Source organism: Gryllotalpicola kribbensis (assembly GCF_039538245.1).
Classification (GTDB): Bacteria; Actinomycetota; Actinomycetes; order Actinomycetales; family Microbacteriaceae; genus Gryllotalpicola; species Gryllotalpicola kribbensis.
The window spans coordinates 56972-151069 of the sequence record NZ_BAABBX010000009.1 but is presented as its reverse complement, the minus strand read 5'-3'; the positions used below and the strand labels follow the sequence as shown (position 1 = coordinate 151069).

At 70.0% G+C, this 94098-nt stretch carries 77 protein-coding genes, 1 tRNA gene and 1 other RNA gene (1 of these 79 running past the window's edge); 61 read left to right on the top strand and 18 right to left on the bottom strand.

Annotated elements, in window-relative coordinates:
• From ABD716_RS06485 to ABD716_RS06475, 3 genes are all read right to left on the bottom strand, one after another.
• Positions 1-296, bottom strand: a 296-nt coding sequence (locus ABD716_RS06485) for a hypothetical protein (protein ID WP_344772940.1), incomplete at its 3' end; no start/stop codon positions are given.
• Between the two features lie 167 nt (positions 297-463).
• Positions 464-595: a hypothetical protein gene (locus tag ABD716_RS06480; protein WP_344775022.1), complete on the bottom strand. Its 132-nt coding sequence runs from the start codon at positions 593-595 to the stop codon at positions 464-466.
• A 276-nt stretch (positions 596-871) separates the two neighbouring features.
• A complete protein-coding gene (locus ABD716_RS06475) occupies positions 872-1903 on the bottom strand; it encodes a LacI family DNA-binding transcriptional regulator (RefSeq protein WP_344775020.1) in 1032 nt (343 codons plus the stop codon).
• A gap of 186 nt (positions 1904-2089) precedes the next feature.
• Here ABD716_RS06475 and ABD716_RS06470 point away from each other — a divergent pair, with 186 nt between their 5' ends.
• Genes ABD716_RS06470 through araA form a run of 3 tightly spaced genes read left to right on the top strand, consistent with a single transcriptional unit; the run spans position 2090 to position 5963 of the window.
• Positions 2090-3742 carry a xylulokinase gene (locus tag ABD716_RS06470; RefSeq protein WP_344775018.1) on the top strand — a complete coding sequence of 551 codons (1653 nt, stop codon included), beginning with the start codon at positions 2090-2092 and terminating at the stop codon, positions 3740-3742.
• Positions 3739-4449 (top strand): L-ribulose-5-phosphate 4-epimerase, encoded by a 711-nt coding sequence (locus tag ABD716_RS06465; protein ID WP_344775016.1) that lies wholly within the window; start codon positions 3739-3741, stop codon positions 4447-4449. Before ABD716_RS06470 ends, ABD716_RS06465 begins: the two co-directional genes overlap by 4 nt.
• Positions 4446-5963, top strand: a complete 1518-nt coding sequence (gene araA, locus ABD716_RS06460) for an L-arabinose isomerase (protein WP_344775014.1) — start codon at positions 4446-4448, stop codon at positions 5961-5963. The genes ABD716_RS06465 and araA overlap by 4 nt, the downstream gene beginning before the upstream one ends.
• On the opposite strand, the gene ABD716_RS06455 is transcribed toward araA, so the two are convergent.
• Positions 5960-6958: an acetylxylan esterase gene (locus ABD716_RS06455; protein ID WP_344775012.1), complete on the bottom strand. Its 999-nt coding sequence runs from the start codon at positions 6956-6958 to the stop codon at positions 5960-5962. The genes araA and ABD716_RS06455 overlap by 4 nt on opposite strands.
• Positions 6959-6998: 40 nt before the next feature.
• On the opposite strand from ABD716_RS06455, the gene ABD716_RS06450 reads away from it, so the two are divergent.
• From ABD716_RS06450 to ABD716_RS06435, 4 genes are all read left to right on the top strand, one after another.
• Positions 6999-7808 (top strand): type 1 glutamine amidotransferase, encoded by an 810-nt coding sequence (locus ABD716_RS06450; RefSeq protein ID WP_344775010.1) that lies wholly within the window; start codon positions 6999-7001, stop codon positions 7806-7808.
• Positions 7809-7870: 62 nt separating this feature from the next.
• On the top strand, positions 7871-9286 hold the full coding sequence (locus ABD716_RS06445) for a GH1 family beta-glucosidase (RefSeq protein ID WP_344775008.1): 1416 nt from the start codon (positions 7871-7873) through the stop codon (positions 9284-9286).
• A gap of 125 nt (positions 9287-9411) precedes the next feature.
• Positions 9412-10599, top strand: a complete 1188-nt coding sequence (locus ABD716_RS06440) for an ROK family protein (RefSeq protein WP_344775005.1) — start codon at positions 9412-9414, stop codon at positions 10597-10599.
• A 223-nt stretch (positions 10600-10822) separates the two neighbouring features.
• Positions 10823-12043 carry a multidrug effflux MFS transporter gene (locus ABD716_RS06435; RefSeq protein WP_425553395.1) on the top strand — a complete coding sequence of 407 codons (1221 nt, stop codon included), beginning with the start codon at positions 10823-10825 and terminating at the stop codon, positions 12041-12043.
• Here ABD716_RS06435 and ABD716_RS06430 read toward each other — a convergent pair whose 3' ends face one another.
• The gene (locus ABD716_RS06430) at positions 12044-12787 is read right to left on the bottom strand and encodes an aminoglycoside phosphotransferase family protein (RefSeq protein ID WP_344775001.1); all 744 of its coding nucleotides are present in this window, start codon (positions 12785-12787) and stop codon (positions 12044-12046) included. It lies immediately after the preceding gene.
• A gap of 41 nt (positions 12788-12828) precedes the next feature.
• Between ABD716_RS06430 and ABD716_RS06425 the strand changes: the two genes are divergently transcribed.
• The 4 genes from ABD716_RS06425 (at position 12829) to ABD716_RS06410 (ending at position 15728) form a co-directional block, all read left to right on the top strand.
• A complete protein-coding gene (locus ABD716_RS06425) occupies positions 12829-12999 on the top strand; it encodes a hypothetical protein (RefSeq protein ID WP_344774999.1) in 171 nt (56 codons plus the stop codon).
• 49 nt (positions 13000-13048) lie between these two features.
• Entirely contained in the window at positions 13049-13297 is a 249-nt protein-coding gene (locus ABD716_RS06420) for an acylphosphatase (protein WP_344774997.1), read from the top strand.
• Positions 13298-13382: 85 nt separating this feature from the next.
• On the top strand, positions 13383-14258 hold the full coding sequence (locus tag ABD716_RS06415; RefSeq protein ID WP_344774995.1) for an HAD family acid phosphatase: 876 nt from the start codon (positions 13383-13385) through the stop codon (positions 14256-14258).
• Positions 14259-14276: 18 nt separating this feature from the next.
• Positions 14277-15728 carry an outer membrane protein assembly factor BamB family protein gene (locus ABD716_RS06410; RefSeq protein WP_344774993.1) on the top strand — a complete coding sequence of 484 codons (1452 nt, stop codon included), beginning with the start codon at positions 14277-14279 and terminating at the stop codon, positions 15726-15728.
• Positions 15729-15802: 74 nt separating this feature from the next.
• Here ABD716_RS06410 and ABD716_RS06405 read toward each other — a convergent pair whose 3' ends face one another.
• Positions 15803-18292: a helix-turn-helix transcriptional regulator gene (locus ABD716_RS06405; protein WP_344774991.1), complete on the bottom strand. Its 2490-nt coding sequence runs from the start codon at positions 18290-18292 to the stop codon at positions 15803-15805.
• 286 nt (positions 18293-18578) lie between these two features.
• Between ABD716_RS06405 and ABD716_RS06400 the strand changes: the two genes are divergently transcribed.
• The 11 genes from ABD716_RS06400 to ABD716_RS06350 all read left to right on the top strand — a co-directional run bounded on the left by ABD716_RS06400 (position 18579) and on the right by ABD716_RS06350 (position 29234).
• Positions 18579-19862: a PVV-CTERM domain-containing choice-of-anchor G protein gene (locus tag ABD716_RS06400; RefSeq protein ID WP_344774989.1), complete on the top strand. Its 1284-nt coding sequence runs from the start codon at positions 18579-18581 to the stop codon at positions 19860-19862.
• Between the two features lie 33 nt (positions 19863-19895).
• A complete protein-coding gene (locus tag ABD716_RS06395; protein ID WP_344774987.1) occupies positions 19896-20186 on the top strand; it encodes a hypothetical protein in 291 nt (96 codons plus the stop codon).
• Complete coding sequence (locus ABD716_RS06390) at positions 20183-21562, top strand: XrtP-associated glycosyltransferase (protein ID WP_344774985.1); 1380 nt, start codon at positions 20183-20185, stop codon at positions 21560-21562. Before ABD716_RS06395 ends, ABD716_RS06390 begins: the two co-directional genes overlap by 4 nt.
• A complete protein-coding gene (gene xrtS, locus ABD716_RS06385) occupies positions 21559-22113 on the top strand; it encodes an exosortase S (protein WP_344774983.1) in 555 nt (184 codons plus the stop codon). The genes ABD716_RS06390 and xrtS overlap by 4 nt, the downstream gene beginning before the upstream one ends.
• Positions 22110-22832, top strand: a complete 723-nt coding sequence (locus ABD716_RS06380; RefSeq protein WP_344774981.1) for a hypothetical protein — start codon at positions 22110-22112, stop codon at positions 22830-22832. The genes xrtS and ABD716_RS06380 overlap by 4 nt, the downstream gene beginning before the upstream one ends.
• Before the next feature lie 8 nt (positions 22833-22840).
• Positions 22841-24022: a non-hydrolyzing UDP-N-acetylglucosamine 2-epimerase gene (gene wecB / locus ABD716_RS06375; RefSeq protein ID WP_344774979.1), complete on the top strand. Its 1182-nt coding sequence runs from the start codon at positions 22841-22843 to the stop codon at positions 24020-24022.
• 284 nt (positions 24023-24306) lie between these two features.
• Complete coding sequence (locus ABD716_RS06370) at positions 24307-25425, top strand: DUF4434 domain-containing protein (RefSeq protein ID WP_344774977.1); 1119 nt, start codon at positions 24307-24309, stop codon at positions 25423-25425.
• A 234-nt stretch (positions 25426-25659) separates the two neighbouring features.
• The gene (locus ABD716_RS06365) at positions 25660-26601 is read left to right on the top strand and encodes a carbohydrate ABC transporter permease (protein WP_344774975.1); all 942 of its coding nucleotides are present in this window, start codon (positions 25660-25662) and stop codon (positions 26599-26601) included.
• The gene (locus ABD716_RS06360) at positions 26598-27557 is read left to right on the top strand and encodes a carbohydrate ABC transporter permease (protein WP_425553394.1); all 960 of its coding nucleotides are present in this window, start codon (positions 26598-26600) and stop codon (positions 27555-27557) included. The genes ABD716_RS06365 and ABD716_RS06360 overlap by 4 nt, the downstream gene beginning before the upstream one ends.
• 283 nt (positions 27558-27840) lie before the next feature.
• Positions 27841-28152, top strand: a complete 312-nt coding sequence (locus ABD716_RS06355; RefSeq protein WP_344774971.1) for a winged helix-turn-helix transcriptional regulator — start codon at positions 27841-27843, stop codon at positions 28150-28152.
• Between the two features lie 128 nt (positions 28153-28280).
• A complete protein-coding gene (locus ABD716_RS06350; protein WP_344774969.1) occupies positions 28281-29234 on the top strand; it encodes an aldo/keto reductase in 954 nt (317 codons plus the stop codon).
• A gap of 8 nt (positions 29235-29242) precedes the next feature.
• Here ABD716_RS06350 and ABD716_RS06345 read toward each other — a convergent pair whose 3' ends face one another.
• Both ABD716_RS06345 and ABD716_RS06340 read right to left on the bottom strand, forming a co-directional pair.
• Positions 29243-30589 (bottom strand): ABC transporter substrate-binding protein, encoded by a 1347-nt coding sequence (locus tag ABD716_RS06345; protein WP_344774967.1) that lies wholly within the window; start codon positions 30587-30589, stop codon positions 29243-29245.
• Positions 30590-30718: 129 nt separating this feature from the next.
• Complete coding sequence (locus tag ABD716_RS06340; protein ID WP_344774965.1) at positions 30719-31795, bottom strand: ABC transporter permease; 1077 nt, start codon at positions 31793-31795, stop codon at positions 30719-30721.
• Positions 31796-31932: 137 nt separating this feature from the next.
• Here ABD716_RS06340 and ABD716_RS06335 point away from each other — a divergent pair, with 137 nt between their 5' ends.
• From ABD716_RS06335 to ABD716_RS06280, 12 genes are all read left to right on the top strand, one after another.
• Positions 31933-32946, top strand: coding sequence for a GmrSD restriction endonuclease domain-containing protein (locus ABD716_RS06335; RefSeq protein ID WP_344774963.1), 1014 nt, complete (start codon positions 31933-31935; stop codon positions 32944-32946).
• 217 nt (positions 32947-33163) lie between these two features.
• Positions 33164-34009: a GntR family transcriptional regulator gene (locus ABD716_RS06330; protein WP_344774961.1), complete on the top strand. Its 846-nt coding sequence runs from the start codon at positions 33164-33166 to the stop codon at positions 34007-34009.
• A gap of 9 nt (positions 34010-34018) precedes the next feature.
• Complete coding sequence (locus ABD716_RS06325; RefSeq protein WP_344774959.1) at positions 34019-35038, top strand: NAD(P)-dependent oxidoreductase; 1020 nt, start codon at positions 34019-34021, stop codon at positions 35036-35038.
• Positions 35035-36642: an FGGY family carbohydrate kinase gene (locus ABD716_RS06320; RefSeq protein WP_344774957.1), complete on the top strand. Its 1608-nt coding sequence runs from the start codon at positions 35035-35037 to the stop codon at positions 36640-36642. Before ABD716_RS06325 ends, ABD716_RS06320 begins: the two co-directional genes overlap by 4 nt.
• Positions 36635-37516: a 3-hydroxy-5-phosphonooxypentane-2,4-dione thiolase gene (gene lsrF / locus ABD716_RS06315; RefSeq protein ID WP_344774955.1), complete on the top strand. Its 882-nt coding sequence runs from the start codon at positions 36635-36637 to the stop codon at positions 37514-37516. The genes ABD716_RS06320 and lsrF overlap by 8 nt, the downstream gene beginning before the upstream one ends.
• A complete protein-coding gene (locus ABD716_RS06310) occupies positions 37516-37884 on the top strand; it encodes a cupin domain-containing protein (RefSeq protein ID WP_344774953.1) in 369 nt (122 codons plus the stop codon). The genes lsrF and ABD716_RS06310 overlap by 1 nt, the downstream gene beginning before the upstream one ends.
• Before the next feature lie 32 nt (positions 37885-37916).
• Positions 37917-39236 carry an ABC transporter substrate-binding protein gene (locus ABD716_RS06305; protein ID WP_344774951.1) on the top strand — a complete coding sequence of 440 codons (1320 nt, stop codon included), beginning with the start codon at positions 37917-37919 and terminating at the stop codon, positions 39234-39236.
• A 21-nt stretch (positions 39237-39257) separates the two neighbouring features.
• A complete protein-coding gene (locus tag ABD716_RS06300) occupies positions 39258-40181 on the top strand; it encodes a carbohydrate ABC transporter permease (protein ID WP_344774949.1) in 924 nt (307 codons plus the stop codon).
• On the top strand, positions 40178-41086 hold the full coding sequence (locus ABD716_RS06295) for a carbohydrate ABC transporter permease (protein ID WP_344774947.1): 909 nt from the start codon (positions 40178-40180) through the stop codon (positions 41084-41086). The genes ABD716_RS06300 and ABD716_RS06295 overlap by 4 nt, the downstream gene beginning before the upstream one ends.
• Before the next feature lie 113 nt (positions 41087-41199).
• A complete protein-coding gene (locus ABD716_RS06290) occupies positions 41200-41790 on the top strand; it encodes a PadR family transcriptional regulator (protein WP_344774945.1) in 591 nt (196 codons plus the stop codon).
• 4 nt (positions 41791-41794) lie between these two features.
• Positions 41795-43501 carry an ABC1 kinase family protein gene (locus ABD716_RS06285; protein WP_344774943.1) on the top strand — a complete coding sequence of 569 codons (1707 nt, stop codon included), beginning with the start codon at positions 41795-41797 and terminating at the stop codon, positions 43499-43501.
• Positions 43498-44361 carry an NUDIX domain-containing protein gene (locus ABD716_RS06280; RefSeq protein WP_344774941.1) on the top strand — a complete coding sequence of 288 codons (864 nt, stop codon included), beginning with the start codon at positions 43498-43500 and terminating at the stop codon, positions 44359-44361. The genes ABD716_RS06285 and ABD716_RS06280 overlap by 4 nt, the downstream gene beginning before the upstream one ends.
• A gap of 411 nt (positions 44362-44772) precedes the next feature.
• On the opposite strand, the gene ABD716_RS06275 is transcribed toward ABD716_RS06280, so the two are convergent.
• Positions 44773-45345: a TetR/AcrR family transcriptional regulator gene (locus tag ABD716_RS06275; protein WP_344774939.1), complete on the bottom strand. Its 573-nt coding sequence runs from the start codon at positions 45343-45345 to the stop codon at positions 44773-44775.
• Between the two features lie 185 nt (positions 45346-45530).
• Here ABD716_RS06275 and ABD716_RS06270 point away from each other — a divergent pair, with 185 nt between their 5' ends.
• On the top strand, positions 45531-48116 hold the full coding sequence (locus ABD716_RS06270; RefSeq protein WP_344774937.1) for an MMPL family transporter: 2586 nt from the start codon (positions 45531-45533) through the stop codon (positions 48114-48116).
• A gap of 97 nt (positions 48117-48213) precedes the next feature.
• Here the strand turns inward: ABD716_RS06270 and ABD716_RS06265 are convergent, their stop codons facing one another.
• The gene (locus ABD716_RS06265) at positions 48214-50541 is read right to left on the bottom strand and encodes a hypothetical protein (protein ID WP_344774935.1); all 2328 of its coding nucleotides are present in this window, start codon (positions 50539-50541) and stop codon (positions 48214-48216) included.
• Positions 50542-50999: 458 nt separating this feature from the next.
• Here ABD716_RS06265 and ABD716_RS06260 point away from each other — a divergent pair, with 458 nt between their 5' ends.
• The 8 genes from ABD716_RS06260 to ABD716_RS06225 all read left to right on the top strand — a co-directional run bounded on the left by ABD716_RS06260 (position 51000) and on the right by ABD716_RS06225 (position 56702).
• On the top strand, positions 51000-51950 hold the full coding sequence (locus ABD716_RS06260) for a TIGR03557 family F420-dependent LLM class oxidoreductase (protein ID WP_344774933.1): 951 nt from the start codon (positions 51000-51002) through the stop codon (positions 51948-51950).
• 59 nt (positions 51951-52009) lie between these two features.
• Complete coding sequence (locus ABD716_RS06255; protein ID WP_344774931.1) at positions 52010-52423, top strand: VOC family protein; 414 nt, start codon at positions 52010-52012, stop codon at positions 52421-52423.
• A complete protein-coding gene (locus tag ABD716_RS06250) occupies positions 52420-52701 on the top strand; it encodes a winged helix-turn-helix transcriptional regulator (RefSeq protein WP_344774929.1) in 282 nt (93 codons plus the stop codon). The genes ABD716_RS06255 and ABD716_RS06250 overlap by 4 nt, the downstream gene beginning before the upstream one ends.
• Positions 52702-52734: 33 nt before the next feature.
• The gene (locus tag ABD716_RS06245; protein WP_344774927.1) at positions 52735-53370 is read left to right on the top strand and encodes a carboxymuconolactone decarboxylase family protein; all 636 of its coding nucleotides are present in this window, start codon (positions 52735-52737) and stop codon (positions 53368-53370) included.
• 93 nt (positions 53371-53463) lie between these two features.
• Entirely contained in the window at positions 53464-53658 is a 195-nt protein-coding gene (locus tag ABD716_RS06240) for a hypothetical protein (RefSeq protein ID WP_344774925.1), read from the top strand.
• Positions 53659-53875: 217 nt separating this feature from the next.
• Positions 53876-54613, top strand: coding sequence for a G5 domain-containing protein (locus ABD716_RS06235; protein ID WP_344774923.1), 738 nt, complete (start codon positions 53876-53878; stop codon positions 54611-54613).
• A gap of 45 nt (positions 54614-54658) precedes the next feature.
• Entirely contained in the window at positions 54659-54979 is a 321-nt protein-coding gene (locus ABD716_RS06230) for a nucleotide pyrophosphohydrolase (protein ID WP_344774921.1), read from the top strand.
• Positions 54966-56702, top strand: coding sequence for a DNA/RNA helicase domain-containing protein (locus ABD716_RS06225; RefSeq protein ID WP_344774920.1), 1737 nt, complete (start codon positions 54966-54968; stop codon positions 56700-56702). Before ABD716_RS06230 ends, ABD716_RS06225 begins: the two co-directional genes overlap by 14 nt.
• Before the next feature lie 62 nt (positions 56703-56764).
• On the opposite strand, the gene ABD716_RS06220 is transcribed toward ABD716_RS06225, so the two are convergent.
• The 4 genes from ABD716_RS06220 to ABD716_RS06205 all read right to left on the bottom strand — a co-directional run bounded on the left by ABD716_RS06220 (position 56765) and on the right by ABD716_RS06205 (position 62108).
• Positions 56765-58015: a PIN-like domain-containing protein gene (locus ABD716_RS06220; protein ID WP_344774919.1), complete on the bottom strand. Its 1251-nt coding sequence runs from the start codon at positions 58013-58015 to the stop codon at positions 56765-56767.
• Between the two features lie 143 nt (positions 58016-58158).
• Positions 58159-59268, bottom strand: a complete 1110-nt coding sequence (locus ABD716_RS06215; RefSeq protein WP_344774918.1) for a LacI family DNA-binding transcriptional regulator — start codon at positions 59266-59268, stop codon at positions 58159-58161.
• 76 nt (positions 59269-59344) lie between these two features.
• Positions 59345-60907, bottom strand: coding sequence for a glucoamylase family protein (locus ABD716_RS06210; protein WP_344774917.1), 1563 nt, complete (start codon positions 60905-60907; stop codon positions 59345-59347).
• A 112-nt stretch (positions 60908-61019) separates the two neighbouring features.
• Positions 61020-62108 carry a LacI family DNA-binding transcriptional regulator gene (locus ABD716_RS06205; protein ID WP_344774915.1) on the bottom strand — a complete coding sequence of 363 codons (1089 nt, stop codon included), beginning with the start codon at positions 62106-62108 and terminating at the stop codon, positions 61020-61022.
• 114 nt (positions 62109-62222) lie between these two features.
• Between ABD716_RS06205 and ABD716_RS06200 the strand changes: the two genes are divergently transcribed.
• From ABD716_RS06200 to ABD716_RS06180, 5 genes are read left to right on the top strand one after another with little or no spacing between them, the layout of a single operon-like run.
• The gene (locus tag ABD716_RS06200; protein WP_344774913.1) at positions 62223-63887 is read left to right on the top strand and encodes an ABC transporter substrate-binding protein; all 1665 of its coding nucleotides are present in this window, start codon (positions 62223-62225) and stop codon (positions 63885-63887) included.
• A gap of 3 nt (positions 63888-63890) precedes the next feature.
• The gene (locus ABD716_RS06195; RefSeq protein ID WP_344774911.1) at positions 63891-64871 is read left to right on the top strand and encodes an ABC transporter permease; all 981 of its coding nucleotides are present in this window, start codon (positions 63891-63893) and stop codon (positions 64869-64871) included.
• Positions 64868-65821, top strand: coding sequence for an ABC transporter permease (locus tag ABD716_RS06190; protein ID WP_344774909.1), 954 nt, complete (start codon positions 64868-64870; stop codon positions 65819-65821). The genes ABD716_RS06195 and ABD716_RS06190 overlap by 4 nt, the downstream gene beginning before the upstream one ends.
• Positions 65818-67539, top strand: coding sequence for an ABC transporter ATP-binding protein (locus ABD716_RS06185; RefSeq protein WP_344774907.1), 1722 nt, complete (start codon positions 65818-65820; stop codon positions 67537-67539). The genes ABD716_RS06190 and ABD716_RS06185 overlap by 4 nt, the downstream gene beginning before the upstream one ends.
• Positions 67540-67558: 19 nt before the next feature.
• A complete protein-coding gene (locus tag ABD716_RS06180; RefSeq protein WP_344774905.1) occupies positions 67559-68752 on the top strand; it encodes a glycoside hydrolase family 1 protein in 1194 nt (397 codons plus the stop codon).
• Between the two features lie 7 nt (positions 68753-68759).
• Here ABD716_RS06180 and ABD716_RS06175 read toward each other — a convergent pair whose 3' ends face one another.
• Positions 68760-69614: an NAD(P)-dependent oxidoreductase gene (locus ABD716_RS06175; RefSeq protein WP_344774903.1), complete on the bottom strand. Its 855-nt coding sequence runs from the start codon at positions 69612-69614 to the stop codon at positions 68760-68762.
• Between the two features lie 72 nt (positions 69615-69686).
• Positions 69687-69771: transfer RNA gene (locus tag ABD716_RS06170), tRNA-Ser, on the bottom strand.
• A 165-nt stretch (positions 69772-69936) separates the two neighbouring features.
• Here ABD716_RS06170 and ffs point away from each other — a divergent pair.
• From ffs to recR, 7 genes are all read left to right on the top strand, one after another.
• Positions 69937-70033: signal recognition particle sRNA small type (gene ffs / locus ABD716_RS06165), an RNA gene on the top strand.
• A gap of 139 nt (positions 70034-70172) precedes the next feature.
• Positions 70173-72647 carry a phosphoketolase family protein gene (locus ABD716_RS06160; protein WP_344774901.1) on the top strand — a complete coding sequence of 825 codons (2475 nt, stop codon included), beginning with the start codon at positions 70173-70175 and terminating at the stop codon, positions 72645-72647.
• Positions 72648-72683: 36 nt separating this feature from the next.
• Positions 72684-74843, top strand: coding sequence for a phosphate acetyltransferase (gene pta / locus ABD716_RS06155; protein ID WP_344774898.1), 2160 nt, complete (start codon positions 72684-72686; stop codon positions 74841-74843).
• A gap of 48 nt (positions 74844-74891) precedes the next feature.
• A complete protein-coding gene (locus ABD716_RS06150) occupies positions 74892-76085 on the top strand; it encodes an acetate/propionate family kinase (RefSeq protein ID WP_344774896.1) in 1194 nt (397 codons plus the stop codon).
• Positions 76086-76431: 346 nt separating this feature from the next.
• A complete protein-coding gene (locus tag ABD716_RS06145) occupies positions 76432-81810 on the top strand; it encodes an IPT/TIG domain-containing protein (RefSeq protein WP_344774894.1) in 5379 nt (1792 codons plus the stop codon).
• A 166-nt stretch (positions 81811-81976) separates the two neighbouring features.
• The gene (locus tag ABD716_RS06140; protein WP_344774892.1) at positions 81977-84559 is read left to right on the top strand and encodes a DNA polymerase III subunit gamma and tau; all 2583 of its coding nucleotides are present in this window, start codon (positions 81977-81979) and stop codon (positions 84557-84559) included.
• Entirely contained in the window at positions 84559-85158 is a 600-nt protein-coding gene (recR, locus tag ABD716_RS06135) for a recombination mediator RecR (RefSeq protein ID WP_344774890.1), read from the top strand. Before ABD716_RS06140 ends, recR begins: the two co-directional genes overlap by 1 nt.
• A gap of 314 nt (positions 85159-85472) precedes the next feature.
• On the opposite strand, the gene ABD716_RS06130 is transcribed toward recR, so the two are convergent.
• Positions 85473-86558, bottom strand: a complete 1086-nt coding sequence (locus ABD716_RS06130; protein ID WP_344774888.1) for an NAD(P)/FAD-dependent oxidoreductase — start codon at positions 86556-86558, stop codon at positions 85473-85475.
• Positions 86559-86692: 134 nt separating this feature from the next.
• On the opposite strand from ABD716_RS06130, the gene ABD716_RS06125 reads away from it, so the two are divergent.
• The 5 genes from ABD716_RS06125 to ABD716_RS06105 all read left to right on the top strand — a co-directional run bounded on the left by ABD716_RS06125 (position 86693) and on the right by ABD716_RS06105 (position 93336).
• Entirely contained in the window at positions 86693-87997 is a 1305-nt protein-coding gene (locus ABD716_RS06125) for an aspartate kinase (protein ID WP_344774886.1), read from the top strand.
• A 99-nt stretch (positions 87998-88096) separates the two neighbouring features.
• The gene (locus ABD716_RS06120; RefSeq protein ID WP_344774884.1) at positions 88097-89158 is read left to right on the top strand and encodes an aspartate-semialdehyde dehydrogenase; all 1062 of its coding nucleotides are present in this window, start codon (positions 88097-88099) and stop codon (positions 89156-89158) included.
• Positions 89159-89218: 60 nt separating this feature from the next.
• Positions 89219-90688: a malate dehydrogenase (quinone) gene (gene mqo / locus ABD716_RS06115; protein ID WP_344774882.1), complete on the top strand. Its 1470-nt coding sequence runs from the start codon at positions 89219-89221 to the stop codon at positions 90686-90688.
• 60 nt (positions 90689-90748) lie between these two features.
• Positions 90749-91519: an SDR family NAD(P)-dependent oxidoreductase gene (locus ABD716_RS06110; RefSeq protein WP_344774880.1), complete on the top strand. Its 771-nt coding sequence runs from the start codon at positions 90749-90751 to the stop codon at positions 91517-91519.
• Between the two features lie 77 nt (positions 91520-91596).
• Positions 91597-93336 carry an Rv2578c family radical SAM protein gene (locus ABD716_RS06105; protein ID WP_344774878.1) on the top strand — a complete coding sequence of 580 codons (1740 nt, stop codon included), beginning with the start codon at positions 91597-91599 and terminating at the stop codon, positions 93334-93336.
• Between the two features lie 7 nt (positions 93337-93343).
• Here the strand turns inward: ABD716_RS06105 and ABD716_RS06100 are convergent, their stop codons facing one another.
• Positions 93344-93910, bottom strand: a complete 567-nt coding sequence (locus ABD716_RS06100) for a YbhB/YbcL family Raf kinase inhibitor-like protein (RefSeq protein ID WP_344774876.1) — start codon at positions 93908-93910, stop codon at positions 93344-93346.
• Between the two features lie 62 nt (positions 93911-93972).
• Between ABD716_RS06100 and ABD716_RS06095 the strand changes: the two genes are divergently transcribed.
• Positions 93973-94098: the 5' end (the start) of a thymidine kinase gene (locus ABD716_RS06095; protein WP_344774874.1), read on the top strand. 573 nt of this gene lie beyond the right edge of the window; only the first 126 of its 699 coding nucleotides appear in the window; its start codon is at positions 93973-93975; its stop codon lies off the right edge, out of view.

Genomic DNA, 94098 nt, shown 5'->3' with positions numbered 1-94098 from the left:
TCCAGCACCCGTTCCCGGGCGTCCTTCGCGCACGTGCGCGTCACCGTCTCCAGCGCACCCCAGGCCTTCCGCGCCCCCAGCCGCCGGGCAAGCGAGTCCTCACCGAGCGTCTCATCGGTGCGGTGGTCGAACTCGCGGGCGACGGCGATGCTCAGCGCATCGGCCTGCCGAACAAGAGCCTCCACCGCCTGCGCGAAACCGACCAGCTGGTCATCGCTCAGAAGGTCGGTGGCAGCCGGCATCATCGCCGTGACGCGCTCGAACGCCTCACGCAGACCCTGCCCCACAGCAGCCACGGCACGACCCCTTCCAGGTCACACTCCGAACGCCAGGCAGGCTCGGCCTGCGGCATCCGTACTCTCATCCTCGTGGCGCGGGGACATCACCCAGCATAACACAGATTCGAAACTCATGTGCCACAGCTGGCGAAAAAAATCAAATGAAAGTTCGAGCTAGAGCGCGGTCAGCCCTCGGCGCGCACGGCAGCCGTCGTCGATTCGCGAATGGCGAGGCGCGCGGAGATCAGCCGGGAGTCGACCGGGGACTCGCCGTCATCGAGAAGCGACACCACGCGCTCCAAGCCGATGACGCTCATATCGCGCGGCACGCTGTACCCCCGCGAGCGCACGACGTGCAGCTCTGCCCCGGCGGAGTAGCTGCTCGCGGGGTCCAGTCCCCGTCGAGCCGCAGGCACTGTCGCGCACGCGCGCCCGCGAGTTCGTCGGCCTCTGATCCGCTCGATGGCGTGTGGGAGATAACTGCGCTCTTATCAGGGGTTTGCATCCGACGCGCCGAGTTGGGCGGCCGGAAAATGTGATCACATTTGGATCACATATGGCCGCGAAGCGACCAGCGGGCGGCAGGCACCGCGTCAGACGGGCGCCCCCATCGTCGACGCGCGCACCGTGAGGCGCGGGGGCAGCGCCGTGGGGAACTCGAGCGGACTGCCCTCGACCCGGGCGAGCAGCGTGGCGACCGCGCGCCGGCCGAGCTCGTCGAAGTCCTGACGGATGGTCGTGAGCGGTGGCAGGTAGTGGGCGGATTCCGGCACGTCGTCGAAGCCGATCACCGACAGCTGCTCTGGTACCCGCAGCCCGCGCTCGACGGCGGCGTGCATCAGCCCGAGCGCCATCTGGTCGTTCGCGCAGAACACGGCGGTGAACCCGTGACCGCGCAGCTGCTGGAAGGCGAGGTAGCCCGACTCGGCGGTCCAGTCGCCCGCGGCGACGGCGGCCGGCTCGAGCCCCGCATCGCGCAGCGCGCCCTCGAATCCGCGGGTGCGTGCGAGCGCCTCCGACCAGTCGTCGGGCCCGGCGACGAGGGCGATTCGGCGGTGCCCGAGGCTGAGCAGGTGCTGCGCGGCGATCGCCGCACCGAGCTCGTTGTCGACCGAGAGGCCCGCGTCGGCATCGCGCAGCTCGGTCTGCATCGTGACGATGGGGATCGGGGCGCCGAGGTCGGCGAGCACCTGGGCGGTGCGCGTCTGCGGCGCGAGCACCGCGATGCCCTCGACCCCCTCGTCGATGAGGTGGCGCACGGCTTCCCGCAGCGAGCTGGCGTCGACGACGCGCGGGTTCGCGAGCATCGTCGAGTACCCGGCCTCGCGCGCCGCGTCCTCGATGGCGGCGATGCTGCTGGTCGGGCCGTAGTACGAGCCGTTGATCGCGGCCAGCACTCCGATCGTGTGGCTGCGGCTGGTCGCGAGCATGCGGGCGGCGCGGTTCGGCCGGAAGTCGAGACGCGCCACCGCGTCGAGCACCCGCTGCCGAGTCTCTGCCCGGATGTTCGGGTGCCCGTTGAGCACCCGTGACACGGTCTGGTACGAGACCCCGGCCTCGCGCGCGACGTCACGGATGTTGGCGACGTGCGGCACCTCGGACGGCGCATCTGCTTGACCGGTCACACGAAGAGCGTACCGACACGGATGTGACCGGTTCACAGGCATCCGCGCCGAAGGGATGACGCGATTTTGACGCGAGCGGATGCCTGCGCATAGCCTCTCTTGCGAACCGGTCACATTCCCGCGACAGTGACCGGTCGCAGCGGCCGAGCGGGCGCTGTGCGACGACGAAGGGGTTGTGCCGGAACTGTGACGGAAGACGTCCGCCAGATCATCACCGAGGGGAAGGCCAGCCTCGGCGTCGAGTTCGGCTCGACGCGCATCAAGGCCTGCCTGATCGGCCCGGACTCGACGGTGCTCGCCGTCGGCGGCCACGAGTGGGAGAACGAGCTCGTCGATGGGCGCTGGAGCTACTCTCTGGACGCCGTCTGGTCGGGCCTGCAGGCCGCCTACGCCGAACTCGCGGCCGAGGCCGAGGCACGCCACGGGGTGCGCCCGGCCACGCTCGCCGCCATCGGCGTCTCGGCGATGATGCACGGCTACCTCGCCTTCGACGACGAGGGCGAGCTGCTCGTTCCCTTCCGCACCTGGCGCAACACCTCGACAGGGCCGGCCGCGGCCGAGCTCACCGAGGCGCTCGGCTTCAACGTGCCGCTGCGCTGGTCGGTCGCCCACCTCTACCAGGCGGTGCTCGACGACGAGCCGCACGTGCCGCACGTCGACAAGCTCATGACGCTCGCGGTCTACGTGCACTGGCGCCTCACCGCGCGCTTCGTCGCAGGGGTGGGGGACGCCTCCGGCATGTTCCCGATCGACCCGGCGACCGGCGGCTACGACGCGGCGAAGCTGCGCGTCGCCGATGAGCTGATCGGCCGCCGCCTGCCTGAGCTGTCCCTTTCCGCCCTGCTGCCCGAGGTGCTGCCGGCGGGGGCCGACGCGGGCGCCCTCACGCCGGAGGGCGCGGCGCTGCTCGACCCGAGCGGCACGCTGCAGCCGGGCATCCGCCTCTGCCCGCCCGAGGGCGACGCGGGCACCGGAATGGTGGCGACCGGCGCGGTCGCCCCGCGCACCGGGAACGTCAGCGTCGGCACGAGCGTGTTCGCGATGGTCGTGCTCGAGCAGGCCCTTGCGGCCGTGCACCCCGAGATCGATGTGGTCGCGACGCCCGACGGCGCCCCCGTCGCCATGGTGCACTGCAACAACGGTGCGAGCGAGCTCGGCGCGTGGGCGTCGGTCTTCGGCCAGTTCGCGCGACGGCTCGGCGCGGCCGCCGACAGCGACACCGTCTTCGCTGCCCTGCTCGGGGCAGCCGCCGACGGTGACGCCGACGCCGGCGGGCTGCTCGCTTACAACTTCCTGTCGGGCGAGCCGATCGCGGGGCTCGACGAGGGGCGCCCGCTGGTCGTGCGCACGCCTGGCAGCTCACTGACTCTCGCGAACTTCATGCGCGCCCAGCTCTATTCGGTGTTCGCGACGCTGCGCCTCGGCATGGAGGTGCTGGGCGGCGAGGGCGTGCGCGTCGACCGGATGCTCGGCCACGGCGGCGTCTTCCGCACCGCCGACGTCGCGCAGCGCGCGCTCGCCGCGGCGCTGAACGTGCCCGTCGCGGTGCGCGCCTCGGCGAGCGAGGGCGGCGCGTGGGGCATCGCGCTGCTCGCCGCCTATCTCGACGCGGCCGACGAGCTGAGCCTCAGTGCCTATCTCGAGCAGCGCGTGTTCGCACGCGACGACGCGAGCGCCGTCGACCCCGAGCCGGGCGCGGTCGCGGGCTTCGACGACTTCCTCGCGCGGTTCCGCGCGGGGCTCGACATCGAGCGGGCGGCGGTCGCCGCCGGCGGCGACCGAGACGAGGGCGGAGACAGGACAGAACGCACGGACGGCGACGAAGGAGAGACGGCATGACGGCCACGGCCCCGAGCGGACGTGACAGCGCGATCGAGAAGGTCCGCGAGGAGGTGGCCGCGCTCCACGCCGAGCTGGTGCGCTACCGGCTCGTGGTGTGGACAGGCGGCAACATCTCAGGCAGGGTCCCCGGCGAGGACCTGTTCGTGATCAAGCCGAGCGGCGTCGACTACGACCACCTCGGCCCCGAGAACATGATCCTCTGCGACCTCGACGGCAACGTCATTCCCGGCACCCCGGGCAGTGAGCACGCGCCCTCGAGCGACACCGCGGCGCATGCATACGTCTACCGGAATATGCCGAACGTGGGCGGCGTCGTGCACACGCACTCGGGGTACGCCACGGCCTGGGCGGCGCGCGGCGAGCCCATCCCGTGCGTGATCACCGGAATGGCCGACGAGTTCGGCGGGGAGATCCCCGTCGGGCCGTTCGCGATCATCGGCGACGACTCGATCGGCCGCGGCATCGTCGCGACCCTCGAGGGGCACCGCTCGCGCGCGGTGCTGATGCAGAACCACGGTGTCTTCACGATCGGGAAGGACGCCCGCGACGCGGTCAAGGCGGCCGTCATGACCGAGGACGTCGCCCGCACGATCCACCTCGCCCGCCAGCTCGGCGAGCCGATCCCGATTCCGCAAGAGAAGATCGACGCCCTCTTCGACCGCTATCAGAACGTCTACGGACAGAAGCCCCAAGGATCACTGTGACCACTCCCATCACCTCATACGACGACTTCGAGGTCTGGTTCTTCACCGGCAGCCAGCACCTCTACGGCGAAGAGACCCTGCGACAGGTCGCCGAGCAGTCGCAGTCCCTCGTGGCGACGCTCGACGCGGCATCCGATGTGCCCGTCAAGATCGTGTGGAAGCCCGTGCTCACCGGCGCCGACCAGATCAGGCGCGCGGTGCTCGACGCGAACGCCGACGACCGCGTCATCGGCGTCATCACGTGGATGCACACCTTCAGCCCCGCCAAGATGTGGATCGCCGGGCTGCAGCTGCTCGCGAAGCCCCTGCTGCACCTGCACACGCAGGCGAACGTCGAGCTGCCGTACGGCGAGATCGACTTCGACTTCATGAACCTGAACCAGGCCGCCCACGGCGACCGCGAGTTCGGCTACGCGCTGACCCGGCTCGGCATCCGCCGCAAGTCGGTCGTCGGCCACGTCTCGAACCCGCGGGTTCAGGCGCGCGTCGGCACCTGGATGCGCGCGGCCGCGGGCCGCCACGCGCTGAGCGTCCTCAAGGTCGCCCGCTTCGGCGACAACATGCGCCAGGTCGCGGTGACCGAGGGCGACAAGACCGAGGCGCAGGCGAAGCTGGGCGTCGAGGTGAACACGTGGGGCGTGAACGAGCTGGCCCAGCGCGTCGAGGCGGCGACGGATGCCGAGATCGACGCCCTCGTCGACGAATACCTGTCGTCGTACGACGTCGTCGACGAGCTGAAGCCCGGCGCCGGGCGCCACCAGTCGCTGCGCGACGCCGCCGCGATCGAGGTCGGCCTGCGCGGCTTCCTGACCGACGGCGGCTTCGGGGCCTTCACCGACACCTTCGAGGACCTCGGCGCGCTGAAGCAGCTGCCGGGCGTCGCGGTGCAGCGGCTCATGGCAGAGGGCTACGGCTTCGGCGCAGAGGGCGACTGGAAGACGGCCGTGCTCGTGCACGCCGCCGCGGCGATGGGCGTCGGCCTGCCCGGCGGTGCGAGCCTCATGGAGGACTACACCTACGACCTCGTCGACGGTCACGAGACGATCCTGGGTGCGCACATGCTCGAGGTCTCCCCGTCGCTCACCTCGGCGAAGCCGAGCCTCGAGATCCACCCGCTCGGCATCGGCGGCAAAGACGACCCCGTGCGGCTCGTCTTCACGGCCGACCCCGGCCCCGCCGTCGTGGTGGCCCTCGCCGACCTGCGCGACCGCTTCCGGCTCACCGCGAACGTCGTCGACGTCGTCGAGCCCCGTGCGCCGCTGCCGCACCTTCCGGTGGGCCGTGCGGTGTGGCGCCCGCGCCCCGACTTCGAGACCTCTGCGACCGCGTGGCTCACGGCGGGCGCTGCGCATCACACGGTGATGTCGACGGCGGTCGGCCTCGAGGCGTTCGAGGATCTCGCGCGCATGCTCGGCGTCGAGCTGTTCGCGATCGACGAGCACACCCGTGCGCGCGACGTCGAGAACGTCACGCGCTGGAACCAGGCCTACTGGCGGCTGGAGGGGCGACCCTAGACCCCGGCGCGCCGGTTCGCCAGGAACGCGGCCTGCTTCTGCCACTGGAAGGTCTGACCGCCCTCGTGGCCGTTGTACGGGTACACCTCGATCGCCTTGTCGGCCGACGCCAGCGCGTTGAAGCCGGCGAAGGTCGTCGACGGCGGCACCACGGTGTCCATCAGCGCGACCGAGAACAGCGCGGGCGCCGTGATGCGCTTCGCGAAGTTCACCCCGTCGAAGTACGCGGCCGTGTTCCACACCGTCTCGGTGTGGTCGCGGTGCACCGACAGGTAGCGGGCGAGCTCTTGATAGGGGTCCGAGATGGCGACATCCGTGCCGTGCTCCCACGCGCACAGGAAGGCGACGTCGGGCATCAGCGCCCAGATGTCGTCGCTGAGCGCCGCGGCCGCGATCGCGATGCCGCCGCCCTGGCTGCCGCCGGTGACGGCGACGCGCGCGGGGTCGATGAAGTCCCACGTGCGCACCTCGTCGACGAGGCGCGCGGCGTCGGTGAAGACGCGGCGGTAGTAGTGCTGCCTCGGGTCGAGGATGCCCCGGGTCATCCACCCCGACACGGCGGCGTTCGCGCCGTGGGGGTCGGGCGTCTCGCCGCCGGTTCCCCAGCCGGAGCCCTGGCCGCGGGTGTCCATGAACACGTGCACATAGCCCGCGAGCGCCCAGAGCACGCGCTCGCCCGCCACCCCGCGGCCGCCGTTGTAGCCGTTGAACTCGACGACGACGGGCAGCCTCTCGCCCTCGCGCCCCGTCGGGCGGGCCACCCACGCCTTGATCGGCTCGGCGCCCCACCCGGGGAAGGTGAGGTCCTCGACGATGAGCTCGGTGATGGGCGTGTCGGCCGGGGTGCGGCGGGCGGCGGCCGCGGCTCCGGCGAGGTCCGCCGCGGTGCGGGCCTCGGCCAGGGTCTCGCGCCAGAACGCGTCGAAGTCCTCCGGCTCGCGGACGGTCGGGGTGAAGGCTCGCAACTGCGCGAGCGACATGTCGGTGAGCGGCATGCTTCGACCCTATGCGAGCAGCAGCCCCTACGATCGGCGCATGAGACCCCGCGTGCTCGTCGTGCAGAACTCCGACGGCAGCGGGGTGCGGCGGTTCGGCGCGTGGTGGCACGCGGACGGCCTCGAGCTCGAGCTGCGCCGCGGCGCCGACGGGCTGCCCGCGACGCTCGCCGGCTTCGACGGCCTCGTGCTGCTCGGCGGGGCGTTCCTGCCGAGCGACGACGCCCGCGCGCCGTGGCTGGCGCGCGAGCGGGCACTCGCGGCCGAGGCGCTCGCGGCGGGCATCCCGACCCTCGGCATCTGCCTCGGCGGCCAGCTGCTCGCCGAGGTCGCGGGCGGTGAGGTGCGCGGCCGCCACGGGCGGCCCGAGCGCGGGTCGACCGCGATCTGCGTGACGGATGCCTCGGCCGGCGACCCTCTGCTCGAGGGCGTCCCTCGCCGCATCTCGATGCTCGAGAACCACCGGGACTCGATCACCGCCCTGCCCGCCGGCGCCGTGCTGCTCGCGAGCAGCGTGGACCACCCCAACCAGGCGTTCCGCCTCGGCGCGAGCGCCTGGGGCCTCCAGTTCCACCCCGAGGTGGCGGCGGCCGATCTCGTCAGGTGGAAGCAGGAGGACTTCGCGGCGGAAGAGGGCGTCGACCTGCAGGCGGTGCGCGCACTCGCCGAGGCGGCCGAGCCGCTCGCGGCATCCGTCGCCCGCACGATCGCGACCAACTTCGCGGCGGTCACCCGCGCTCGCGCTGCTCAGATCCGCTCGACGCTGTCCGGACCCGAGCAGCGCGCAGAGGATCCGAGCAGCGCCACCGGCCACGGCCTCGCCGGCGACATCCCGATAGACTCCGCTTAACCGATTCACCTCTCGGGGTGGGCGGCACGACGACGACATCAATGGAGAGGTTCACGTTCGTAATGAGCACCACCGACGACTTCCGCGAGAGCGGCCTGACGTTCCCCGAGGGCTTCACGTTCGGCACGGCCACCGCCGCCTACCAGATCGAGGGCGCCGTCGCCGAGGACGGCCGGAAGCCCAGCATCTGGGACACGTTCAGTCACACCCCCGGGAAGGTCGCGAACGGCGACACGGGCGACGTGGCGGTGGACTTCTACCACCGCGTCGACGAGGACCTCGACCTCATCAAGAGCCTCGGGCTCGGGGCATACCGCCTCTCCATCGCCTGGCCGCGCATCGTCCCCGACGGAACGGGCGACGTGAACGAGGCCGGCCTCGCGTTCTACGAGCGCGTGATCGACGGGCTGATCGCCCGCGACATCGAGCCCGTCGTCACCCTCTACCACTGGGACCTGCCGCAGGCGCTCGAAGACCGCGGCGGCTGGACCAATCGCGAGACGAGCTATGCATTCGCGCAGTACGCCCGTGTCGTCGGCGAGCGCCTCGGCGACCGCGTCTCGGTGTGGACCACGCTGAACGAGCCGTGGTGCGCCGCCTACCTCGGCTACGCCAACGGCCACCACGCGCCCGGCATCCGCAGCGAGCTCGCCAGCCTGCAGGCCGTGCACCACCTCAACCTCGCGCACGGGCTCGCGCTCATCGAGCTGCGCAAGGTCGTGACGAAGGCGGATGCCAGGTACTCGGTCACCAACAACCTGGCGTCCGTCTATGCCGCAGACCCGAGCAACCCGGAGGACGTCGACGCGAAGCGCCAGATCGAGGCGCTGCGCAACCGCGCCTTCACCGACCCCCAGCTGCGCGGGCGCTACCCGCAGGACCTGCTCGACGACACGAAGCACATCACCGACTGGTCGTTCGTCGAAGACGGCGACCTCGAGCTGATCCACCAGCCGATCGACCTCGTGGGCATCAACTACTACAACACCGACACCGTGCGCCGCGGCGCCGAGCACTCGACCGAGGGCACGCCCTTCCCCGGCGCGACCCGCGTCGAGTGGGCGCCGCAGCCGGGCCCCGTGACGGCGATGGGGTGGAACATCGAGCCGAAGGGCCTCTACGACCTGCTCGTCTCGACCCACGAGCTCTACCCCGAGTACGACCTCGTCATCACCGAGAACGGCGCCGCCTACGACGACGTGCTCGTCGAAGAGGGCGGCGAGCGCCGTGTGCACGACCCCGAGCGCATCGACTTCCTGCAGCGCCACTTCGTCGCCGCCCATCGTGCGATCGAGGCCGGCGTGCCGCTCACCGGGTATTTCGTCTGGTCGCTGATGGACAACTTTGAGTGGGCCTTCGGCTATGAGAAGCGCTTCGGCATCGTCTACGTCGACTACGCGACGCAGGTGCGCACCAAGAAGGACAGCGCGCTCTGGTACACGAGGCTCGCCGAGACCGGCACCATCCCGGAGGCGTAGCCGCGGGACCCGCCCTGGGTGCGGCGCGCGGCCGGGGCATCCCCGCCGACTTCGTGGGATGCTCGGAGGCGAGCGATGCGCGCGATGCGCGCGATGCGACGAGCGGCTGACGAGATGAGGTGCGGGTGACGACCAGGCGCGGCAACAACCTCGACAGCGTGCGCATGCACAACCTGTCGACCGTGCTGACGATCGCCCACCATGTCGGCCCGGTGTCGCGGTCGGATGTCACGCGTGAGACCGGCCTCAACCGGTCGACCATCGGCGCGCTCGTCGGCGAGCTCGTCGAGCTGGGGCTCGTCACCGAGTCGGGGCCGAACGCGAATCTGCGGGTCGGGCGGCCGAGCCCGGTCATCTCGCCCAATCCGCGCATCGCGGCGCTCGCGGTGAATCCCGAGATCGACGCCGTGACCGTCGGCCTCGTCGGGCTCGACGGGCGGGTGCAGCAGCGCCGTCGCGTCGCGCTCGATCACGTGCCGAGCCCCGACGAGGCCGTCGCCGCGGCGGCCGGCGCCATCACCGGCCTCATCGAGACGGCATCCGTCGAGCGCGTCGTCGGCGTCGGCGTGGCCATGCCCGGCCTCGTGCGCCCCGCCGACGGGCTGGTGCGGCGGGCGCCGCACCTCGGCTGGGTCGACGTGCCGTTCGCGCAGATGCTGACGGATGCCACCGGACTGCCGGTCCGCGCGTCGAACGACGCCCAGCTCGGCGCCTACGCCGAGCACGTCTTCGGCGCGGGTGTCGGGGTGAGCGAGCTGATCTATGTGAACGGCGGCTCGAGCGGCATCGGCGGGGGAGTGATCCTCGGCGGCGCGGCGTTCACCGGCGCGGCCGGCCACGCGGGCGAGCTCGGGCACGTGCGCGTCGGGTCGAGCGACGCCGTCGACTCCGGCGGGCTCGCCGGGACCTTCGAGGCCGAGGTGAGCCGCGCGCGGCTGCTCGCAGCGCTCGGGCTCGAGGGCGCGAGCATCGACGCCGACGGGCTGACGGCCGCGATCCTCGCCTCGGACGACCCGGCCGTGCGGGCCGAGGTGCACCGCCAGCTCGAGCTGCTCGGCATCGCGCTCAGCACCGCGCTCACGCTCTTCAACCCCCGGCTCGTGGTGCTGGGCGGATTCCTCGCCACGATCTACCAGGCCGACGGCGCGGTGCTCGACAGGGCCGTCGCCCGCGCCACTCTGCCCGAGACGCTCGAGGGCGTGCAGATCACGCGCACGCGCCTCGGCAGCGACATCCTGCTGATCGGCGCCTCCGAGCTCGCGTTCGAGGCGCTGCTCTCCGACCCGGCATCGCTCGGCGGGGCATCCGCATAGCCCGCGCGAGCGCCCGGTCGTCGAAAACGCGCCCCAACGGGGGTGCATTCGCCCCCTTAATGACGACCCGGAATTCGCGTAGCATTGACGTGCGCCGTCGAATCGATTCGATCTTGAACGAATCCGGTGCGCCGCAGACCACGCACCTCTTCGCACAGGACTTCGCTTGACCTCCACCGCTCCTCTCGACCTGACGCTCGCCGCCTCTGACGAGCCCGCACCGCTGCGCCACCCCGGTGACGCGCTCAGCAGGCGCCAGCGCCTCAGTTACGTGCTGATCCTCGGGGCGCTGACCGCGCTCGGCCCGTTCACGATGGACACCTACCTGCCGAGCCTGCCGACGCTGAAGGTCGACCTGAACACGACGACCTCGCTCACGCAGCTGACGCTCACCGCGACGACGGTCGGCTTCGGCATCGGCCAGCTGCTCGTCGGCCCGTGGAGCGATCGGGTCGGCCGGCGGCTGCCGCTGATCCTCGCGACGAGCCTGCACATCCTCGCCTGCCTCGGCGCCGCGCTCGCCCCGAACATCGAGGTGCTGAGCATCTTCCGCTTCCTGCAGGGCTTCGGCGCGGCGGCAGGCGGCGTCGTCGCGCAGGCGATGGTGCGCGACCTGTTCGGCGGGCGGCCGCTCGTGCGCATGCTCTCGAACCTCGCGCTCGTGAACGGCCTCGCCCCGGTCATCGCCCCCGTGCTCGGCTCGCAGCTGCTGCTGATCATGCCGTGGCGCGGCATCTTCTGGGTGCTGGCCGCCTACGGCGCCTTCGTCGTCGGCTGCGTCGCGCTCTGGATCGTCGAGACGCGCCCGAAGTCCGCGCGGCACAGCTCGGTGCACGCGACGACCGGCGCACGCTACAAGGCGGTGCTCACCGACCGCATCTACATCGGCATCGTGCTCGTCGGCGCCATGAACTTCTCGGGGCTGTTCGCGTACCTCTCGGCGAGCACCTTCCTCTTCCAGGACCTCTACCACTTCAGCGCCCAGCAGTACGGCCTGCTGTTCGCGGTCAACTCCGTCGGCATCATCATCGGCGTGCAGACGGCGGGCCGGCTCTCGCACCGCATCCCCCCGCAGTGGATCCTCGCCTGGTCGACCGCCGTCATGCTCGCCGCCGCGATCGCGATCGTCCTCACGAGCGCCGCCGGGCTGGGCGAATGGGGTGTCATGGTCCCGCTCTGGTTCTTCATCTGCGCGTGCGGCTTCGGATTCCCGACCGTCGGCGTCCTCACGATGAACTCGCACCCGCACGAGGCGGGCACGGCGGCCTCACTGCTCGGCGCCTTCCAGTTCGTGCTCGCCGGCATCGTGGCCCCGATCGTCGGCCTGTTCCACCTGACCAGCGGGCTGCCCATGGGCGCCATCATGATCGTCACCTCGACGCTGTCGGTGCTGAGCCTGTGGTTCATCGTGCGGCCGAAGACGGTGCCCGACATCGGGCACTAGCTAGCCCCACAGGGCCGAGAGCGCGTGCCAGGCCGTGTGCCAGTCGCGCAGGCGGCCGGCCGGCACGCCGGTGACGGATGCCACCACCTCGATGCGCCGCGCGAGCCGTGCCTCCTCGTGGTTCGCCGCGAACGTCTCGGGCGGGTTGCACAGCAGGTTCGCGTAGTCGAAGCCGCTTTCGCCGATGAGCGCCTTCGGGTCGATCGCCTTCCAGACGGGCGCGCCGGCCGAGCCGAAGTCGAGCACGTTGCCGTGGTGGATGTCGCCGTGCAGCACGACCTCGTCCCACGGGGCGTCGAGCAGGCGCAGCGCCGTCTCGCGCGCGTCGGCGAGGGCATGATCGGATGTCTCGAGCAGGTCTCGGAACCAGCGGCGCAGCGGCACCAGCCGCACGCTCGTGTCCGGCTCGACGTGCAGCCGCACCGCCGTCTCGGCGAGCACCCGCGTCGCCGCGTCGTCGTCCTGTGCCGCGAGCTCGGTGAGCGACCGCGGGCCGGCTGCGCGCTCAAGCAGCACCGCGGGGCCGAGCTGCTGGAGCACCCGCGCCGAGGCGCCGGCGCCTCTGTCGGACCACCATGCCATCAGGGCGTTCCCGCGCTGCTCTTCGAGAACGCGGGCGAGCTTCAGGACGGCGGGAGTTCCGTCCGCGGTGCGGACGAAGGTGACCTCGCTGCTGCGGGTCGCGACGGTCGAGGCATCCGTCGTCAGCTGCCAGGCGTCGAGATAGGAGGTGGTCGTGTCCACGCGCCCCAGTCTGCCCGGTAGGCTTGTCGGCAGGAGGACCCATGACTGTCATCAAGCTCGTGATCGCCGCCATCTTCTTCGCCGGCGGCTTCGTGCTCTTCGCCGTCGCGCCTGAGCTGCCGAGCTGGCAGGCGCCGGTCTTCTTCGCCGGCATCGTCGCGATCGCCCTGTCGTTCGCCCTGCCGATGAACGTCTTCTCGCGGTCCAGCTAGGCACCGCCACCGAAGGGCCGGCGCGGCGATGAGGCGTGTGCGTGCAGTCGTGACCGGCGACGTCCAGGGCGTCGGGTTCCGCTACGCGGCCCGAGATCACGCGCTCGAGCTCGGTCTCGCCGGCTGGGTGCGCAACACGCCGCACGGGGCGGTCGAGGCCGAGATCGAAGGCGAGTCCGGAGTCGTCGAGCGCATGCTCGCCTGGCTCGACCGCGGGCCGCAGGCGGCGCGCGTGGCGTCGGTCGAGGTCACCGAGATCCCCGTCGTGCACGAGACCGCCTTCGCCATTCGGAGCTGACGCGACCCGGCCGTAACGTACGCGAACCGTGAGCCTGCTATGTTCACCAGCAGTTCACCTTCCTTACACCCGATCGGGGGCCACTGTGACTCGCACTTCCCAACGCCTTCCCCTGTTCATCGGCGCGGCCATCGCCGCCGGTGGGCTCGTTCTGGGCGGCACCTTCGCCGCCAGCGCCCACCCCGGCTCGCCCGCCGCCGCCAACCAGACCGTCGTCGATCGTCAGGCGGCCGGCGCGCTCGCCGAGAACTCCTACGTTCCGAAGGACGGCAACGCCGAGCCGAACATCGGCATCGTCGAAGACCAGATCAAGGCCTACTACGGCTCGGCCACGACCACCTACGACATCCCCGGTGTCGGCGACGACGTCACGGCGACGATCCCGTCGAGCACCTCGAACTACGCGAAGCAGATGGCGCAGATCGTCGCGGGCGCCGAGAAGTACCTCACCTCGCCGCAGGCCCGCCCCGCCCACGGCACCAAGCCGGCCATCGTCTTCGACGTCGACGACACGCTGCTGAACACCTACGACTACGAGATCGCGAACGCGTTCGGCTACAACCCCACGATCAACGGCTACTGGGTGAACGCGGGCGCGTTCCCCGCCGTGCCCGGCATGGTCGGCCTCTACAAGTTCGCGCAGGCGCACGGCTACACGGTGTTCTTCATCACGGGGCGCCCCGAGGCCCAGCGCGCAGCGACCGAGGCCAACCTCGCGAGCACGGGCTACGGCACGATCGACGACTCGAAGCTGTTCCTCAAGCAGCCGACCACGCCGTCGTATCTGAGCTGCGCGGCCGCCAGCTGCACCACCATCGAGTACAAGTCGGGCACCCGTGCGCACATCGAGACGCAGGGCTACGACATCGTGGCCGACTTCGGCGACCAGTACTCCGACCTGACGGGCGCGGCGCACGGCAAGCAGTTCAAGCTGCCGAACCCGATGTACTACCTGCCGTAACGAGCGCAGACTGAGCGCATGAGCGCTCGGGGGCATCGGATGCCGCGGCCGCTCCTCCTTCTCGGGGGAGCGGCCGCGGCTCTTGTGCTCGCGGCGTGCACCGGCGGCGGCTCGCACGTCGCGGCGTCATCGCCGCCTGCGTTGCCGAGCCGGTCTGCGCCAGCATCGCCGACGCCCTCGGTGACGGCGACCACGCCCGTCGCGCGAACCCCGCTGTGGGCGAGCTACCACGGCGACCCGTCGCGCACAGCGGCGGTCGCGGGGCCGTCGCCCGTGAACGCACGGCGGCTGTGGACGGCAGACCTGGGGGCCGCGGTGTACGGCCAGCCGGTCGCGATCGGCGACACCGTGATCGCCGGCACGGAAGGCGATCGCGTCGTCGCCCTCGACCGCACGACCGGGCGGCAGCTGTGGTCGTATTCGCTCGGCACGCCGCTCACGAACGTCGCGAGTCGCGCCGGCTGCGGCAACATCGACCCGCTCGGCATCACCTCTTCGCTCGCGATCGACCCCGCGCGCGGCGAGGTCTTCGCGGTCGGCGAGGTCGTCGACGGCGACGGGGCGGTGCACCATCGCCTCGTCGGGCTGGCCGTCTCGGACGGGGCGGTCATGCTGAGCGAGAACGTCGACCCTCCGCTCGGTGCGGGCGAGCAGCCGATCCACCTGCTGCAGCGCGCGGGGCTCGCCGTCGGGAACGGCCGCGTCTACATCGGCTACGGCGGCAACATCGGCGACTGCGGCTTCTATCACGGGTGGCTTGTCGGGGCATCCGAGACCGCGAAGGGCGACCTCGTGAGCTTCAAGGTCGCGCCCGACGGCGAGGGCGGCGCGATCTGGCTCTCGGGTGGCGCACCCGCGATCGGCGCCGACGGCAGCGTCTACGTGACGACGGGCAATGCCAATCCGTTCCCGCCCGGCCAGGACAGGCTGCAGTACACCGAGAGCGTCGTGAAGCTGACGCCGCGCCTCGAGGTCGCGGCCGCGTTCAAGGACCCGGATGCCGGCGGCGACGAGGACCTCGCGACCGGCAACCCGGTGCTCCTTCCGGGTGGCGTCGTCTTCGCCGTGGGCAAGACGGATGTCGGCTACGCGCTGCGCTCCTCCGACCTCGGGCGCGTCGCCGAGGTGCGCGGGGTGTGCGGCAGCGACCCCGACGGCGGCCCCGCCTACGACCCCGTGACGAAGCGGCTGTTCGTGCCGTGCCGCGGCGGGGGCATCCAGGTCATCGAGACCGCATCGTGGAAGCTGGGCCCGCGCGTCTCTGGAGCGAACAGCGCTCCCATCGTCGTCGGCGACACCGTCTGGGCGACCACGTACCCCGACGGCGGGCTCGTGGCGTTCGGTGCATCCTCCGGGCGCGGCACGACGCACCTCGAGACGGGGCCCGTGCCGAACTTCGCGACGCCGTCGTTCGCCGGCGGCGTGCTGCTTCTCGGCACGAGGTCGGGAGTCGCGGCGTTCGGCCGCTGACCGGTTGCGCCGCGCGCTGCTGCGCTGCGCCGCGCCCCGGTCCCTGCTGCTGAGGCTTCGAGGCGACGGGTCGGCTACAGCGCCTGCTCGAGGGCGGGGGAGGAGGCGCGGAAGAAGGCGGCGAGGCCGTCGCGGCCCGAGACTCCGAGCTTGACGCGGGCGTGATGCAGGTGTGACTCGACGGTGCGCACCGAGAGGTACAGCTCGGCCGCGATCTGGGCATTGGTGCGTCCCGTCGCAGCGAGCCGGGCCACGAGGATCTCGCGTGCGCTCAGCAGCTTCCACGCCGCCGCATGCAGGGCGGGCGCGATGGGCGTGATGACCGCTGTGCGATCGGAGGTCGGCCCCTCGCCCCGGCCCACGTCCTCTCCCCGGTCTGCGCCCGCACCCCGGCTCGGCGCTGCGGCCGAGGCATCCGGCAGCGCCTCGGCCCGTTGCGTCGCGGGCGTGCGGCGCTGTGCCTCGTCGAGCACGAGAGCGGCCAGCGCGGGGCTCGCGGGCTCGAGCCGCACTGCGATCGTGCGGGCGAGCACGGCCGCCTGGGTCGCCTGACCCGCGCCCAGCTTGAGGCTCACGCGGGCGCGTGCCAGCGCGAAGGCGGCGCGGCTGTCGCCGCTCGCCCGCACGGTCGGCGCGACCCTGCGCAGCAGAGTGCGGGCCTCGGCGACGTCACCCGTCAGAGCGAGAGCGCGGGCGTACTCGATCTCGATCCACGTCTGCAGGCGCTCGGGAACCGTGCTCGTGTCGATGGCGGCGAGCGAGCGCCGCGCCGCGTCGGCGTCGCCGGCGCTCTCGGCACAGAGCGCCTCGAACCACTTCGCGAAGGCGAGGTTCTGCACGCTCTGGCCGCCGAGTGCGGTCGCGGTCGCGACGACGTCGCGCAGCATCGCGGGCAGTGCGTCGGGCGCCTCGTGGCGCACGAGCGCGGCCATCAGCAGGCACGCACGCACCTGGAACGTCGCCGTGTGCGCGGCAGAGGACCGCACCGCGCCGCCGATGGTCTCAGACGCTTCGAGGCTCGCCATGCGCAGCAGCTCGTCGCAGTCGTCGCCGTCCTGCGAGCTCGCGAGAACCCGGCCGAGGAAGCCCGCGGCCAGCGCCGAGGCGCGGGTGCCGCGGTGCGCAGGCAGCGCGGCGAGGTACGACGACACCGAGGCGGCGTCTGCGCCGCCCTCGCCCGGGGCCAGCTCGCGGAAACGGTCGGGCAGCGCGAGCTCGCTGCGCCAGGCGGGCGAGCCGGGCAGCCAGTCCTGCGCCCGGGCCGTCACGGCCTCGAACGCGCGCTTGTCGCCGAGGTGCCAGACGAGCACGCAGTTGTAGCGGTTGAGGAGCATGCGCGCCTCGCGCTCGTCCGCGACGAGGGGTTCCGCCTCGCGCAGCAGCGCGAGTGCGCCGTCGTGGTCGTGCAGCGCGGCGCTCGCCCGGGCGCGCTCGATCAGCGTCATGGCGTCGCCGCCTGCTGTGCGGGGGCAGCGCGCGAGCAGCGCCAGAGCCTGCTGGGCGCGGCCGGCCCGGGTGTAGAGCCGTGCAGCCGCAAGCAGCACCTCGCGCACCTCGCCGGCCGGGTAGCTGGCGAGCGCGCTGCATGCGTTCAATCGCAGCCAGGTGCCCACCAGGAAGACGGCTTCGATCGGCGAGCGACTGCCCTCGGGGGCGAAGCGCATCAGGATGTCGGCGGCGTGCTCGAGGGCCGTGCTCTCCTGCTCGGCGGTGAGCAGGCTCGAAGCGACGTCGGCGACGGCCGGCGCTACGTGCACCGCCTCGTCGGCGCCGATCTCGAGCAGCTCGGCGTCGACGAGTGCCGTGATGTCGCCGCGCCGCACGATCTCGCGGGCCCGGTCGATGGTGACTCCGCTCAGACGGCCGAGCACGGCGAGCGCGCTCAGCAGCGAGCGGTCTCGGCCCGCGAGGCGCGGGCGCAGCAGCTCGATCGCCTCGGCGGGCGGAAGCTCGCGCGCCTCGGGGTCGAGCAGTTCGGGCAGCTGGGCGAGACGGCCTCTGCGCACGGCATCCGCGACGTAGACCTTGATCAGCGCGGGCAGGCCACCGCTCATGCGCCGGATCTTCTCGCCCCAGAACGCGCCCAGCGCGTGGGGTGCGGCACAGGCCTCCGCGAGTTCGATCGCGTCGGGGCCCGCGAGGGCGGGCAGCCGCAGGCGCGGTGCCCCCGTCGCCGAGATCCAGGCGTGCACGACCGGCGACAGCGCCGCGGCCTGCGCCGGGTCGACCTCGCTGATCGGCAGGCCCGCGAGGCACAGGGTGATGGCACGTCGCCCCGCGTCCTCGCAGAGCAGCTCGAGCAGCCGGATGTCCAGCCGGTGCGCGTCGTCGACGATGACGACCGGATGCCGCGCCTCGAGCGCCGCGAGATCGACGACGGCGTTCGCGCTGTTCGTGAGCAGAACGGATGCCCCGGCATCCGTCATGGTCCGGCTCAGTTCCGCCAGGAAGCGCGTCTTCCCCATGCCGGCGACGCCGGTGACGAGCAGCCCCCTGCCGCTCTCGAGAGCCTGTCTCGCGACGCGCAGCTCATGGCTGCGCCCGATCAGTTTCCCGTCCTCCATCGTTCCCCCCAGATCGATCAGGTGCGGTGCCTTTTTAGGTGCGGTGCTTTTTAGGTGCGGTGTTTGCACAAGCGCGGTGTTTTCACGTGCTACGTCATCTCTACCGAGCGGATACCTCTGTTGTCTGCCCCACAACGGGGGGATACGGAAAGCGCAGCCCGCAACTTTTCAGTGGCGGCTCAGTAGCGACTACCGAAGACCCGGCCCCGAGGCGCTTCTTAGCTTCGACCCATTCCGGTCCACGGCGAGACGGTCGCCGCCGGAACCACCTTCGGGGGAGGTAGACATGCACACCAACAGTCCAGCCGGGCGCCGCATCGGCATCGCCGGCACTGTGACCGGAATCGGGCTCGCGCTCGCTCTGGTCATTCCGTCCGGCGCGAATGCGGCACCGGTCGTCTCGCAGGCCGACGGCCGGCTCATCGACACGACGCTGCTCACGACCGACATGCTCGACAGCGTGGCGTCGCTCGCCGGCGCGCAGGCCGTCAACACCGACGGCAGCGACGCGGTGACGAGCGACACGCCGCTCGACCCGACGGCGCTCAGCTCGCTGAGCCTGCCCATCCAGGGCGTGAACCTGTTCGGCGACCAGGGCATCATCCAGCTGGGCGGCGTCGGCCAGTATGCGCAGGCGAACGGCGACGGCTCGTCGGTCGCCTTCTCGGGCGCCGTCACGCAGGCGGGCAGCCTGGCGGGCATCGGTACGGATGTCACGCCGAGCAACATCGGCAGCCCGGCTCCCGGCTCGAACGCCGAGATCAAGATCGGCGACCCGGCCACCGACCCGGCGACGCTCGACGTGCAGTGGGGCCTGCTCGCGGCATCCGCCAAGCAGACGGCCGACGGCACGCAGACCGGCTCGTACACGGCCGAGGCGAAGACCATCCAGGTGGGCGGCACGGTGCTCAGCCCCGTGCTGGCGACGCTCGACGCACCGCTCAAGACGGTGCTCGGGGTGGCGAGCGGCCTCGGCGTCGACATCGACGACCCGATCGCCGGGAACACCATCACGATCACGATGGACGACCTGCTCAAGGTCGCCGGCGTCTCGAGCATCAACGACCTGCCGGCCGGCACCGACCTGGTGCAGTACATCCCGGTCGCCGTCGCGAACAAGGTCACCGAGATGGTGAACGACACGCTCACCTCGCTGAGCACGGCCGCCTCGGGGCTCGGCCTCGTCGGGCTGCCGCTGACCGCCGCGATCTCAACCGCGAAGGCCACGATCACGCCGCTGCTGTCGGGGCTCACGGCCAACCTCGTCGCTCCGCTGTCGACCGCCCTCACCGCGGCTGCGCAGCTCAAGGTCAACGTGCAGACCCACCACGAGGACGGCTCCTTCACCGAGACCGCCCTGCAGCTCGGCCTCGGCCCGAACTGCTCGCTCGGCCAGGTGAACCTCGCCAACGCGACCGTCGGCCCGAACGGCGGCCTCGTCGCCGTGCCCGTGGTGAACTCCGCCAGCGCCGGCATCGCCGGTGGCGCTCTGGCCCTGGGGCTCGCGATCGTCGGGGGCACCATGCTCGCCCGTCGCCGCAGCGCCCTCGCCCAGACCGCGGGCAACTAACAACAGTCAGTCAGCGTCAAGGGGGACGACGCCATGTATGCACGGATCGGCGGCACGCTCGCAACAGGCGGCGTGCTGGCAACCACAGGCACCAGTGTGCCGTTCGCCGCGGACTTCATCGCGGTGGCGGCCCTGATGGCCGCAGGCCTGCTCCTGCTCCGCTCGGCCTATCTCGCCCGCAGCCGCGACCCGCGGCACGCGGGCGAGGGGGCCGGTCGATCCGCCCGGACGGCGGCCGACACACTCCCCGTGCCGGCCGCCCAGGCGGGCCGCCTCTCCCAGGCGGCCCGCCGTGGGCGCCGGGCAGGAAGGGCGAAGCGATGACCGCGAGCGAGTCGCTGCAGGCACTGGCCTTCGTGATGCTGGTGATCTTCCTCAGCTACGTCTGCATGATCCTCGTGCCCTTCTTGCGCAGGAAGCGCGACGAGGACGGCGACCCGGCCGCCTTCGCCTGGCACGTTTTCGTGCCGTGCCGCGACGAAGAGGCGGTCATCGAGGACACGCTCGACCGGCTGGTCACGGACTTCCCGCTGGCTCACGTCTGGATCGTCGACGACCACTCGACGGATGCCACGGCCGAGCTCGTCTCGATGCGAGCGAGTGCCGACGCCCGCATCCACCTGGTGCGCCGCCGGCTGCCCGAGGCGCGCCAGGGCAAGGGCGCCGCGCTGAACGCGGCCTACCGTGCGCTGAACGGCTGGCTTCCCGCCGACGCCGACCGCGATCACACCGTCATCGTGGTCGTCGACGCCGACGGGCAGCTGGCCCCCAACGCCCTGCACCAGGCGGCCGGCCCGCGGGCCTTCGGCGACCCGACGACCGGTGCCGCCCAGGCCGCGGTGTGGATGTCGAACCGCAACGACGACCGGCCGATCCCCGGGGCGCGCGGTCTGCGCCAGTGGTGGGGCCACTACCTGGTGCGCATGCAGGACATCGAGTTCCGCACCACCATCGCCGCGATGCAGTGCCTGCGCGGCCACACCCTCTCGGTCGGGCTCGGCGGCAACGGCCAGTTCACGCGCCTCGCCACGCTCGATGCGATCGCCGGCGCGGCGGACACGCCGTGGCACGGCTCGCTGCTCGAGGACTACGAGCTCGGCATCCACGTCATGCTCGCGGGCTTCCGCAACGTCTATCTGCACGACACCCACGTCGCGCAGGAGGCACTGCCCTTCACCGGGAAGCTGCTCACTCAGCGCACCCGCTGGTGCCAGGGCGGGATGCAGTGCACCAAGTACCTCTCGCAGATCTTCTTCTCGCGGAACTTCACGAACGCGGGGGCGATCGAGGCCGCGTACTTCATGCTGATGCCGTTCCTGCAGCTCGCCGGCACGGTGCTCTGGCCGCTCGTCTTCCTCATCTCGGCCGCGCAGGGCGCGATCGCCCCCGGCGGGCTCGAGACCTGGCTGGCCACCACCGCCTGGGTGGTGCCGCTCATGCTGCTCACCGGGGTGCTGCCGTTCGCGCTGTGGGCGCTCATCTACTGGAAGCGCGACGAGCGCCGCGGATCGATCCTCACGGCCCTCGGCTGGGCCGTCGGCTACTGGCTGTACATGTACCAGAGCTACGTGGTCGTGATCCGCGCCTTCGTGCGGCTCGTGCTCGGCCGCAACGGCTGGTCGAAGACGAAGCGCATCGCGGAGTACGCGCCGCAGAGCGCTGCGCCGGCCGCCGCACCGCAGCTGGAGGTCGTCCGATGAGCACCGTCGCCCTGAACCGCCCGGCGCGCGTCGCCGGCCGCGCGGCATCCGTTCTCGTCGCCCTGGCCCTCATCGCGCTCGCCGCGACCCTGCTCGCGCTGCAGGAGCAGTTCCGCGATGTCGAGGCGCGCGTCGCCGCGTTCCTGATGGACCCGTTCGTGCACGGCCGGACCGCGCCGGCGGGCTCGATCGTCTGGTTCGGGCTCGGCACACAGCAGGTGACCGGATTCCAGATCACGACGCTGTGCTCGACCGTGATCCTCGTCACGCCGCTGCTGGCTGCGGCCGGTCTCATGCTGCTCGTGCGCCCGCTCGCCCTCGGCCGCGTGCTCGTCGGCCTCGCGATCGGCACCGGCATCGTCACCCTGTGCAACCTGCTGCGCTACGGCTTCGCCGCGATCGCCATGCAGACGTGGGGCTCCGACGGCTTCGAACTGGTGCACCGCTACCTCGGGTCGCTGCTCGTCATCGCGGGCTTCATCGCGGCCGTGATCCTGCTGCTGCGCTTCGCCACGATGCGCAGCACTCCCCAGCGTGGACGGCACTCATGACGGGCTTCACCGCCGACGTCGCCTCCACTTCGCGCCCGGCGCCGGCGCACGCGCGGTCCCCCCGCCCGCGTCGGCGCCGGGCGAACCCCGGCAGCGCCGCCGGCCGCGCAGCTCAGGGCCGGGCGGCCCTGCGCAGCGCCGACACCCGTCGCGCCGCCGCACCTACCGCGAAGAGCCGCCTCATCGCGGCTGCGCGTCTCGCGCTTCCGCCCATCACGTTCGCCTGGGGCGCGATCACGCTGCTCTTCGCCGGCTTCGTGATCACCGTGGCCGCCATGTTCGCCGCGGCGAACCCGGGCGGCACACCGGCGAGCGACCCGGTCGCCGCGGTGGACGACGCCCTCGGCACCGTCGCAGCAGACAGCGGCGCGCTCGCCCCGGCGTTCACCGCCGTACCCGCACTCATCGCGCTCGTGCACCTCGCGGCGCTCGTGCTCGCCGTCTCGGTGCTGGTGCGCCGCCGCGTCGGGCTCGTCGGGCGGGTCACCGCCGGCGCCGTTCTGGTCGTCGTCGCCGCCGCGGCCGTGCCCTTCTGGGCGGGCGTGATCCGCACGCCCGAGGCGCCCGGCCCCGACGTGGTCGCCTGGGTCACCGTCTTCCTCGTGCCGACCGTCGTCGTCCTCGTTCTCGAACTGGCCGTCAAGGCACCGGGCCGCGCCCATCGCGGCGCGGCCGAGGCCGCCCGCGCCACATCGTCCACCGCTCCGTCACACCGCTAGGAACTCTCATGTCGAACCCGCACATCATGGTCGTCTACGGCACCCGCCCCGAGGCCATCAAGCTCGCCCCCGTGGTGCGCGCCCTGCGCGCCGATCGCCGCTTCCGCACCACGGTGGCCGTCACCGGCCAGCACGGCGAGATCCTCGACCGCATGAATCAGTTCTTCGGCGTCGACATTGACTGCGATCTGGGGATGCTTCGCCCGGGCCAGTCGTTCGCCGAGCTCTCCTCGCGCATGTTCGCCGCGCTGCTCGCGCTGTTCGAGGAGCGCCGGCCCGACGCGGTGCTCATGCACGGCGACACGTCGTCATCGGCGCTGGCCGCGCTCGCCGCGTACTACCAGGGCATCCCCGTCATCCACCTCGAGGCAGGGCTGCGCTCGCACGACCTCGCCTCTCCGTTCCCGGAAGAGGGCAACCGCCGCATCGCCGGCCAGCTCGCCGCACTGCACCTCGCGCCGACCGCGAGCGCGAAGGGCAACCTGCTCGCCGAGAACGTGCCGGCCGACGCCATCGCCGTCACCGGCAACACCGTCATCGACGCGCTCTTCGAGACCGTCGACCGCGCCTCGGGGCGACTGTCACCCGCCGTCGCGGCGGCGGTGGACGCCGGGCGGCGCATCGTCCTCGTGACGGCACACCGTCGCGAATCCTGGGGGCAGGGGCTGGGCAGCACCGCCGCAGCGCTCGCCGATGTGCTCGACGCACACGACGACGTCACGGTGGTGCTGCCCATGCACCCCAACCCCACGGTGCGGGCCGCGCTGCTGCCCGTGCTCGGCAACCGCACCGACGCACTGCTCATCGAGCCGCAGGACTACCCGGAGTTCTGCGCCCTGCTGAACGCCGCGCATGTCGTCGTCACCGACTCGGGCGGCGTGCAGGAGGAGGCGCCCGCCCTGGGCAAGCCCGTGCTCGTCACGCGCGACACGACCGAGCGGCCCGAGGCGATCGCCGCGGGCGCCGCCGCGCTCGTCGGCACCGACCGCGACGTCATCCGCACGAATCTCAATCGACTGCTTGACGACGGCTTGGCCTACGCCGAGATGGCGGCCGCGGTCAGCCCCTACGGCGACGGCCATGCGACCGCGCGCGTGGTCGCGGCGATCGCCGCGCATTTCGGCGTGGGGACGCGAGTGCGGGATTTTCACCCGCTGGTCTTCACGGACGACTTCGCCGCGGTCGCCTAGAGCCGGCAGGGACGAAAGGGGCTCTCAGCTTCTATACAGACGATTTCTCGGTTCCTCGTCAGACGTGACCTCCTAATGTGGTCAACCGCGGCCACCCGGGCCGCAGGCGCTGGCGGCGATGCCACCCACGAGGTGGCGGAACCCGAATAGCCGCGCCTCGCGCATCGCACGGAGTCAATGCATTGACGCGTGTGTCGATCTCGGTCGACAGTGCACGCATGTCTCTGCACGTGCACGCACGACGAATCCACCCAGTGTCGGACTCGATACGGGGGTATTCGTTCATGAGCAAGGCCTCACCAAAGAACATCAGCACATCTGCGCGCGGCATCGCCGGCGCCGTCGCGGCCGTCGCGGCCCTCGCCGGGGGTCTTCTCGGCGCCCAGCCTGCCGCGGCGGCATCCGCCTCGACCTCGTCGACTACGTCGGTCGCGACGCGCGTCGCGGTCCCCGCCCTGTCGACCACGAAGACGGCGGCGCCGGCTTTCCGCGCCGCGTTCTGGTCGCCGTACTTCATCGACGGCTCGAACGACGCCGCGCAGATCGCCTCGGCGATGGCGGCGCAGAAGGCGGCGGGCGACACCGACGTCATCATCGAGTGGTCGGTGCACTATGACGCGAAGGATGCCGCGTACCCGGCATCCGCATCTCTCGGCTTCCCGCAGTGGAACAGCGCCGTGCCGCAGATCATCGCGGCGGCCAAGAAGGCGGGCATGCACGTCTGGCTCGGTCTCGCCGTCGCGCCCGACGCGGTGAACGACATGTCGAAGTTCACGAACCAGAGCTGGCTGAACAGCTTCACGGCCACGCAGCAGAAGGTCGCCCACGACCTGTACGCCAAGTACGGCTCGTCGATCGCCGGCTGGTACATCCCGACCGAGCCCGCCCAGGTGAACGTCGCCACCCCGGCGCGCGCGACGCAGTTCGGGAAGTATCTCGGCGCCGTGAGCGACTACCTGCACACGCACGACGGAAAGAAGCCGGTCATGGTCTCGCCGTCGATGCCGACCGCGATCCTGTCTGGACTCAGCGCGCAGCAGTTCGTCGCCGAGCTCGCGCCGCTCATCTCGGCATCCCACGTCGACGTGCTCAATCTGCAGGACGGCTTCGAGATGACCGCGTGGACGCCCGCGCAGGAGGTCGCGGCCTTCCAGGCGGCGAAGAAGCTGACGGATGCCGGCCGCATGCGGCTCTGGGCCGCCGTGTACACGCCGCTCACGGACGGGAACGGGGCGGTGCCCGTGTCGAAGATGGCGCCCTACCTGAAGGCGCTCGGCGCCGCGGGCATCCCGTTGACCGAGTGGGAGTTCACCTCGTACATGTCGCCGGACAAGACGCTTCGGAACGGCGCCGCGATGACGGCGAACTACGCGGCCTACAAGAGCTACCTAGGGCTGAAGTAGCTGTCTGCTTTCCCCGACCCTCGGCCCCCGACCCCCGACCCTCGCCGAACCCCGCCGAAGTGTGAGTTCGGGTCCTCTTCGTCGCGAAGAGACAACCCGAACTCACACTTCGGGTGAATGGGGAGGGGCTACCGGCGGCGGCGGCGGCCGCGGTCCGAGCGGGGGCGCTGCCTCGAAGCGGCAACGGGCGTCGAGAAGCGTTTCCCTTCTTCTCTGCGGGGGAATCGAACGCATATGACAACAGCTACGGCGAGAAGCACGCCTGGGTCTCGCCGCGTGCGGAAGTACAACCGGCGCGAGGCGATCGCGGGCTACCTCTTCATCAGCCCGTGGATCGTGGGATTCCTCGTCTTCACGCTCGGCGCGATGGTGTACAGCTTCGTGATCTCGTTCAGCGACTACAACCTCGCCACCAACCGCGCGACCCCGGCCGGCTTCAGCAATTACCAGCAGCTGTTCCAGGACCCGAGCGTGATGCTGTCGCTCGGCAACACGCTCTTCTATGCGGTGCTCGCCGTGCCGCTCGAGATCGTCTTCGCCCTCTTCCTCGCCATGCTGCTGTCGAAGATCGGCCGCGGCGCCGGCATCATGCGCACGATCTTCTACCTGCCGAAGATGACGCCGGCGGTCGCGACGGCGTCGGTCTTCCTGCTGCTCTTGAACGGGAACACCGGCGCCATCAACAAGGCACTGGGCTTCTTCGGCATCCCCGGCCCGCAATGGCTCGTCGACCCGGCGTGGGTGAAGCCGTCCATCGTGCTGATGACCCTGTGGGGGGTGAGCGGCACGATGGTGATCTTCCTCGCGGCGCTCAAGAACGTGCCGCGCGACCTCTACGAGGTGGCCTCCATCGACGGCGCGGGCCCGGTGCGCCAGTTCTTCAACATCACGCTTCCGATGATCTCGGGGGCGATCTTCTTCAACGTGATCGTGCTCACGATCGCCGCGCTGCAGATCTTCGACCAGGCCTACCTGCTGTTCTGGCGCGATCAGACGAATGCGTCGAGCGACGCCTCGCTGTTCTACGGCATCTACCTGTTCCAGCAGGCGTTCCGGCAGTTCAACTTCGGCTTCGCGGCGGCGATGGCCTGGCTGCTGTTCGTGATCATCCTGATCATCACGCTGGTGCAGGTGAAGTTCAGCAACCGGTTCGTCTACTACGAGGGGGACAAGTGATGTCCGTCGCACAGGCGCCAGGGTCCGCCTCGCTGGCTGCGGAATACGGCGACGCGGCCGGTGACGAGAAGGATGCCACCCGCCGCACCGTCCGCGGAGCGGGGTTCTACCGCGGCCGCGGGGTCATCGGGAAGGCGCTTCTCTGGGTCGTCGCCGGCGTGTTCGGCCTGCTATTCCTCTACCCCTTCGCGTGGCTGCTCGCGGCGAGCCTCAAGACCCGCGGCGAGGTCTTCGACAACAGGCTGATCCCGCGGACCTTGCAGCTCGCGAACTACGCGGAGGTGTGGCATCAGCTGCCGCTGCTCTCGTGGCTCTTCAACAGCGTCGTCATCGCGGTGCTCGCCGCCGGGCTCGTCGCGATCTCGAGCTCGATCGTCGCGTTCGGCTTCGCCTACTTCACGTTCCCAGCGCGCGGATTTCTGTTCGGCCTGGTGCTCGCGACGATGATGCTTCCCGGCGCCGTGACGATGGTGCCGCAGTACCTGATCTGGAAGTACCTCGGGCTGCTCGGCACGTGGGTCCCACTCTTCGGCATGAACCTGTTCGGCTCGGCGTTCTACATCTTCCTGCAGCGGCAGTTCTTCCTGGGGCTGCCGCGGGAGATCTTCGAGGCGGCCCGGGTCGACGGGGCGTCCTACTGGGGGCTGTTCCGGCGGATCGCCATGCCCTTGTCGATCCCGTCGTTCATCATCGTGTTCATCTTCGAGTTCCAGGCGAGCTGGAACAATCTGCAGGCCGCGCTGATCTATCTGAATGCGGGCAGCGTGAACCAGTTCACGGTGCCGCTCGGCATCTCGTATGCCATGACGACCTTCAGCCCGACCAACGGAGGCCACGGCGACTACCAGTACGTCATGGTCGCGGCGCTGCTCGTCACACTTCCGATGCTGATCATCTTCGCCTTCGGGCAGCGCTACTTCGTCGAGGGCGTGGCCACGCAGGGCCGGAAGGGGTAGCGGTTTCGTGCCCCCGGCCGACAATTGCGCCTCGCACGCAGGCCGCAGACGTCGGCCGGGGGCGCAGAACCCGGAGGCGCCGGGCGAGGGGCAGCCAGCCGCACTGCGCCGGCACCGCGACTTCCGGCTGCTGCTGGGCGGGCAGACGACCAGGGGCTGCTACCCCGTTCTCCACAGCCGCAATGCCCTGACGACGCCCTGACGGGGCATCTGCTATGGGTGGCGGCGCTAGAGTGTCCGAGTGAGTCAGGCAACCGAACCGACTAATCTCGGCCGCCCGCGCGTGTGTTCCATCGCCGATGCGCTCGAGCTCGTGGGGGAGCGCTGGTCTCTGCTCGTCGTGCGCGAACTCGGATTCGGGGTGCGGCGATTCACGGACATCCAGGTCAACACGGGTGCCCCGCGTGAAACGCTCGCGCAGCGCCTGCGCAAGCTCGAGGAGGCCGGGGTGGTCGAGCGTCGGAGATACTCCGAGAAGCCCCCGCGCGACGAGTACCTGCTCACGCCCGCCGGTGAGGGGCTGCTGCCCGTCCTTGCCGGGCTGCGCGAGTGGGGCGAGCGCCACGCGACGCCCCGCGTGCGCACGGGTGAGTGAGGTGACGCGAGGCATGGCCCGCGCTCGAGTGAGTTCGGATTCCTGACCGAGTCTGTTACGGTGAGGTCAGTACAGTCGGTTCGATTCTCGAACCGACAAGATCGGAAGAGATCGGAAGAGGAATCCGTATGACCTGGATCGCATCGTCGGCAGCAGACCGCCGCGCTCAGTTCGGCCGTTTCCTGCTCGGCACCGGCGGCCTCGGCGGAATCGCCGGCGCGACCGGGCCGGGCATCGGGCTGCCCGAGGCCGAGGGTCTCGAGCTGATCGATCGCGCGGTGCGCGAGGGCGTCAAGGTGCTCGACACGGCCGATGTCTACGCAGGCGGCGAGAGCGAGCGCATCGTCGGGGTGTGGAACCGCGGCCGCCCGGGCTCCGAGGTGCTCATTCAGACCAAGACGGGCATCACGCCCGACGGCCCGAACCTCGACCCCGAGCGCGTCGACCGGCAGCTGCGGCACAGCATCGAGGTGATCGGCCGCGTCGACCTCTATGTCGCCCACCAGGTCGACGGCCGCACCCCGTGGGAGAAGTCGCTGCCGGTCTTCAGCGACGCCGTCGAGCGCGGCACCATCAGGGCCTACGGGCTGTCGAACGTCGACGGGGCGGCGCTGTCGGCGGCGCTCGAGACCGCCGATCGGCTGGGGCTCGCGCGGCCCGAGATCGTGCAGAACCAGTACTCGCTGCTCGCCCGCGCCGACGACGCGGAGGTGCTGCCCATCGTCGAGGCCGAGGGCCTCGCCTACACCCCCTTCTCACCGCTCGCCAACGGGCTGCTCGCCGGCCGCTACAGCAACGGCGAGCGCCCGCAACGCGGCGACCGGGCGAGCGTGGCCTCGTCAGCGGCGCCGTTCCTCGACGACGACCAAGCCATGGCGAAGGTGGCCAGATTCAACGGGCTCGCGGCAGCCCGCGACACGTCGCCCGCCGCGCTCGCGATGGCCTGGCTGTTCCACCACCCGCTGGTGACTGCGCCCATCGTCGGCGTCAGCAAGGAGCACCACTGGGCCGGCATCCTCGACGGGCTCGCCCTCGACTGGAACGACGAGCTCGCCGCCGCGGTCGACGAGATCTTCGGGTAGCCGGCGCGCTACTTCGTCGCCTGCTGATACGCGCGCTGGGCGGAGGCCTGCGCCTTCTTCAGCGCGTCGGCAGGCGACGATTTCCCGAGCAGCACCGACGAGATCACGTTCTGCAGTTCGGTGTTGATCTGCTGACCGGCGGGCGAGGCGCCGAACGACTTCCCGTCGCCCACGATGTCGTAGAACGTCGCGATCGTCTGGTCGAACCCCTCATTGCCGCTCGGCTTCACGTACTGCGCGCGCAGCTTCTTGTCGACGCTGGGGATGCCCGTGAAGAGGCCGGTGTTGAAGGCGCCGGGCGTCTTGGCGATCTTCGCCGCGCGAGCGGCGCCTGCGGCATCCCACGCCCCCGGGCTCGTCAGGTCGACCGCCCACGCGCACGCGGCGTCCTTGTTCTTCGCGGCGGTCGGGATGACGAAGCCCTGCCCGTTGGCGACGGTGAACGGCTTGCCGTCTGCGGCGTAGAACGGAACGGCGGTGATGTCGAGCTTGCTGGCGTACGGCGCGAGCACGTTGACGTACCACTGGTTGTCGATCTCTGCCCCGACCTGGTTCTTCGCGAACTCGTTGTCGGCGCCGAACATGTCGAAGGAATCCGAGAAGCTCTTGATCTTGGCGTAGCCGCCCTGGGCGTCGGTGATCTTCTTGAGCACCTCGAGGCCCTTCTCGTTCTTCGGGTCGTCGAGGGTCGGCTTGCCGTTCGCGTCGGTGAGCCGGCCGCCGTAGCCGAGGATCCACAGGCCAGGCTGCCCGCTCGCGACGGGGTTGAAGCCGAGCGTGGTCGGGTTGCCGCCCGACGCCTTGTACATCTTCTTCGCCGCCGCGATGAGCTCATCGGGCTTTGAGGTGTTGATCTGCGCGGGGGTCACGCCCGCGGCATCCATCACCTTCTTGTTCAGGATGATGGCCGGCGGCTGGTAGAACTGCGGCACCGCGTAGATTTGGCCCTTGTACGTCACGTCATCGTTGACGGAGGGGTAGTAGTAGCTGCTCGGGTCGACGTCGTGCGCGCTGAAGCACTTGTCGAGCGGCATGATGAGCCCCTGCGCGGCGTAGGTCGCAACGAGGTTGGCGTCCATCTGAACCACGTCGGGCACGTTGCCGCTCGCGACGCGCGTGGTGAACTTCTGCGCGTCGAACGCCGTCTGATCGATCTTGATGTCGACGCCGTCGAGCTTCTTCTTGGCATAGGCGAGGCGCGAGGTGCCGACCTCGTCCGGGCTGTTGAAGCCCCACGCGTTGAGCGTGCCAGAGGCCTTCGTGCCGAACGACGGCGGTGTGCTGCTTGAGCCCGAGCCGCCACCGCTGCCCGATGAGCACCCCGCCAGTAGAACTGCTGCTGCCGTAACTGCCACCGCGGCCAGTGCCGCACTCCTGGTTCTCATGCGTGAGAAGTACCCACTTCTCGTCGCGACGTGCCGGAATGCGTCGCGATGCGCCGGAATGCGCGCGAATGCGCCGGAACGCGCGCGGATGGCCGCGGCTCAGGCGGCCTGGGCGGCGAGCGCCGCCTCGACGCGCGCATGGCGCCGCACGACGAGATGAGAGACGAGTACGGCGACGACGGCGACACCCGCCCACACGGCGAGCACCGCGACGTTGCCGCCGAAGCGCTGCCCGGGGAAGTAGATGAGCGCGGTCGCGGAGTTCAGCCAGCCGGCGCCCGCCCAGAAGTCGTTGAGCGAGGCGAAGAAGCCGGGCTCCATCCACTTCTGGAAGATGCCGCCGGACGAGGTGAAGTTGAGCTGCACGAAGAGCACGGTCATGGCCAGCACGGTCCAGCTCTTGAGGATCGGCATCAGCGCCACGCCGATCCACATGACGAGCGCGTCATAGAGCCACGACAGCAGCCAGACCTGCAGCACGCTGTGGTCGAAGACGTGGTACACATACGCCGCGATGCCGACGATGATCGCCGACACCACCGCAGACGCGATGACCGGCACGAAGACCCGGGCGAACAGCCCGTGCCGCCCCGTCACCGCCGCCACGGCCGCTGCCACGGCATAGCCGCCGACCGACAGGCCGACGAGCAGGAAGAAGATGCCCTGGCCGGTGGCGTCGTGCGTGCCGACCGGAACGACGTCGACGACGTTGAAGGGCAGGTGCTGCTGGAATGCGATCGGCTGGAAGACCTTCTGCACGGTCTCGGTGGTGGTGGCCGACGCGGCCGTCGCGATGTAGAGGTTCGCCTGCGTCGGGGTCGCTTCGTAGGCGGCCGTGATCGTGCGCTCGCGCACCAGCTTCTCGGCCTGTGCCTCGTCGGCGACGTTGCGCACGTCGAGGCCGCCGTCCGACTCGTTGTTCAGCGTCTGTGCGAACACCTCGCTCTGAGCGCTGTCTCCCACGATGGCGACCGGAAGGTGATGCGGGCTCGGCTGATGGAAGGCGCCGAGGTACGCGAGCGTCATGCCGATTCCCAGCAGTACGGGCACGAGCACGTGCAGACCCAGGTGCTTCCACATGCTGGGGTGCGGCAGCACCGAGCGGCGCGGTGCGGTGTGCGTGGCCGGCTCGCGGTCGGCGGCAAGTGCGGGGGCTTCGCTCGTGGCGTTCGACATGATGCCCCCAGGGTACGCGACGTTGCTGAATGCAACATCATAGCCGAGCAATGTAGTTGCGGGATACCTGCCGGAGTCGCCCGACCCGCGGAGTGGGGGCCGCCGTTCCGCGCCGCCGTTCGTAGGCTCTCGAAGTTGTGAGACGCAATCGTGCCGGCCGGCTGAGCGCGGTGATCGCACTCGCCGCGGCGCTGGTCGGCGGCCTCGCGGCCTGCGCCGGCTCGCACGAGGCGGCTGCGGGTCGCAGCGCAGCGCACACCCCGGCGGCGCCCACCCTGTGGGTGGCGACCCCGTCGGTGGCGCCGCGGCCCCAGGCATCCGCTCACCCTTCGGCGAAGCCGGCCGCTGCGCCGGGAACGGCGCTCGCCCTGCTCGACGCGCTGCCGGTCAGGAACGCGCAGGGCGGCGCGAAGTATCAGCGCACCGCGGACTTCGGCGAGGCCTGGCTCGATATGGACGGCAACGGGTGCGATACGCGCAACGACATCCTGGCGCGCGACCTGACGGGCATCACCCGCAACCGGTACTGCGAGGTGCTCACGGGCACCCTCGCCGACCCGTACACAGGGGAGGCCATCGCGTTCCAGCGCGGCGAGAAGACCTCGGCCCTCGTGCAGATCGACCACGTCGTGCCGCTCGGCGACGCCTGGCAGACGGGCGCGCAGTCGTGGACGCAGCGCAAGCGCGAGCAGTTCGCGAACGACGCGGGCAATCTGCTGGCCGTCGACCAGCACTCGAACGAGTCGAAGGGCGACAAGGATGCCGCCGCGTGGCTGCCCGCGCGGGCGTCGTATCGGTGCGCCTACGTCGCGCGGCAGATCTCTGTGAAGGCGGCGTACGGCCTGTGGGTCGAGCCGGCCGAGAAGGCGGCGATGGCCGCCGTGCTGAGCGGATGCCAGGGGCAAGCGGTGACCGCGGCGGAGTTCGCCACCGTGCCGGCGCCGAGTGCGGCCGCGGCCGCGGCTTCGGCACCCGCCACAGCTGCGCCCGCCGGCGCTGCGCCCGGCGCCGCCGCGCCGACTCCCGCGGCGCCGGCGGCTGTGGCCCCGCGCCCTGGCGAGTTCTGCTCGGCGGCCGATCACAACCGGTCCCTCGACGGGCTCACGTGCACCCTCTACGCGAGCGGCACCTGGCATTGGAAGCGCGGCTGAGCCGAGCGCAGGGCAGCTTGTCTGCTTGTATGGCCCGAACGGTGCGAGTGGGGCGGGCGAGCCCGCCGCCCAGGGTGCGGCCGCGCAGAAGAATCCCCTGGTTATGCGGGATTATTCGCGCCAGGTAACGAAACCATAACGCCAGCGCACTTGTCCCTGGTTTCGGTACAAGTGCGGTCCGTACGGTTGCAGCAGTTGTCAATGAGGACACGAGGACATGCGCAACGACACCGTCACCCAGCTGCCGCCGATCGACCCGAGAACCGGGTCCCCGATCTGGCTCCAGGTGCTGCGCTCGATCGAGTATGGCATTTCGACCCGGCTCTACACCCAGGGCGACCAGCTGCCCAGCGAGCATGAGCTCTGCGCGTACTTCGACGTCTCGCGTTCGAGCGTCAGAGAAGCCCTGGCCCGTCTCGAGAAGTCGGGGCTGATCTCGCGGCGACAGGGGAAGGGGGCGTTCGTCCAGACCCCCACGTCGCCGTCGTCGTGGACCCTGCCGAACGCGCCGAGCCTGCTCGGGCAATACCAGGAGGACGGCCGCAGCGCGCTCACCTCGCAGATCCTGCGCGCCGGCGTCGAGATGCTTCCCCCGTGGGCCGCCGCCGCGTTCACGAACAACCCCGGCGGCCAAGGCTTCGTCGTCGAGCGGCTGCGCGCGGTCGGCAAGCTCACCGCGGTGCACGTCGTCAACTACCTGCCGAAGCGCTTCTCAGGCCTGGCCCCGAGCCTGCGCGAGCCGCGCGCGAGCCTGTATGCCGCGCTCGAGCGGGTCAGCGGCGTCACGATCACGCGGATGCACCGCACCATCGAGGCGGTCAGCGCCGATCGGCGTCTCGCACAGCTGCTCGAGATCGAAGAGGGCAACCCCATCGTCGTCGTCGAAGCCGTCGCATACGACCAGAACAACGAGCCGGTCGACTTCTCTCGGGCCTCTGTGCGCACCGACCGGCTGCGGGTGACGGTCGACAGCGGGCACAACTCGCCGCCGTCGGGCCTCTACCCGGAACTCGCCGCGGCCGACGAGCAGTTCGCCGCGCCCCTGAGCTACGAACACGACTAGGAGCACCGCGTGGCCAACGACATCCTCATCATCGGCGACAGCTACATGAAGGCCGACGTGTTCGCCGATGCGCTGCGGCGCAACGGCCTCGAGCCCGACATCGCGACGGTGACGATCACCACCGACCCGCAGTGGTCGACCGAGGGCCTCGCCGAGTTCGAAGGCGACCCCGCCGAGGTGAGCGCCCTCATCGACGGGCACCGCATCGTCGCGTTCCACGGGGCGCCGATCAGCAGGCGCGTCATCGAAGAGAACCCCTCGGTGCGGCTGCTCGCCTGTGCGCGCGGCGGCCCCGTCAACGTCGACCTCGCGGCGGCCGCCGAGCACGGCGTCGCGGTGACGACGACTCCGGGCAAGAACGCGGCGGCCGTCGCCGATCTGACGATCGGATTCCTCATCGATCTGCTGCGGAACGTGGCGCCCTCGCTGCGGGAGGCGCAGCAGCGGCGCGACAGCGGCGAGGCGCTCGCCGAGTCGACCTTCGAAGGCGCCCGCTGGTTCGGGTACGAGCTGAAGGGCCGCACGCTCGGCCTCGTCGGTCTCGGCAACGTGGCTCGGCTCGTGGCCGAGCGGGCGCTCGCGCTGGGGCTCGAGGTGCTCGCGTTCGACCCGTTCGTGCCGACCGGGTCGGTCGCCGGGGTCCGCCAGGTCGACAGCCTCGATGAGCTGCTGCCGCAGGTCGACGTGCTGACCCTGCACGCCCGCGCGACCGCCGAGAACCGCCGGCTCGTCTCTGACGCCCAGTTCGCCGCCCTCAAGCCAGGCGCGTTCTTCATCAACACCGCGCGCGAGTCGCTGGTCGACGAGAGCGCGCTGCTTGCCGCCGTCCGCTCCGGGCACCTCGGCGGCGCCGCGCTCGACGTGTGCGAGAGCGACGGACCGTGGCGCGAGCTGCTCGCCGAGCCGAGCGTCATCATCACCCCGCACATCGCCGGCGCGACCTTCGAGACCCTGCAGCGCGGTGCGCAGATGCTCGCCGACGAGATCCTCGCGTTCACGAGCGGGGGCGAGCTCAGGTGGCGCAAGTGAGCGGCGCTCGTGGCGTGAGCGGCGACCCCGTCTTCCTCGCGATCGACGCCGGAACGGGCTCCGTGCGCGCGATCGCCTTCGACGAGGGCGGGCGGGCCGTTGCCCGGGCCGCTCGCGAATGGACCCACGCAGCGACCCCCGGCCACCCCGGTGGCGCCGACTTCGACACGACGGGCGGGTGGCAGCTGATCAGCTCGGCCGTGCGCGAGGTGGTCGGTCTTCTGCGCGGCCGCCCCGTGGCGGCGGTGGGCGTCTCGAGCATGCGCGAGGGCTTCGTGCTCTACGACGAGCACGGCGACGAGATCTTCGCGTGCCCCAACACCGATGGCCGTGCCCGCGATCAGGCCGAGCAGCTCACGCGGCGCGGGCTCGCCGACCGCATCTACGAGCTCGCCGGCGACTGGGTCTCGATCACGGCCCCCGCGCGCCTGCTGTGGCTGCAGCAGGAGCGACCGGAGGTCTTCGCCGCCGCCCGGCACCTCGGCATGCTGAGCGACTGGGTCGTCTACCGCCTGACCGGCGAGTTCACGACCGACCCGACCTGCGGCTCGAGCAGCGCCCTCTTCGACCTCGCGGCGCGTGACTGGTCGGGCGAGCTGGCCGCGGCGGTCGACCTGCCCGCGCGCATTCTTCCGCAGGCGCTGGAGCCCGGCAGCACGGCCGGAGCCATCACCGCGGCGGCCGCCGAGGCGACGGGTCTGCCGGCCGGCACGCCCGTGCTCGTCGGCGGCGGCGACACGCAGCTTGCCCTGCACGGCATCGGCGCGACCGCGGGCACCCCGACCGTCGTGGCCGGAACCTTCTGGCAGACCACGTACATCAGCGACGCCCCGACGATCGACCCCGGCCGGCGCATCCGCACCGGCTGCTATGTCACGCCCGGCACCTGGATGGTCGAGGGCATCAGCTTCCTGAGCGGCCTCAGCATGCGCTGGTTCCGCGACGCGTTCTGCCCCGACGCGACCGCCGAGGGCGGCAATGCGTACGACGCGATGGAGCGCTGGGCGAGCGCCGCGCCGCGCGGCTCCAACGGGCTGGTCGCGGTGCTGTCGAACATCATGCAGGCGGATGCCTGGCACCACGCAGCCCCCGCCTTCGTCGGCTTCGACATCAACGCGCCCGAGCGCTTCGACCGCGGCACGTTCGTCCGCGCGATCGAGGAGGCGGCGGCATACGTCGCCCGCGGCCACCTCGACATCCTCGACGAGGTCACGGGCGGCCGCGCGCGTGCTTCCGGCGAGCTCGTGCTCACGGGCGGCTCGAGCGCCGGTGTCCTCTGGCCGCGCATCATCGCCGAGACGACCGGGCTCAGCGTGCGGCCGTCGACCGCCCCAGAGGCGACCTCATACGGCGCAGCGCGTCTCGCGGCCGCGAGCGTCGGCGCCGAGCTGCCGCCCGCCGGCCGATCGGACCGCATCGTGGTTCCCGAGCCCGCGGCCATCGACGAGTACGACGCCGCGTTCGAGCGCTGGCGCCGGGTGTACCTCGCTCAGCTGGCGGCGACAGAGGCATCCGGAATCGCCCCGCTCTTCACGCCCCCTGGCGGCCTCGCCTACCGAACAGACCCGACGACAACGAGAGCAAAGGACACGATCTATGGCTGACCTCGACGGCAACCGCGCCGCCAAGAACTTCGCGCCGCAGACCCCGGGCGTCGACTTCGGTCACGCCATCAAGGGCGCGCACAACCTCGACTGGGGCATGCAGCACCGTCTCGGGCGCGTGCTCAACGGCGCCACCGGGCGCACCGTGATGCTCGCCTTCGACCACGGCTACTTCCAGGGCCCGACATCGGGTCTCGAGCGCCTCGACCTGAACATCGCGCCCCTCGGCGAGTACGCCGACGCGCTGATGTGCACCCGCGGCGCGCTGCGGGCCACGATGCCGCCGACGACGGGCGCGGGGCTCGTGCTGCGCGCCTCGGGCGGCCCGTCGGTGCTCAAGGAGCTGTCGGACGAGTACACGGCGATGGCGATCGAGGATGCGGTGCGGCTGGACGCCTCTGCCGTGGCGGTGCAGGTGTTCATCGGCGGCGAGCACGAGAGCCGCAGCATCAAGAACCTCACCTCGCTCGTCGACGACGGCTACCGCGTCGGCGTGCCCGTGCTCGGCGTGACGGCGGTCGGCAAGGAGCTCACCCGCGACGCCCGCTATCTCGGCCTCGCGACCCGCATCATCGCCGAGCTCGGTGCGCAGCTCGTGAAGACCTACTACTGCGAAGAGGGCTTCGACGAGGTCGTCGCGGGATGCCCCGTGCCGGTCATCATGGCGGGCGGGAAGAAGCTGCCGGAGCTCGACGCGCTCACCATGGCCTCGAACGCGGTGCGCGCAGGCGCCGCCGGCGTCGACATGGGCCGGAACATCTTCCAGAGCGACTCGCCCGTCGGCATGATCGCGGCGATCCGCGCCGTGGTGCACGACGACGCGACGCCCGACGAGGCATACGGCGTGTACCTCGACTCGAAGAAGGGCGCGTGATGGCGCAGCTGCCCGCCAAGCGGAATCTCGCCCAGATCGAGCGGCGCTTCGGCGACTGGGGCCCCGGCTACCTCGTCGACGAGGGCGACGCGTTCTTCGGCTCGGTGCTGCTGCGGCCCGGCGACGAGTTCACCAACCACTCGCACGCCCGCCACACGGAGTCGTTCCTCGTGCTGCGCGGTCGCGCGGAGCTCTGGCTCGACCGCTCACAGCTCGTCGAGCTCGCGCAGGGCGACTTCATCGGCTGCCCGCCCGGCGTCGAGCATTTCTTCCGCAACACCGCGGACGAGCCCTTCGAAGCCTTCTTCGTGAAGGCGCCCGGCGTGAGCGGCGACAAGGTCGACGCGCCCTGGACACCGACGTCCTAGCAACCCACCCGTCACAACGAAAGACGAATCCGATGAAGATCCAACGACGCATCTCGACAGGAATCACGAACTCACGCGCTCGGCGCGTGGCCATGGCGGCGGCAGCCACTCTGCTCGCCGCCGGGACGCTCGCCGCGTGCTCGGGCGGCAGCGGGTCCACCACCTCGGGCAGCAAGACGCTGCGGGTCCTCATCGCCGCGCCGCAGGAGGGTGCGGGGAAGGCGCTTCAGGCCGACTACGAGAAGTCGACGGGGACCAAGGTCAAGATCACGGTGGTGCCGTACGACCAGATTCAGACGAAGGCGATCCTCGACGCGCAGTCCGGGGCCAACCAGTACGACGTGATCCAGTACTGGTACACCTCGGTCGGCGCGCTCGCCCAGGCCGACGCGCTCGACGACCTGACCGGCTGGGTCGACAAAGACAAGGACATCGACAAGTCCGACTTCATCGCGCCGATCTACAACGCGTACACGCAGTACAAGGGCAAGACCTACGGGTTGCCGTTCGACGGCGACACGCACCTGCTCTACTACAACAAGAAGATCCTGGCCGACAACGGCGTGAAGCCGCCGACGACCTGGGACGAGTACCTCGCGGACGTGAAGAAGATCACGGATGCTAACAAGAGCAAGGGCATCTACGGCGCGGTGATGATGGGCGACAAGAGCGCCTTCAACATCGGGTCGACGTTCTTCAACAGGCTCGCGACCTTCTCGTCCTCGCCGATCGACAGCCAGAAGCCCGATCTGACGAGCCCTGCGGCGCTCGCCGCGGCGAAGTCGATGGTCGACGCGGCGCCCTACACCGCGCCGAGCCCGTCGCAGATCGGCTTCGACCAGGCCCTGGCTCTCTTCCTCTCCGGAAAGATCGGGATGATGGAGGCCTGGACCGACCTCGGCACGTTCGCCCAGGATCCGTCGCAGTCGAAGATCGCCGACAACTGGGGCGCGGTGCCGCTGCCCGCCGGCGCCGGCGGCAAGACGGCCGCCCCTCTGGACGCGGGCTGGGCCCTCGGCGTGAGCCCGAGTGCGCCTGATCAGGACGCGGCGAAGGACTTCGTGAAGTTCGCGACATCCAAGGCCGAGAACCTGAAGCTCGTCACCACCACCGGCAGCGGCGTGGACCCGACGCGCACCTCGACGCTCGAGAGCGACAAGTACAAGAGCTTCACGCCTGTGGTCGCCGCCGCCCTGACCCAGATCCTCGGCAACGCGCAGTCGTGGCCGACCTCGCCCAACGCGCCCAAGATGATCCAGTCGCTCAACGACAACCTCGCCCAGATGCTGCAGGGCTCGCTGACGCCGCAACAGGCGCTCGATGCGACCGAGAAGGCCTGGGACGCGCTGTAAAGCAGCGAGGAGATCACTGACATGACAACGGCCGCCCCGGTCCCCACCTCCGCCGACGGACCACGCCGCCACCGGCTGATCGGCTGGGCGCTGATCGCCCCCGCGCTCGCCGCGGTGGCCATCATCGCCGCATACCCGCTGGTCTATACGGTGCTGGTCTCGTTCTCGAAGTCGACGCTGGGGCGGCCGTTCCAGTCATGGGTCGGATGGGGGCAGATCGTCACGGCGTTCACCGATGGCGGCCAGCTGGCGTCGATCCTGCGCTCCCTCGAGTTCGCCGTGCCGGCCGCGGTGCTCTCGGTGGTCATCGGCCTGGTCATCGCCCTGAGCCTCGACACCGCGACGCGGGGCGGCCGTGTGGTTCGCGTCATCATGCTGCTGCCGCTCATGACGCCCCCGGTGATGGCGGGCGTGATCTGGAAGCTGATGTTCGCCCCGACCGGCGGCCTGTTCAACGATCTGCTGGCCGGCGCGGGGCTGATCAGTGAGCCGGTGCTGTTCCTCGGGGCATCCCCGGCCGCGATGATCTGCCTCATCGTCGTCGACATCTGGCAATGGACGCCGTTCTGCGTGCTTCTCATCTTCGCCGCGCTGCAGTCGATGCCGAGGGAGGTCTACGAGGCGGCGCAGGTCGACGGGGCCGGTGTGTGGCGCACGTTCCGCTCCGTCACCTTCCCGCTCGTCCTCCCGAGTCTCGTGACCGTGCTGATGCTCAAGGTGATCGTCTCGTTCAAGGTGTTCGACCTGGTCTTCGTCATGACCTCGGGCGGCCCTGGGCTCGACACGAACGTCGCGAGCTTCAACGTGTACCGCACGGCTCTGCAGCAGTTCGACCTCGGCGCGGCAGGCGCGCAGACGATCGCCTTCATCGTGCTGGTGACGATCGTCGTCCTTCCCATCGCCACCTGGCGTTCGCGCCTTCTGAAAGCAGGGAGCCGAGCATGAGCGAGTCGACCATGCCCGCAGAGTCCTTCGGCCGAACCGTGATCGGGCGCGCTCCGCGCGCGGCCGCCCGCAGGCGCGGGGGAGTGTCGTTCGCACCGCGCTGGACCCGCGCGCTCAAGTCGGTCGTCGTGGTCCTCGCCGCGGTCTTCTTCCTGCTGCCCATCGCCTACCTCGCGATGGTCTCGTTCATGCGGCCCGACGACATCCTCTCCGATCGCGTCGTGCCCTCCGGCCTGTCGTGGCAGAACTGGAGCTCCGCATTCGACCGCTTCCCCGTGGTCGACTACCTGCGCAACTCCCTCATCGTGGCGGCGGCGGCGATGGTGATCGCGCTCCTGATCGCGATCCCCGCCAACTACGCGATGGCCAGGCTGCGCGCGGGCGGGAAGAACATCATGACCGTGATCGTCTCGGCCTACGTGGCGCCGCCGATCGTCGCGATCGTTCCGCTGTTCATCCTCGTGCGCAAAGTCGGGCTGATGGACAGCCTCGTCGGTCTCTCGCTCGTCGAAGGCCTGATGGTCGTGCCCGTGGCGATCTGGCTCCTCGACGATTTCTTCCGCAACGTTCCCGAAGAGATCGACGAGGCCGCGCAGATCGACGGATGCGGCCCCATCGCGACCCTCGTGCGCGTCGTGCTGCCGCTCGTCGCACCGGGCGTCGTCGCGGTCGGCATCGTCTCGTTCATCCTCGTCTACAACGACTTCCTGATCCCGCTGATGCTCTCCTACAGCGAGAGCACTCAGACGCTGCCCGTGGGGATCTCCCTCATGCAGGGCGGCCGCGAAGTCATGTACGGGCAGATGGCGGCGGCATCGTTCACCGGCATGATCCCGGTCTACCTGCTCGCCCTGTTCATGCAGCGCTGGCTGATCGGCGGCCTCACGCAAGGAAGTGTGAAGTAGTTCCGGTCGCACTGTGAGGCGCCCGTCGTTCCCGGGAACCAGAAGACAAAGCATCCCCAGCCGCATATCGTGAAATGGCGAGACTTAGTGGCTTGGTGACCGGGGAGGTCCACATGAGCAATTCGTTCACGAGCGAGGGTTTCGGCCCGCGCGGCTTCGGCGGGCACGGCGGGCACGGCCCGGGTCGCTCGCTCTCCGACGCCTTCGACCAGCTCCGCTCGGCGGTCGAGGAGCGCCTCGGCCCGCGCGCCCGCGGCGGCCACGGTGGCCACGGCGGCGATGTGCGCGGGGCGGTGCTCGCGCTGCTCGCCGAGAAGCCCATGCACGGCTACGAGATCATCGCCGAGATCGGCGCGCGCAGCAGCGGCGCGTGGAAGCCGAGCGCGGGCGAGGTCTACCCCACGCTGCAGCTGCTCGCCGACGAGGGCGTCGTCACGGCCGAGGTCACCGAGGGGCGCAAGACCTACTCCCTGACGGCGACGGGGCGGGCAGAGGCGGATGCCGCGGCCAGCCGCGCCACCGCGACCGACGGCACCGGCAAGCACGACTTCTTCGGCATCGGCCCGCTGCCGAAGGCCGGCGTCGAGCTCGCGCAGGCGGCGATGCAGGTGCAGCGCTCGGGCACGCCCGAGCAGCAGAAGCAGGCGGCCGAGCTGCTGAACGAGGTGCGGCGGAAGCTGTACGCGATCCTCGCTCAGGACTGACGGGATGCCGCCAGCGCGCGGACCCGCCGCGGGGTCGGCCGAGCCCGCGACGGCGGCCACCCGCGCCCGCTATCGCCGCATCCTGCGGTTCGCGTTCCGCTATCTGATGCAGACGTGGTGGTACGAGCTGGTGCTGCCGCGCATCGGCTTCGAGCGCGTCGCGGAGCGCGGCCGCGCCCGGCGCATGACAGGCATCGCGCAGCGGTTCCACGTGCTCGCCGTCGAGCTCGGCGGCCTCATGATCAAGGTCGGGCAGTTCCTGTCGTCGCGGCTCGACGTGCTGCCGCCCGAGATCACGCGCGAGCTCGCCGGCCTGCAGGACGAGGTTCCCGCGGCGGGGTTCCCCGCGATCCGCGAGCTCGCCGAGGGCGAGCTCGGTCTGCCGCTGGAGCAGGCCTACGCCGGCTTCGACGAGCAGCCGGTGGCTGCGGCATCCCTCGGCCAAGCGCATCGTGCGCGCCTCTCGGCGCAGGACGCGCAGCTCGCCGGCCATGACGGTGTGATCGTGAAGGTGCAGCGGCCGGGCATCCGCTCGATCGTCGACGTCGACCTCGCCGCCCTGCGCCGGGTCGCCGGCTGGCTCAGCCACATCAGGGTCGTCTCGCGCCGCGTCGACCCTCAGGCGCTCGTCGCCGAGTTCGCGGTGACGAGCCTCGAAGAGATCGACTACCTGCACGAGGCCGTCGCCGCCGAGCGCTTCGCTGCGATGTTCGCGCGCGACCCGCGGGTCGTGGTGCCCGACGTCGTCTGGGAGCGCACGACCCGCCGCGTGCTGACCCTCGCCGATGTCACGGCGATCAAGATCAACGACGTCGATGCGCTGCGGGCAGCCGGCATCGACCCGCACGAGGTGGCGAGCGTCTTCGCCGAGGTGATGTTCGAGCAGGTGCTGGGGCAGGGCTACTTCCACGCGGACCCCCACCCGGGCAACGTGTTCGTGACCCCGGCGCCCGGTGAGACCCCGGGTTTCCGCCTCACGTTCATCGACTTCGGCATGATGGGCGAGATCACCGACGAGCTGCGCGCGGGGCTGCGGCGGCTGGTCGTCGCCGTCGCGGCGCGCGATGAGCGCGGGCTGATTCAGAGCATCGAGGATGTCGGCATCCTGCTGCCCTCCGCCGACACCGCCGAGCTCGAGCGGGCGATGGCGCAGCTCTTCGACCGCTTCGGCGGCATGGGGTTCGCGCAGCTGCGCCGCGTCGACCCGCGCGAGTTCCGCGACTTCGGGCAGGAGTTCGGCCAGGTCGTGCGCTCTCTCCCGTTCCAGCTGCCCGAGAACTTCCTGCTCGTGATCCGCGCCGTCTCGCTCACCTCGGGCGTGTGCAGCGCCATCGACCCCGAGTTCAACATCTGGGACTCCATCGAGCCGTTCGCCTCGCGACTGCTGCGCGAGGAGAGCGGGAACGTCGCCCTGTCGGCCGCGCGCGAGCTGGTCTCGTCGGCCGCCGTCTTCGCGCGACTGCCCGGGCGCATCGACACGCTGATCACCCGCGTCAACGACGGCATGGTCACGGTGTCGACGCCCGCGCTGGATCGCCGCCTGTCCCGGCTCGAGCGGCTGGTCAGGCGTGCCGTCGGCGCTGTCGTGTTCGCGGGATTCCTGATCGGGGGCATCCTCTTGCTGCCGTCGGCGCTGCCGCTCGGCGTCGTGCTGATGTGCGTCTCCGCGATCCCGCTCGGGTACACGCTCGTCGGCGGAGGGCCGCGGTGACCGCCGCGGGCCGCTCCGGTCGCCTCGGCGAGGCGGGGCGTGCTGGTCGCCTCGGCGAAGCCGCCCCCGCTGGTCGCCTCGGCGAACCCGCCCCCGCTGGTCGACTCGGCGAAGCCGCCCCCGCTGGTCGACTCGGCGAAGCCGCCCCCGCTGGCCGACTCGGCGAAGCCGAATGGAGACCAGCGTCGACCGCACGAGCCGAACTCGCGGCACTCGCGGCATCCGGCGACTCGGCCTTCGCGCGCCTGCGCGCACCCCTGACGTCGCCGGGGCGCGCGGCGGCCGTGCTCATGCTGTTCGGCAGGCTGGACGACTCGCCCGCCGACCGCGCTACCGGAGCCCCAGTTTCTCGGGACCTCGACGTGCTGCTGGTGGAGCGCGCATCGACCCTGCGCGCGCACCCCGGCCAGATCGCCTTCCCCGGCGGCCGCATCGACCCGGGGGACGCGAGCCCCGAGGCAGCAGCGCTGCGCGAGGCGCGCGAAGAGACCGGCCTCGACCCCGACGGCGTCGAGGTGCTCGGGTCGCTCGGCGTCGTTCCGCTCGACTTCTCGCGGCACCTCGTGACGCCTGTGCTCGGGTGGTGGCGCGACCCCTCTCCGGTGCAGGTCGTCGACGAGGCCGAGTGCGCGGCCGTGTTCCGCACCCCTGTCGCCGAGCTGCTCGACCCGTCGAGCCGCGGGGTGACGGTGATCCGCCGCGGCGAGATCGAGCGCCGCGGTCCGGCGTTCCTGCTCAAGACAGAGGCGGGCGAGCGCACGCTCTGGGGATTCACCGCCATGCTGCTCGACGCGCTCTTCGACCACCTGGGGTGGTCCGAGCCGTGGGACGAGCGCCGCGAGCTGCCGCTCGCTCTTTGAACCAGCCGGCTGCGGCCCGCGGCGTGCCCGCACTTCGGGTCGTTTCGCGGCCGTGCACTCCCGCGAGACGACTGGTGATGCAGGAATCCCTCGGCGTTCCCGCATCGTGGGTCGTCTCGGGGCGGCGTGCCCCGGCGAGACGACTGGTGATGCAGGATCCCGCGCCGTTCGCGCCGTTCGTGCACTTCGGGTCGTCCGGCGGTCGTGCGTCCCGGCGAGACGACTGGTGGTGGAGGAATCCCGCGGCGTTCCCGCACCTCGGGTCGTTTCGCGGCCGTGCGCTCCGGCGAGACGACTCGTGTTGCAGGAATCCCTGGGCGTTCCCGCACCTTGGGTCGTTTCGCGTGGGGCGGCCCGACGCAGCCGCATCGTGGGTCGTCTCGCGGGGGCGCGGCACCGGCCGCGCCGCGCTCAGTCCGGCGCGACTCCCAGCAGCGCCGCGACGAGTCGGTGCGCCTCGCCCGGGACGTACGGGGCGCGTCCGAGCGCCCGCATCACCACGAGTCCGAAGATCAGCTGGTCGATCTGCTCGCCCGTGAGCGCGGGCCGCAGCTGGCCGGCATCCCTCGCCTGCTGCACCCGCTCGGCCACTGTCGGGCTGGCCATGCCCAGCCGCTCGGCCACCCGCAGGCCGATCTCGGGGCTGTCGATCGAGGCCGAGAGAAGCGAGCCGAGCAGGGCGGCATGCGTCTCGTCGCCGAGGAACGCCAGCACACGCTCGAGCCACGCCGAGATGTCGGCGAGCGCGTCGCCGGTCTCGGGCACGGGGAAGCTCTCGGGCACGAGCGTGCCCTCTGCGAGCGCCTCGGCGACGATCGCGTTCTTCGAGGGGTACCAGCGGTAGATCGTCTGCTTGCCGACGCCGGCCTCGGTCGCGATGGCCTCGATCGTCACATTGTCGAAGCCCATGCGGTCGATCAGGGTGGCGATGGCGGTGAGGATCGCGGTGCGCGACGCCTCGCTGCGTGCTGCTCCTCTGGGCATAGCTGAAGATCTCCCTACAACGAGACGTGGCGTCTAGCAGAACCTCAGGGCCGCGATCTACGGTACTAAGCGTCTCGTTGAAGAACATAGCGCTGAGTCGATGGCGATGAAGGGCAGACGTCGCCGCAGCCTGCGACGACCCGCGCCCTCCAGCCCGGCGCAGCCACCGATTGAAGGGTGGACCGATGGCCGGCCTGCTGTACCGCCTCGGCCGATTCTCGGCACGACGCGCCTGGATCGTCATCACCGCATGGGCGGTCGTCCTCGGCCTCGCCGTCGTGGCGTTCTCGATCGGCAGTGGCCGGCTCTCCGACGCCATCACGATCCCGAACACGCCCACCACGCAGGTGCAGCACCGGCTCGAGAAGATCCTCGGCAGCGACGCGGCCGGCACCCACGCGAGCGGCACGATCGTCGTGCAGAGCACGGCGAAGCAGGCGATGACGGATGCCCAGCGGGCCGACCTCGCCGACATGATCGCCGCCGTCGAGAAGGTCGACGGGGTGAAGTCGGTCGCGAACCCCTTCGACCAGCTCGAGCAGGTGAACGCGCAGAAGCAGAAGCTCGCCGACGGGAAGGCCCAGCTGGCCGCGGCCCAGCAGAAGCTGAGCGACGGCCAGAAGCAGCTCGACGCGGCGCAGCAGCAGCTGAGCGACGGGCAGAAGCAGCTTGACGCGGCGGTCGCGCAGGCGCAGGCATCCGGAATGTATGACGCGGCGAAGCCGCAGCTCGACGCGCAGCAGGCGCAGCTCGACGCCGGGAAGCAGCAGCTCGCGACCCAGCAGGAGCAGCTCACCGCGAACCAGAAGAAGATCGACGAGCAGCGCACGCAGCTGACGCAGGGGTCGAAGCTTCTCGAGATGTCGCAGGGCGCCCTGCAGGTCTCGAAGAACGAGCGCACGGCGATCGTGACCGTCACCCTGGACGCGGCGCAGAACGAGATCTCGCCAGAGGTCTCGAGCGACATCCGCGCCGCCGCGAGTGACGCGGCCCCAGCCGGCACGACGGTCGACTTCTCACAGGAGCTCGCGCAGCAGGGCTTCGGCAGCTCGAGCGAGGCGGGCGGCATCGTGATCGCGGCCATCGTGCTCGCGATCATGCTCGGCACGCTGATCGCGGCGGGTCTGCCGCTGCTCAACGCCATCGTCGGCGTCGGCATCAGCTACCTCGTGGTGATGTCGTTCTCGAAGCTCATCGAGATGAACAGCACGACGCCGATCCTCGCGCTGATGCTCGGCCTCGCGGTCGGCATCGACTACACCCTGTTCATCCTCAACCGGCACCGCGAGCAGCTGAAGCGCGGCATGGAGGTGCACGAGTCCATCGGGCTCGCGAACGGCACCTCGGGGTCGGCGGTCGTGTTCGCCGGCATCACGGTCATCGTCGCGCTGGTGGCGCTGTTCGTGACGGGCATCTCGTTCCTCGGGCTCATGGGCGCGGCCGCCGCGCTCGCCGTGGGGGTCGCCGTGCTCGTCGCGATCACGCTGACGCCGGCGATCCTCGGGCTGGCGGGTCTGCGCGTGCTGCCCAAGCGGGTGCGGCGCAGGCTGGCAGAGGGGGCGGATGCCGGTGCGGATGCCGATGCCGGTGCCGGTGCGGCCGAGGGTGCGCGCCCCGCGAAGCCGCGCCGACCGCTCACGGCCATGTCGACCCCGCGCGCATGGATCACGGCCGTGGCATCCGTGCTCGTCCTCGGCGCGATCGCCGTGCCCGCCACGCAGATGCGGCTCGGCCTGCCCGACGGGGGCTCGCAGCCGGCCGACTCGACGCAGTACCGCGCCTACGAGAAGGTGCGCGCGGCGTTCGGCGAGGGCTTCAATGCGCCGCTCGTGGTGGTGGCGGATGTCTCGTCGGGGCTCTCGGACTCTGAGATGACCGCCCGTGAGGTGCAGATCGGCGAGCACCTGAGCGCTATGCGCGACGTGGCCGCGGTGGTGCCCGTGACGGCATCCACCTCGCACGATGTCGTCGTGTTCCAGGTGATCCCGCGCGGTGGGCAGAACGACGTGTCGACCGAGAATCTGGTGCAGCACCTGCGGTCGTCGGGCGCGAGCGGCGTCGAGGGGCACTTCCAGGTCGCCGGCGCGACGAGCGGCAACATCGACATCACGGACTACCTGGCCCGCGCCCTGCCGCCGTACCTGATCGTCGTGATCGGCCTGTCGATCCTCATCATGATCGCCGTGTTCCGGTCGCTGCTCGTGCCGCTGCTCGCGACCGGCGGCTTCGTGCTGTCGCTGTTCGCGGCGCTCGGCGGTGTGACCGCGATCTTCCAGTGGGGCTGGCTCGGCGCGCTGTTCAACGTGCACGACCCAGGCCCCGTGCTGAGCTTCCTGCCGACCCTCGTCGTCGGCATCCTGTTCGGGCTCGCGATGGACTACATGCTCTTCATCGGAACCGGCATTCGCGAGGCGTATGTGCACGGGGCATCCGCGCGGGTCGCCGTCGTGTCGGGTGTGCGCGCCGGGCGTGCGGTGGTGACGGCCGCGGCGCTGATCATGGCGTCGGTGTTCGCGGGCTTCATCTTCTCTGACAACTCGATCATCTCGGCGCTCGGCTTCGGCCTCGCGTTCGGCGTGCTGGCGGATGCCTTCGTGGTGCGCATGCTGCTCATCCCCGCGGTGCTGCACCTCTTCGGTCGCGCCGCGTGGTGGCTGCCGAAGTGGCTCGACCGTCTCGTTCCGGATGTCGATGTCGAGGGCGCTCGGCTCGAGCGGACCCACCCGGTCGTGCCGCTGCACGAGGGCGAGGACGAGCCGGTGCTCGTGTAGGCGGTGCTTTGGCGCCGGATGGCGCCGAAACGCACGATTCGTCACCCCAATGCCAACGCCCAGGGTGACGAATCGTGCGTTCGATCGTCAGATGGAGTCAGGAGTCTCCATCGTCGGAGGCGTCGGGAAGCTCATCCTCATCCGTCGTTGCGCTCTGGTCCTGAATGGTCAGTTCGGAGCCGTCGATGCGGATATCGCCATAGACGAAGTAGTCCTCGTTCGCGCTCTTGTCGGTCTCGACCTCGTTGAAGTCGTCATCGTAGGTGGTGTCTTTCCAGGCCGCCTTGGCAGTGCCGGGGGTGGTGGTCGTGAACGATCCGTCCGCCGCCAGCTTGATGGCGGGGTACTTCACGTTCGACCAGTCGGTGTCCCACCAGCTCGCGTTCTCGTCGTTGCGCTGCGTGTCCGAGACGAGGTAGCAGTAGAACTGCGTGCTGTCGTCGTCGTCCCCGAAACAGGCGGTGTCGAGTGAGTCGTCGACGAGCTTCTGGAGCGTCTCGGTAACGGCTGGGGTGAACGACCACTCGATCGACTGGCGGGCACCGCCTTCATCGCCCGCGGCGACAGTGAAGGCATCCGCCGTCAGATACTCGCCGCCGTCGGGCACGACCTTGTAAATGCCCGGGAAGACTGTCATAGACGCGGCACCGCCGCTGTCACCGAGCTCGAGTGCGGATCCGCCCACCTTCGCAGATGTGGAGCTCGACGCATCCGATGTCAGCTCGATGCCGCTCGCGAGAGGAGTCGCGACCTTCCATGAATTGAACAGCCCCTTGTCGTGCTTGGTGACGCGCACCTGCTGGCTGTAGCTGCGACCATCAAGGCGGTAGGCGACTTTCACCAGAGCCTGGTCGCCGCTCGGCCTGTCGGCCGTGACGACCACGTTGCTGATGGTCTTCTCCGGCTTGGCATTCAAGGCATCGCGACCGGGCGAGGCGATCTTCGCGGCGTCCGTGAAGTCGCCCGAAGCGATCAGCCCTGCATACTGCGCGACCGGCTTTTCGGGAGTGAACACAGTGTGATTGAGCACCGCGACGGCGCCGAAGAACAGGCCGGCAAGCACGGCAAGACCGCCGACGATCGAGCCTGCCCAGATTGTTGCCTTCTTCGCCGCCGGAGAGAGAGGGGCGGGAGTGCCCTGAGCGTCGGTGATGCCCACGCTCGCGACGTTGATCAGCGGCGGGAACGTGACGGCGACGAGCGGGGTCACGTAGGTCGCGATCAGGTCGATGAGAACCGCGACGACAGCGAACACCAGGAACACCCAGGCTGCGGCGCCGAAGCCGCCGTGCAGCGAGGCGCCGATCGATTTGAGGATCTCGGCCGCACCGCTGACGCTGAGACGAAGATTCGTCACGAGGACCGGGATCAGCAGCGCCGAAAGAGTCGCGATTCCGACGAACAGACCGCGCTGCGGCAGCGAGGTGGGGCGTGCGGCGCGCAGCACCCCGATGCGCAGGCCCGACCAGAGCGTGACCAGCACGGCGAAGCCGAACAGAATCCACACGAGGCCGCCGCCCGGCACAAGACCGCCGACATTGAAGACGTTGAAGTGCTGGTCGAGCGTCGGCAGATCGGAGTCGTCGGTGAACGAACTCAGGGCGTCCCCGAGGCCGCCGGTCGAGATGGCGAGCGACCCGAAGTGACCGAGAGTGATGGCGTACACCGTGGCCTGGCCGAGCCAGAGCGGAATAGTCAGAAGTGTGCCGACGAGCGCGTCCGCCCTGATTCCGAGGATGACGCCGGCGGCGAGCGCAAGCACCCCGAAGACGGTGCCGAGGGCCGTGCCCCAGACGGTGAGGTCGCGAACGACGGCGGGTGCGTTCGCGGTGACGAGCCGCAGGCCGCCCCAGGCGCCGAACTGGCGGCCGAGGAACGCAGCCAGGCCGATCAGAAGCCAGCCAGTGAAGAACACGCCGGGGCCGCCAGCCGCGAGGTGCGCGTCGGCGGAGAAGAAGTCGTTGCCGGATGCGCCGGTCGAGCCGTGGCCGAAGCTTGCGGCAAGGATCGAGATGATGGCGGCAGCGACGAGGCCGGTGGCCGCGGATGTTGCGAGACGCCCGACCCAGGTCGGGGTCGCGACGCGCTTTTCGATGCGGATCCCCGACCAGATGGTCAGGGCGAGCACCCCCGCCGTGAGGAGCACCGGCGCGCCGTGCAGCGTGGCTCCGAGTCGCGCGGACGAGCCGAACAGGTCGATCCCTGAGGAGATATGCACGTTGCCGCCGAAGGCGAGGGACAGCAGCCAACCGAAGGCCAGGCGGAACGCCTTGCCGAAACCGAAGTCGCTGTCGCCGCTCGCATCGGTGGTGCCGCTTCCTGACGCGGCCTGAGCCAGCGCGAAAATGAGGAGGCCGAGCGTGACGAGCGTCACGACGACGGCGCCGATCGCCGCGACGCCGGTGTGGATCGCGGCTCCGATCACGTATCGGCGAGTGATGAATGCCGGCGTCCTCGCGGCGAACTGCGCGCCGCGCGCTTGAAGGGCGGCCAGCGATTCGGCGCCCTGCGCCGCCAGGGTCTCTTGCGCGGTAGGGGCCTGCGCTCCGGGTGCTTGCGGTTCGGCGGCGGTGGGCGCTTCGCCGCTTGCCTTCGCTTCGGGCACCGGCGTGTCGCGGGGAGGTTCGGGCGTTTCGGGCGTCGGATCTTCGGACACGGTGCTCCTGGGAATTGTGCGAATGCCGGAAGCGGAAGTCTTCCTAGACGCTTGTCATGTTTCCTGTTGCACGCTGCGACCTATAGACCCTGTTCGGGCCTGACCAGTTCGGGGGCGATGGTCGAGGGAGTGACCGCGGTGAAGCATCCGGCAGAGCGGGTACAGCGACTTCGTAGGTGCACAACGGATGCCGGCTCCTGCCGGCATGAGACCCACGGAGGACCACGATGCAGATCGGCTACAAGCTCTCGACCGAAGGCTTCGCGCCCACCGAGATCATCCGCCAGGCGGTCGCCGCCGAGCAGGCGGGGTTCGACTTCGTCGAGATCAGCGACCACTTCCACCCGTGGCTCGACAACCAGGGGCACAGCGGGTTCACGTGGTCGATCCTCGGGTCGATCGCGGCCAAGACCGAGCGCGTCGGGCTCGTCACCGGCGTGACGTGCCCCACCATGCGCTACCACCCGGCGATCATCGCCCAGGCGGCGGCGACCATGGCGCTGATCTCCAACGGGCGCTTCACGCTCGGCGTCGGCGCGGGCGAGAACCTCAACGAGCACATCATCGGCGAGGGCTGGCCCGGGGCACGCATCCGCCACCGCATGCTGCGCGAGGCGCTCGAGATCATCCGCCTGCTCTGGCAGGGCGGGTACAAGAGCTACGACGGCGAGTTCCTCAACCTTGAGGATGCCGGGGTGTTCGACCTCCCCGAGACGCTGCCGCGCATCGTGGTCGCGAGCGGAGGGAAGGCATCCGCGCGCATCGCCGCCGAACTCGGTGACGGCATCTTCGCGACCGAGCCGCGCGCCGACCTGGTCGAGGGCTACGCGGCGGCGGGCGGCGCGGGCGTGCGCTACGCCGAGGTGCCGCTTGCATACGCATCGAGCCCGGGGGATGCCGCGGCTGCGGTGCTTGAGAAGGAGCCGTGGTTCGCCACCGGCTGGCCGGTCATGAGCGAGCTGCCGAACCCGAAGAACTTCAAGGCGGCGTCGTCGACCGTGCGGGAAGAGGACGTGCTGCAGCAGTTCGCGTGCGGCCCCGACGTCGAGCGGCACCTCGAGGTCGTCGGGCAGTTCACCGAGGCGGGGTTCGACCACCTCGTGCTGCACAACGGCGGGCCCGACCCGGATGCCTTCCTTGAGTTCTTCGCGGGGGAGTTGAAGCCGCGGCTCGCTTGAGGTCGCGCGGCGCCGAGCCGCCTCTTGACGCAGCACTTGTTTTTTGCAAGTGTTCGCGCATGAGCCTCTTCATCACCTGCCCCGTCGAGAGCGTTGAGCGCGCGACGGCCTTCTACACGGCCCTCGGCTGGACGCTCAACGCAGAGATGTCCGACCACAACGTGTCGTGTTTCGCGATCGCGCCCGGCCAATACGTCATGCTCGGCAGTCGCGAGATGTACGCGAGCGTCGGCGGCACCGAGGACCTGGTCGGCGGTCCCGGCACGCCCTCGAAGGTCACGGTCTCGTTCGACCTCGACAGCCGCGAGGCGGTCGACGAGCTGGTCGAGCGGGCCGGAGCGGCCGGCGGGCGCGTCGGCGACATCGACGACTACCCGTTCATGTATCAGCGGCAGTTCGACGACCCCGACGGCTACCACTACTCGCCGTTCTGGATGAAGCCCGAGACGCCCGAGACTGCTGCCACCGCGTGAGCGACCTTTCCGCGGCCCTCGACGTCGTCGGGGCGCGGTGGGCCCTGCTCATCGTGGAGCGGCTGCTCGACGGGCCGCAGCGCTACGGCGATCTGCAGCGCGACCTCGGAGTCCCGACGAACATCCTCGCGACCCGCCTGCGCGAGCTCGAAGCGGCCGGAGTGCTGCGCCGCCTCCCGCTCATGCACAACACCCGCGCCTACGCGCTGACCGACCGCGGGCTCGCCCTGCGCGAGGCGATCGTCGCACTCGCGCGCTGGGGCGAGCAGGAAGGCTAGCGGCCACGGTCGCGCCGCCGTATCTTGCTCGCCATGAGCAAACCTCAGGCGATATCGAGCGAAGCGATTGCGGATGCCTCAACGGGCAGCTTCTTGCCCGACCCGCCGCTGACCGCCGCGGCGCAGGCGATGTACGACGAGGATGTGGCCGACGACGGGTATGTCTGGAACCTCACTCGGGTCTGGGCGTACCAGCCCGAGACGCGGGCCAAGCTCGACGAGCTGATGGCGGTCGCGCTGGCGTCGAGCGGGCTGAGCGCCAGGCAGCGCGGCGTGCTCGTCACGGCGACGGCCTCGACGCTCGGCGATTCATACTGCTCGTTCGCATGGGGCCGCCGGCTGGCGCGGTATGCGGACCCCGCCGTTGCGGCGGGGGTGCTCTCGGGCACCGATGCCGGGCTCACCGACCAGGAGCAGGCGATGGCGGCGTGGGCGCGGAAGGTGACGAGGGACCCGAACTCGACGACATCCGACGACGTGCAGCTGTTGCGCGATGCAGGGCTCGACGAGGGGCAGATCGTCGCGATCACGGCATACATCGGGCCGCGGATCGCCATGGCGACCGTCGACGACGCGCTGCGTGCGCGGCCGGATGCGGGGTTGGTGGCCGCGGTGCCCGCTGAGGTTCGGGCCGTTGTCGACTACGGGCGGCGGCCGCTGGGGGAGTAGACGGGCGCGAGTCCGGGCATCGGTGTAGATGACGCCGTCGGCGCCGGCTCGGCGCGTGCGGCGGAGTCCAGTTTCACGACCGGAGGTGCCCTGATGAGCGACGCACGAGAGCCCAACGCCGACAAGATGCCGGAGACTGACCAGCTGCAGGAGCCGAGCACCGAGAAGGACCCGGGCGAGGAGCCGAAGGACCCCGAGGTCGAGCCGGAGGAGGTGGACCACGAGGCGGTCGGCATCGGTGTGATCGATACGCCCGAGCCCAAGCAAGGAGAACCACTCGACGAGTAGCACGGGCTGAGCGCTCGCGGTCGGTGCGGCACCCGACGACGGTGATCGTGGCACCGATAGTCTTCCCCCGTTCTGGGTCTAGGGCGGGCTCGAGAGGTGAAAGAGACTCAAGGCACGCAAAGCGTCCGAACAGGAGATCTCGGTGTCCTCCTCACTGTCCAACAGGTTCCGCACAGCTATGAGGGGCATCCGTCCGTCAATGTGGGCGGGGCTCGTCTTGACGACAATCGCCGCGCTGATCGGCCTGTCTGGTGGCCCGTGGGTAATGCTGTGCCTCATTTCAGTCGTGGTGTTGGGGACGAGCCTCTACGGATGGGCGTTCCGCCGACACACGTGGCTGCGGCTTCCCCGGAAGCGGTCGGTCTCCGCTGTCAGCGCTGGTGTCGCGCTTGCGGTCTTCCTTGGCTCGAGCATCGCTTTTGGATCGACGCAACCTGCCGCGGATGTTGCGGATGCCAACGACGCTCCGGTCCACCTTTCGTCGGTTCATCCGGCAAGCCCGACCGACCTGCCAAGCAAGACGCCGACACCGATATCGACTCCGACGCACACTCCAATCGTGACGACGCAGCTCGTCACCACGACCAGCGAGATTCCGTTCGCTTCTACCACGGTGCAGGACGGCAACCTTGCGAAGGGCAGTTCTAGGGTCACTACCGCGGGTGTGAACGGCGTGATGACGACGACGTACAAAGTCACGCTGACAGATGGCAAGGAAACCAGTCGCGTACAGGTGTCTCAGACTGTGACCACCGCACCAGTCAATCAAATGACGAGCGTGGGCACCTACGTTGCGCCGCCCGCTCCCGCCGCGCCCGCAGCACCGGCCCCTGCTGCGCCCGTGGCCCCCGGCAACGGGGCGACAGCGCTCTGTCACGACGGTACCTATTCTTATGCGGCTCATCACCAAGGCGCCTGCTCTCACCACGGGGGTGTGGCCGAGTTTTATAAGTAACGCCGAGCATGAGGAAGCGAACGCACTAGCTGTTACCGTGACCACGTGACCGACGACGCCGTTCTGCGCAACCTGAGAGAGTTCGTCGCTGAGCGCGACTGGGCCCAGTTCCACTCGCCCGAGAACCTCGCGAAGAGCGTCTCGATCGAGGCCGCCGAGCTGCTCGAGTGCTTCCAGTGGAGCCCCGACTTCGACGCAGACCGCGTCAACGAAGAGCTCGCCGACGTGCTCACCTACTGCTACCTGCTCGCCGACCGCCTCGGCGTCGCCCCCGACCAGCTCGTCCTCGACAAGCTCGCGAAGACCCGCGTCAAGTACCCGGTCGAGAAAGCCCGCGGCCGGAGCACCAAGTATGACCAGCTTTGAGGTCGAGCGGCTGGTGATGTCGCCGGCCGAGCTCAAGGTGCGCGAGGCGCTCGGTGGCCGCTTCACCAACTGGCCCGTCGTGTACGTGCTCAACGGCACCCGCGAGGTCTACGTCGGGGAATCCCGCAACTTCGTGGGCAGGATGCGCCAGCATCTGGCATCCCCGGCGAAGAAGTCGCTCGAGGTGGCGCGCGTCATCCTCGACGACCGATTCAACAAATCGGTATGCCTCGATCTCGAGGCGTACCTCACGTCGCTGTTTGCGGGCGACGGCCGTTACACGGTGCTCAACTACAACGACCGGATGATCGACTGGGACTACTACGCGCGCGCTGACTACCGCGCGACGTTCAATGAAATCTTCGAGCGACTGCGCGACGAGAAGCTGTTCGAGCGCTCGATTCCCGAGATCGAGAACACCGACCTCTTCAAGCTGTCGCCGTTCAAGCAGCTCAACACGGGGCAGGCCGTCGCGGTCGAGGCGATCCTCGAGCAGCTGTTCACGGACTTGGCGGCGGATGCCGGCAGCACCGCGGTCATCCAAGGCGACCCCGGCACCGGCAAGACGATCGTGGGCATCTACCTGCTGAAGCTGCTGCAGGACATCGCCACGAGCGACCCCGACGAGACCATCGAGGCAGATTCGGTCTTCTCCGAACTGTTCACCGAGCGGAACCGCGAGCTGCTGCGCGACTTCAAGGTCGGGCTCGTGATCCCACAGCAGTCGCTGCGGCAGTCGGTCAAGAACGTCTTCCGCCATGTGCCGGCGCTCAGCCCGAAGATGGTGCTCACGCCGTTCGAGGTCGGTGCGGCGACCGAGAAGTGGGATCTGCTCGTCGTCGACGAGACCCACCGGCTGAGCCAGCGCGCCAACCAGCCGTCGGCGATGCAGAACCTCAAGTTCGCTGAGATCAACGAGCGGCTCTTCGGGCCCGAGGGCGCGAACCGCTCGCAACTCGACTGGATCCGCGCCCAGAGCACCCACCAGCTCTTCCTCATCGACTCGGCGCAGAGCGTGCGGCCGGCCGACCTGTCCGCTGAGACTCAGCGCGAGCTGATCTCCGTGGCGAAGAGCGGCGGCCGGTGGCATCCGCTCGCCTCTCAAATGCGGGTGCGCGCAAAGGCGGGCGAGCAGGGGCTCGACTACGTCGACTATGTGAGGCGGATGCTGAGCGATGAGCCGCCCGCGCCGCAGCGCTTCGAGGGCTACGAGCTGCGGATGTTCGACAGCCTCGCTGAGATGCACGCCGAGATCCGCAAGCGCGACGAGGAGGTCGGACTGTCGCGGCTCGTGGCCGGCTATGCGTGGGAGTGGAAGAGCAAGCGCGACCCGAGCGCGTTCGACATCGAGCTCGACGGATGCCGGCTGCAGTGGAACCGCACCGACAAGGACTGGATCAACTCGCCGGGCTCGATCGACGAGGTCGGGTCGATCCACACGGTGCAGGGGTACGACCTCAACTACGCGGGCGTCATCATCGGGCCTGATCTGCGATTCGACGAAGAGTCAGGCCGCATCGTGTTCGACCGCGCCCACTACTTCGACAAGAAGGGCATGGAGAGCAACGGATTCCTCGGCCGGACGTACACCGACGAGGAGGTGCTCGCCTTCGTGCGGAACATCTATGCGGTGCTGCTGACGCGTGGGATTCGTGGGACGTATGTGTACGTACAAGATCCGTTACTCAGATCCCGCGTACGGACCTATCTGCATCCCGTATAGGTCCTAGCGCGTTCCTCGTCAGCGCCTCTGGTTTGTGGGCATTGCGATGTAGTGGCTGTCGATTATGATCGCTCAGTCGGTGAGAACAGTTGAACGACTTCTTCGGGCACCGCAAAGTGCGACGACTTAACGCCGGTCTCATACACCGCGTCAAGTAGCGGAGCCAGCCCGAACGGTATGCGTTCGGCCGCCTGCAGATCCGCCGTGATTCTTTTCACTGGTCTCGTGAAGCCACGTAACATTTGGCCTTCGTCTCGGCCATCCAATTCGTAGACTCGAGCCCGCGATATTCGACCGCCTAGCTCAATTGCCTCACGAATGACGCTCGCCTGAGTCTGGCCCTGAGCGTCAAGCTCGCGAAGGACAGTTCGCACCGCTTCTAAGGTCCACGGTTCAGAGGCGGGTCGGTCGTCTCGGACTCGCTCGATGTCGTGCACGGATTCTGGGCTTGTCCCGACCCCGAGCGCGTTTGAGTACTTCACCAAGTCAACTGGCTCCAGGAGGAAAAAGCGATGACCGGTAGTCGCGAAGTACTCTTCGATGAGCTCTCGACGAGGGCCGATCGCGGCACCCCGTTCGCCGCGGTTCCACCAGTCTTCTTTCGTGTCCGCAGTGACAAGCACGCAGTCAACGTTACGGATCTTGCCTTCTGCCAAGATCTGGCGCCAGACGATGTAGTCGCCGGAGGCGCCCTCGGGCAGGTCAGACTCGAGTTTGTCGGCGTCCATATAACCCGGCGGCAACGAGTTCTCTACGCGACGCTCGCCCTCTGCTATCGCTGCAGCCCACTCCTCGGCGCTGGGCGCCTCGCCGACTGCGCCCTCCAGTAATGCCTCGAGCTTGGAGAGGAGCGAATCCCGTGCGGTCGGCGTGTGGGTTGAGATGCGAACCGGCTCATCTCCGATCCTGCTTCGTAGGCCACCGTAGTAGTCGTCGACGCCGAGAGTCATCGAGTCTCGGATCTCGTCGGGAATTGCGACGCTCTTTGCCCATCGCGTGATGGCATCCTTAGTAGACGTAGCGTTCTTCGCAAGGGCGCCTAGTGCGTCCTTCGACGCGGTGCCAAGGCTGGCGATAACCGATTGTCTATTGCGCCAAAACTCACGCACCACTTGATGGGGAACAAATAGGCGGTTGTCGGCTGCGGATGCCACGTTGAGCAGATCATCGACGGTCTTGTCGTTATATCGATAGAGGTTCAGAAGTACGTTTGTGTCCAAGACGACCATGCCGTTTTGCAAGCCGTCGCGGATGTCGGCCGAACCGTGAACACGAAAGTGATCGAAGCCTGTATAGAGACCGCCCTTGGACACGAGTCTGCCTTCCACTTATCCTCGCTGGCGTTCCAAGTCTGAAGCGCGAGCCAGCCGTGGGCGTACCCCCAGTGTGGGCGTGCGGAGGTTCTTCGGGTCAGCATGATCGTCCGCGGTTATCCGCCAAGGTGCTGCCTTCGTGTTCAGTCGCTGACGGTCTCAGTGCTCTCGCGCAGCAGCACCTCCACCGGCAGCCGCCGCGTGATCGGGGCGGTGTCGGGCGCCTCGAGCCGGTCGACCATCGCCCGCACCGCCGCACGGCCGAGCTCCTCCATAGGCTGACGCACGGTCGTGAGCCTCGGAGAGCTGAGGCGCGTCTCCTCGATGCCGTCGAAGCCCGACACCAGCACATCGGTGGGCACGCGCACCCCCGCGCGCCCGAACTCGTCAAGCATCCCCAGCGCCATCTGGTCGTTGCCGCAGATGACGGCGCGCGGCAGCGCATCGCGGCCCTCGGCCACCAGCGCAGCGGCAACCGCACGACCGCCCTCGCGCCGGAAGTCCCCTCTCAAGGTCCGCAGAGCCGAGGCATCCACCCCGACGGAAGCCAACGCGGCCACGAAGCCGGCATAACGTTCCGCATCATCGGGCGAGCCCTCAGGCCCGAAGACATACACGGGGTCGCGCACGCCCAGCTCCGACACGATGTGGGCCGTCAGTGCGCGCATCCCCTCACGATTCGCCACACCGACGTGGTCGAACGAGTCGCCGCGGCGCGGCCCGGCGATGAGCACGATCGGGATGCTTCCCGACAGCTGACCCAGCATCTCCTCCGGCACGCTGCGCGCCACGATCAGCAGGCCGTCGACGCGGCCCGCCATGTCGCGCACCATGCGCTCGGGGTCGCCGCCGTGGCCGACGCCGATCGTCAGCACGAAGCCCTGGCGCCACGCCTCGAGCTGGGCTCCGCGCAGCACCTCGTCATAGTAGAGATCGCGCACTCGCGACGAGCCGGAATCGGGGATGTCGCGCACGACGCGAACAGTGGCGGATGCCCCGTCCTCGCCCGCGGCGTCGAGAGCAGCCTCATCGACGCCGTCGATCGCCGGCAGATACAGCCCGATGACGCCCGTGGTACGCCCGGCGAGGCCGCGGGCCGACGCGCTGGGCACGTACCCCAGCGCGCGGACCGCGGCCAGCACCTGCTCTTTGGTCGAGTCCTTGACGAGGTCGGGCCGGCGCAGCACCCGCGAGACCGTCGCGATCGAGACGCGGGCGTGCGCCGCCACGTCGTACACGGTCGGCTTCGCCATGCGGCCCCCTCGCCCTCGAGCATCCTCGAGCATCCTCGAACTCGTCAGCACCGGCGCCGCCCCAGCGAACGCACGCCTACAAGGACATCTTCTCCACTTCCAGGTACTCCTTCGCGACACGCCCCACCGGGTCCTGCGCGTAATAGCTCTGCAGCCGCCCGCCGTTCAGCGCGTTGTCGAGCGACGCCATGATCATCGACTGGTCGAGCACCAGCCGGCGGTGGCCGACCGAACCGGTGGAAGGCGAGACCGCGTCATAGAACCCGCCGTCGCGCGCATACGACCCGGGGTACAGCTTCTGCAGCTTCTTGATGTTCTGATAGGCCTGCTGCGGCGCGACCGTCAGAGCCAGGAAGCTCGCATGCGGCGTCACGGCCGACTCGGGCGATGGCGAGCACGAAGCGCACGGCCCCTGCGCCAGCTGCTGCCCGGTCGGAAACGCGAGCCCCTGCGCACCATAGGCGCTGTAGCCGCCCGTGTCATCGGGCGTCGACGACGGCGACATTCCCCACACCGGGTACCCCAGCTGAGCGGCATACGCCATCTGCACCTGCACCGCGCGCTGGTCGGCGAGCCCGAAGCCACGCGGCCCCCACGCGGTCTCGGGCACGACCTGCAGCGCCATGAGCGCCTCGAACATGCCGCCGTTATAGGTGGGCAGGAACGTGAGCCCGGTGCCGGGGTACGTGTAGTGCCCCTCCCACACCGTGAACGGCTTGCCGCTCTGCGGGTCTCTGATCGTCGTCCAATACCCCTGCGGCGTCCCCTGGCCCTGCCACGAGAAGTCCGGGTCGGTCGCGCACCGCTTCGGCGGCAGGGTGCGCCACGTGCGCCACCACACGTCGCCGGGCATCTGGTGCAGCCCCATGCCGACGTACATCGCGATGCGCGGGTCGCTGTAGAGCGCCCCGTTGTGGTACCCGGCGGGCCCCGTGCCGACGTAGTAGCCGCCGTACATCTGCCCCGTCGGCTGGTTGTCGACGTCGGCGTTCACGTTGCACGGGCTCTGCGCGCGGTTGTCGTAGAAGATCGAGAAGTCCATCGGTGCGATGAGCCGGTTCGCCGCGGCGCGCAGCTCGGGGAACGCGTTGCGCACCACGATGAGGCCCGAGGCGTACCAGCCGTTGTCGACGGCCGAGAGGAACGAGCAGTTGTCGGTCGCCGCGGTCGGGTCGTCGGCGCAGCTCTGCGTCGTGCCCGGGTTCGGGATGACCTGCGCCGTTCCGGTGTCGTACCACTGGTACAGGAATCCGTGGCTGCGCTTCAGCTGTGCCACCTCGGCGAGCGTCGCGCTGATCTCGCGCGTCGCGGTGCGCCGGTCGATGATCTTAAGGTCGTACGCCGACGTCACCGCCCACAGATAGGTGCCGATGTTGGCCGCCGAGGTGTAGCTGCCGCGCGTCTCGCCGGGTCCGATGTTGTCGAGGGGCAGGTGCGTCACGGGGTCGACGTCGCTCTGGAAGAAGCGCCACGTGTCGCGCGCCATCGAGAGCAGGTCTGCGCGCTGCGCGCTGGTCAGGCGCTGCGCGCCGACGGGGGCCGGGGATGCCTGGGCCGCGGCCGGGGCAGCGATGCCGCCGGCGAGCAGCGCCCCGCCGGCGACCACCGCCGCGACCGCGCGCTTCAGGGAAATCTTCATGGTTCTCCTCACTCGACACTGAGTGATGCAGGTGCGGTGCGCCGCAAATGTATGCGCATTCATTTCCGCCCGCAAGAGGGGGGCGAGAGAGGGCACGCGGATGCCGCGCAGCTCAGAGCGCCGGCGGGCAGCTCTCGCGCAGCAGCACCTCGACCGGCAGCGTGAGGTGCTGCGGCGCGGCCGTGGGGTCGGCGATGCGCGCCTCGAGCGCACGGATCGCCGCGCCGCCCAGGGCGCGCATCGGCTGCCGCACGGTGGTGATCGGCGGCGTGGCGTACGCGCCCGCCTCGATGCCGTCGAAGCCGGTCACCACGATGTCGTCTGGCACCCGCAGCCCTGCCGCGCGGATCGCGTCGAGCGCACCGAGCGCCGACTGGTCGTTGGCGCACACGAGCGCACGCGGCGCCCGCTCGGCGATGAGCTCGGCCGCGACCTGGGCGGCCCGCGCCCGGCCGAAGTCGCCGTGTCGCACACGCACCGATCGCGAGTCGACCTTGTGGGCGGCGAGTGCCTGCCCGAGCCCCGTGCGGCGCACGGCGTCGTCGGGGGAGTCCTTCGGGCCGGCGAGATAAGCGAGATCGCGGATGCCGAGCTCGCCCACCACGTGCTCGACGAGCGCACGCATGCCGCGGGCGTTGTCGACGCTGACCGAGTCGATGCCCCGCGCGGCCTGCTCGTCGGCGAGCAGCACGACGGGGGTGCGCCCCGCCACGCGCGCGATCGCGTCGTCGGTCATCGTGCGCGCGAACACGGCGAGACCGTCGACGCGGCCGGCGATGTCGTGCCCCTGGCCCCGCCCGACGGCGACGAGCAGTGCCGCGCCGTGTCGCCATGCCTCGACCTCGGCGCCGCGCAGCACCTCGTCGTAGTAGAGCGGGGCGCCGCCGATCGGCGAGCGGTTGCCGCGGTCATCGGTGATGCGCACCGACCCGTCGGAAGGGGCGGGCGCCGCGGCATCCTCGAGGTCATCGAAGCCGGGAAGCAGCAGTCCGTACGCCCCGGTGCGCCGATCGGCGAGCGCGCGGGCGGGGGCGGAGGGCACATAGCCGAGCTCGTGGATCGCCTGCTCGACGCGTTCGCGCGTTGCCGGCGTCACCGATTCCGGGTTGCGGACGGCGCGTGAGACCGTCGCGATCGACACGGCCGCAGCGTCGGCCACGTCGTAGACGGTGGGGGCGGCGCCGACCTTGCGCTTGGCCATCGTGGTGCCCCTCTCGCGTCGCCCTGGGCTTGCCGTTGTCATTGTAAGCGCATACACTGCCGACTTGAAAGCGCATACATTCCAGTCAGCGTCGACAGGGGAAGGAAGCCCGTGATGGGAACCAAGACGAAGGCCAGGCTGTTCAAGGCCGGGGTCGCGGTCGTCACCGCAGCCGCGACGATCGCCGTGGTGAGCGGCTGCACCGTGCAGACGAAGGCCTCGACCAGCTCGGAGTCCGGCTCGAGCGCGTCTCTGCTGCTGGGCGCCGACAACGGCACCCCGACGTTCACGCGCAACTTCAATCCGTTCTCGCCGTCGACGCGTGTGGGAACCCACTACATGTACGAGCCCCTGCAGGTCGTCAACTCGATCGACGGCAAGGCGACGCCGTTCCTCGCCACGGGCGACACGTTCCGCGACCCGAAGACGGTCGACTACACGATCCGCAGCGGCGTGAAGTGGTCAGACGGGAAGCCGTTCACCCCGGCGGACGTGCTCTTCACCTTCGACCTCATCAAGAAGAACCCCTCGCTCGACACCCTCGGCGAGTGGCAGCACATCGACTCGATCTCGAGCTCGCGCAACACGGTCACCTTCCACCTCAAGGGCGCCGACGTTCCGGCGGCGACGGTCATCGACCAGCAGATCATCGTGCCGAAGCACATCTGGAGCTCGGTCAAGAACCCGCTGACGTGGACCAACGACAACCCGGTCGTCACCGGCCCATATGTGCTCGGCAAGTTCGCGCCGAACGAATACACGCTGAGCAAGAACAAGAACTACTGGCAGGCCGACAAGGTCGCCGCCAAGACCCTCGTGCTGCCGGCGTCGAACACGCAGGTCGACATCGTGCACAAGGGCTACGACTGGGCCTACTCCTACATCTCCGACGTGAAGGGCACCTTCGTCGCGGCCGACAAGCAGCACAACACCTACTGGTTCCCGCCGGGCGGCACCATCGCGCTCTACCCCAACCTGACGAAGGCGCCGTTCAACAACCTCGACTTCCGCAGGGGCCTCAGCTACGCGCTCGACCGCGACAAGATCGCCGACGACGCCGAGCAGGGCTACGTCAAGGCCGCCGGGCAGACGGGGCTGCTGCTGCCCAACCAGAACAGCTGGCTGAACACCTCGATCCCCGACAAGGGCGCCATCGCGCAGGACACGAAGAAGGCGCTCGCCTCGTTCGAGAAGGCCGGCTACACGCAGAAGGGCGGCAAGCTCGTCGACGCGAGCGGCAAGCAGCTGAGCCTCACGATCACCTCGCCGAACGGCTACACCGACTGGCTGCGCGGGCTGCAGGCTCTGCAGACCCAGCTCAAGGCGATCGGCATCGACGTCACTCTCAACCAGCCCCAGCCTGCGGCATACACGCAGGCGCTCAACGCCGGGAACTTCGACCTCGCGCTCGGCTCCTACGGCGGCACCGGCAGCACGTTCCAAGACTTCAACAACCTGCTCAACAGCTCGTTCGCGACCCCGATCGGCACCGCGACCTCGGCCAACTTCGAGCGCTTCAAGGACACCAAGACCGACCAGCTGCTCACGCAGCTGAAGTCGGCGACGACGACGGATGCCCAGAAGCAGATCGTCGACCAACTGCAGCAGACCGTCTACGACCAGCTGCCGGCGATCGGCCTCTTCTACGGCGGCCTCTGGGGGCTGTTCAGCACGAAGGACTTCACGAACTGGCCGAGCGCGTCGAACCCGTACGCGCCGCCGAGCACGTGGACCGAGACGGCGCTGCTGATCCTGACCAGCATCAAGGCGGCGTCCTAGACCGTGCGCTACCTCCTGGGCAAGATCGCCCTCTTCGTCGTCACTCTGTGGGCGGCGGTGACGATCAACTTCCTGCTGCCCCGCATGATGCCGGGGTCGCCGGCCGACGCCGCGATCGCGAAGCTGTCGCAGAACGGCCCCGTGACCCCGGCCATGCGGGCCGCCGTCGAGGCGCAGCTCGGCGTGCCGCACGGCTCGCTGATCGCGCAGTACGGCCAGTACCTCGGCCAGATCGTGCGGCTCGACTTCGGCACCTCCTACAGCTACTTCCCGCAGAAGGTCTCGGCCCTCGTGTCGGGCGCCCTGCCCTGGACGCTCGTGCTCGTCGGAACCGTGACCGTGATCGCGTTCATCGTCGGCACCGCGCTCGGTGCGCTCGCCGCATGGAAGCGGGGCAGCTGGGTCGACACCTTCGCGACGGCGGGCAGCCAGTTCGCTTCCGCGTTTCCGTATTTCTGGACCGCCCTGCTGCTGCTCTTCTTCCTCGGCTACGTCGCGGGCCGGTTCCCGACCTCGGGCGCCTACGGCGACTCGTCGACACCGAATCTGAGCGCGGGATTCATCGGCGAGGCGATCGCGCACGCGGGGCTGCCCGCCCTGACGATCCTGATCACCTCGCTCGGCGGCTGGATCATCGGCATGCGCAACACCATGGTCAACACCCTCGGCGAGGACTACGTCACCTTCGCCGAGGCGAACGGGCTGCACCCTCGCACGGTCGCCCTGCGCTATGCCGCGCGCAACGCGATCCTGCCCAACCTGACCTCGTTCGGGCTCGTGCTCGGCGGTGTCGTCGGCGGCTCACTGCTCGTCGAGACCGTCTTCCAGTACCCGGGCGTCGGCCTGCTGCTGTTCCACGCCGTCACCAACCAGGACTACCCGCTGATGCAGGCGCTGTTCCTCATGATCACGGTGAGCGTGCTCATCGCGAACTTCATCGTGGACGTGCTGTACGGCGTGCTCGACCCGAGGACCAGGCGATGACCACAGACCTCTCCACCGATCGAACCGGCGGGCCCGCGGTGCCCGAGCGCCAGGGCGGGCGCCCCGCGCCCCGCGCCGGCCGCCCCTCCCCGCTGCGCGTGCTCGGCCGCGGCATCGCGACGATCTGGGCCGTGCCGCGCGCCCGCATCGGCGTGATCGGATTCCTCTTCTTCGTGGCCCTCGCCGTGTTCGCGCCGCTCATCGCGCCCTACGGCGCGCACGACGCGAGCTTCGGCAGGGGGCTGAACGGCAGCGCCGCCCACCTGCTCGGCACCACCGCCAGCGGGCAGGACGTGCTCAGTCAGCTGATCTTCGGCGCACGCGTCTCTGTCTCGGTCGCCCTCGTCGCCGGCATCCTGTCGACGATCATCGCGGTGGCCGTCGGGCTCAGCTGGGGCTACGTGCGCACGTTCTGGGGCGAGGGCGTGGGATTCATCGTCAACCTGTTCCTCGTCATCCCGTCGCTGCCTCTCATGATCGTGATCGCGGCGTATCTGCAGAACGGCGGCATCGGCGTGATCGTGCTCGTCGTGGTGGTCACCGGGTGGGCGTGGGGCGCGCGCGTGCTGCGCTCGCAGACCCAGGCGCTGCGCTCGCGCGACTTCGTGACGGCCGCCCAGTTCAGCGGCGAGAGCGCGAGCCGCATCGTCTTCCACGAGATCATGCCGAACATGACGTCGCTGATCGCGTCGAGCTTTTTCGGCGCGGCCACGGCGGCGATCCTCGCCGAGGCGGGCCTCGAGTTCCTCGGGCTCGGCGACTCGACGACGGTCAGCTGGGGCACCATGCTCTTCTGGGCGCAGAACAGCAACGTGCTGCTGACCGGCCAGTGGATCCTGCTGTTCGCGCCTGGGCTCATGATCGCCCTGTTCGCGACCTCGCTCGCGTTCATCAACTTCGGCGTCGACGGGCTGAGTAATCCGCGCCTGCGGGAAGGGGGCACACGATGAGCCTGCTCACGGTGGAGGAACTCTCGATCGTCTACGAGTCCGCCGGCCGCGAGCCGGTGCGCGCCGTCGACCACGTCAGCTTCGAGCTGGAGCAGGGCGAGTTCGTCGGGCTCGTGGGGGAGTCGGGCTCAGGCAAGTCGACGCTCGGCTTCGCGCTCACCCGCCTCGGCTCGCCGTCGGCGCGCATCGAGCACGGGCGCATCCTCTCCGACGGCGTCGACGTCGCCACGCTCTCGCGCGAGGAGCTGCGCCGCCAGCGCCGCGGCGGGCTCGCGATGGTGCTGCAGGCCGGCATGAACGCCCTCAACCCGGTGCGCACCGTTCGCAACCACTTCCTCGACATCTTCCGCGCGCACGGCCATGTGTCGCCGCGCTCGCGGGAGGCGCGGGCGCGCGAGCTGGTCGCCAAGGTCGAGCTGCCGGCGGACGTGCTCGACCGCTACCCCGGCGAGCTCTCGGGCGGCATGCGCCAGCGCGTCTCGATCGCCCTCGCGCTCTCGCTCGAGCCGAAGCTGATGGTCTTCGACGAGCCGACCACGGCGCTCGACGTGCTCGTGCAGCACGCGGTGATGAGCACGATCCGCTCGCTGCAGGCATCCGAGAAGTTCACGGCGATCCTGATCAGCCACGACCTCGGCGTCGTGCTCGAGGCGACGGCGCGGGTGCTCGTCATGCACGACGGGCGGATCGTCGAGGACGCCCCGAGCGCCGACATCCTGCGCGCGCCCCGCGACGCGTACACGCGCATGCTGCTGTCGCACTACGCCGACCCGCGCGCGCAGACGGTGACCGTGCCCGGCCTGACCGCGCGCGAGGGCGAGCGGGTGACGGATGCCTCGGGCGCCGGCGCCGAGTCAGAGGCTGGCGCCGACGCCGCGCTCGCCACCCCGGCCCCCGCCGTGCGCGCCCGGCCGGGGCGGGCGGTGCGCGAGCCGATCGTGGTCGACGCCGTGAGCAAGGTCTACGGGCGTGCTCGCCGCGGCGACCGCCCCGCCGTCGACGATGTCTCGTTCACGCTCGAGCCCGGCGCGGCGCTCGCCCTGGTCGGGCAGAGCGGCAGCGGCAAGTCGACGATCGCGAAGCTCATCACCGGGGTCGAGAAGCCGACCGCCGGTCGCGTCCGCTTCGGCGACCTCGAGGTGGGGCGCGCCGGCCGGCGCGAACTGCGCCGTCTGCGCCGCGACGTGCAGATGGTCTTCCAGGACCCGTATGCCGCGCTCAACCCGCTGCACACGGTCGAGTACACGCTGAGCCGGCCGATCGTGAACTACTCCGGCCGCCGCGGCGACGCCGTGCGCGAGCGCGTCTTCGAGCTGCTCGAGACGGTCGGCCTCGCGCCGGCCGAGCTGTTCGCGAGCAAGCTGCCGCACCAGCTCTCCGGAGGGCAGCGGCAGCGCGTCGTGATCGCGCGGGCCTTGGCCAGCGACCCGCAGGTGATCATCGCCGACGAGCCGGTCTCGATGCTCGACGTGTCGCTGCGCGCCGGGGTGCTCGCACTTCTCGACGAGCTGCGGGTGACGTGGGGCGTGAGCCTGCTCTACATCACGCACGACCTGCTGAGCGCACGGCTCATCACTGACCAGATCATGGTGCTGCACGAGGGGCGGGTCGTCGAACGCGGCGGCACCGCCGAGGTGCTGCGCAACCCGAGCGACGCGTACACCCGCGACCTCTTGGCCGCCGTGCCCCAGCCGGGCCGCGCGCTCGAGCAGAGCTGACGAAAGGACTCACGAGAGCATGAATCGCACCTTCCCCGACGGGTTCATCTGGGGCGCGGCATCCGCCGCTCATCAGATCGAGGGCAACAACGTGAACTCGGACTGGTGGGAGCTCGAGCACCGCCCCGAGACGCCCGTGGCCGAGCCGAGCGGCGACGCGTGCGACAGCTATCACCGGTACCCGGAAGACATCCGGATCGTCGCCGAGCTCGGCCTCGGGATGTACCGCTTCTCGCTCGAGTGGGCGCGCATCGAGCCCGAGCGCGGCTTCGTCTCGCGCGCCGAGCTCGACCACTACCGCCGCATGATCGACACGGCGCGCGACCAGGGCGTCACGCCCATGGTGACGCTGCACCACTTCACGGTGCCGCGCTGGTTCGCGCACGCCGGCGGCTGGCGCGCGAACGACGCCGTCGAGCGGTTCACGCGCTACGTCGAGACGGTGAGCGCGATCCTCGACGACGTCGAGTGGGTCGGCACGATCAACGAACCGAACATGGTCGCGATCACGGCCGGGGCGGATGCCGGCGACGCGGCGGGCTCGCAGTGGGAGTCGACCCACGGGCTGCCGAACCCGAGCCGTCGCGTCTCCGAGGTGCTCGCCGCGGCGCACCGCTCGGCGCGGTCGGTGCTCTCGGGGCTCGGCCACGTGCGCTCAGGGTGGACCGTGGCAACGCAGGCCGTGCAGGCGGCACCGGGGGAGCCGGGGGCGCAGGAGGCTGCGCAGGCGTACAGCTACCCGCGGGACGCGTGGTTCCTCGAGCAGGCGGCCGGCGACGACTGGGTCGGGGTGCAGGCCTACACGCGCACCATCGTGGGTCCCGAGGGTCCGCGGCCGGTCGCCGACGGCGTCGAGCGCACCCTGACGGGGTGGGAGTACTACCCGCCCGCGCTCGCCGAGGGCGTGCGGCTCGCTGCGCGGTATGCACCCGGCGTGCCCGTCTTCGTCACCGAGAACGGCATGGCGACGGGCGACGACGCGCGGCGGCGCGACTACGTGCGCGGCGCGCTCGAGGGTCTGCACGACACCATGCAGGAGGGCACCGAGGTGCTGGGCTACCTCTATTGGAGCCTGCTCGACAACTACGAGTGGGGGTCGTTCGCGCCCACCTTCGGCATCGTCGGCGTCGACCGCGCGACGTTCGCCCGCGACGTGCGCGAGAGCGCCCGGTGGCTGGGCAGAGTCGCGCAGGCGAACGCGCTCGTGGACTGAGCAGCGCCTACAACTCGTCCCGCAGCGCCGCGATGTAGTCGGCGTCACCGAGTCCTGCGTCGTGCGCCTCCGCGAGCCGGGCGGCCCACGCCTCGACGGCGGGCAGGCGGCCCGCGCCGGCGAGCTCGGTCATGAAGCCGGTGTCCTTGACAAGTGCATCGACGGCGAACTGGGTCTGCGCCCAGTCCTGCGACTCGAGCAGCTGCTTCTTCATTCCCGCCTGCCCGGCGAGCTGAGTGAGCGGCAGGAGCTTGACCACGTCCGCGGTGGAGAGGCCGCCGGCGTGCCCGACCCTGAACGACTCGGCAATGCCCTCGGCGACGACCGCGACGCTGAGATTCGCGATGAGCTTGGCCGTCGCAGCGGCGGCCGGCGTGTCGAAGGTGCGCACCTTCTCGGGGTCCGACCACAGCTCGACGATGGGGCGCGCGGCGGCGACGTCTGCCTCGGCGCCTCCGATGAGGCTGCCGAGCGTGCCGTCATGCGCTGGTCCGGTCGAGCCGATCACGGGCGATGACACATAGCGGATGCCTCGACCGCCGGCCCACTCGGCGAACTCGCTCGCGTCGGCCGGCGACACCGTCGTCGCGTCGATCCACAGCACGCCCTCGGGGAACGTGACGTCCGCCGCCGACCCCATGAGGACCTCTCGGGTGACCTTCGGCCCGAAGAACATCGTCACGACCGCCTCGGCCGCGGCGATCGCGTCGGCGGCCGAATCGGCAACGCGCGCGCCCGCGGCCGCCGCGCCCTCGGTGGCCGATGTCGTGCGGTTCCACACGGTGACCTCATGGCCACCGGCGATGACGTGCTGAACGAGCTCGCGGCCCATGCGGCCGAGTCCGAGGAATCCGATCTTCATGCTGTGATCATTACCCGCGGCGCTGCTTCGCCAGCTATGAGAAAGCCCCCGATCTCTCGGGGGCATCCGGGGCGGAGGATGGGGGATTCGAACCCCCGAGGGCTTTCACCCAACACGCTTTCCAAGCGTGCGCCATAGGCCACTAGGCGAATCCTCCAGGTGCCGCGCCGAAGCGCAACTCGAGAAGTCTACCGGACGTTGGCTGGGGGACCGGCCGGGGCGGGAAGGGGTCTCGATACGGTCGCAGAGCGACCTACTCGACCAGCGGCGGCGACTGCGCCGCTCTCGGATTCCTCCCACTCCGCCGTCCTCTAGAATGGAAGCCGGCTCCCCGCGTGGCGCCATCCAGGCCAACTCCCCCAGGGCGGAAACGCAGCAAGGGTAACCGGGCTCTGGCGGGTGCGCGGGGGGTCTTTTTCTTTTGCGCGTCTCGTTCCCTACACCATCGAAGTCCCGGTTAGGCACCGAAAAGGCCTAGCGCCGCCCGATGCGGCGTCCATAGGCTGACCCATAGCACCGCCATTTGACGGATATTCCGCATGGGGAGGGGACTCTTCGATGTCGACTGACACCGTGACCGAATCTGCCGCGACCACCGAAACGGCCTGGAAGCATCGAGACGAGACCCCGGTCTCCGACGAGACGATTCGGCTCATCGACACGTACTGGCGCGCCGCCAACTACCTGAGCGTCGGCCAGATCTACCTGCTCGACAACCCGCTGCTGCGCGAACCGCTGCAGGTCGACGACATCAAGCCCCGACTGCTCGGCCACTGGGGCACGACGCCGGGCCTCAACTTCATGTACGCGCACATGAACCGCGCCATCCAAGAGCGCGACCTCAACACGATCTACATCATCGGCCCCGGCCACGGCGGCCCCGGCCTGGTCGCCTCCGCCTACCTCGACGGCACCTACTCCGAGATCTACCACGACATCGAGCAGGATGAGGCCGGCATCCGGCGCCTCTTCAAGCAGTTCTCGTTCCCCGGCGGCATCCCGAGCCACGTGGCCCCCGAGACGCCCGGCTCCATCCACGAGGGCGGCGAGCTCGGCTACGCGCTGAGCCACGCCTACGGCGCCGCGTTCGACAACCCCGACCTGCTCGTCATGGCGGTCGTGGGTGACGGCGAGGCCGAGACGGGCCCCCTCGCGACCAGCTGGCACTCGAACAAGTTCATCGACCCCGTGCAGGACGGCGTCGTGCTGCCAATCCTGCACCTGAACGGCTACAAGATCGCCAATCCGACGGTCCTCGACCGGATTCCCCAGGACGAGCTGCTCGAGCTCTTCCGCGGCTACGGCCACAACCCCTACCTCGTCGAGGGCGGATTCGACGGCGAGGACCCCATCGCGGTGCACAAGCGCTACGCCGAGGTGCTCGACCAGGTGCTCAACGAGATCGCCGACATCAAGGCCAAGGCCGCCGCCGGAACCCTCGAGGGGCGCGCCAAGTGGCCGATGATCATCCTGCGCACCCCCAAGGGCTGGACCTGCCCGCCCGAGATCGACGGCGTGCAGGTCGAGAACACGTGGCGTGCGCACCAGGTGCCGCTCGCCAACGCCCGGGACACGCCTGAGCACACCGCGCTGCTCGAGGGCTGGCTGCGCTCCTACAAGCCGGAAGAGCTCTTCGACGAGAACGGAACGCCCGTTCCGGACGCCGTCGCGATCGCCCCGAAGGGCGACCGGCGCATGAGCGCCAACCCCATCGCGAACGGCGGCCTCGTGCGCAGGGATCTGCGCCTGCGCGACTGGCGCGAGTTCGGGGTGGATGTCCCGAGTCCCGGCGCCACGAGCAGCGAGGCGACCCGCGTTCTGGGCGAATGGCTCGCGACCGTCATCGAGGACAACCCCGACAACTTCCGCATCTTCGGGCCTGACGAGACGGCATCCAACCGCCTCGCCCCTCCCGTCTACGACGCGACCGACAAGCAGTTCGCGGGCGAGATCTGGCCGGTCGACGTGAACCTCGCCCGCGTGGGGCGCGTCATGGAGGTGCTCAGCGAGCACCAGTGCGAGGGGTGGCTCGAGGGCTACCTGCTCACCGGCCGCCACGGGCTCTTCACGAGCTATGAGGCGTTCATCCACATCATCGACTCGATGTTCAACCAGCACGCGAAGTGGCTGAAGGTGACGCGCGAGATTCCGTGGCGCCGGGCGATCTCGTCGCTGAACTACCTGCTGTCGAGCCACGTGTGGCGGCAGGACCACAACGGCTTCTCGCACCAGGACCCGGGCTTCATCGACCACGTCGTCAACAAGTCGGCCGACGTCGTGCGCGTCTACCTGCCGTTCGACGCCAACACGCTGCTGTCGACCTACGACCACTGCCTGCGCTCGGTGAACTACGTGAACGTGGTCGTCGCGGGCAAGCAGCCGCAGCCGAACCTGCTCACGGTCGACGAGGCGGTGCGGCACATGACGCGCGGTCTCGGCATCTTCGAGTGGGCCGGCTCAGAGGTCGACGGCGAGTCACCCGACGTCGTGCTCGCGGCGGCCGGGGACATCCCGACCCTCGAGGTGCTCGCGGCCTCCGAGATCCTGCAAGAGAAGATCCCCGATCTCAAGATCCGCGTCGTGAACGTCGTCGACCTGATGAAGCTGCAGCCTGAGGACGAGCACCCGCACGGCCTCTCCGACCGCGACTACGACGCGCTGTTCACGACGGACAAGCCGGTCATTTTCGCCTACCACGGCTACCCCTGGCTCATCCACCGCCTCACCTACCGCCGCAACGGGCACGGGCACCTGCACGTGCGCGGCTACAAGGAAGAGGGCACGACGACGACGCCGTTCGACATGGTCATGCGCAACGACCTCGACCGCTACCACCTCGTGATCGACGCGATCGACCGCGTGCCGGGCCTCGCCCAGCGCTACGCCGGTCTGCGTCAGGAGATGGTGGACGCCCGCCTCAACGCGCGCCTCTACGCGTATGAGAACGGCGAGGACATCCCCGAGGTCGCGAACTGGGCCTGGAAGGGCGGCGCGAAGGCGAACATCAACGACACCGGCGGCGACAACGACTGAACCCCTGCCACAGCCTCGTTCGCTAGCGTCGACGTCGTGAAGCAGGTCTACGTCACCTCGGCCGAAGGGCAAACCGGCAAGTCGACGATCGCTCTCGGGGTGCTGCGCACGCTGTCGCGGCAGGTCGGCCGGGTGGGCGTCTTCCGGCCGATCGCCCGCAGCACCGAGCAGCGCGACTACATCCTCGAATGGCTGCTCTCGAACCAGACCGCGGGGCTGAGCTACGAGGACGCCGTCGGCGTGAGCTATGACGAGGTGCACGCGGATGCCGACGCGGCACTCTCGCGCATCATCGAGCGCTACCAGCGGATCTCGGGCCGGTGCGATGCCGTCGTCATCGTCGGCAGCGACTACACCGACGTCGGAGCCCCCACCGAGCTCTCGTACAACGCGCGCATCGCCGCCAACCTCGGCGCGCCCGTGCTGCTCGTCGTGAGCGGGCGCGCGGGGGACGACGGGGGAGACCTGCGCCGCCAGCTCGGCTCGTCGGGCGCCCGCTCGGTCGAGCAGGTGCGTCAGCTCGCGAGCCTCGCCATCGACGAGCTGCGCGCCGAGCACGCCTCGCTGCTCGGCGTCGTCGTGAACCGCGCCGACCCGGAGGCGCTCGGCGAGATCCACCGGCAGGTGCAGGCATCCGTCGCCGCCCAGTCGCAGTCGACGGTCGCGAACGCGCTCGACCGGCCCGTGTGGGTGCTGCCCGAGGACCCGGTGCTCGTCGCCCCGACCGTCTCGGCCGTGCTCGACGCGGTCGAGGGCCGGCTGGTCTTCGGCGATCGCGAGCTGCTCGACCGCGAGGTGCTCGGCGTCGTCGTCGCGGGCATGTCGATGGAGAACGTGCTGACCCGCCTCATCGACGGAGCGGTCGTGGTCGTCCCGGGCGATCGCACCGAGACGCTGCTCGCCGTGCTCGCGGCATATCAGGCGGGCACCTTCCCGTCCGTGTCGGCGATCGTGCTGAACGGCGGCTTCGCGCTCAGCGAGCCGATCACCCGGCTGATCAGGGGAATGGACCCGGCGCTGCCGATCATCGAGGCGCCGTTCGGCACCTTCGAGACGACGGTGCGCGTCAACGGCGCGCGCACGCGCATGGGGGCGGATTCCCCGGGCAAGACCGAGCGGGCGATCGCCCTCTTCGATCGCAACGTCAACCACATCGCGCTGCTCGACGCGCTCGACGTCGAGCCGTCGCCGGTCGTGACGCCGCTCATGTTCGAGTACCGGTTGCTCGAGCGGGCGCGCTCGGCCCGCAAGCACATCGTGCTGCCCGAGGGCGATGACGACCGGGTGCTGCGGGCGGCATCCGTCGTGCTCGCCCGCGACATCGCCCAGCTGACGCTGCTCGGCGACGAGCAGGCGATCCGTGGCCGGGCGTCGTCGCTGGGGCTCGACCTGTCGTCGGCCGCGGTGCTGTCGCCGACCGATCCCGAGCTGCGCGAGCGCTTCGGCGCCGAATACGCCGAGCTCCGCAAGGCGAAGGGCATGACGCTCGAGCGCGCCCTCGACACCGTGACGGATGTCTCCTACTTCGGCACCATGATGGTGCACCTCGGGCTCGCCGACGGCATGGTCTCGGGCGCCGCGCACACGACCGCGCACACGATCAGGCCGGCGTTCGAGATCATCAAGACCAAGCCGGGCGTGGGCGTGGTGTCGTCGGTGTTCCTCATGGCGCTGTCTGACCGCGTGCTCGTCTACGGCGACTGCGCCGTGATCCCCGACCCGAGTGACACCCAGCTCGCCGACATCGCGATCTCGTCGGCCGCAACGGCCTCGCAGTTCGGCATCGAGCCGCGGGTCGCGATGCTTTCGTACTCGACGGGGGACTCAGGCTCGGGCGCCGATGTCGAGAAGGTGCGCTCGGCCACCGCGCTGGTGCACGAGCGGGCCCCCGAGCTTCTCGTCGAGGGGCCGCTGCAGTACGACGCGGCGGCCGATGCGGTCGTCGCCGCGGCGAAGCTGCCCGGTTCGCCGGTGGCCGGGCGCGCGACGGTCTTCATATTCCCCGACCTGAATACGGGCAACAACACGTACAAGGCGGTGCAGCGCTCGTCGGGCGCCGTCGCGATCGGCCCCGTGCTGCAGGGGCTCAACAAGCCGGTCAACGACCTGTCGCGCGGCGCGCTCGTCGACGACATCGTCAACACCATCGCCATCACGGCGATCCAGGCGCAGACCTCCTCACCGCTGGTCGAGTAGGTCGCTCTGCGACCGTATCGAGACCCCATCCTCGAGAGAAGACATCAGATGCCCAGCATCCTCGTCATCAACAGCGGCTCGTCGTCGCTCAAGTACCAGCTGATCGACATGGCGACCGAAGAGACCCTGGCCAGCGGGCTGATCGAGCGCATCGGCGAGGCGGAAGGACACGCCAGCCACCGCGTGGGCGGCCAGCGCTTCGACAAGGATCTCGCCGTGCGCGACCACGCCCAGGCGTGCCGCATCATGCGCAACGACTTCGACACGCACGGGCCGTCGCTCGACGAGCACGACCTGGTCGCGATCGGCCACCGTGTGGTTCACGGCGGCGCCCGCTTCTTCGAGCCGACGCCGATCGACCATGTGGTGAAGATCCAGATCGAGGACCTCTCCGACCTCGCCCCGCTGCACAATCCGGGCGCCGTGCAGGGCATCGATGCCGCCGAGAAGTCCTTCCCCGGCCTGCCCATGGTCGCGGTTTTCGACACGGCATTCCACCAGACCATGCCGCCAGAGGCATATACCTACGCGATCGACGCCGAGCTCGCGCAGCGCTACCGCGTGCGCAAGTACGGCTTCCACGGCACCTCGCACCGCTACGTCTCGCGCGCGGCCGCCGAGTTCCTCGGCCGGCCGCTCGACGAGCTCACACAGATCGTGCTGCACCTCGGCAACGGCGCGAGCGCCTGCGCCATCGACGGCGGGCGCTCGGTCGAGACGAGCATGGGGATGACCCCGCTCGCCGGCCTCGTCATGGGCACGCGCTCGGGCGATATCGACGCCTCGGTGCTCTTCCACCTCGCGCGCCGGGCGAAGCTGTCGATCGACGACCTCGACGAGCTGCTCAACAAGCGCAGCGGCCTGCTCGGCCTCTCGGGGTTCGGCGACTCGCGCGACGTGCAGTCGCGCGCGGCCGACGGGGACGAGCGGGCGCAGCTGACCGCCGCCGTGGTGGCGCATCGGCTGAAGTTCTACATCGGCGCCTATCAGGCGCTGCTCGGCGGCGTCGACGTCATCTCGTTCACCGCCGGAATCGGCGAGCACAGCGCCGAGGTGCGCGCGGCCGCCGCGGGCGGCCTCGAACGGCTCGGCATCGAGCTCGACCCGGCGCGCAACGCCGCCGTCGGTTCGGGAATCAGCGTCATCTCGACCGACGCCTCGCCCGTCACCGTGCTCGTCGTGCCGACGAACGAGGAACTCGAGATCGCGCGACAGACGTTCGAGGTCATCGCGGCGAGATAGCCGCGTCGCGGCATCCGCTGCCGCAGCGAGCGGACGATTGTTCCGCCCCCAGTTCGGGGGTAGCGTCACCCGCGGAGGCCGGTGCCGCTCGGTGCGGCCCCTGGCGCTTCCGGCGGGGCATTTCGCGCCCTCGGCGATCGCCGTCGGCGCGCGCGTTGCTTCGCGTGGCGTTGCGAAAACTTAATTAACGCCATGGCGTTAGCAGACAGATGTCAGCTAGCGTCGGGTCCCAACCGGTCCGGCGTCAGGGAGGCGCGTGGGCGGGTCGCACAGATTCACACATCGGGGGAGCCGCACACGCTGAGGCGTGCGGGGGTCGACCGTATGGGCTTTGGGGAGAAGAGCCATGCGAGTTTCAGGGGGAAAGCGTCGGCTTGCGCCGGCGGCGTTCGTCACGTCGGCTGTGCTGGCGCTCGGGGTGGTGGGGCTCACGGCTGCGCCGGCGCAGGCCGCACCAGGAGACACCTCGAACGCCGCGGCGCAGGTGCTGGGCGGGTCGCTGCTGAGCGCGATCGACACCGACTCGGTCGTCGGGCTGGGCGGCAGCACGGCGGGTTACCCGAGCGAACCGGGGCCCAACTCGGCGGGTCTCGACCCCTCACTGCTGAGCGCGGTCGACGTCAACCTCGGCTCGGTCACGCTGCCCCTCGGCGATCTCATCCAACTCGGCGCGGTGACGCAGTTCTCGCAGGCTGAAGCCGGCGGCACGTCGAACGCCAACTCGGGCGTCGCCGAGAGCGCGGGCGGCCTCACGGTGGGCAACGCCCAGACCACGACCCCGACCGCGGCGCTCATCGACCTCGGGCCGCTGCTCGCCGACGCCGGGCTCTCGAGCGCCATCGATCAGGCATCCGTCTCAGTGGGCGCCGTGTCCGCAGACGCGAGCATCACCGATGCGACCACGCTCGACCGCAGCTACAACGTGGCGTCGCTCGACGCGCAGCTGCACTCGCAGCTCGTCGCTGGACTGACCGGCGATGTCGACGACCTGATCACGAACACCGTCACGCCGACGATCAACGGTTTGACCGGCACCATCACCGACACCGTGAACACGGCTCTCGGAACGGTCGGCCTGCTCACGGCGGTCGCCGGCGCCGACTTCGACACCAACGTGTCGCTCACCGGGGTGGGCGACATCGGCGCCGCGGCCGACACGGTTCTCAACCAGACCCTCACGAGCAACGACGGCGCGGTCACGCTGAACCCGGCGACCGGCACGATCGACGTCGACCTCGCGGCGCTCGCCGGCGGCCTCAACAACCGCGCACCCGAGACCCCGGTGCTCTCGGCCGACACCCTCAACGCACTCGTGCAGGACGTCAACGACCTGCTCGACCAGCTCGGCACGAACCTCGTGACCGCGATCAACCAGGCGATCGACGGCATCGGTGTGCACATCAGCAGCACGCTCGACTCGGGCAACCCGCTCACCGGAGCGTTCGCCCTCAGCATCGACACCACGCTCGGCGACCTCACCGCGGGCAACGCTCTGCCGGTCAACACCGGCGGCAGCACGGGCGCCTTCGGGCTGATCAGCGGGCTCGCGGGGCTGATCGTGACCGCGTTGAGCGGGCCGCTCGACACGCTGGTGGGCGGCGTCGTGAACGGCCTGATCGGAACCGTCACCGACACGATCACCGGCAGCGACGGCCTGATCCAGGGCGTCACGACCGCGCTCGACCCGGTGCTGCGCGCGCTCGGCAACGTCGTCGGCATCACCCTGAACCACCAGACCGGCGGCGACACCTCCGGCGTCTCCACCGAGACCGCGTTGCAGGTCACGCTGCTGAACAGCACGGCGGCGCAACTCAACCTGGCGACCGCGCAGGTCGGCCCGAACGTCGTCGCTCCCGTGATCACGACGCTCGACCCCGACCACGGGCCGACCACGGGTGGGACATCCGTCACCATCTCGGGCACGGGCCTCGCGGGCGCGACCGGCGTGACGGTCGACGGGCAGACGGTCGACTTCGTCGACAACGGCGACGGAACCCTCACCATCCCGAGCATGCCCGCGCACGACGCGGGCGCCGCGGACGTCGTCGTGACGAACCCGGCCGGCACTTCGCAGCCGGCGAGCTACACCTATTACGAGGTGCCGGCGAACCTCGCGATCGATCCGGACGCCGGGCCGTCGGCGGGTGGTCAGACCGTGACGATCTCGGGCGACAACCTCGACACCGCGACGGCGGTCGACTTCGCGGGCACGAGCTACTCGCCCGCGGGAAGCGGCGGCACCGGTCCGTTCTTCACCTATGACAGCGAGGCCGACACGATCACCCTCGACACGCCCGCCCACGCGGCCGGGGCTGTGCAGGTGGTCGTCACGAACCCCGGCGGCGACTCCGCACCGCTCGCGTACACCTACTACGACGTGCCCGCGAACCTCGCGATCGACCCCGCCGCGGGCCCGATCGACGGCGGTCAGACCGTGACGATCTCGGGTGACGGGCTCGCCGGCGCGACCGTGGTCGACTTCGGCGGCGTCGACTACTACGCGGCCGATGACCCGGATGCCCCGGCCGGCGCTCCGACCTTCACGCAGGACGCCGACACGGGCGATATCACGCTCGTCACGCCGGCCTCGCCGACCGGAGCGGCGGGGGACGTCGATGTGACGGTGACGAACCCGGCCGGAACCTCCGACCCGGTGACGTACAGCTACGTCGCGGCACCGAGCAACGTGAGCATCTCGCCCGAGGCCGGCCCCATCGCGGGCGGCCAGACGGTGACGATCTCGGGCGATGACCTGGGCGGCGCGACCTCGGTCGACTTCGGCGGCACGACGTATTACGCAGAGGGCGACCCGGATGCCCCGGCGGGTTCGCCGACGTTCACGCAGGACGCGGGCACGGGCGACATCACGCTGGTGACCCCCGCGTCGTCGACCGGAGACGCGCAGACCGTCGACGTGACGGTGACGACCGCCGGCGGGACATCCGCCCCCGTCGACTACGACTACGTCGCCGGGCCGGCCATCACCTCGGTCGGCCCCGACTCGGGCCCGCTCGCGGGCGGCCAGACCGTGACGATCTCGGGCGATGACCTGGGCGGCGCGACCTCGGTCGACTTCGGGGACACGACGTATTACGCAGAGGGCGATCCGGATGCCCCGGCGGGCTCTCCGACGTTCACGCAGGACCCCGACACGGGCGACATCACGCTCGTGACGCCCGCGGCGACCGACCCGGGCTCGGTTCCCGTCACGGTGACCGCGCCGGGCGGCACCACGCCGCCGTTCGACTACACCTATGTCGCCGCTCCGGCGATCTCGGGCATGACGCCTGACGAGGGCCCGGTCACGGGCGGCACGACGGTGACACTGACCGGCACGGGGTTCACCGATGCGACCTCGGTCACGGTCGACAACGTCGCCGCGACGTCGTTCACCGTGGTGTCCGACACCGAGATCACCTTCGTCACCCCGCCGCACGCGGCCGGCGACACGCAGGTGATCGTGACCACCGCGGGCGGCCCGTCGAACCCCGAGGCGTTCACCTATGTGCCCGTTCCGACGGCGAGTGCGCTGTCGCCGGATTCCGGCCCGGTCGCGGGCGGCACCGAGGTGACGATCACGGGCACGGGGTTCGTGCCGGGCGAGACGAGTGTGACGATCGGGGGCACGACGGTGCCGGCATCCGATGTCACGGTGAGCTCCGATGGCACGTCGCTGACGTTCACGACGCCGGCGGGCGCCGCGGGTGCGGCTGACGTCACGGTGACGACGCCGGGTGGCACGGCCGATGCGCCGCAGTTCACCTACGTGCCCGTTCCGACGGCGAGTGCGCTGTCGCCGGATTCCGGCCCGGTCGCGGGCGGCACCGAGGTGACGATCACGGGCACGGGGTTCGTGCCGGGTGAGACGAGTGTGACGATCGGGGGCACGACGGTGCCGGCATCCGATGTCACGGTGAGCTCCGACGGGACGTCGCTGACGTTCACGACGCCGGCGGGCGCCGCGGGTGCGGCTGACGTCACCGTCACGACGCCGGGCGGCACGGCCGATGCGCCGCAGTTCACCTATGTGCCCGTTCCGACCGCCGACACGCTCTCGCCGAGCCAGGGGCCGGCGACCGGGGGCACCTCGGTGACGATCACGGGCAGCGGCTTCGTGCCAGGCGAGACGACTGTCACGATCGGGGGCACGACGGTGCCGGCATCCGATGTCACGGTGAGCTCCGACGGCACGTCGCTGACGTTCACGACGCCGGCGGGCACCGCGGGCGCGGCTGACGTCACCGTCACGACGCCGGGCGGCACCACGGGTGCGCTGCCGTTCACCTACATCGCGGTACCGGCCGTCACCGGCATGACGCCGGACTCCGGCCCGGTCGCGGGCGGCACCACGGTGACGCTCACCGGCTCGGGCTTCACCGGGGCGAGCACGGTGACGGTGGACGGGGTCGACGTGAGCACCTTCACGGTCGACTCCGACACCCAGATCACCCTCGTGACCCCGCCGCACGCTGCGGGCGAAGCGCCGGTCGTGGTGACGACGGCCGGTGGCGATAGCGAGCCGCAGACGTTCACCTACGTGCCGGTGCCGACGGCGACCTCGCTGTCGCCGAGCATGGGGCCGACCACGGGCGGCACCACGGTCACGATCTCGGGCTCCGGCTTCGTGGCGGGCGAGACGACGGTCACGATCGGGGGAGTCACGATCCCCGCGGCATCCGTCACGGTGAACTCCGACGGCTCGCTGACGTTCGTCACTCCCGCGCACGCCGAGGGCGATGTCGACGTGACGGTCACGACGCCGGGCGGCACGAGCGGCGCCCAGACCTTCAGCTACGTCGCCGGGCCGGTGATCACCGGCCTCAGCCCCGACTCGGGGCCGACGACCGGGGGCGATGAGGTCACGATCTCGGGCGCCGACCTCGACGGCGCCACCGAGGTGACGGTCGACGGGCAGGACGTGCCGTTCACGCAGAACCCGGACGGGTCGATCACCATCACGACGCCCCCGCACGCCGCGGGCGACGCCGACATCGTGGTGACCACGGCCGCCGGGTCCTCGCCTGCCGCGAGCTACACCTACGTCAGCCCACCGCCGACCGTGAGCGGCATCGACCCCGACCAGGGGCCGACGACGGGCGGCACGCAGGTGACGATCTCGGGCGACGACCTGGGCGACGCGACCTCGGTGACGGTCGACGGCGACGATGTGCCGTTCACGCAGAACCCCGACGGGTCCATCACTGTCACGATGCCGCCGCATGACGCGGGCACGGCGCAGATCGTGGTGACGACCCCGAGCGGCTCGTCCGACCCGGTCGTCTTCACCTACGTCTCCCGCGACGCGTGCGTCGCGACCCCGACGTCGGTGTCGATCTCGCCGAACCACGGGCCCGACACCGGCGGCACCACCACGGTGCTGACGGGCACCGGGTACACCGGCGCCACGGCGGTCAGCTTCGGCGAGACGCCGGCGGCCTCGTTCACGGTCGCGAGCGACACCGAGATCATCGCGGTGACGCCGCCGCACCTCGTCGGCACGGTCGAGGTCTACGTGACGACTCCGTGCGGCGTCGCCGACCCCACCTATACATATGAGGCGACGGCGGCGGCGGCGGCGACAGCCGCGAACGGCAGCGGGCTCGGCTCGGGCTCGGCGCTGGCCACCACCGGTCAGAACCTGTGGCTCGGGGGCATCGTGCTGGGCATCGGCGCGATCCTGGCGGGTCTCGGGGTGATGCTCGGGCGTCGGCGCCGGGAGGCGTAAGGCGGCGTAACCAGGGGCGCCGCCGGGCCGAGAGGTCAGGCGGCGCGGGCCGGCAGGCACGGCGCGCACGAGGGCGCGGGAGCATATCGCTTCCGCGCCTCGTCGCGTTCTCCACACCCGGCCGGGGACCCGGCGGGATGTCGGGGGCCGCCGTTACGATTGGGGCGTGGTTACCGCCCTCTATCGCCGCTACCGGCCTGAGACCTTTGCCGAGATGATCGGCCAGTCGCAGGTGACCGAGCCGCTGATGACGGCGCTGCGAACGAACCGCGTGAACCACGCCTATCTGTTCTCCGGCCCGCGCGGGTGCGGCAAGACGACGAGCGCGCGCATCCTCGCGCGCTGCCTGAACTGTGCAGAGGGGCCGACCGACACGCCCTGCGGGTCGTGCCCCAGCTGCATCGAGCTGGGCCGCGGCGGCCAGGGCTCGCTCGACGTCGTCGAGATCGACGCGGCGAGCCACAACGGCGTCGACGACGCGCGCGACATCCGCGAGCGGGCGGTGTTCGCCCCCGCGCGCGACCGCTACAAGATCTTCATCCTCGACGAGGCGCACATGGTGACCTCGGCGGGGTTCAACGCGCTGCTCAAGATCGTCGAAGAGCCGCCCGAGCACGTGAAGTTCATCTTCGCTACGACCGAGCCCGAGAAGGTCATCGGCACGATCCGCTCGCGCACGCACCACTACCCCTTCCGGCTGGTGCCCCCGGCGATGATGCTCGACTACGTCCAGAAGCTCACCGACGAAGAGGGCATGAAGGTCGCGCCCGGCGTGCTGCCGCTCGTCGTGCGCGCGGGCGGCGGCTCGCCGCGTGACACGCTCTCGCTGCTCGACCAGCTCATCGCGGGCTCAGAGGGCGACGAGATCGGCTACGAGCGCGCCGTCGCGCTGCTCGGCTACACGCACTCCGCGCTGCTCGACGAGGTCGTCGAGGCCATGGCCGCGAGGGATTCCTCGACCGCATTCTCTGCCGTCGACCGGGTCATTCAGACGGGTCAGGACCCGCGCCGCTTCGTGGAAGACCTGCTCGAGCGCCTGCGCGATCTCATCATCATCGCCGCGGCCGGCCCCGACCGGGCGGCGGCGGTGCTGCGTGGCACCCCCGCCGATGAGCTCGAGCGCATGGGCGCCGAGGCGCGCACCTTCGGCGCGGCCGAGCTGTCGCGCATCGCCGACATCGTGAATGCCGCCCTGACCGAGATGTCGGGCGCCACCTCGCCTCGCCTGCACCTCGAACTGATGATCGCTCGTGCCCTCGTGCCCTCCGCCGACGAGGCCGGCTCGCTGGCGCGCGTCGAGCGCCTCGAGCGTCGCGTCGGCGTGACGGATGCCGCACCGGCACCCGCTTCCGATGGTCAATCAGTGCGGCCTGCCGCCTCCTCCGATGGTCGAGTAGCGCGGCCTGCCGCGCGTATCGAGACCCCTTCCTCGCAAGAGACTCCGGCCTCGCCCGCGCCCACGCCCGCTCCGCCCGCGCCCGCCGCCCCCGCCGCCGCAGGGGGCTGGGCGACGCCCGGGGTCACGGGGGTCGACGAAGAACCTGCCGCTGTCAGTGCCGCGCCGGAAAAAGGGCCCGATACGGCCGCAGAGCGGCCTACTCGGCCGACGGGGCAGCCGGCGCCGCAGCCTGGGGCATCCCCGGTGCCTGCTGCGCCCGCTCAGCCGGGCGCGCCCATCGGCCCGGTCACCCTGCAGCTCGTGAAAGACGCCTGGCCGCAGATCCTCGACGCGGTTAAGGCCGTGAAGATGAACGCGTGGCTCGTCGTCGTGACGGCCACGGTGCGCAAGTACGAGAACGACGTGCTCACGCTGACGTTCCCGAGCGAGAACGACATCGCGAGCTTCCGCCCGCAGCCGGGCGCCACACAGAACGTGAGCGATGTGCTGCGCGAGGCGATCCAGAAGGTGCTCGGCGTGCGCGTCAAGTTCGTCGCGAAGACCGCCACCGACTTCGCGCAGAGCCTCAAGGCCGAGGGATTCGGGGTGACGGCGCCGGCCGCGCCGCCGACCCCCGCAGCATCGCAGCCCGCAGCCCCCGAGGCGGCGGTCGGCTCCGCCCCCGGGGCGCGCGTCGAGGCGCCGTCGGCGAGCACCGCGGCGCCCGCTTCGCGCTCGGCGCAGTCGCCTGCTCCATCCCCGGCGCCCGCACAGCCGCAGGCGTCTGCTCAGGAACGTCCGCACGCCGAGTCGCAGGCGCCGCGGCTCACGGTCGTGTCCAACCCGCCGCAAGACAGCGGCCCGGTCACGACGTGGGCCACCGTGGCGATCCCCGGCGGCGGAGGGGCGGCGACCGCTCCGCAGACGGCCGAGGCGCCCGCCGTGCACGAGCGCCCGAAGCTGCAGGCGGTGCCGCCGCTTCCGAAGGAAGAGGTGCGGGCCGAGGCATCCGCCGTCTCGGCGAGCGTCGACGACGGCTGGTCGCCTGTCGCGCCGGCCGTCGACGACGAGGGGTGGTCGACGGTCGCGCCGTCCGACGACGACGCCCCGAGCTTCGAGGAAGACCCCGATGCGGGGCCCGTCGTGAGCGGCACGACCGCGCCGTCGGCGCCCACGCCGCCCCGTGCGGAAAACGGGCTCGACACGGTCGCAGAGCGAGCTACTCCACCGACGGAGCGCGCCGCGCCGCGCAAGGGCCCGAGCTTCGCCGCGGCGCCCAGTTCGCAGCGCTACGGCGAGGCCGTCGTGCGCGAGATCCTCAACGCGCGGTTCATCGAAGAGCAGCAGCTGCCTGAGAACGGCGGCCGCTGATGTACGAGGGCATCGTCCAAGACCTGATCGACGAGCTCGGCCGCCTGCCCGGCATCGGCCCGAAGTCGGCGCAGCGCATCGCGTTCCACATCCTGCAGACCGAGTCGTTCGACGTGACCAAGCTCGCCGAGACGCTGCTCGCGGTGCGCGACAAGGTGCGCTTCTGCGAGCAGTGCGGCAACGTCTCCGAGCAGGAGCTGTGCTCGATCTGCCGCGACCCGCGCCGCAACCAGTCGCTGATCTGCGTCGTCGAAGAGGCGAAAGACGTCGTCGCGATCGAGCGCACCCGCGAGTTCCGCGGTCTCTACCACGTGCTCGGCGGGGCGATCAGCCCGATCGACGGCGTCGGGCCCGACGACCTACGCATCCGGCAGCTCATGCAGCGCCTCGCCGACGGCACCGTCGAAGAGGTCATCATCGCCACCGACCCCAACCTCGAGGGCGAGGCGACCGCGACCTACCTGAGCCGGCTGCTGAAGACCCTCGAGATCCGGGTGAGCCGCCTCGCCTCCGGCCTTCCGGTCGGCGGCGACCTCGAGTACGCCGACGAGGTCACCCTCGGCCGCGCCTTCGAGGGCCGCCGCGTCGTCGTGGGGTGACCCGGCGCCGTTCCTCAGCCCACGACGGTGAACCGCACCTGATGCGCGGCACAGTACACCCGCCACCACCCGTGATCGACTGCATCACGAGGACCGCGATGAAGATCACCGCGGCGGCGATGACGGGAATCCCGAACCGTACAAAACGCGGCAACTTGGGCGAGTTGGAATCGGGGTGATGTGCCCACCTCATGCGGTGAGCATTGCGCGCGGGCGACCGCGGCGCCAGGAATCCGGCGTCACAGTCGGGTCTCCATTCGGCTTCGCCGAGTCGACCAGCGTGGCGGGCTTCGCCGAGTCGACCAGCGTGGCGGCTAGAGGGCGCTGACGATCTCGGCCGCGAGCCGGTCGCCGACCAGCGGGCCCATCGTGAGGCCCGCGGCGCCGAAGCCGGCGTTGACCCACAGCGGCACAGAGCCGCCGACGTCGAGCCGGCGCACCACGGGCTCCTGCGAGTTCGAGAGCGGAAGGGGGCGCAGCCCGACGCGGGTCTCGATGATCTCGGCATCCGACAGTCCGGGGGCCGCGACCAGTGCGTTGCGCAGCAGTTCCTGCACGCCGAAGGCGGTGACGCGCGTGTCGAACCCGCTGCCGAACTCGCGCGTGGCGCCGGCGACGATGCGGCCGCCGTCGAAGGCGAGCAGGTAGTGCGACGAGCTGACCCGGTGCACGACGGGCCAGCTCGAGGTATCCGCGTCGACCCTGAGGTGCAGGATCTGGCCCTTCTGCGGCTCGACCGGCACCGAGACGCCGAGAGGCGCGAGCACGGAGGACGACCAGGCGCCGCATGCCACGACGACGGCGTCGGCCACGAGGGCCTCGCCGACGCCGACGACCACGCGGAATCCGTCGTCGGTGGGCTCGAGCGTCGCGGCATCCGTCACGACCATGCCGTCCAGCTTGCGCACTGCCGCGAGCAGGCCCGCGCGCAGCAGGCGGCCGTCGACGCGGCCGCCGCCCTCGATCCACACGGCGGAGTGCGTCGGATCGAGCAGCGGGAAGCGGGCGAGGGCCTCGCCCTGGCGGAGCCGCTGCACCGCCCCCATCGCCGGGGCATCCGCGGCGCGGGCCGCAAGACGCTCCTCGACGGCGTCGAGCTCGGCCTCGTCCGCGGAAAGGATCAGGGAGCCGACGCGGCGGTACCCGATGTCGGGCGCACCGTGACCCGTCAGCGCCGAGACGAACGACGGGTAGAACGCCGCACCGTCTGCGTAGAGCTGATAGAAGGCGCCCCCGCGGGACACCGACCAGGGCTGGATGATTCCGGCGCCGGCATCCGTCGCCCGCCCCTCGAGACCCGCATCGACGACCACGACCGACACGCCGCGTCGGGCGAGCCCGAACGCAGTCGCCGCGCCCGCGATACCGGCACCCAGAACCACCACACGCGATGTGCTCATGGCGCCACGCTAACCCCGATGTCACGCGGCGAAACGAGGCTCACCGACCCGGCGAAACACGCCGGAAACCCACCGTAGAATGGGCGGAATCCCTGGAATCACCCAGAGCCCCGAGACACGCAGTAGGAGAGCCCGTGGCGCTGATCGTGCAGAAGTACGGCGGCAGCTCTGTCGCCGACGCCGAGAGCATCAAGCGCGTCGCCAAGCGCATCGTCGAGACGCGCAAGGCCGGCAACGAGGTGGTCGTCGCCGTCAGCGCGATGGGCGACACGACCGACGAGTTGCTCGATCTGGCGCACGAGGTCACGCCCCTGCCCGAGCCGCGCGAGCTCGACATCCTGCTCACGAGCGGCGAACGCATCTCGATGGCCCTGCTCGCCATGGCGATCGGAACGATGGGCTACGACGCCCGCAGCTTCACCGGCTACCAGGCCGGCATGATCACCGACAACCGGTTCGGCGCGGCGCGCATCGTCGACGTCACCCCGAGCCGCATCCGCGAGGCGCTCGACGAGGGCGCGATCGCGATCGTCGCCGGTTTCCAGGGCTTCAACACCGAGACGGGCGACACCACGACGCTCGGCCGCGGCGGCAGCGACACCACGGCCGTCGCGCTCGCGGCAGCGCTCGGCGCGACCGTCTGCGAGATCTACACCGACGTCGACGGCATCTTCACCTCGGACCCCCGCATCGTGCCGCTGGCGAAGAAGATCGACACGATCTCGAGCGAAGAGATGCTCGAGCTCGCGGCAGCCGGTGCGAAGGTGCTGCACATCCGCGCCGTCGAGTACGCGCGGCGTCATGGCGTGACGCTGCACGTGCGCTCCTCGTTCAACAACAGCGAGGGCACCCTGGTCGTCAACGAGACGGCCGCCGAGACCGCCGAGCGCATCCAGCGCGAAATGCAGGAGAACGGAACTGTGGAAGAGCCCATCATCTCCGGTGTCGCCACCGACCTGACCGAGGCCAAGATCACCGTCGTCGGCGTGCCCGACGTGCTCGGCAAGGCCGCGGCCATCTTCGACACCGTCGCGAAGGCCAGCGCCAACGTCGACATGATCGTGCAGAACGTGTCGGCCGCCGCGACCGGCCTCACCGACATCTCGTTCACGCTGCCCAAGGCCGACGGCCAGAAGGTGCTGCAGGCGCTGCGCGCCGAGCAGGGCGTGATCGGATTCCAGTCGCTGCAGTACGACGACCAGATCGGCAAGCTCGCGCTGGTCGGCGCGGGAATGCGCACCAACACCGGCGTCTCCGCCCGGCTGTTCCGCTGCCTCGCCGAGGCCGGAATCAACATCGGCATGATCTCGACCTCCGAGATCCGCATCTCGGTCGTCACCCGCGCCGACGTGCTGGCCGAGGCCGCCCGCGTGGTGCACACCGCTTTCGGCCTCGACGGCTCCGACACCGCCGTCGTCTACGCCGGCACCGGCCGCTGACCGGACTTTTGCGCCCCCGCCCGACGTTCGCACCTACAACGCGGGGCGCAAACGTCGGCCCGGGGCACTGAAACCCGCACGAACCGAATCGAGAAGCACATGAGCACCAACGGATTCCACGTCGCCGTCGTCGGCGCCACCGGCCAGGTCGGCGCGGTGATGCGCCGCCTGCTCGCCGAGCGCGAGTTCCCGATCGCGAGCATTCGCTTCTTCGCTACCGCGCGCTCGGCCGGCACGACCCTCGAGTTCAAGGGCGAGCAGATCGTCGTCGAGGACGTCGAGACGGCCGACCCGTCGGGCATCGACATCGCGCTGTTCTCGGCGGGCGCCACGGGCAGCCGTGCCGCGGCCCCGCGCTTCGCCGCAGCGGGAGCGCTCGTCATCGACAACTCGAGCGCGTGGCGCATGGACCCCGAGGTGCCTCTCGTCGTCTCCGAGGTGAACCCGCATGCGATCGACGAGGCGGTCAAGGGCATCATCGCCAACCCGAACTGCACGACCATGGCGATCATGCCCGTGCTGAAGGTGCTCGACCGCGAGGCCGGGCTCAGCCGCCTCATCGTCTCGACGTACCAGGCGGTGTCCGGGTCGGGGCTGAAGGGCGCCGAGGAGCTCGCCGACCAGGCGCGTGCAGCGCTGGCATCCGATCACCTGCTCGACCTCGTGCATGACGGGGCAGCGGTGACCCTGCCCGAGCCGCAGGTCTACAAGCGGCCGATCGCGTTCGACGTGATCCCGTTCGCGGGCAATCTCGTCGACGACGGGCTGAACGAGACCGACGAAGAGAAGAAGCTGCGCAACGAGAGCCGCAAGATCCTCGAGCTGCCCGAGCTGCTCGTGTCCGGCACCTGCGTGCGCGTTCCGGTGTTCACGGGGCACTCGCTGTCGGTGAACGCCGAGTTCGAGCGGCCGCTCACGCCCGAGCGTGCCACCGAATTGCTGGCGGATGCCCCGGGGGTCGTGCTCGCCGACATCCCGACGCCGCTGCAGGCCGCCGGTCAGGACCCGTCGTTCGTCGGCCGCATCCGCGCCGACGAGGGCGCTCCCGCCGGGCGCGGCCTCGCGTTCTTCGTCTCGAACGACAACCTGCGCAAGGGCGCGGCGCTCAACGCCGTGCAGATCGCCGAGCTCGTCGCGGCCAGGCGCACGGTCGCGGCGTAGGGTCGCGGGTCACGCGGCGCCCTGAAAGTGTCTCGATCTCGAGACAGATAGGATGGGCGGGTGAGCGATAGAGCCCCCGTTGACGTGGTCTTGATCGGTGGCGGCATCATGTCCGCCACGCTCGGAACCTTCCTGAAGCGGGTGAGGCCCGACTGGTCGATCGTGATCGTCGAGCGCCTCGGCGCCGTCGCGGAAGAGAGCTCGAACCCGTGGAACAACGCGGGCACCGGTCACAGCGCGCTGTGCGAGCTCAACTACATGCCGAACCCGGCAGACCCGGCGAAGGCGATCCAGATCAACGAGCAGTTCCAGCAGAGCCGCCAGTTCTGGGCGAAGCTCGTGGAAGAGGGCGTGCTGGGTCAGCCATCCGACTTCATCAATCCCGCGCCCCACATGACGTTCGTGCGCAAGCCGGGGGACATCGACTACCTGCGCCAGCGCCATGAGACGCTGACCAAGCACGTGCTCTTCGAGGAGCTCGAGTACAGCGAGGACCGCGCCGAGGTCATGAAGTGGGCTCCGCTGCTCATGCGCGGGCGCGACAAGAGCGAGAAGTTCGCGGCGACGCGCTCCATCGCGGGCACCGACGTCAACTTCGGCGCGCTGACCAAGAAGCTGATCGACAACCTCGTGGCCGACGGCGCCGAGCTGCGGCTGAACTCCGAGGTGCGGGGCATCAAGAAGCGCTCCGACGGGCTGTGGCGGCTCAAGGTGCGCGAGCTCGTGCGCCAGACCACGGTGCAGCTCGACGCGCGCTTCGTGTTCGTCGGCGCCGGCGGCTGGGCGCTCAAGGTGCTGCAGAGCGCCGGGATCCCCGAGGCCAAGGGCTACGGCACCTTCCCGATCTCCGGCCAGTTCTACAAGACGACGAACCCCGACGTCGTGGCCAAGCACGACGCCAAGGTGTACTCGCAGGCCGAGGCCGGTGCGCCGCCCATGAGCGTGCCGCACCTCGACAAGCGCGTCGTCGACGGCGAGGCGTCGCTGCTGTTCGGCCCCTACGCAGGCGCCGACCCCAAGTTCCTGAAGTACGGCAGCGTGCTCGACCTGCCCGCGGGCCTGCGCGCGTCGAACATCGGGCCGTACCTGCGCGTCGCGCTCGACAACCTCGTGCTGCTCAAGTACCTGATCGGCCAGCTGCTGCTCACCAAGAAGGGCAAGTTCGCCGAACTGAAGAAGTTCATGCCCACGGCCAAGCCCGCCGACTGGGAGCTGATCACCGCGGGCCAGCGCGCCCAGGTGATCAAGAAGGATGCCAAGAAGGGCGGCGTCCTGCAGTTCGGCACCGAGGTGATCGCCCACAAGGACGGCACCATCGTCGGCCTGCTCGGCGCCTCGCCGGGCGCCTCGACCGCGGTGTCGATCATGCTCGATGTGCTCAAGACCTGCTTCCCGACCGAGTACTCGGGGGCGTGGCAGGCGCAGCTGAAGGACCTCATCCCGACGCTCGGCGAGTCCCTCGACAACGACCCCGAGCTCGCGCGCGCGACCATGGAGCGCACGGCCCGGGTGCTCGGCCTGCCCCGCTAGCACTCCCGCTCGCCCAGGAGCGCCGCGTCTCAAAACGCTCGCGATCGCTACGGTGACCTCATGAGGTTCACCGACAAGATCGTCGTCGTGACCGGCGGCTCGCAGGGCATCGGGCGGGCAACGGCCGAGCGGATGCTTGACGAAGGCGGCTCGGTCGCCGTGCTCGACGCGGACCCTGCGCGCGCGCAGTCGTGGGTTTCGGGGCGATCGGATGCTTCGCGCTGCGCCGTCTTCCCCTGCGATCTGCTCGATGCGGCATCCGTCGATGCCGCGGTCGCCGGCGTGCTCGAGCGCTTCGGGCGCATCGACGCGCTCGCGCAGGTCGCGGGCGGCGACACGGCGTCTGCCGATGGACTTGCTGAGGAGCACTGGCTCTCGACCGTCGACCTCAATCTGCACGGGCCGATGCGCGTGATCCGTGCGTGCCGCGCTGCCCTGGTGCAGAGCCGGGGCGCGATCGTGCTCGTCGGCTCGGTGAACGGCGTCGCGGCCTACGGCGAGCCGGCCTACGCCGCGGCCAAGGCGGGGCTGTCGCTGCTCGCTCGGAATCTCGCGGTCGAGCTGGGGCCGCGCGGAGTGCGCATCAACGTGGTCGCGCCGGGCACAGTGCTCACGCGGGTGTGGACCGAGCGTCCGGGCGGCGCCGACCCCGTGGTGAAGATGTATCCGCTCGGGCGGGTCGGGCTGCCCTCCGACATCGCGGCGGCGATCGCGTTCCTGGCCTCGGACGACGCCGCATGGATCACCGGCGTCACGCTGCCGGTCGACGGCGGCTCGCTCGCGGGGCCCCTGCAGCTGCTCGGCGGCCCGATCTGGGGCGAGGACGGGTAGTAGGCGAGTTCTCCACCGGTTATACACATGTTCGAAAATTGCCAACACTCAAATCGAATCTGTGTTCTAATGGATGAATGCGGTGGGAGAACCAAGAGCTCGGGGTCGAGTCCGACGACGCGCTGCCGGGCCTCGCGAAGCTGAACAATCTGGTGCGCACGGTGCGCACGCCGGAGTTCGACGGAATCGTGTTCCACGAGATCCTGGCGAAATCGGCGCTGAACCAGGTGCCAGGCGGCTCGAAGGTAATGCCCTACGCCTGGACGATCAACCCCTACAGGGGCTGTTCCCATGCGTGCAGCTATTGCCTGAGCCCCGAGACGTCGATTCTGATGGCTGACGGCCGGCAGGTGCCGTTGTGGATGGTCAAGGTCGGCGACGAGGTGATCGGAACCCGCACGGTGGGCTCGTACCGGCGCTACGCACGGTCGCGCGTTAGTGCCAAGTGGGACACGCGGAAACGCGCGTACCGCATCACCCTGGCGGACGGCACCGAACTGGTGGCGAGCGGGGACCATCGCTTTCTTACCGAGCGCGGCTGGAAGTACGTGGCCGACGCGCCGGGCAACGGGCAGCGACCGTACCTCACTCGGAGCAACAAGCTGATGGGCTTCGGCGCCGGCATCCGCGAGGCTCCGCGACCGAACGGCGTCTCTCAACTTCGGCTTCTCGGCGGGCTGGCGGCTCGAGACCGCTTCTTCCGCATGACCGAGCCGGCGATCACACGCAAGCTCGCGCTCGAGGGCGCCGCAGTGAAATCTGACGCCGACTTGCGCATCGTGTCGATCGAGGACCTGGGTGAGGTTCAGGACATGATCGACATCACGACCGAGACCGGTGATTTCATCGCCAACGGCGTCGTGAGTCACAACTGCTTTGCCAGGCCGACGCACAAGTACCTCGAGCTCAATGTGGGGCGCGACTTCGACTCGCAGATCATCGTCAAGGTGAACGTCGCCGAAGTGCTGCGGCGGGAACTTGCGCGGCCGAAGTGGCAGCAGAACAGGCATCCGGTCGCGCTCGGAACGAATACCGACCCGTACCAGCGCGCGGAAGGGCGCTACAAGCTGATGCCCGAGATCATTCGGGCGCTGACCGAGGCGCGCACGCCGTTCTCGATCCTGACCAAGGGCACGCTGCTGCGCCGCGATCTGCCGCTGCTGAAGGAAGCGGCTGAGCACGTGCCCGTCGATGTCGCGATGTCGATCGCGATCTACGATGACGAGCTGCAGCAGTCGGTCGAGCCTGGGACCCCACGCGCGAAAGAGCGACTCGCCACGGTCACCGCGGTGCGCAATGCGGGGCTCGACTGCAGCGTCTTCATGATGCCGATCCTGCCGTTCCTGACGGACACAACCGAGCACCTCGACTACGCGCTCGAGCAGGTCAAGGCCTCGGGGGCGACGAGCGTGCTGTACACCGCGCTGCACCTGAAGCCCGGCGTCAAGGAGTGGTTCAACTTCTGGCTCGAGCGCGAGCACCCCGAGCTGCTGGCGAAGTATGCCGAGCTGTACCCAGAAGGGCGCACTTACGCCCCGAAGGAGTACCGGCAGTGGCTCGCCCGCCGCATCAAGCCGCTCATCGCGAAGCACGGCATGGTCCGTGGTCGCGAAGACCTCGTCACCGGTGGTGTCGACTCGTCGGCGCTGGCAAAGAGCGACGCGATCGGCGGCGCAGCGCGGGCGACTCCGCGAGCGGGACGGCCGGGGCGCGGCCGCGCAAGCCGCATCGACGCCGACGGCGAACGCCGCACGCCGCTCGTCTTCTTCGAAGAGACGGATGCCGCGAGCGTCGCCCCCGAGCCGACGCTGTTCTGACGGAGCGCTACACCGCCTCGTAGATGCCGTCGAGCCGAGCGCGGGCGATGACGTGCCCCGCCATGGCCCGCAGGGCATCCTCGAGCGAGAACCCTTCGGTGAGCGACAGCTTCCGGTCGAGCGCGAACAGCTGGAAGACGTAGGCGTGCGGGCCGTGCGAGCGCGGCGGCATCGGGCCGACCCAGCCGAGCTTGCCGAAGGCACCCTTGCCGTAGACGACGTCGGCGACGGGGCTCGGGTTGGCGAGGCCGCCCTCCGCGATCCCTCCGAGTGCCGGGTCGATACCGGCGGCCAGCGCGTGAGTCGCGGGCTTGCCCATCGGAACGTCGGGGTCCTGCACGATCAGCACGAGCTCGGCCGCCTCGGCCGGCGGCTCGGTCCAGGCGATCGCGGGCGACGGAGTCGCGCCGAACATCTTGCCCTTGAACCGCTCGGGGATCGCTTCATTGTGCTCGAAGGCGGGGCTTGTGAGCGCGAATCCCTCAGGAGCGCTGAGCTCTGGGCGCGCCCAGACGAGGGTGTGGTGACCGGCACGGCGGCCGCGCAGAGCGCGGCCGAGGGGATTAGCGGGCATGAGCCAAGTCTGCCCGGTCCCTTACGGGCACACCTCAGACGCCGCGCCCATACGATGAAGGGATGGCGAAGCTTTACTTCCGCTATGGGGCGATGAACAGCGGCAAGAGCACCGCGCTGCTTCAGGCGGCGTTCAACTACGAGGAACGCGGCCACAACGTCCTGATCGCGAAGCCGGCGCTCGACACC

What these genes read in the sequence shown, in the direction of transcription:
- ABD716_RS06480 (WP_344775022.1), bottom strand. Translation starts at nt 595, where the DNA reads ATGAGCGTCATCGGCTTGGAGCGCGTGGTGTCGCTTCTCGATGACGGC.
- ABD716_RS06465 (WP_344775016.1), top strand. Translation starts at nt 3,739, where the DNA reads ATGACGGCCACGGCCCCGAGCGGACGTGACAGCGCGATCGAGAAGGTC.
- ABD716_RS06455 (WP_344775012.1), bottom strand. Translation starts at nt 6,958, where the DNA reads ATGCCGCTCACCGACATGTCGCTCGCGCAGTTGCGAGCCTTCACCCCG.
- ABD716_RS06450 (WP_344775010.1), top strand. Translation starts at nt 6,999, where the DNA reads ATGAGACCCCGCGTGCTCGTCGTGCAGAACTCCGACGGCAGCGGGGTG.
- ABD716_RS06445 (WP_344775008.1), top strand. Translation starts at nt 7,871, where the DNA reads ATGAGCACCACCGACGACTTCCGCGAGAGCGGCCTGACGTTCCCCGAG.
- ABD716_RS06425 (WP_344774999.1), top strand. Translation starts at nt 12,829, where the DNA reads ATGACTGTCATCAAGCTCGTGATCGCCGCCATCTTCTTCGCCGGCGGC.
- ABD716_RS06410 (WP_344774993.1), top strand. Translation starts at nt 14,277, where the DNA reads ATGAGCGCTCGGGGGCATCGGATGCCGCGGCCGCTCCTCCTTCTCGGG.
- ABD716_RS06405 (WP_344774991.1), bottom strand. Translation starts at nt 18,292, where the DNA reads ATGGAGGACGGGAAACTGATCGGGCGCAGCCATGAGCTGCGCGTCGCG.
- ABD716_RS06400 (WP_344774989.1), top strand. Translation starts at nt 18,579, where the DNA reads ATGCACACCAACAGTCCAGCCGGGCGCCGCATCGGCATCGCCGGCACT.
- ABD716_RS06395 (WP_344774987.1), top strand. Translation starts at nt 19,896, where the DNA reads ATGTATGCACGGATCGGCGGCACGCTCGCAACAGGCGGCGTGCTGGCA.
- ABD716_RS06390 (WP_344774985.1), top strand. Translation starts at nt 20,183, where the DNA reads ATGACCGCGAGCGAGTCGCTGCAGGCACTGGCCTTCGTGATGCTGGTG.
- xrtS (WP_344774983.1), top strand. Translation starts at nt 21,559, where the DNA reads ATGAGCACCGTCGCCCTGAACCGCCCGGCGCGCGTCGCCGGCCGCGCG.
- ABD716_RS06380 (WP_344774981.1), top strand. Translation starts at nt 22,110, where the DNA reads ATGACGGGCTTCACCGCCGACGTCGCCTCCACTTCGCGCCCGGCGCCG.
- wecB (WP_344774979.1), top strand. Translation starts at nt 22,841, where the DNA reads ATGTCGAACCCGCACATCATGGTCGTCTACGGCACCCGCCCCGAGGCC.
- ABD716_RS06370 (WP_344774977.1), top strand. Translation starts at nt 24,307, where the DNA reads ATGAGCAAGGCCTCACCAAAGAACATCAGCACATCTGCGCGCGGCATC.
- ABD716_RS06365 (WP_344774975.1), top strand. Translation starts at nt 25,660, where the DNA reads ATGACAACAGCTACGGCGAGAAGCACGCCTGGGTCTCGCCGCGTGCGG.
- ABD716_RS06350 (WP_344774969.1), top strand. Translation starts at nt 28,281, where the DNA reads ATGACCTGGATCGCATCGTCGGCAGCAGACCGCCGCGCTCAGTTCGGC.
- ABD716_RS06340 (WP_344774965.1), bottom strand. Translation starts at nt 31,795, where the DNA reads ATGTCGAACGCCACGAGCGAAGCCCCCGCACTTGCCGCCGACCGCGAG.
- ABD716_RS06330 (WP_344774961.1), top strand. Translation starts at nt 33,164, where the DNA reads ATGCGCAACGACACCGTCACCCAGCTGCCGCCGATCGACCCGAGAACC.
- lsrF (WP_344774955.1), top strand. Translation starts at nt 36,635, where the DNA reads ATGGCTGACCTCGACGGCAACCGCGCCGCCAAGAACTTCGCGCCGCAG.
- ABD716_RS06310 (WP_344774953.1), top strand. Translation starts at nt 37,516, where the DNA reads ATGGCGCAGCTGCCCGCCAAGCGGAATCTCGCCCAGATCGAGCGGCGC.
- ABD716_RS06305 (WP_344774951.1), top strand. Translation starts at nt 37,917, where the DNA reads ATGAAGATCCAACGACGCATCTCGACAGGAATCACGAACTCACGCGCT.
- ABD716_RS06300 (WP_344774949.1), top strand. Translation starts at nt 39,258, where the DNA reads ATGACAACGGCCGCCCCGGTCCCCACCTCCGCCGACGGACCACGCCGC.
- ABD716_RS06295 (WP_344774947.1), top strand. Translation starts at nt 40,178, where the DNA reads ATGAGCGAGTCGACCATGCCCGCAGAGTCCTTCGGCCGAACCGTGATC.
- ABD716_RS06290 (WP_344774945.1), top strand. Translation starts at nt 41,200, where the DNA reads ATGAGCAATTCGTTCACGAGCGAGGGTTTCGGCCCGCGCGGCTTCGGC.
- ABD716_RS06285 (WP_344774943.1), top strand. Translation starts at nt 41,795, where the DNA reads ATGCCGCCAGCGCGCGGACCCGCCGCGGGGTCGGCCGAGCCCGCGACG.
- ABD716_RS06275 (WP_344774939.1), bottom strand. Translation starts at nt 45,345, where the DNA reads ATGCCCAGAGGAGCAGCACGCAGCGAGGCGTCGCGCACCGCGATCCTC.
- ABD716_RS06270 (WP_344774937.1), top strand. Translation starts at nt 45,531, where the DNA reads ATGGCCGGCCTGCTGTACCGCCTCGGCCGATTCTCGGCACGACGCGCC.
- ABD716_RS06260 (WP_344774933.1), top strand. Translation starts at nt 51,000, where the DNA reads ATGCAGATCGGCTACAAGCTCTCGACCGAAGGCTTCGCGCCCACCGAG.
- ABD716_RS06255 (WP_344774931.1), top strand. Translation starts at nt 52,010, where the DNA reads ATGAGCCTCTTCATCACCTGCCCCGTCGAGAGCGTTGAGCGCGCGACG.
- ABD716_RS06245 (WP_344774927.1), top strand. Translation starts at nt 52,735, where the DNA reads ATGAGCAAACCTCAGGCGATATCGAGCGAAGCGATTGCGGATGCCTCA.
- ABD716_RS06240 (WP_344774925.1), top strand. Translation starts at nt 53,464, where the DNA reads ATGAGCGACGCACGAGAGCCCAACGCCGACAAGATGCCGGAGACTGAC.
- ABD716_RS06225 (WP_344774920.1), top strand. Translation starts at nt 54,966, where the DNA reads ATGACCAGCTTTGAGGTCGAGCGGCTGGTGATGTCGCCGGCCGAGCTC.
- ABD716_RS06215 (WP_344774918.1), bottom strand. Translation starts at nt 59,268, where the DNA reads ATGGCGAAGCCGACCGTGTACGACGTGGCGGCGCACGCCCGCGTCTCG.
- ABD716_RS06210 (WP_344774917.1), bottom strand. Translation starts at nt 60,907, where the DNA reads ATGAAGATTTCCCTGAAGCGCGCGGTCGCGGCGGTGGTCGCCGGCGGG.
- ABD716_RS06205 (WP_344774915.1), bottom strand. Translation starts at nt 62,108, where the DNA reads ATGGCCAAGCGCAAGGTCGGCGCCGCCCCCACCGTCTACGACGTGGCC.
- ABD716_RS06200 (WP_344774913.1), top strand. Translation starts at nt 62,223, where the DNA reads ATGGGAACCAAGACGAAGGCCAGGCTGTTCAAGGCCGGGGTCGCGGTC.
- ABD716_RS06190 (WP_344774909.1), top strand. Translation starts at nt 64,868, where the DNA reads ATGACCACAGACCTCTCCACCGATCGAACCGGCGGGCCCGCGGTGCCC.
- ABD716_RS06185 (WP_344774907.1), top strand. Translation starts at nt 65,818, where the DNA reads ATGAGCCTGCTCACGGTGGAGGAACTCTCGATCGTCTACGAGTCCGCC.
- ABD716_RS06180 (WP_344774905.1), top strand. Translation starts at nt 67,559, where the DNA reads ATGAATCGCACCTTCCCCGACGGGTTCATCTGGGGCGCGGCATCCGCC.
- ABD716_RS06175 (WP_344774903.1), bottom strand. Translation starts at nt 69,614, where the DNA reads ATGAAGATCGGATTCCTCGGACTCGGCCGCATGGGCCGCGAGCTCGTT.
- ABD716_RS06160 (WP_344774901.1), top strand. Translation starts at nt 70,173, where the DNA reads ATGTCGACTGACACCGTGACCGAATCTGCCGCGACCACCGAAACGGCC.
- ABD716_RS06150 (WP_344774896.1), top strand. Translation starts at nt 74,892, where the DNA reads ATGCCCAGCATCCTCGTCATCAACAGCGGCTCGTCGTCGCTCAAGTAC.
- ABD716_RS06145 (WP_344774894.1), top strand. Translation starts at nt 76,432, where the DNA reads ATGCGAGTTTCAGGGGGAAAGCGTCGGCTTGCGCCGGCGGCGTTCGTC.
- recR (WP_344774890.1), top strand. Translation starts at nt 84,559, where the DNA reads ATGTACGAGGGCATCGTCCAAGACCTGATCGACGAGCTCGGCCGCCTG.
- ABD716_RS06130 (WP_344774888.1), bottom strand. Translation starts at nt 86,558, where the DNA reads ATGAGCACATCGCGTGTGGTGGTTCTGGGTGCCGGTATCGCGGGCGCG.
- ABD716_RS06120 (WP_344774884.1), top strand. Translation starts at nt 88,097, where the DNA reads ATGAGCACCAACGGATTCCACGTCGCCGTCGTCGGCGCCACCGGCCAG.
- ABD716_RS06110 (WP_344774880.1), top strand. Translation starts at nt 90,749, where the DNA reads ATGAGGTTCACCGACAAGATCGTCGTCGTGACCGGCGGCTCGCAGGGC.
- ABD716_RS06105 (WP_344774878.1), top strand. Translation starts at nt 91,597, where the DNA reads ATGCGGTGGGAGAACCAAGAGCTCGGGGTCGAGTCCGACGACGCGCTG.
- ABD716_RS06100 (WP_344774876.1), bottom strand. Translation starts at nt 93,910, where the DNA reads ATGCCCGCTAATCCCCTCGGCCGCGCTCTGCGCGGCCGCCGTGCCGGT.